We start from the raw sequence: 111,910 nt of genomic DNA, 5'->3' as shown, positions 1-111,910 counted from the left end.
CACCACGTCGACCCCCAGATCCTCGCCGAGGAGCTCGCCGCCTTCGGGCCCGAGGTTCGCGTGCTCGAGCCGGACGACCTGCGCGACCGGGTGACCGAGCGCCTGCGGGCCCTCGTCGCCGACCACGCCGACGCACCGGCACCCGCCGCCGACCAGGACGGGAGCCCCCGTGGCTGAGCAGCAACCACTCCAGGCGCAGGACAAGCTCGCGTTCCTGCTCGCCCTCGTGCCCTACCTGATCGACCGCGAGCGCGTCTCGGTCGCCGAGGCCGCTCGGCACTTCGGCGTCCCCGAGACCCGGATCCGCCGTGCCGTCGAGCTCATCGCGGTGTCCGGCGTCCCCGGTGAGACGATGCAGTACCAGCACGGCGACCTGTTCGACATCGCGTGGGACGACTTCGACCAGAACGACATGATCGTGCTGACGAACCTCGTCGCGATCGACGACTCCCCGCGGCTCTCGGCGCGCGAGGCGTCGGCGCTCATCGCCGGACTGCAGTACCTGTCCGCCCTCCCCGAGGCCGCCGACCGAGACGCGATCCGCGCGCTCATGGCGAAGCTGTCCCGCGGTGCCGGTGGCGCGGCCGCGAACGTCGCCGTCGGGCAGGACCTGCACGACGTCGCCCTCGCGGTCATCCGCAGGGCGATGGCCGACGGTCGCGGGCTTGCGTTCGAGTACGCCGGTCCGCGCACGCAGGGGAGCACCCGCCGCGTCGACGCGCTGCGCGTGGAGTCGATCGACACCGACTGGTACCTGCGGGCCTGGGACCTCGACCGACAGGCCCTCCGGACGTTCCGGCTCGACCGGATGTCCGGCGTACGGGTCGACGACCGCCCGGCGGAGAAGTCGATCGACGACGTGGTGATCCCGGACACGCTGTTCCAGCAGGCAGCCGAGGACGTGATCGTCACCGTCGAGCTCGACTCCTCGTCGCTGCCGCTCGTTGCCGACTTCCTCGCCGACACGGCCGACGCGCCCGACACCGACGGCCGGGTGCGCATCCGTCTGGCGGCGTCGAACGGCTTCGACGGTGTGGTGCGGCTCGTCGCGGGGCTGCCCGGTCGCGCGGTCGTGCTCGACCCGCCGGCCGCACGGGCCGCGGTGCGCGACTTCGCCGCGGCGGCCCGCGCCGCCGACTGAGCCGCGCGCGCCCGCCGCACCGGCGCTGCGTGTCGCGCACGTCGAACCACGAAACCGACGTCGAACCGGCACCGCGACGTGGTTCGACGTCGGTTCCGTGGTTCGAACCGAGCGCCGCCGACTGAGCTGCGCGCGACCGCCGGACCGGACACGCGTCGGCCCCGCCGCCGACGTGCCGACAGAGGGACGGGAGGCGCGGTGCGGGCCCGCCCCGCGCCTCCAGGCCCGTGACCCTCCTGTGCGAACGCACGTCGCGGCCGACTGTCGGTCCCGACCCCGTAGGATCGACCCATGGCTTCGACGACCGCGCGCGGGCGAGCGAGGCGGACCGGGCGTCCGACGAAGGACGCCGAAGGCCGCATGTCGCTCGGGCAGCACCTCATCGAGCTGCGCAACCGCCTGTTCCGCGCAGTGATCGCGATCGTCGTCGCCGCGGTCGGTGGGTGGTTCCTCACCCCGTTCGTGCTCGACGCGCTCCGGTCGCCGGTCTCCCAGCTCGCCAAGGTCGGCGGGCACACGGCCGAACTGAACTTCCCGATGATCACGGGCGCGTTCGACCTGAAGCTGCAGATCGCCATCACGATCGGCATCGTCATCGCGAGCCCGGTGTGGCTCTACCAGATCTGGGCGTTCATCGTCCCGGCGCTGGTGCGGCGTGAGAAGCAGTACGTGTGGGGCTTCCTCGGCACCGCGATCCCGCTGTTCTTCGCCGGCTGCTGGTTCGGGTGGTACATCCTGCCGCACGTGGTCGGCATCCTCGGCAGCTTCGTGTCGAGCCAGGACACCTCGATCGTCGACGCCAAGGCCTACTACGACTTCGTCATCAAGCTCATCGTCGCCGTCGGCATCGCGTTCGTCCTGCCGGTGTTCCTCGTGCTGCTCAACTTCGTCGGCGTGCTGTCCGCGTCCTCGATCATCAAGTCCTGGCGCGTGGCGATCCTCTGCATCCTGGTCTTCTGCGCCATCGTGACGCCCAGCGCCGACGTCATCTCGATGTTCCTGCTCGCCGTGCCGATGATCGTGCTGTACGTCGCCGCGTGCGCGGTGGCCTGGCTCCACGACCGCCGGGTGGCGAAGCGCCAGGCGAAGCTCGACGAAGAGTACGGCCTGTGAGCACGACGGAGCCGAGCGCTGCCGAACGGTTCCGGGCGGCGAAGGTCCGGAACCGGTCCCGCAACCTCGAACTCTTCCGCGCCGACCTGCGGTTCGACCTCGACCCGTTCCAGTTCGCCGCGTGCGACGCGCTCGACCAGGGGCGCAGCGTCCTCGTGGCCGCGCCGACCGGGGCCGGCAAGACCATCGTGGCCGAGTTCGCGATCTGGCTGGCGATGCGGCAGCCGACGGCGAAGGTGTTCTACACGACGCCGATGAAGGCCCTGAGCAACCAGAAGTACGCCGAGCTCGTCGACGTCTACGGCGAGTCCGAGGTCGGGCTGCTGACCGGCGACACGAACGTGAACCCGCGGGCCCGTGTCGTCGTGATGACGACCGAGGTCCTGCGGAACATGATCTACGCGGACTCCGACCTGCTCGACGACCTCGCGTGGGTCGTCCTCGACGAGGTCCACTACCTCGCCGACCGGTTCCGCGGTGCCGTCTGGGAAGAGGTGATCCTGCACCTCCCGACCGAGGTCCGGCTCGTCTCCCTCAGCGCCACGGTCTCCAACGCGGAAGAGTTCGGCGACTGGCTGCAGACCGTCCGCGGCGACACCGACGTCATCGTCTCCGAGGACCGCCCCGTGCCGCTCGAGCAGCACGTGCTCGTCGGCTCGAAGATGGTCGACCTGTTCGACTCCAGCGGTGCCGCGGCGACGAACCGCGTCAACCCGGAGCTCCTCCGGCTCGTCGGCGGTGCCTCGCGCAGCGAACGGCACGGCGGCGGACACCGTGGCGGCCGGGGGCGCGGGGGCTACCACGACCGCCGTGGTCCGCGCACCGAGAAGCTGCACCGCGAGCGCATCGCCCACATGCTCGACGAGCGGATGCTCCTGCCCGCGATCTTCTTCGTGTTCAGCCGGAACGGGTGCGACCAGGGCGTCCGGAACGTCCTCCGTTCAGGACTGTCGCTGACGACGGCGCAGGAGCGCAACGAGATCCGCGAGACGGCGGAGTACCACTGTCGCACCCTCCTCGACGAGGACCTCGCCGTGCTCGGCTACTGGGAGTGGCTCGAGGGCCTCGAACGCGGCGTCGCGGCGCACCACGCCGGGCTCCTGCCGGCCTTCAAGGAGGTGGTGGAGGACCTCTTCCAGCGCAAGCTCCTCAAGGTCGTGTTCGCGACGGAGACCCTGGCGCTCGGCGTGAACATGCCGGCCCGCACGGTCGTCCTCGAGAAGCTCGAGAAGTTCAACGGCGAGGCCCGCGTCCCGATCACGCCGGGGGAGTACACGCAGCTCACCGGTCGCGCCGGGCGTCGTGGCATCGACGTCGAGGGGCACTCGGTCATCCAGTGGTCGGACGGCCTCGATCCCCAGGGTGTCGCGTCGCTCGCGAGCCGCCGCACCTACCCGCTGAACTCGTCGTTCAAGCCGACCTACAACATGGCCGTGAACCTCATCGACCAGTTCGGTCGGCAGCGCACGCGCGAGGTCCTCGAGACGTCGTTCGCGCAGTTCCAGGCCGACCGTTCGGTCGTCGACCTCGCGCGGAAGGTCCGGTCGCAGCAGGAGTCCCTCGACGGCTACCAGCAGGCGATGCAGTGCCACCTCGGCGACTTCACCGAGTACGCGGCCCTGCGCCGTGAACTCTCCGACCTCGAGCGGACGAACGTCCCCGGCGGGCGCGAGGCCTCGCACGGCGCCCGGGCCGAACGGCAGGCCGCCATCACGGACGTCCGACGGCGCATGCAGCGGCACCCCTGCCACGCCTGCCCCGACCGAGAGGCCCATGCGCGCTGGTCCGAGCGCTGGTACAAGCTCAAGCGCGCCAACGACAAGCTCCTGCAGCAGATCCGTTCCCGCACGGGTGCGGTCGCGACCACGTTCGACCGGGTCACGAACGTGCTCCTGCAGCTCGGCTACTTGGTCGACACCGGCAACGGCGAGGCCACGGTCGCCGCCGGCGGGCGTCGGCTGCAGCGGATCTACGGTGAGCGCGACCTGCTCGTCGCCGAGTGTCTCGAGGCGGGCGTCTGGAAGGACCTCACCCCGGCGCAGCTCGCCGCGATGGCCGCCACGATCGTCTACCAGCCCCGCCGAGAAGACGCGCCCGGCACCGAGCACGCCCTGCCCCGCGGGGCGTTCCGTCCGGCACTCGACGAGACCCTGACCATCTGGTCCCGACTCGACGACATCGAGCGCGACGCCCGACTCGCCGGGTCGCAGCCGCCGACCCCGGCCGCCGCGGTCGGCATGTTCCGCTGGGCGTCCGGTTCCGCGCTCGACGACGTGCTGCGCACGCTCGACCTGCCGGCCGGTGACTTCGTGCGCTGGTCGAAGCAGGTCATCGACCTGCTCGACCAGATCCGGAACGCCGGCGACGACGACCTCGCCCAGACCGCACGGCGGGCGACGGACGCGGTGCGCCGCGGCATCGTCGCCTACGCGGCGGTCTGACAGGAGGCACGGTGCCGGTTCCCGAGTCCGACGTGCGCCCGCAGGGCGCCGCCTCCACTGCCTCCGTCGCCTCTGGTCAGGACGCGACCGCTGGGCGTGGGTCCGCGGCGGGCGGTCGCGGTGCTGCCGTGCGCCCGCCGGCGGGCCGCCGGTCCGACTTCGCCGCCCTGCCGCTCGCGCAGGCGTTCCCGCTCGCCGTCATCGGGGGCGTGCTGTTCGCACTCGCCTTCCCGTCGCCGGGCTGGTGGTTCCTCGCCTACCCCGCACTCGCGTGCATGCTGCTCGCCGCGATGGGCCAGCGTGCCCGGCGCGCCGCCTGGCTCGGGTACGTCTCCGGCGCGGCCTTCTGGATCCCCGCGATCTCGTGGGCCGGCCGCTACCTCGGCCCGGTCCCGTGGTTCGCGCTCGCGCTGTTCGAAGCCGCGTTCTTCGCCCTCGGCAGCGTCGCGATCGCCCTCGCGTACCGCTGGGTGGCGCGTGTCGTGCCGTCCACCGCCGGACGTGTGTGGGGCCTCCCGGCCGTCGTCGCCGCGCTCTGGACCGGACGCGAGTGGTTCTCGGGGAGCTGGCCCTACGGCGGCTTCGCGTGGGGGCGGGTCGGTCTCTCGCAGTCGCAAGGCCCGTTCACGCACCTGGCTGCCTACGTGGGTGTGCTCGGGGTGACGTTCGTCGTCGTGTACTGCGTCGCGGTCGTCGTGTCGCTCGCCCTGGTCGTGCCCCGCGGTCCCGGCCGGGTCGTACGGGTGCCCGTCCGCGTCGCGACGGCGGGACTGCTCGTCGCCGCCGTGCTCGCCGTGCCCGCGTGGCCGACCGCCACCGACGGCACGATCCGGATCGAGTCGGTGCAGGGCGACGGCCCCGCCGGGTACTTCGACCGGGCGGCGCCGGGCGCGGTGCTGAGCGCGCAGGTCGCGGCGACCGACGTCGAGGCGGAGGGGGTCGACCTCGTGGTCTGGCCCGAGGGCTCCGCCGAGTTCGATCCGCGCCAGCAGCCGGTGATCGCGTCGGCCCTCGACCAGGTCGTCGACTCCGTCGGGGCGCCGATCGTCGCCGGCGCCATCACGCAGACGTCCTCGGGGGTCCTGCACAACACCTCGTTCGTGTGGACGAAGGACGGCTGGCAGTCGTCCTACGACAAGAAGCGCCCGGTGCCCTTCGGCGAGTACGTCCCGGACCGCTGGTTCTTCTCCAAGCTCGCGCCGTCGCTCATCGGGCTGCTGCAGCGCGACTACACCCCGGGGACGAAGCCGAACGTGCTGTCGGTCGCCGGCGTCCGGGCGGGCATCGCGATCTGCTTCGACATCGTCGACGACGGCCTCGCCACCGACATGGCGCGCGGGGGAGCACAGGTCATCCTGGCGCAGACGAACAACGCGGACTTCGACGGCACCGACGAGAACCTGCAGCAGCTGGAGATCGCTCGGATGCGGGCGATCGAGACCGGTCGGTCGCTCGTGAACATCTCCACCGTCGGGGCGTCGCAGGTCATCGACCCGACCGGACGGACGATCGACCGGGTGCCGGCGTACACCGCGACCTCGATGATCACGGACGTGCCGCTCGGGACCACCACCACCCCGGCGACCCTCGCGTCCGGATCGATCGCGCTCCTGCTCTCGCTCGGCGGGCTCCTCACGCTGCTCGCCTGCGCGCCCTGGGGCCGCCGCGGGACTGCTCGCCGCGCCTGACCGCCCCGGCCGCGGCCCCGCACTGGGAGAGGACTGTGAATGCGCCGGTCCGGGAGTGCAGGCGCGTGGGACAGTGTTGTGGAGGGCAGACGAGCGAGAGGAGCACACACATGGCTGATCGGAGTCTCCGCGGCATGCGGCTCGGGAGTCAGAGTCTCCAGAGCGAAGAGGGCGTCGAGCTCTCGGACCGCAAGCGTGCGGTCTACCAGACGGAATCGGGGGAGACGTTCGACATCGTCTTCTCGGCGGATGCAGACGTCCCCCAGACGTGGTCGGAGCCCCGCTCCGGTCGCGAAGGACGACTCCTCGGTGACGACGGCATCCCAGTCGAGGTCGCTGCAGAGGACGTCAAGGCCCCCAGGACCCACTGGGACATGCTGCTCGAGCGACGCTCGCGTGAAGAGCTCGAGGAGCTCCTGCAGGAGCGACTGCAGTTCCTGCGCGCACGACGCGGCGCCTGACCCGCACACGACGACGACGCCCGCCCCGGTCTCCCGGGGCGGGCGTCGTCGTCGTGGTGGCGGTCAGCGGCGGCCGGAGCCGTCGCTCGTGCGGTGCCCGGAGGCGTCGGGGCCGGCGTCGGTCGCGCTCCCGTGGTGCTCGTCCTTCGCTGCGTCGCGGAGCTCGTCGGCCGCGGCCTCGTCCGACGCCGCGAGGTGCGCGTCGACGCTCTTGTTCGACTCGGCGAGACGCTGGTCGAGCTCGGACTCGGGGACGATGTCCGCAGCCGTGGCGTCCGGGCGGGGGACCGAACCGGCCGCGGCATCGGCGGCCGCGCTGTTCGCCAGGCTCTCGTTCGCGAGTTTGGAGATCCGCGACAGGAAGTCGCCCCCGGCGCCGCCGCCGGCGATCGGTCCGCTGCCGGTGCGCCCGGCGGTGAAGCCCTTCGCGATGCCGGACAGTGCCTCGGTGAACTCGCTCGGGATCATCCAGAGCTTGTTCGCGGTGCCCTCGGCGATCTTCGGCAGGGTCTGCAGGTACTGGTACGACAGGAGCTTGTCGTCCGGGTCGCCGGTGTGGATGGCGTCGAACACCGTGGCGATCGCCTGCGCTTCACCCTCGGCACGGAGGACCTGGGCCTTCGCGTCACCCTCGGCCGCGAGGATGGCGGCCTGCCGCTGCCCCTCGGCCTCGAGGATCTGGGACTGCTTCGTCCCCTCGGCCTGCAGGATGGCGGCACGACGGCTGCGCTCGGCACGCAGCTGCTGCTCCATGGCGTCCTGGATCGACACGGGCGGCTCGATCGCCTTGAGCTCGACGCGGCCGACGCGGATACCCCACTTGCCGGTCGCCTCGTCGAGCACGACGCGGAGCTGGCCGTTGATGTTGTCGCGGCTGGTCAGGGCCTCTTCGAGGTTGAGGCCACCGACGACGTTGCGGAGCGTGGTGGTCGTGAGCTGCTCGACCGCGCCGAGGTAGTTGGCGATCTCGTAGGTGGCGGCGCGGGCGTCGGTGACCTGGAAGTAGACGACCGTGTCGATCGAGACCACCAGATTGTCCTCGGTGATGACGGGCTGCGGCGGGAAGGACACGACCTGCTCGCGCATGTCGAGCAGCGGCCGGAGTCGGTCGATGAACGGCACCAGCAGGTTCAACCCGGGGTTGAGGGTCTTGTGGTACTTCCCGAGGCGTTCGACGATCCCCGCGGTCGCCTGCGGCACGATGCGGATCGCGCGGGACAGGACGACGATCACGAAGATGACGACGACGAGGATGAGGACGAGCAGTGCGATCGTCCCGGCTGAGATGGTCACGAGGTGGCCCTTTCTCCGAGGCGGACGACAGCCGTCGACCCCTCGATGGACTCGACGACCACGGGGGTCCCGAGCGGCGGTGTTCGGTCTGTGGCGTCGGCGGAGATGCGGGCGCTCCAGGTCTCGCCGTTGGCCAGGCGGACCTGGCCGGGGGCGGACGCGGTGAAGGCGACGGCGACCGTGCCCGGCAGCCCGATGAGTCCCTCGACGTTGGTGCGGTGCGGGTCGGCGTTCCGGCCGAGTGCCGTCAGGAGCCGCGGCCGGACGACCGACAGCAACAGCAGGGCGACGCCCGCGGCGATGATGGCCGACAGCCACCACGGTGCGCCGAGCAGTGCGGCGACCAGCCCGCCGGCAGCACCGGCCGCGAGCATGATGAAGATGAAGTCGAGCGTGAATATCTCGACCACGCCCAGCAGGAGCACCAGTCCGATCCAGATGACGGTCTGGATCCAATCGATCCCGTTCACGCGATCTCCCTCCCTCGGTCGCGCGCGGCTGCTCGCTGCGTCGCGACGGCCGGTCCAACTCCGTTCAACATATCAAGTCCGTGCTGTGCCCGCGCGGTGGTTGGTAGGCTCGTCGGCGGCCGACCCGCCGAACCAGACCTGGAGAACACGACTGTGAGCAACCCCCTCGCCCCCGGATCCCTCGCCGACAAGCGCGCCCTCGTCACGGGGTCGTCCCGCGGCATCGGCGCCGACACCGTCGGGTACCTGGCCGAGGCCGGCGCCAAGGTCGTCGTGAACTACCGCAACAAGGCCAAGCGTGCCGAGCAGATCGCCGAGAAGATCGTCGCCGCGGGCGGGTCGGCACTCGCCGTCGGTGCGGACCTGACCGACCACGACTCCGTCCAGGCGATGGTCGACACCGTCGTGCAGGAGTGGGGCGGCATCGACCTGCTCGTGCTCAACGCCTCCGGTGGCATGGAATCCGGCCTGGGCGAGGACTACGCGCTGCGCCTGAACCGCGACGCGCAGGTGGACATGCTGCAGACCGCCGTGCCGCACATGCCCGCCGGATCGCGCGTCGTGTTCGTCACGAGCCACCAGGCCCACTTCGTCGAGACCGCCGAGACGATGGACGAGTACGTGCCGGTCGCCAAGAGCAAGCGGGCCGGCGAGCTCGCCCTCCGCGAACTCGTGCCGCAGCTCGACGCGGCGGGCATCGAGTTCGTGGTCGTCTCCGGCGACATGATCGAGGGCACGATCACCGCCACGCTCCTCAACCGCCTCAACCCGGGCGCGATCGAGGGCCGCCGTGCCGAGGTCGGCAAGCTCTACAGCGTCTCCGAGTTCGCCGCCGAGATCGCCGCGGCCGCGGTCGAGCCGATCCCCGCCGACCACACCAAGCTCGTCGGCGACGTCAGCGGCTTCGTCGGCTAACGTCGGACGGGTGACTGCGAAGCCCGGCCTGCGCCGCACCTCCCGGATCATCCTGCTCGACCCCGACGGTCGGGTGTTCCTGATGGACACCAACTCCCCGTCGTCGGACGGAGCGCACCGCTGGATCACGCCCGGCGGCGGTGTCGACCCCGGCGAGGACCACCGCGACGCCGCGATCCGCGAGCTGCGCGAGGAGACCGGCATCGTCATCGAGGACCCGGGGGAGCCGGTGTGGTCGTGGGACTTCACCGTCGAGTGGGACCTGGCCGACCACGACCGCGGCCACGCGGAGTTCTACGTCGTCCGGACGCCCGGCTTCACGCTGTCGGACGCCGAGTGGACCGACGACGAGCGCGTGGACATCCTGCGGTCCCGCTGGTGGACGGCCGACGAGCTCGACGCCACCGACGAGCCCTTCGAGCCCGCCGAGCTCCCGGGCCTCGTCCGCGCCCACGCGCCGTCCTGACGCGCCGGCTCGTTCCGGTGCGGAACCGTCCTGTGGAACGTCACACGTCACCGCTACCCTGTGGGCATGGAACCGAGTGCCGAGCACGCCGCTGACACCCACGACCGCATCCGGGTGCGTGGTGCACGTGAGAACAACCTGCGCGACGTCGACGTCGAGCTCCCGAAGCGTCGCCTGACCGTCTTCACCGGCGTGTCCGGGTCGGGCAAGAGCTCACTGGTCTTCGCGACCATCGCGGCGGAGTCGCAGCGCATGATCAACGAGACGTACAGCGCGTTCCTGCAGGGCTTCATGCCGTCGCTCGCACGCCCCGACGTCGACGTGCTCGACGGCCTCACCACCGCGATCGTCGTCGACCAGGAACGCATCGGCGCCGATCCCCGCTCGACGGTGGGCACCGTGACGGATGCCAACGCCATGCTCCGCGTGCTGTTCAGCCGCCTCGGGACGCCCCACATCGGTGGCCCGAACGCGTTCTCCTTCAACCTCGCCACGGTCACGGCCGGTGGTGCCATCACCGTGCAGAAGGGCAAGGACGCCAAGGCGGAGAAGGTCTCGTTCTCACGGCTCGGCGGCATGTGCGCCGACTGCGAAGGCCGCGGCACGGTCACCGACATCGACCTCACACAGCTGTTCGACGACACGAAGTCCCTGTCGGACGGGGCGATCACGATCCCCGGGTACGGCACGGACGGCTGGAACGTCCGGATGTTCGCCGAGTCCGGGTACTTCGACAAGGACACGCCGATCCGTGACTTCACGGACGCCGAACGCCAGGACTTCCTGTACCGCGAACCGACGAAGCAGAAGATCGCCGGCATCAACATGACGTACGAGGGGCTCGTCCCGCGCGTGCGGCGCTCGTTCCTGCAGAAGGACCGCGAAGCGATGCAGCCCCACATCCGGGCCTTCGTCGACCGCGCAGTCACCTTCACCACCTGCCCGGCCTGCGGTGGCACCCGGCTGAACGACGTCGCACGGTCGTCGACGATCGCCGGCAAGAGCATCGCGGACGTCTGTGCGATGCAGATCACCGACCTCGCCGCCTGGCTACGGGGGATCGACGAACCGACCGTCGGGCCCTTGCTCGACGGTCTGCGGGACGCGGTCGACTTCTTCGTCGAGATCGGCCTCGGGTACCTCTCGCTCGACCGTCCCACGGGGACCCTGTCCGGGGGAGAGGGGCAGCGCGTCAAGATGGTGAAGCACCTCGGGTCGTCCTTGAGCGACGTCACCTACGTCTTCGACGAACCGAGCACCGGGTTGCACCCCCACGACATCGAGCGGATGAACGGGCTCCTGCTCCGACTTCGCGACAAGGGCAACACGGTGCTCGTCGTCGAGCACAAGCCCGAGGTCATCGCGATCGCGGACCACGTCGTCGACCTCGGGCCGGGTGCGGGGACGAACGGCGGGGCGCTCTGCTACGAGGGGCCGGTCGACGGGCTCCGCACGAGCGACACCGTCACCGGTCGGCACCTCGACGACCGGGTGTCGGTGAAGGACGTCGTGCGCGAACGCACCGGCGTCCTCGAGATCCGGGGCGCCGACGCGCACAACCTGCAGGGTGTGGACGTCGACGTGCCGACCGGGGTGCTCACGGTCGTGACGGGTGTCGCCGGCTCCGGCAAGAGCACGCTCATCCACGGATCGCTGTCACCGCGTGACGGTGTCGTCGCGATCGACCAGGGCGCGATCCGCGGCTCCCGGCGGAGCAACCCGGCGACGTACACGGGGCTGCTCGAGCCGATCCGCAAGGCCTTCGCGAAGGCCAACGGTGTGAAGCCCGCCCTGTTCAGCGCCAACTCCGAGGGTGCGTGCCCGGCCTGCAACGGCGCGGGGGTCATCTACACGGACCTCGGCATGATGGCCGGCATCGCGACCCCGTGCGCCGAGTGCGGCGGGAAGCGATTCGACCAGTCGGTGCTCGAGTACCGGCTCGGGGGGAAGGACATCAGCGAGGTCCTCGCGATGCCCGTGGCCGACGCTGCGGCGTTCTTCGCGACGGGGGAGTCGAGGATCCCCGCGGCGCACGCGATCCTCGCCCGGCTCGTCGACGTCGGACTCGGGTACCTGACGATCGGCCAGCCGCTGACGACGCTGTCCGGCGGCGAGCGGCAGCGCCTCAAGCTCGCGACGCACCTCGGCGACCCCGGCGGGGTGATCGTGCTCGACGAGCCGACGACCGGGCTGCACCTGGCGGACGTCCAACAGCTGCTCGGGCTGCTGGACGGCATGGTCGAGGCCGGGCGGACGGTCGTCGTGATCGAGCACCACCAGGCCGTGATGGCACATGCCGACTGGCTCATCGACCTCGGGCCCGGCGCCGGCCACGACGGCGGCCGCATCGTTTTCGAGGGCACGCCGGCCGAGCTCGTCGCGGCTCGGTCGACGATCACGGGGGAGCACCTGGCGGCATACGTCGGAGCCTGAGGCGGGGGACAGGTCCGGGCGGAGTACCTGAACACCAGCTGGCCGAACGGTCTACCGTCCTGACTGACGCTCATGCTTGGGCCACCCCGCCCGCGGCTACCCGGTCGCATGACGAGCGTCCACGACGAAGGAGACCTCATGGCCGACCAGACCGGTGGACCGAACTACCCCGCAGCGAACACGCCCGGTGCAGCACCGGCCGGCACGGGTGGCGGACTCGCCATCGCGAGCCTCGTCCTCGGCATCATCGGTGTCGTCGGTGGCATCTTCCTCGCGATCATCGGCGTGATCGCCGGCATCATCGGGCTCGTCCTCGGCATCCTGGCTCGCCGACGCGCGTCCGGTCGGGGGATCGTCCTCGGCGGCATCATCCTGTCGGCCATCGCGATCGTCATCGGCATCGTCGGCTACATCCTCACCGCGGTCGTGCTGTCCCAGGCCTGAGTCCACATCGCCGCTGACGTCTGACCGGGGATCACCGCCCCGAGTCGCCGCGCAGCGGTCCGCCAGCGAGGCGGGTCGGCAGCGATGCCGATCCGCCTCGCTGGCGTTCGGCGTCCGCGCGTCGCACCCCTCGTCCCCACGTCGCGACGCCACGGCGGACGGGAGGCGCGGGTCGGGCCCGCACCGTTCCTCCGGGACCACACCACGCGTGTTCCGGACCGCCGGACGCGCGCCCAGGTCGGGCCGCGTAGCTTCCGCCACATGAGCTACAGCCAGCCTGACCCTGCCGAGGAGACCACCCACAGCGAGGAGCCGGAGCAGCCGGACACGGACCAGGAGAACCTCGAGGAGCAGGGCGGCGAACACGCCTCGCTCGAGATCGACGCCGACGACGTCCCGACGAGCGTCGATCCGCAGTCCTGATCGCACGGCGGCGCGGTTCACCGGTCAGGCGGCCCGTTCAGCCGCCCGCAGCAGAGCACGCACGAGCTCGACGTAGTCCACCCCGACCGCCGCGAACATCCGGGGCACCTGCGACTGCTCGGTGAACCCCGGCGCGGTGTTCACCTCGTTCAGCACGACGCCGTCGTCGGTGAGGAAGAAGTCGAACCGCGCGACACCCGCGCACCCGAGCGTGTCGTAGAGGATCCGGGCTGCGTGGTCGATCGCTGCCTCGTCGGAGGCAGTCAGCGCCGCCGGCACCGTGAACCGTGCGGTCCCGTCGTACTTCTCGGTGCGCCCGAACACGTCTCCGTCGGCGACGCCGATCTCCAGCGTCGCGCCGGTGCGGAGCGTCCCGGCGTCGTCGCGGAACACGGCGATGTCGATCTCGCGCCCGGTGACGAACGCCTCGGCGAGCACGTCGGTGCCTGCAGCCCGGGCATCTGCCACGGCAGCCGCGTACGCGTCGGGCGTCCGGACCACCGTCACGCCGTTGCTCGACCCACCGGTCGTCGGCTTCACGACGAAGGGCGGCCGCAGGGGCACCGGGCCGATCTCGTCTCCAGCGCGGATCAGCACACCCGGCGCCGTGCGGACGCCGACGGCTTCGGCCACGGTCTTCGTGACCCACTTGTCCATGCCGAGTGCGCCGGCGCGGACGGGGGAGCCGACCACCGGTACGCCGATCATCGTGAGGAAGCCGGCGACCGCGCCGTCCTCACCGTGGACACCGTGGAGCACCGGGAACGCCGCGCGGCACGACGTCAGCACGGCGACGGCGTCCGCGGGGGACAGCGCGGTACCGTTCGTGTGCCGCCAGCTGCCCGTCCGGTCGACCGTCAGGGGGACCGCGTCGAAGCCGAGGGCCCGGACGGCTCGCGTGACCGCGGCCGCGGATGCGAGCGAGACCTCGTGCTCGTCGTTCGCGCCGCCACCGATGACCGCGATCCGGGTCCGGGCCGCAGGGGTGTGGGAGTCGTGGCGATCAGGCAACGGTGGCCTCCGGGGTGGTGACGGTGCGGTGGACCCGGGCGGCGCGCGTGCCGATCCGGGTGACGATCTCGTGCTCGATGGTGTCCGCCCAGCCTGCCCAGTCGTGGACGGTCGGCTCGCCGTGGAGGCCGCGCCCGAAGAACGTGACGGTCTCGCCGAGCTCCAGCCGGTCGTCGCCGGTGTCCACGACGACCATGTCCATCGAGAACCGGCCGACGAGCGGTCGGCGGCGTCCGCGCACCTGGACCTCGGCCCGCTCGGACGCCGCACGGGGGAGTCCGTCGCCGTAGCCCAGGGGGAGCAGCGCCAGGGTGGTCCGACGGTCGACGACGTGGTCGAGGCCGTAGCCGACGCCGGCTCCGGGGCCGATCACCCGGGAACCGACGACCGGAGCCGTCAGGGAGAGCGTCGGCTGCAGGTCCGTCGAGGTCCGGGAGGGGTCGATCCCGAAGAGCCCCGCGCCGATGCGGTGCAGACCGTGGCGGCCGCCGACCCCGGTGACGGTCGCTGCCGTGGCGGCGAGGTGCGTGACGAAGCCGGACAGTCCGCGACGCCGGGCGGTGCGGACCGCGTTGTCGAACAACAGTCGTTCGCGCGTGTTCTGCGGGTCGTCGGGCTGGTCGGCGCAGGACATGTGGCCCATCACCCCGACGACCCGGACCGTGCCGAGCCGCTCGAGCCCGCGTGCGGCGGTGCACAGCGACGACCACGAGCCGGGATCGGCACCGTCGCGGGCCATCCCGACGTCGACGTGCAGGTGGACCCGGGCACGGCGTCCGGTCCGCACTGCTGCGCGGCTGACGGCACTGAGCAGTTCGGCGCTCGGGACGGCGATGTCGACGTCGGCGAGCAGCGCACCGTCGAAGTCCGCGTCGACCGGATTGAGCCAGCTGAGCACCGGCGCGTCCGTCACGGTTGCCCGGACGGCGATCGCTTCGTCGATGGTGGTCACGCCGATCGACGTCGCCCCGGCGGCGAGGACTGACCGGGCGATCGCCCCGTGGCCGAACCCGTCGGCCTTGAGGACGGCCATGACGCCGCCGTCCGTCCGGTCGGCGAACACGGCGGTGTTCGCGCGGACGGCGTCGTCGTGGACGACGAGCTGTGGGCGCGACGGTGTCATGCCTGCCTCCTGGAGATCGCTACCGAACTGATATGCATGATATCGATGGTCACCGACACCACGGAGGAAGTCATCGGTCGTGGGGATGACGTCGCGCGCCGCGCGACCCAAGCGGTCGATGCCGCGCGGATGACGGCCGTCGCTGCTGCAGGAGAGACGGGAGGTGCGGCTGGCGTGAGCAGACCAGCTGCGGTGATCCGAGCCTCCTGGCCCCACTCGCTGCGCGCCGATAATGCATATTATGTCAACTCAGATCAATCGGGCCGCGCTGCGGCCGCACTCTGGTGGTCGACGCCACTCCCCTCTAGCATCGCCGTCATGAGCACCGAGCGGTGCTCGGAAGCGGCGGTGTCCGGTGCGGAAGCTCGTCCTCAAGATGTCGATGTCCCTCGACGGTTTCGTCGCAGGTGCACGTGCGGAGTCCGACTGGATGTTCCGCGCCGCGAGTCCGGACTCGGCCGCATGGGTGCTCGACACCGTGTCCGGCGCCGGTGTGCACGCGTTCGGTCGTCGGACGTTCGAGTCCATCGCCGGCTTCTGGGCGAACGCGACGACGACCGTCGCCGGAGCGATGAACACCGTCCCGAAGGTCGTCTTCACCCGCCAGCGTGCGTTCGATCCTGCCACGGTCGACACGGGTGGGGCCGACTCCCCCGCGGCGGCGACCTGGACCGGTGCCCGGGTGGCGAACGGCGACCTCGTGGCGGAGGTCGACCGGCTGCGGGCCGAGGACGGCGCCGACGTCCTCGCACAGGGCGGGACGGACTTCTGCCGGAGCCTCGTGGCCGCGGGCCTCGTCGACGAGTACCGCCTGGTGGTCCTGCCGGTGGTCCTCGGGGCGGGCGAGGGGATCTTCTCGGGGCTGCAGGACGAACTCGACCTGACGCTGATCAGTTCGACGGTGTTCGACGGCGGCGCGAAGGCGGACGTGTACCGACCGAAGCGCTGAAGGCAGTCGCCGGCGCTCAGAACACCGCGACCGTCATGCCCGCGGAAGTCGCCGGCCGGTCCATCGCGAGGATCGCCTCGGGAAGCTCGTCGAACCCGATCGTCCGACCGATCGACTCCGACGGGCGGAGGCGTCCGGCGACGACGTCGTCGAGCATCGCCGCGTACTCCCCCACCGAGATCCCGTGACTGCCGAGCAGCTCGAGCTCGTCGCCGATGACGCGGCCCATCGGGATCGCCGGCACGGCCTCGTCGTCGAGCAGCAGCCCGACCTGGACGTGCCGACCCCGAGGCCGGAGTGCGGCGACCGCGGCGACCGACGTGGCGCGGCTGCCGAAGGCGTCCACGGACACGTGGGCTCCGCCGCCCGTGACGGTCCGGACGGCCTCCCCGACCGAGTCGTCCATCGGGACCACGACCGCACCGAGGGCTTCCGCACGCGCGAGCGCGGCGGGCGAGACGTCCACCGCGACGACGTTCGCTCCGGCGGCGACCGCGACGATGACGGTCGACAGTCCGACTCCCCCGCAGCCGAAGACGGCCACCCACTCACCGGCGGCCACCCGTCCCCTGGCGTGGAGTGCGTGGTACGCGGTCCCGAAGCGGCATCCGAGTCCGGCGGCCTCGGCGAACCCGACGGCGTCCGGCAGCGCGACGAGGTTGACGTCCGCGTGCGGGACCACCACGGCCTCGACGTACGAACCGGGCAGTGTGAAGCCGGGCTGCTGCTGCTGCGTGCACACCTGCGTCGCACCGTCCAGGCACTGCTCGCACTCGCCGCACGCGAAGACGAACGGTGCGGTGACCCGGTCCCCCACGGCGAACCCGCGGACGTCGGGGCCGGCGGACGACACCACGCCGGCGAACTCGTGCCCGGGGATGTGCGGCAGGTGCACCGAGTCGTCGTGCCCCTTCCACGCGTGCCAGTCGCTCCGGCAGACCCCGGTCGCGGCGACCCGGACGACCACCCCGTCGATCGGGGCGACCGGGTCCGGGACCTCGACGACCGCGGGGACGGAACCGAACTCGTCGTACTGGACTGCGCGCATCCGGCCATCCTGACAGACGGCGCCCCGCGTGAGCGCCGGCGTTGCGCACCGGATGGCACCGCCGGTTCACTGGCAACATGACTGGACTGCGCTTCTCCGCCGACCCCGCCGACATCGACGTCCCCCGTGTGCACCGCTGGCTGAGCGAGGAGTCCTACTGGGCCCGGGGCCGTGACCGTGCCACGCAGGACGCGATCATCGCCGGCTCCCGGAACTTCGGCGTCTACGACGACACCAGCGGTCAGCAGCTCGGGTACGCCCGTGTGATCACCGACGGCGTGACGTTCGGCTGGCTCGCCGACGTCTTCGTCGACCCGGCGGCGCGAGGCGGCGGTGTCGGCGTCGCGCTCGTGCAGGGAGTCATCGAGGCCATCGAGCCGCTCGGCCTGAAGCGGTTCGCACTCTTCACCGCGGACGCCCACGGGCTGTACGAGCGGTTCGGCTTCCGCCCGCTCCCCGATGCCGCGGGTTGGATGATGCGTCCAGGGCCGGGGTTCGGCGCCGACGTGCACGGCTGAACCGGGCGCGCTGCGACCCGGCCACGGGACCGAGCGAGCTCGCCCGTCGGACGCGAGCCGTGCCTCCAGGCCGTCGCGCCCGCGGTGGCGGACGCACTCGGGGAGCAGAAGGTGTCGGGTCCATCCGGCCGACCCGACATCTTCTGCTCACGAAGCGGCCGCGGGCCGCCCCGCGTGTCCCGCCCCGCGCGCCCAGCCCCGCCGGCCGCCCTCAGTACGCGATGCGCCCGTCGCGGTCGTGGAACTCCCCCGTGGGGCCGTCCGCGCCGATCGTCGCCAGCGCCACCGTGGCGTCCGTCCCCTCGGTCACGGTCTGGTGCCCGCCGAACCCGTTGAACTCCGTCGCCGTGTACCCGGGGTCGCTCGCGTTCACCCGGAACCCGGGCAGGTTCTTCGCGTACTGCACGGTGAGGGCGATGAGTGCCGCCTTCGACGCGGCGTACGGCACCGCGGGCACCGGGTACTCGTCCCGCCCGGGGGTCGTCAGCCACCGCGGGAAGCCCACACCCGAGGCCACGTTCACGATGACCGGGTTCGCCGACTCCCGCAGCAGCGGCAGCGCCGCCTGCGTCACGCGCACGACGCCGGTCACGTTCGTGTCGAGCACGGCTCCGATCGCAGCGGCGTCGAGGTCGTCGACCCCGAACGACGTCCCGAGGATGCCCGCGTTGTTCACGAGCACGTCGAGTCCGGGCAGTCCGGCGACCGCGCGCTCGACCGAGGACTGGTCGGTGACGTCCAGCTGGACGACGTGCGCGCCGAGGGCACGCGCCTCGTCCCCCGTGGCCGGATCGCGCATGCCGGCGTACACGGTGTGCCCGGCCTCGACGAGGCGACGGACGGTCTCGAGCCCGAGACTGCGGTTGGCTCCGGTGATGAGTGTCGTTGTCATGCCCCCAGCCTCCGCCCCCGTGGCCGGGTCCCCCAGGCACCGCTCGACAGTGGGACCACCAGTACCAGGCAGGCCGGGAGGTGCGGGTCGAGGATGGTGGGCATGAGCGAGTTCGCGAGTGTGCTGCGTTCCTGGCGCGACCGGGTCCGTCCCGAAGCGGTCGGCCTGCCTGCCGGGCCCGGTCGACGGACGCCTGGTCTCCGTCGAGAGGAGCTCGCTGCGCTCGCCGGGGTGAGCGTCGACTACGTCGTCCGCCTCGAGCAGGGACGCGCGACGAACCCGTCGCCGCAGTTGCTCGGCGCACTCGCCACCGCGCTCCGTCTCACCGAGGAGGAACGCGACCACCTCTGCCGCGTCGCAGGGTCCGCGCCGCCGTCGCGCCGGGTCGTCCCCCGGCACGTCACCCCGGGCGTGCAGCGCATCGTCGACCGCCTCGGCGACGTCCCCCTCGCCGTGTTCACCGCCGCGCACGACATCGTCCTGTGGAACGACCTCTGGGCAGCGCTCACCGGTGACCCCTCGCGGTACACCGGCATCGACCGGAACCTCGTGTGGCGACACTTCATGCACGGCCACGACGAGGTCGAGTGGGACGACGAGCACCAGGAGGAGTTCTCCAGCGACCTCGCCGCCGACCTCCGCGCCGCCGTCGGACGGTACCCCGCCGACCGGGACCTCGCCGAGCTCGTGGCACGCCTCCGTCGCGAGTCCCCCGAGTTCGAGCGCCGCTGGGACACCGGACGCGTCGCCGAGCACCGGGCGAGCCGCAAGCGCGTGCACTCCCCCGTCGGCCCGATCGAGATCGACTGCGACGTCCTGAGCGTGCCGGGCGGGGACCTCCGCATCGTCGTCTACACGGCGGTCCCCGGCACCGAGGACGCCGCGAAGCTCGACCTCCTGCGCGTCACCGGCCTGCAGCAACTCACCCCGAGCTGATCACCGGCTCGGCGAACGGCCGTCCGCGGTCGCCCACGCATCGCGGAGCGCCGCGACCTGCTCGACCTCGGTCATGTCGGTGACGTCGAGGACGAGGTCCACCGCCTGCGGGACCGCGGTCATCCGGTGGAGCAGTTCGAACTCGTCGTCGGTGATGGACACCGGTCTGGTGGCGGCTCGCGCTCGGGCCTCCTCGAGGCTGATCGCCAAGTGCACGACGAAGCACTCCGGGAGTTCGGCGCGGTACACGGCGAGCGTCTCCGCGGTGAGGACGTCCGACGTGGTGACGGCGAAGCCCGCAGCGAGCAGGTTCCGGGCCAGAGCACTCACGTTGCGGGCGGCGAGTGCGTGCTGGGCACGGCCCTCCGGTCCCGACCAGAGCGTCGCATCCCCGGCGATGACGAGCTGGCGGACGTCGTCACCGTCGATGTACGCGCCGCGCGGTTCCGCGGCAGCGAGGGCACGACCGCAGGTCGTCTTCCCGACCGCCGGGCCACCCGAGAGGATCAGTGGTCGCATCGTGCCGTCCTTCCGTCCCGGTCGACGCTACCCAGGCCCGTGCGGCGCTGCGGCGGGAACGGTGGGTAGCGTGGCCGCCATGGACTGCTTCGCGAGCTGGCGCACCCGCCACTGAAGGAGACGGCCTCGCCGTCACGTACCGCCACACCGAGCACGGTGTGGCGCCTTCAGACTGCTCAGAGAAGAGGCACACCATGCACATCCGCGCCTGCACGCCCGACGATCTGCCCGCGCTCACCGAGCTGACGATCGAGACGTTCCGCCCGCTCCTCGCCGGCGACCTGGTCCGACTGCGCCCGGAGGTCACGGCACACGACCACGCGCACTGGGAGGACGACTACCGGCACGAGGTGCCCGCGCTGCTCGACCCTGCCGAAGACCGGTTCATCACGCTGGCGGAGGACGACGACGGGCCGCTCGGGTACGTCGGGTGGCACGTCACGAACGGCGCGTCCGGCCGGCTGGAGATGGTCGCCGTCCACCCGCGTGCCCGACGACGAGGAGTCGCACGGGCACTGTGCACGACCGTCCTCGGTGAACTCGGTGAACTCGGCGAACGCGGGGTCGAGGTGGTGCACATCGGCACGGGCGGGGACGCCTTCCACGCCCCGGCGCGAGCGCTCTACGAGTCGCTCGGCTTCACGCCGTACCCCACTGTCGACTACGCCCGCGCCCTGCCGTCCGGGCGCCCGGTCACGCCGCGGTGAACACCAGCGACGCGTTCTGCCCACCGAAGCCGAACGAGTTGTTCAGCGCCGTCCGGATCGGCACCTCCCGCGCGGCCCCGGCGACCACGTCCAGCTCGACCGCCGGGTCGAGGCGCTCCAGGTTCAACGTCGCCGGCACGAGCCCGGTCTCGATCGCCCGCACGGCCAGGATCGACTCGACGGCCCCGGCTGCCCCGAACATGTGCCCGATGGCTCCCTTCGGCGCGGTCACCACGGCCCCGGTGCCGACCGCGCGAGCGATCGCAGCGGCCTCGCCGACGTCCCCGACGGGCGTGCTGGTCGCGTGCGCGTTGACGTGGTCGATGTCGTCGCCCGTCAACCCGGCCATCCGGATCGCCGCGGTCATCGCCCGCTCCTGCTCGGACCCGTCCGCCAGGGGTGCGGTGATGTGGAACGCGTCCGAGGTGATGCCCCAGCCGGCGAGGGTGCCGTGCGAGCGCTGGGTGCGGGCAGCGGCGTGGTCGGCCCGCTCGAGCACGACGAACCCGGCACCCTCGCCGAGCACGAACCCGCGGCGGGATGCGTCGAAGGGGCGGGAGAGCGTCGTCGGGTCGTCGTCGCCGGGCTTCGCGAGGGCCTGCGACTGCGCGAAGGACGCCATGGTCACCGGCGTCACGGCGGCTTCGGTCCCACCGGCGATGACGACGTCGGCCTCCCCCGTGACGATCAACCGCGCGGCCGTCGCGATCGCCTCGGCCCCGGAGGCGCAGGCGGACACGGTGGTGTACGCCCCGGCCCGTGCACCGAACGCGATGCTGATCTGCGCCGCGGCGGCGTTCGCCATGAGCATCGGGACGGTGCGGGGCGACACGCGACGGGCGCCAGCGGTGCCGAGCACGTCGTGGGCGTCGAGGAGTGTCTCCACTCCCCCGATCCCGGTGCCGACGACGACGGCGAGCCGGTCCCCCTCGACCGTCGGGGCGCCGGCGTCCGCCCAGGCCTCCTCGGCCGCGACGAGCGCGAGCTGCTGGCTGCGGTCGAGCCGGTTCGCCCGGACCCGCCCGAGTGCTCCGTCCGCGTCGAGTGCGGCGGCGGCGCCGACCCGGATCGGGACCTGGTCCCAGTGCGTGCCGGTCCGGTCGAGGTCGTGCACGCCGGAGCGGCCGGCGACCAGGGCGTCCCAGAGCGTGTCGACGCCGTGGCCGAACGGCGACACCGCTCCGTAGCCGGTGATGGAGATGTGCACGGGAGACTCCTTCTTGTACGTTGAACAAGTTGAGTTGTACCACGTACAATTCCGGCATGGCAACCACGAGCGACGCCCCGGGCACCCCGCGCGGGGCAGCGACCCGGGCGCGGATCCTCGCCGCGACCGCCGGACTGCTGAGCGGCACCGGCGGACCGACCGAGCACCGGACGGTGACCGTGAGCGAGATCGCGCGGGCCGCGGGCGTGTACCCGAACCAGATCACGCACCACTACGGATCGAAGGACCGACTGGTGCTCGACGCCGCGTTCGCGCTGTTCCTGCGCGACACGACCCGGTTGCAGGCAGCCGGGCGTCGCGCCACGAGCGCCGAGGCGTTCCGGCAGGTCCTCGCCCGCACCGCCCTCGCGATGCCGTCGACGCCGCTCGTCGTGCGGGCCCTCGCGAGCGCGGGCGACGACGCCGCGCAACGCGAGCGAGTGCGGCTGCTCCTGCAGGTGCTGTTCCGGCAGTCGGAGCGCTACCTCGAGCGGGTCGTCACCGAACACGGGTGGACGAGCCGGAGCGGCGTCGGACGCGACGCGCGGACGTTCTGGAGCGCGGTGTTCGGCGCCACGCTGCTCGCCGACGCCGGGGTCACCGGCGGACCGTCCGACCTCGACCTCGCCGGCACCGTCTCGATCACCTGACCCGCAGGAGGCGCAGCGCCCTACTCGCCGAAGCCGGACCGCACGAGCGCCACGAGCGCGTCGACCGCGTCCTGCGCGTCGGCTCCGGTCCCCTCGATGGTCACCGTCGCCCCCCTGGGCAGTGCGAGCGCCATGATCGCGAGCAGGCTCTTCGCGTCCACCCCGTTGACTCGGACCTCGGCGTCGAACTTGGCAGCCGTCTTCACGAACTCCGCGGCGGGCCGAGCGTGCAGGCCGCTCTCGTTGACGAGTTCCACCGTCTCGGACGCGGCCACGTCGTCGACGGAGCCGGTCCCGGAGACCGGCGCCGCGCCTCCTGGGCCGTCGCCGGACGGACTGGAGGCGCGACTCGCGTCCGCCTCGGAGCCCGCGGCAGACGCGGCAGCGGCCAGGACCGCGTCGACGTCGCCACCGGTCTGTGCCGCAACTGCGGCGGCGACCGCGCCCTCGACCAGCGGGGCCTGCGAGACGTGCACGCGCGCCCGGACGTCGTCGTCGAGGAAGTCGAGCGCCGTGTCGGTGGTCAGGTAGGCGGAGCCGAGGTCGCACAGGACGACCACCGCCTCGGTGTCGGCGAGTTCCTCGATGCCGGCCGTGATGGCCTCGAACGAGGTGCCGATGCCGCCGTCGTCGGTGCCGCCGGCGGCCACGAGCGGGACGTCCGCCGCCATCTGCCGGGCGAGCTCGACGGTGCCGGTCGCGATCGCCGCACTGTGCGAGACGATCAGGATCCCGACGGTCACGCGGCGTCCACGGCCGCGCGGAGGATGTACACGGTGGACTGCGCGCCCGGGTCGCGGTGCCCGACGGCACGTTCGCCGAGGTAGCTCGCGCGGCCCTTGTGGGCGACCAGCGGGTCGGTCGACTCCGCGCCGGTGACGGCCGCGTCGGCTGCGGCGGCCAGCACCTGCTCCGGGCTGTCCCCGGCGGCGGCCGCGGCATCGGCGGCGTCGACCGCGGGCGACCAGGCGTCGACCATGGTCTTGTCGCCGACGGCCGCCTTGCCCCGGGACACGATGCCGTCACGGGCAGCGGTCAGCACCTGGACGAGCGTGTCGGCGTCGAGCTCCGCGGCGTCCCCGGCGGCCTGTGCGGCCTTGAGGTACGCGGTCCCGAACAGCGGACCCGCGGCACCGCCGACCGTCGAGATGAGCTTCGTCGCGACCACCTTGAGCACGGCTCCGGGGGTGTCGAACGAACCGGCGTCCACGGCCTCGAGCACGGCACGGAAGCCGCGGTCGAGGTTCTCACCGTGGTCGCCGTCGCCGATCTCCCGGTCGAGCGTGACGAGCTCGGCCCGGTGCTCGTCGATCGTCGCGGCGGTGCGTCGGACCCAGTCGATGGCCCATGCGGTGTCGAGCGCCAATTCGTGTTCCTTCCTGCGTCCGGCTCCGTTCACGGGCCGGGTCGTGGTGCGGTGGGTTCAGCGTCCCCAGCGCAGTGCCGGGGTCTCCACCGGTGCGTCCCAGAGGGCGGTGAGTTCGTCGTCGAGCACCGTGACGGTGAGCGAGAACCCCTGCATCTCGAGGGATGTCACGTAGTCGCCGACCAGGCTACGCGTGACGTCGAACCCGCGGTCGGTGAGGACCTCGGCGGCGCGTCGGTAGGCGATGTAGAGCTCGGAGAGGGGCGTGCCGCCCATGCCGTTCACGAGGAGCAGCAGCTTCGACCCGGCGGGAGCGGCGAGGTCGGTGAGGATCGGTTCGAGCACGCGGTCCACGAGCTCGTCGGCCGGGGCCATCGGGATGCGCTCGCGGCCGGGCTCGCCGTGGATGCCGATGCCGAGCTCGACCTCGTCGTCGGCGAGGGTGAACGACGGCTCGCCGGCGTGCGGGACGGTGCCGGAGGCGAGCGCGAGCCCCATCGAGCGCGTGACGTCGTTCACGTGCCGGGCGACCGCGGCGACGGCGTCGAGGTCGTCCCCCCGCTCGGCTGCGGCGCCCGCGCACTTCTCGACGACGACGGTGCCGGCGACGCCGCGTCGGCCGGCCGTGTAGAGCGAGTCCTGCACGGCGACGTCGTCGTCCACCACGACGGACTCGACCCGGACGTCGTCCATGCCGGCGAGCTCGGCGGCGGTCTCGAAGTTGAGGACGTCGCCGGTGTAGTTCTTGACGATGTGGAGCACCCCCGCTCCCCCGTCGACGGCCTTCGTCGCGGCGACGATCGGGTCCGGCGTGGGACTCGTGAAGACCGGCCCCGGCACCGCGGCGTCGAGCATGCCGTAGCCGACGAACCCGGCGTGCAGCGGCTCGTGTCCACTGCCCCCGCCGCTGACGATCCCGACCTTGCCGGACAGCGGGGCGTCCGCGCGGTGGATGTGGATCGGGTCCTCGACCAGCACGACGTGGCCGGCGTGGGCACGGGCGAACCCGCGCACGGTCTCGTCGACCACGGCCTGCGGATCGTTGATGAGCTTCTTCATGCTGACCTCCACGGAGTGCGGGCGATCGCGAGGCAGCACCGCCGTCGTCGACCGGAGTGCCCTCAATCTACATCGCCGGTCCGGGCGAGCGTTCCCCCCGCGTGCACGTTCGTGCACCGACCCGGGGGCGGCCCACCGGCCTCGGATGCGCGGGCGCACACCGCGCATGCACGTTCGTGCACAATGGCGCACTTCCCTCACGAATGCATCGCCATCCGTCGATGCCCGTCAGTATGCTCGGCCCCAATCACTCAACGGGGAGTGCCGGCGCTGTACCACCGGACCCCCACCCTCACGCACTGGAGGTCACCGATGGACGGCATCGGCGTCAATTTCCTCTCCGAGCTCGTCGGTACGGCGATGCTCATCATCCTGGGTGGCGGCGTCGTCGCCGCCGTCTCGCTGACGAAGTCCAAGGGCTTCGGAGCTGGCTTCCTCATGGTGACGATCGGCTGGGGCTTCGCGGTCTTCGCCGGTGTCACCGTGTCGTACAGCTCCGGCGGCCAGCTCAACCCGGCGGTGAGCCTCGCGCTCGCCATCCTCGGCAAGATCACCGTCGGGGAGATGTTCCTCTACTGGCTCGCGCAGATGATCGGCGCGATCATCGGTGCGGTCATCGTCTGGCTGGCCTACAAGCAGCACTTCGACGAGGAGCCCGACGCGGCCGCGAAGCTCGGCGTCTTCTCCACCGGCCCGGCGATCCGCTCGTACGGCTGGAACGTCGTCACCGAGATCATCGGCACGTTCGTGCTCGTCTTCGTCGTCCTCGCCTTCACCAACGGCAAGACCCCGGCCGAGCTCGGCGCCGTCCCCGTCGCCTTCCTCGTGATCGCGATCGGCGTCAGCCTCGGTGGCCCGACCGGCTACGCCATCAACCCGGCACGTGACCTCGGTCCGCGCATCGCGCACGCCTTCCTGCCGATCAAGGGCAAGGGCTCGAGCGACTGGGCCTACGCCTGGGTGCCGGTCGTCGGCCCCCTCGTCGGTGGCGCCCTCGCGGCCGGCCTCTCCACCTTCCTGCTGCCGATCGTTTCCTGATCGTCTGCACCACACCCACCCGAGCACCAGCGTAAGGAGCACCAATGGCCGACTACATCGTCGCCATCGACCAGGGCACGACCTCCACCCGAGCGATCGTCTTCGACCACTCCGGCTCGATCGTGTCCGTCGGACAGAAGGAGCACGAGCAGATCTTCCCGCGTGCCGGGTGGGTCGAGCACGACCCGTCGGAGATCTGGGACAACACCCGTGAGGTCATCGGCCAGGCCCTGTCCCGCGCCGACATCACCCGCCACGACGTCGCGGCGGTCGGCATCACCAACCAGCGCGAGACCGCGGTTGTCTGGGACAAGAACACCGGCAAGCCGGTCTACAACGCGATCGTCTGGCAGGACACCCGCACGCAGTCGATCGTCGACAAGCTCGCCGACGGCGACACCGACCGCTACAAGTCGGTCGTCGGTCTGCCCCTGGCGACGTACTTCGCCGGCACCAAGATCGTCTGGATCCTCGAGAACGTCGAGGGTGCGCGCGAGAAGGCCGAGGCGGGCGACCTGCTCTTCGGCACCACCGACACCTGGGTCCTCTGGAACCTGACCGGCGGCGTCGACGGCGGCGTCCACAAGACCGACGTCACGAACGCCTCCCGCACGCTGTTCATGGACCTCGAGACGCTCGAGTGGCGCGACGACATCCTCGCCGACTTCGGTGTTCCGAAGTCGATGCTCCCCGAGATCGTCAGCTCCTCCGAGGTCTACGGCCACGTCGAGTCCTCGAACCTCCTCCGCGAGGTCCCGATCGCCGGCATCCTGGGCGACCAGCAGGCCGCGACGTTCGGCCAGGCGGCGTTCGACCAGGGCGAGTCGAAGAACACCTACGGCACGGGCAACTTCCTCATCTTCAACACGGGCACGGAGATCGTCCGCTCGGAGAACGGGCTGCTCACGACCGTCGGCTACAAGCTCGGCGACCAGGAGACGCACTACGCGCTCGAGGGGTCGATCGCCGTCACGGGCTCGCTCATCCAGTGGCTCCGCGACAACCTCGGCCTGATCGGCAGCGCCCCGGAGGTCGAGGCCCTCGCCAAGACCGTCGAGGACAACGGCGGCGTGTACTTCGTCCCGGCGTTCTCGGGGCTCTTCGCGCCGTACTGGCGTCCGGATGCCCGCGGTGCGATCGTCGGCCTCACCCGCTACGTCAACAAGGGGCACATCGCCCGCGCCGCCCTCGAGGCGACGGCGCTGCAGACCCGCGAGGTCCTCGACGCCGTCAACGCGGACTCCGGTGTGGACCTCACCGAGCTCAAGGTCGACGGCGGCATGACCGCCAACGACGCGCTCATGCAGTTCCAGGCGGACATCCTGAACGTGCCGGTGGTCCGTCCGGTCGTCGCGGAGACCACGGCGCTCGGCGCGGCCTACGCGGCCGGGCTCGCGGTCGGGTTCTGGGCGAACCTCGACGAGCTCCGTGCCAACTGGCAGGAGGACAAGCGCTGGGAGCCGCAGCTCGACGAAGCCGAGCGCGAGCGCACCCTGCGCCTCTGGAAGAAGGCCGTCACGAAGACGTTCGACTGGGTCGACGAGGACGTCCAGTAGTCCTGTCCTGAGGTGACCGCCTGGAGGCGCGGTGCCGGTCCCACGGACCGGCACCGCGCCTCCGGTGCGTTGCGTCTGCGCTCACGCGACGGGGGTCGCGCCCACCCAGTCGGCCAGCTTGCGCGCGGCGGCGCCCGAGTCGATCGCGTCGGCCGCGACGACCAGCTGCTCGCGGAAGCGCTGCAGGATCGGGCGGTCGACCTCGGCCGGGTCCTCCGCCAGGCGGAAGGACACCAGGCCGGCGGCGGCGTTGAGCAGGACGATGTCGCGCACCGGACCGGTCTCCCCCGCGAGGACACGGTGCACCACGGCGGCGTTGTGCTCCGGGTCGCCGCCGAGCAGGTCCTCGATGCGGGCCCGGGCGATCCCGAGGTCGCGCGGGTCGAGGTCGTGCTCGGTGACGCGGCCGCCGGTGACCTCCCAGATGTGGCTGTGCCCGGTCGTCGTCAGCTCGTCGAGGCCGTCGTCGCCGCGGAACACGAGCGCGGTCGCCCCGCGGGTCTGGAACACGCCCGTGATGATCGGGACGAGCTCGAGCTGCGCCACGCCCACCGCGTTCGCCTCGCACCGTGCGGGGTTGACGAGCGGACCGAGGAAGTTGAACACCGTCGGGACGCCGATCTCGCGGCGGACGGGTCCGGCGTGCGCGAACCCGGGGTGGAAGGCGCTCGCGAACGCGAAGGTCAGCCCGACACGCCGGAAGGTGTCCGCGACACGCGCGGCGTCCATCGTCAGGTCGAGTCCGAGTGCGGCGAGGACGTCGCTCGACCCGGACTTCGAGGAGCTCGCCTTGTTGCCGTGCTTCACGACGGGGACGCCCGCGGCGGCGATCACGATCGCGCTCATCGTCGAGACGTTCACCGTGCCGACGACGTCGCCACCGGTGCCCACGATGTCGAGCGCCATCGGGTCGACGTCGAGCGGGACGGCCGCGTCGAGGATCGCGTCGCGGAAGCCGACGACCTCGTCGACGGTCTCGCCCTTGGCGCGGAGGGCCACGACGAAGGCGGCGATCTGCGCCGGGGTGGCCCGACCTGCCACGATCTCCTGCATTGCCCATGTGGACTGGCTGATCGTCAGGTCTTCGCGCGCCATGAGCGCGCTGATCACGGCAGGCCAGGTGAGAGCGTCGAGCATGGTCTGATCGTAGTGAATTCGAGAGACCCGCCAGTTGGCTGCGAAAACACTGTCCGTGGTTTCGGCCATAATGGAGTCTGTGACTAGCACCCCTCTCTCCAGATCCGCCAGCGGTCCGGTCCTGAACAGGCCGAACGCCGTTGCCGTGGGGACGATCGTGTGGCTGGGCAGCGAGGTCATGTTCTTCGCCGGCCTGTTCGCGATCTACTTCACGTTGCGCAGCACCTCGCCCGAACTCTGGGCGACCGAGACCGCCAAGCTCGAGGTGCCCTTCGCCTCGGTGAACACGATCATCCTGGTGCTGTCCAGCTTCGCCTGCCAGTTCGCGGTCTTCGCGGCCGAGCGCTTCCAGGTGCACCGGACGAGCTGGAACCCCAAGGACTGGGGCATGACGGAGTGGTTCTTCGTCACGTACTGCATGGGCGCGATCTTCGTCTGCGGCCAGATCTTCGAGTACGCGAACCTCTGGCACGAGGGCGTGACGCTCTCCTCCAGCGCCTACGGTTCGGCCTTCTACATGACCACCGGGTTCCACGGTCTGCACGTCACGGGTGGCCTCATCGCCTTCCTGCTGACGCTCGGCCGCGGGTTCGCCGCCAAGAACTTCGGTCACAAGGAAGCGACCACCGCGATCGTCGTGTCGTACTACTGGCACTTCGTCGACGTCGTCTGGATCGGCCTCTTCGCCGTCATCTACCTTCTCAAGTAGGAACTGGATAGCCCCCACCGCATGTTCAACAGAACCAAGTCCAAGAAGGGCCGCCGTTCACCGATGGCGACCGTGTCGCTCATCGTCGTCGGTCTCATGACCACCGGCGGTGCGTACGCGCTGTTCAGCTCCACGGCGAACGCCGACGACAGCACGAGCACCGTGGCGGCCTCGAGCCAGTCGAAGGTGAACGAGGGCCAGAAGCTCTTCGCCTCGAACTGCGCCACCTGCCACGGCCTCTCCGCGCAGGGCACCAGCGAGGGTCCGTCCCTCATCGGTGTCGGTGCCGCGTCCGTCGACTTCCAGGTCGGCACCGGTCGCATGCCGATGGCCGCCCAGGGTCCCCAGGCCGAAGAGAAGCCCGCCCAGTTCACGGACGAGCAGATCGACGCCCTCGCCGAGTACGTCGCCTCGCTCGGCCCCGGCCCGGCGGTCCCCTCCGAGAGCCTGACCAACGGCCAGGACGGCGACGCCGCCGAAGGTGCGGAGCTCTTCCGCATCAACTGCGCGATGTGCCACAACGTGGCCGGTGCCGGTGGTGCCCTGACCGAGGGCAAGTACGCGCCGAACCTGCAGTCGGTGTCCGGCAAGCACATCTACGAGGCCATGGTCACTGGCCCGCAGAACATGCCGGTGTTCAACGACCTGAACCTCACCCCCGAGCAGAAGGCCGACATCATCACGTACCTCAAGTACGTGCAGGACAACAAGTCGCCCGGCGGGTTCGCACTCGGCTCCCTCGGCCCGGTGGCAGAGGGTCTGTTCATCTGGATCTTCGGACTCGGCGCGGTCGTCGCGATGACCGTCTGGCTGACCGCGAAGTCCAACTGATCGTCCGTGTCGAACGACACTGAAGGGAACACCATGGCAGAGCACGACGACGAGGCACTGAACTCGTCCTCGGCTGTCGAGAAGCACGGCACGACCACCACCTCGGCCGGGATCGCGGTCCTGCCGACGGACCCGTTCGAGAACCCGGGCGAGCCGCCGCACCGCGCACGCCGCACCGACGTCGACCCGAAGAAGCAGCGCCTGGCCGAGCGTCAGGTCGCCACGTTCTTCTACCTGTCGATCGTGGGCAGTGTCCTCGCGATCGCGGCCTACGTCGCCTTCCCGATCGACTCCGACGACTTCGGGACCGTCCGGACCGCCAACCTCTGGCTCGGCCTCTCGATCGCCCTCGCCCTGCTCGCGCTGGGCCTCGGCGCCGTGTACTGGTCGAAGTCGCTCGTGGTGGACCGCGAGATCACCGAGCTCCGCCACGGCACCCGCGGCACCGACGCGACCCGCGCCAAGGCGGTCGAGGCGTTCCAGCTCGCCGACAAGGAGTCCGGCTTCAGCCGTCGCAAGCTGATCCGCAACTCGATGATCGGCGCCCTGGCAGCCTTCCCGCTCCCGGGCATCGTCCTCGTGCGCGACCTCGCGCCCGCGGCCGACCCGAACGAACTCCTCCGCCACACCATGTGGGCCAAGGGCACGCGCCTGACGAAGGACCCGACGGGTCTGCCGATCAAGGCGTCCGACGTGACCATCGGTTCGGTGTTCCACGTCATCCCGGACGGCATGCTCGACAAGGAGGACATGCTCGAGGAGAAGGCCAAGGCCTCCGTCCTCCTCATGCGCCTCGACCCCAAGGACCTCAACCCCTCCAAGGGCCACGAGAACTGGGGCTACGACGGCATCGTCGCGTACTCGAAGATCTGCACCCACGTCGGATGCCCGGTCGCCCTGTACGAACAGCAGACGCACCACCTGCTCTGCCCGTGCCACCAGTCGACCTTCGATGTCTCGAACAACTGCGAGGTCATCTTCGGGCCGGCGGCACGCCCCCTCCCCCAACTTCCGATCGCGATCGACGACGACGGCTACCTGGTTGCGCAGAGCGACTTCCACGAGCCCGTCGGCCCGTCCTTCTGGGAGCGTGAACGCTGATGAGCAGCACGACCACCAACGCACCCGCGTCGTCGACCACCAAGCCGGCACCGGAGCGCGGATCCCGCATCATCGGCGGGGTCGCCAACTACATCGACGAGCGCACGAGCATCTCGGGCCTCGTGAAGGAGGTCGGGCGCAAGATCTTCCCCGACCACTGGAGCTTCATGCTCGGCGAGGTGGCGCTGTACAGCTTCGTCGTCGTCCTGCTGTCCGGTACCTTCCTCACGTTCTTCTTCCAGGCGTCCATGGCCGAGGTGGTCTACCACGGCTCGTACGTCCCGCTGAAGGGCATCGAGATGTCGACCGCACTGCAGTCGACGCTCAACATCTCGTTCGACATCCGCGGCGGGCTCTTCGTCCGGCAGATCCACCACTGGGCGGCCCTGCTGTTCGTGGCCTCGATCATGCTGCACATGGCCCGCGTGTTCTTCACCGGTGCCTTCCGCAAGCCGCGTGAGCTCAACTGGGTGTTCGGCTTCATCCTGTGGGTCCTGGCCATGGCCGAGGGCTTCACGGGCTACTCGCTCCCCGACGACCTGCTCTCCGGCAACGGTCTGCGCATCATCGTCGGCATGATCGAGGGTGTGCCGGTCATCGGCGTCTGGATCGCCTACCTGCTCTTCGGTGGCGAGTTCCCGGGCACCGACATCGTCGGCCGGCTCTACACGCTGCACATCCTGCTGCTCCCGGCGATCCTCGTCGCGGTGCTCGGCGTCCACCTCGTGCTGGTCGTCATCAACAAGCACACGCAGTTCGCCGGCCCCGGCAAGACGAACGAGAACGTCGTCGGCGTGCCGATCCTCCCGGCGTTCGCGGCGAAGGCCGGTGGGTTCTTCTTCATCGTCGCGGGCATCCTCGCCCTCATCGCCTCGCTGTTCACGATCAACCCGATCTGGAACTACGGCCCGTACGACCCCTCCCCGGTGTCCGCCGGTACCCAGCCCGACTGGTACATCGGCTTCGCCGACGGTGCGCTCCGTCTGGTGCCGCCGCACTGGGAGGTCGTGTGGTTCGGCTACACGGTGTCGTTCAACATCCTCGTGCCGATCGCGGTGCTGGTGTTCCTCATCCTCGCCATCTTCATCTACCCCTTCATCGAGGGTTGGGTCACCGGCGACAAGCGTGAGCACCACATCCTCGACCGCCCGCGCAACGCCCCGACCCGCACGGCGTTCGGCGCCGCCGGCATCACGCTCTACGCGAGCCTCTGGGCCGCCGCGTCGTCGGACATCATCGCGACCCACTTCTACGTGTCGATCGACCACGTCATCCACGTGATCCAGGCCACGACGGTCCTCGGCCCGTTCGTCGCCTTCTGGATCACGAAGCGCGTGTGCCTCGCCCTGCAGAAGAAGGACCGCGAGATCGTCCTGCACGGGTACGAGTCCGGCCGCATCGTGCGACTCCCCCACGGCGAGTACATCGAGGTGCACGAGCAGCTCGACGAGTACGAGCGTTGGAAGCTCCTGCAGTTCAACGAGTACAAGCCGCTCATGATCCGTCCGAACGCCCGAGGCAAGATCTCGAGCCTGCAGAAGGCCCGCGCCAGCATGTCGCGCTTCTTCTTCGAGGACCGGATCACCCCGGTGTCCAAGGCCGAGCTCGAGGCCGCGCACGCCGCGCACCACGGCCCGGACCTCGAAGCCGGACACGAAGCGCCCGCGGTCGAGTCGAAGCACTAGGCACCCCGCGCACCGGAACCCCCGTCACCTCGGTGGCGGGGGTTTCGTCGTGCGTGCGGGAACACGCCGTGCCGCGTTCACGTTCGATTCACCGACACGTGCTGGACTCGTCCAGGACGGTGTGGCACTGTGTTGCACCACGCACCCGACCAACGGAATGAGACCCCGATGGACAGCCGGACGGCCGAACACCCCAGGCCGAACCACTTCCTGCTCCACCTCAGCGACACCCATCTCGTGGCGGGTGACGGCGACCTCTACGGTGACGTCGACTCAGCTGCGCGGCTCGGCCAGATCATCGCCGACATCGAGTCGTCGGGGACGCGTCCCGAGGCCATCGTCGTCACGGGCGACGTCGCCGACAAGGGCGAACCCGGCGCGTACGCCCGCATCCGCGACATCGTCGAGCCGGTCGCGCGGCGGATCGGCGCACAGGTCATCTGGGCGATGGGCAACCACGACGAACGCGGCGCCTTCCGGCAGGAGCTGTTCGGGCTCCAGCCGACCGATCGTCCGGTCGACTTCGTCTACGACGTCAACGGCCTCCGGGTGATCACCCTCGACACGAGCGTGCCCGGCGCCCACCACGGCGAGGTCTCCCCCGAGCAGCTCGACTGGCTGGCCGAGGTCCTGTCGGAGCAGGCGCCGCACGGCACCATCCTGGCGATGCACCACCCGCCGGTGCCGAGCGTGCAGGACCTCGCCGTCCTCGTCGAGCTCCGCGACCAGGACGCCCTGGCCGAGGTCGTCGAGGGCAGTGACGTCATCGCCATCATCGCCGGCCACCTGCACTACTCGACGAGCGCCGTCTTCGCGGGCATCCCCGTGTCGGTCGCGAGCGCCACGTGCTACACGCAGGACCTCACCGAGTACCAGGGCGGTACCCGAGGACAGGACGGCGCACAGTCGTTCAACCTCGTGCACGTCTACGGCCACAACGTGGTGCACTCGGTCGTGCCGATCGGGCACTACGCCACGGTCGGCGAGCCGGTGTCGTCGGCCCAGACCGAGGCTCGGCTCGCAGCGGCGGGCGTGACGATCCCGGCGGCTGCGGAGCCCGCGCCGGTGACGTCGAGCATCCCGGTGTTCACGCTCGACTCCGTGCCGGTCTCCCCCGTCCACCGCTGAGCCCGAGCGCGCGGCACGCACCGGGTGGGGCCAGGAGGTGCGGGTCGGCTCGGTGGTGCGCCCGCGGCCACCGATGGTTGCGTGTGCATGGTGCGACATCGTGGTCGTCGTTCGACAGCGGTCTTGTCGGTCGTTGCACGCGCATCAGTTGCGTGTGCATGGTGCGACATCGTGGTCGTCGTTCGACAGCCGTCTTGTCGCTACTTGCACACGCACCTGCCCGCGCGCACAAGGAACGACATCGCCGACGTCGTACGACAACGGCCTCGTCGCTCATTGCACGCGCAACAAGCTGCGCAAACGACGAAAAGACCCGCCCGCGCCCGGCCTCAGCCCGCGGGGCGCTCCCACGGCGCCGGGAACGGGAAGTACTTCTCGAGGAAGTCCGTCACCCGCTGCGTCCGCTCCTCGTCGCTGACCTCGGGGAAGCTCCCGTCGTTCAGGCAGAAGAAGTCCGCGTTCCGCTTCTTGAGCAGGTCGCCGAGCGCCCGCAGACCGGACTGCATCGTCGTGTCGATGTACCGCACCTCGGCGTTCTCCTGCACGATCGCCCGGCCGGTGAGCAGCGAGTAGTAGTGGTACAGCGAGTTCGTCACCGAGATGTTCTCGGCAGCACGGAACCGTGAGGCCGCGGTGGCCGCGAACTCGTCGGCGAACTCGTGCTCCATCTCGGTCATGATCGAGGCGCGCAGCGGGGTCGGCGCGTGCTCGAGGTGCCGGGTCGTCACCGCGCCGAACCGCTGCTGCAGGAGTCGGCGGTTGACCCGGGCGGAGTTCTCGAACCCGCTGCGTGCCGGGTTGTTCGACCCGAGGCCGATCCGCGTCGTCGCGAGGATGAACTTCGTCACCGAGCCCGGGCTGAAGAACACCGAGGGGTCGACCAGGCGGCCGAAGAACATGTCGTCGTTCGAGTAGATGAAGTGCTCGCTGATGCCCGGGATGTGGTGCAGCTGCGATTCGACGGCCTGCGAGTTGTGCGTCGGCAGGACGGAGGGGTCGGCGAAGAACTCCTCGGAGCGAACGATGCGCACCTTGGGGTGGTCGGCGAGCCAGGCGGGCGCCGGGGAGTCCGTGGCGATGTAGATCTGCCGGATCCACGGCGCGAACGTGTGCACCGACCGGAGCGCGTACTTCAGCTCGTCGATCTGGCGGAAGCGGGCGGGGGCGTCGTCGCCCTCGCCCAGGACCGCACCGGACTGCGCTGCCTGTCGTGCCCGCTGGTACTCGATGGCGTTGCCGTCGACCCACGAGAACACGATGTCGATCGGGAACCGGATGTCGGACACGTGGTCGTCGAACATGTGCTCGACCGTGCGCCAGGTTCGGCCGTACCGCTCGATGTCGACGAGCACGAACTCGTCGACGGGCAGGCTGCGGCGCATCAGGGCGTTCTCGACCGGCGCGAGGACCTCGGTGTCGGTGACCCGCCAGAACTCGAGCTGCACGCTCGTCTCGGCGCCGTAGCGCAGGCGTCCGAGCGGCTCGAGGCGCGGCCGGAACACGCGCAGGACGGGTTCGTCGACGGAGCCGAGGCCATCGTCGATGACGAGCACCGCGGGCTTCCCCGGGGGCTTCGCGTAGAAGGGCTCGTTCGCGGCGGCAGCCATCACGGCGCTCTCCGCCCGCTGCCGGTCGCGCTCGTCGAGGGCGATCACCGGCCGCTGGTCGTTGCCGCGGATGAGCAGGTGGTCGACGTCACCGGCGGTGAGGGCGTCGTCGAGGAACAGGAGGTCCTCGATCATCGACTGCTGCGGCGTCAGGTGCCCGTTGACGAGCGTCAGTCGTCCCTTCCGTACGACGACGTCGGGACGTTCGAGACCGCCGGAGGACGGTCGAGGGTTCAGCAGAGGACTCTCGGTCACCGGCTCGGTCTCGTTGCTCATCCACACCCTTCGGATCAGTGCGCCGGACCCGTTTGCCCGGCGACTCATCCTACCGTCCGCGCGGACGCTCGGTCCGCTCGTCGGTCGCCCGGGCTAGGGCCTGGAGGCGCGGTTCGCCTCCGCCTCGCGCGGCACCTTCACGACGATGCCGACGACGATGAACAGCGCGGCCGCGACGAGCTGCAGTGCCGCCCACACCTCGCCGGGGATCGGCACGACCGCGAGCGGGTTCCAGCAGACGGCGATCGCGGCCATCAGGAGCGCCGCCCACCACGGCCGCCCCCGCACGGCGAAGACGAGGACGATGAGGCTGAGCACGGTGACACCCCAGCGGGCGAACACGAAGCCGGACGAGTCGACGATCGCGACGCAGGCGAGGAGCACGATCGCCGCGATCAGCGACGGGGCGAGGGCGGGCCGGGTGAACGGCGGCAGCTCCCCTCCTGCTCTCCCGCCGGACGCCGAGCCCGACCGCGTCGGCTCTGCCCCGCCCACCGGCACGCCGTGCAGCGACGATCCCGCCGGTGGTCGGCCCTTCCGTCCTGCCATCAGGCGGTGGCCCCGTCGAGGTCGATCGCCTGGATGGACCGGGACATCGGCGGGAGCTCGCGCACCCGTTCGAGCGCGGGCACGAGCTCGGCGACGTAGGCCCGGTAGCCGTCCTCGGTGAGGTGCAGGCCGTCGTCGGTGAACCGGTCGTCGAGGTGGTCGCCGTCGGCGAGGGCCGGCCACGCGTCGAGGTACTGGGCGTGGCAGGTGGCGACGAACTGGCGGAGGTGCCGGTTCGCCTCCTCGATCTTGGCCGTGTACTCCGCCTGCCGCGGCAGGATGGAGACGAGGAGCAGGCGGACGCCCGGGAGCTCGCGGCGGAGGGTCACGAGCACGGACTCGACCCCGCGGACGACGTGCTCGACGCTCTTGCGGTGGTTGCCGAAGTCGTTCGTGCCGATGAGCAGGACGATGACCTCGGGCTGCTCGGCCACGACGGCGTCCAGTCGTGCGAGGACCCCGTCGGTCGTGTCACCGCCGATGCCCTGGTTGACGGTCCGCTCGTCGGGCAGCCAGGCGTCCCACGACCCCTGCTCGGTGATGCTGTCGCCCAGGAACAGGACGCTCGTGCGTTCCTCGGTCATGCTGCCTCCTCGTGTGCGGGTTCCGGGTTCCCATTCTGCTGGGTCCAGTTCCGCCCCGTCGACTCGGTGTGCTCGGACTCCCGCTCGGCGGCCGCGGTGATGCGCTCGACCATCCCGGGGAAGATCACGCCGTGGAACGGCAGGATCGAGTACCAGTACAGGCGGCCGGCGAGCCCCTGGGGGAAGTAGATCGCCCGCTGCCGGTAGTCGCTGCCGCCGTCGTCCGCGGGGGTCACGGTCATCTCGAGCCAGGCGCGGCCCGGGGACTTGAACTCGGCGCGCAGTCGCAGGTAGCGCCCGCGCTCGAGCCGCTCCACGCGCCACCAGTCGAGGGCGTCACCCTGCTCGAGGCGCTTCTGGTCGCGGCGACCGCGGTTCAGGCCGACTCCCCCGGCGAGCTTGTCCATCCACCCGCGGGCCACCCATGCGAGCGGGAAGGAGTACCAGCCGTTCTCGCCGCCGATCGACTCGACGACCCGCCAGACGTCGTCCGCCGAGGCCGCCGAGTGGCGCTTGCGGTCGTCAACGTAGACGGTGTGGCCGGCCCAGTCCGGGTCGCTCGGCAGCGGGTCCGCGGGGGTGGCCGCGAGCGTCGCGTTCCGCCAGCTGGTCTCGACCTCGCCGGTGCGCATGCGGCTCAGGGCGAGACGGACCGCACGGCGGTACCCGGTCAGCCCGCCCTCCGGCCGCGGCACCACGTCGTCGATGTCGTGCTCGCGCTGGACGCATTCGAACTGGAGCGACTCGATGATCGGCTTGGCGAGCTTCCGCGGGATCGGCGTCACGATGTTGAACCAGTGCGCCGCGAGCCCCGGGGTGAGGACGGGCAGCGGCGAGATCGGGCGCTGCGGGAGCTTCGCCTCCACCGCGTACCCGTTGAGCATCTGCCCGTAGCGGAGGACGTCCGGGCCGCCGATGTCGAACGTGCGGTTCACGTCGGCGGGGATGTCGAGCGCCTTGACGAGGTAGTAGAGGACGTCACGGACGGCGATCGGCTGGATGCGGTTCCGGACCCACCGCGGCGCCGGCATCCACGGCAGGACGTCGGTGACGTGGCGGATCATCTCGAACGAGGTGCTCCCGGACCCGATCACCACGCCGGCCTGGTACGCGATCGTCGGGACGCCGGAGTGGAGCAGGACGTCCCCGACCTCCTTGCGGCTGCGGAGGTGCTTCGAGAGTTCGCCGTCGGGGTGCAGGCCGCCGAGGTACACGAACCGCCGCACGCCGGCGGCCGAGGCCTCGCGCGCCATGGTCTCGGCGGCGTCCCGCTCGGCCCGCTCGAAGTCGCCGTCCGCCCCCATCGCGTGGGCGAGGTAGTAGACGGCCTCGATGTCGGCGACGGCGCGGCGCACGGCGTCGGCGTCCTGCAGGTCGCCGGCGGTGATCTCGACGTCGTCGTGCCAGGGGACGTCCTGCAGCTTCCGGGGCGTGCGGACGAAGACGCGGACGGTGTGACCGGCTTCGAGGAGACGTGGGACGAGACGACCGCCGATGTAGCCGGTGGCCCCGGTGACGAGGACGCGCATGCGGGGCACGGTACGCGGCTCGGCTCCGGGTAGGCTTGCCGGGTGGACAAAGCAGCGTTCTCCGTCACCGCCGATGCCGTCCGTGGTCTCATCGACCACGCGATCCTCAAGCCCGAACTCACGCGTTCGGACGTCGACGCCCAGCTCGACGAGGCCGCCGCGTACCGCGTGTTCAGCGTGTGCGTCCGCCCGAGCGACGTCGCGCACGCCGTCGAGCGCCTGACCGGCACCGGGGTCGGCGTCGGCACGGTCATCGGTTTCCCGCACGGCACCACGTCCACCGCGGCCAAGGTCGCCGAGTCGCTGCAGGCCCTCGCCGACGGTGCGTTCGAGCTCGACATGGTGCAGAACATCGGCGCCGCGAAGTCCGGCGACTGGGAGCGCGTCGAGGCCGACGTCCGCGCCGTGGTCGACGCCGCGGGCACCACCGTCGTCAAGGTCATCCTCGAGACCGCCTTCCTCACCGACGACGAGATCGTCGCCGCGTCGCGTGCCGCGCGGTCCGCCGGTGCCGCCTTCGTCAAGACCTCCACCGGGTTCGCCGGCGGCGGCGCCACCGCGGAGCACATCGCCCTCATGCGCGCCACGGTCGGCCCCGACACCGGCGTGAAGGCCTCCGGCGGCGTCCGCGGGCTCGACACGCTGCTCGAGATGGTCGAGGCCGGTGCGGACCGCATCGGCACGAGCGCCTCGGCACGCATCCTCGACGAGGTCGCGCACCGCGCCGAGACCGGCACCGCGTCGGCCGTCGGCGACGACACCACGTCCTACTGACGGTCCGGGGCGCGAGCCCCCGCGACCTCCAGCACCACCCGACCCACCACCAGGGGCCGGCGCCCACCGGACGCGACGACGCGTGCGGGACCGGCACCGCGCCTCCAGACCGCCGCATCGGAGCGCGCATGTCCACCACCCAGTCCACCCCGCTCGCCCTCGCCGTCGACCTCGGCGGGACGAAGGTCGAGGCGGCCCTCGTCACCGACGCCGGCGTCGTCCTCCCCGCCACGCGGTTCCGCAGCCCGACCGGCCCCGGCCGGACGTCCGACGAGCTGCAGGCCGCGGTCGACGAGGTCGTGACGGCCGCCCTAGACGCGCTGCCGACGGACGCCTCGCTCGTCGGTGTCGGCATCGGCTCGGCCGGTCCGGTCGACGAGGAGCACGGACTCGTCTCCCCGCTCAACATGCCGGTCTGGCGCGGGTACCCGCTCCGGGACCGCGTCGCCGCGCACGTCCCCGCCGGCGTCCCGGTCACGCTCCGCATGGACGGCCTGGCGATCACGCTCGCCGAGCACTGGGTCGGCGCGGCGCAGGGCTCCGACCACGTGATGGGCATGATCGTGTCGACCGGCGTCGGCGGCGGCCTGATCCTGCACGGCCGGACCGTCAGCGGTCCGACGGGCAACGCCGGGCACATCGGCCACGTCGAGTGCGGCGGCTTCGACGACCACTGTGCGTGCGGCGGCACCGGCTGCCTCGAGGCGATCGCCAGCGGCCCGAAGACCGTCGCGTGGGCGCAACGGCAGGGCTTCACGGGCAGCACCGGCGAGGAGCTCTCGGCGGCCTACGCGGCGGGCGACGAGATCGCCGTCGCGGCCGTCAAGCGCAGCGGTCGCGCCCTCGGGCAGGCCATCGCGGCGGCCACGAGCCTCGTCGACCTCGAGGTCGTGGCCATCGGCGGCGGGTTCTCGCACGTCACGCCCGACCTCTTCGAGTACGCGCGCGAGGCAGTGGCGGAGCGCGTCGAGTTCGGCTTCGTGACCAAGGTGCGGATCGTCCCGACGGGGCTGTCGCAGGACGGTCCGCTCATCGGCGCCGCGGCGCTCGTGCACCGGGCCGACGTGCTCCGCTGACGACGTCGGCGCTCGACGGCACGTGCTGACGGACGGGAGGCGCGGTGCGGGGCCGACCCGCGCCTCCCGGACCACAGGTGGTCACGTCGTGGACGCACGTCCGTCGCTCTCCACAGGGCGCGTCGACGCGCCGTGCGCGTCGGGCAGGATGTCCGGGTGTCCCGAACCCGGCTGCTGACGAGTGACGACTGGCCCGAGGCCGAGCTGCGCGCAGCGGTCCTCGCCGGCGAGCTCGTGGCCGTCGGGGCGTGCTGGGCCTCCCCCGCCGAACCGCAGAACCCCGCGCTCCGGGCGGCAGCCGCGGCGTGGGCACTCCGTGACGAGCGCCTCATCGCGAGCACCCGGACGGCCGCGTGGGTCTGGGGTGCCGTCTCGCGTGCACCGTCCCCGCTCGAGGCCTGTGTCCCGCTCCGGGTCCGCGTGCACGTCGACGGCGCGCTGCGCGTCCGCGAGGTCGTGATCACGGACGAGGACGTCGTCGTGCTCGGTGGCCTCCGCGTCACCACACCGCTGCGCACGGTCGTGGACCTGCTGCGCAGCCCCGGGGACCGGCCCGGTGGGTTCGATCCGTCGGATGCCGCGGCGGTGGTCGGGCTCCTTGCGATCGGTGCGGTGTCGGTCGATGCGGTCGGCGGGTCCCTCGCGACCCTCGGGAAGATCCCGATGGCCCGGCAGGCGGAGCGGCGGTTGCGGGCGGTCCTGGAGTCCGGTCAGCCCGCGCTGACGCGGTAGACGTCGTAGACCGCGTCGATCCGTCGCACCGCGTTGAGCACACGGTCGAGGTGGGTCGTGTCGCCCATCTCGAACACGAAGCGGCTCAGCGCGAGCCGGTCGGACGACGTGGAGACCGTCGCGGACAGGATGTTCACGTGGTGGTCCGTCAGCACCCGGGTCACGTCGCTGAGGAGCCCCGACCGATCGAGCGCCTCGATCTGGATCTGCACGAGGAACACCGACTTCGAGGACGGCGCCCACTCGACCTCGATCATCCGGTCGGGCTCGTTCATGAGCGACTTGACGTTCGTGCACGAGGCCTGGTGCACCGAGACGCCCTGGCCACGGGTGATGAACCCGACGATCTGGTCGCCCGGGACCGGCGTGCAGCACTTCGCGAGCTTGACGAGGATGTCCGGCGCGCCACGCACGAGGACGCCGCTGTCGCTGTTGCGCAGCTGCCGGCTCGTGACCTGGCGGGGGAAGCTGAGCTCCGGCTCTTCCGTCTCGGTCTCGGTCTGGACGTTCCCGAGGACCTTCTCGATCACCGACTGCGTGGAGACGTGCCCCTCGCCGACGGCCGCGTACAGCGCCGAGACGTCGTCGTAGCGCATGGACGACGCGACCTCGGAGATCGAGTCCTGGCTCATGATGCGCTGGAGCGGCAGGTTCTGCTTCCGCATCGCCCGCGCGATCGCGTCGCGGCCCTGCTCGATCGCCTCTTCGCGACGTTCCTTGGTGAACCACTGCTTGATCTTGTTCCGGGCGCGGGGGCTCCGGACGAAGGTCAGCCAGTCCTGGCTGGGGCCGGAGTCGGGGTTCTTCGAGGTGAAGATCTCGACGACGTCGCCGCTCGACAGGGCGCTCTCGAGGGGCACGAGACGCCCGTTGACCTTGGCGCCCATCGTGCGGTGGCCGATCTCGGTGTGCACGGCGTACGCGAAGTCGACCGGGGTCGCACCGGACGGCAGCCCGATGACCTTGCCCTGGGGCGTGAAGACGTAGGTCTCCTTCGCACCGATCTCGTACCGGAGCGAGTCGAGGAACTCCCCCGGGTCGCTCGTCTCGGCCTGCCAGTCGGTGATGTGCGCCAGCCACGCCATGTCCTGGTCGGTCGCCGACGAGGTGTCGACGTCACGGCCGGCCGCGCGCTGCTTGTACTTCCAGTGGGCGGCGACACCGAACTCGGCCCGCTGGTGCATCTCGTGCGTGCGGATCTGGATCTCGACCGCGCGGCCCTGCGGCCCCAGGACGGTGGTGTGCAGCGACTGGTACAGGTTGAACTTCGGCGTCGCGATGTAGTCCTTGAACCGACCGGGCAGCGGCGTCCACCGCGCGTGCACGGAACCGAGCATCGCGTAGCAGTCGCGCACGGTCGGGACGAGGACACGGATGCCGACCAGGTCGTAGATCTCGTCGAACTCGCGCCCGCGGACGATCATCTTCTGGTAGATCGAGTAGTACTGCTTCGGGCGGCCCATGACCTCGCCGCGGACCTTGGCGGCCTTGAGGTCCTTCTTGAGCGTGCCGATGACGTTCTGGACGAACTGCTCGCGCTTCGGCTGGCGTTCCTTCACCAGGCTGTCGATCTCGACGTACAGCTTGGGGTGGAGCACCGCGAACGAGAGGTCCTCGAGCTCCAGCTTGATCATCTGGATGCCGAGCCGGTGCGCGAGCGGCGCGTAGATCTCGAGGGTCTCCTTCGCCTTGCGCGTGGCGGAGGTCGACTCGACGAAGCCCCACGTGCGGGCGTTGTGCAGCCGGTCGGCGAGCTTGATGACGAGGACGCGGATGTCCTTCGACATCGCGATGACCATCTTGCGGACGGTCTCGGCCTGGGCGCTGTCGCCGTACTTGACCTTGTCGAGCTTCGTGACGCCGTCCACGAGCATGGCGATCTCGTCGCCGAAGTCCTCGCGCAGCTGGTCGAGCTGGTAGTCGGTGTCCTCGACGGTGTCGTGCAGGAGTGCCGCGGCGATGGTGATCGGCCCGATCCCGAGGTCGGCGAGGATCTGCGCCACCGCGACCGGGTGCGTGATGTACGGCTCGCCCGACTTGCGCTTCTGCCCGTCGTGCGCGCGTTCCGCGACCGAGTAGGCGCGCTCGATGAGCGTCACGTCGGCCTTGGGGTGGTGCGACCGGACGGTGCGGATCAGGGTGTCGACGGCACCGGCGGGCTGGGCGCGCGAGAACAGCCGCGGCAGCAGCGACCGGAGCGAACCGAGGTTGCCGGTCGTGTTCGGCCCGAGCGGACTCGTCGGCCGGGGTGCGGAGCCGGGGCGGCTCGCGGAGCCGGTGTCCTGCCCTGCCCGCGGCGCAGAGGCGTCCTGCGGCGTGGACTCACGCGTGTCCGTCATGCGGCGCCTCCCGGGATGCCCGTCCGAGCTCGATCCGACAAGACTACGCGTGTCCGGTCAGTGCTCGTGACGCGGTTCGCCCTGGGCGTCGCGCACCACGGGGGCGCCCGACTGCTCCCACGCGACCATGCCGCCGACGAGGTTCACCGCGGAGACCCCGGACTGCTCGAGCGCCGCCACGACCCGTGCGGAGCGTCCGCCGGAGTGGCAGACGATGATCGCGGGCTCGTCGCCGCCGTCGATCTCCTTCCAGCGGGCGACCAACTCGGACATCGGCACGAGGGTCGCCTCGGGCGCGTGGACCTCGTCCCACTCCCCCTGCTCGCGCACGTCGAACAGGCGCGCACCGGCGGCGATCCGCCGACGGGCCTCGGCGACGTCGATGTCGACGATCTCCGCCGGCATCAGACGTCCGCCGTCGCGTCGACCTCGCGCTGACGCTTGGCGGCAGCGGCCTGCTTCTTGGCGTCGGCCTGCTTGATCTTCGGCTCGTTCTCACGCAGGTGCGCGTACATCGGCGAGGCGATGAAGATCGTCGAGTAGGTGCCGACGATGATGCCGATGAACAGCGCGAGCGAGATGTCGCGGAGCGTCCCGGCGCCGAGGATGTACGACCCGATGAAGAGGATCGCGCCGACCGGCAGCAGAGCGACGACCGAGGTGTTGATCGACCGCACGAGCGTCTGGTTGACCGCGAGGTTCACCGACTGCACGAAGGTGCGGTGGGACTCCTGGCTCGTGTTCTCGCGGACCTTGTCGAACACCACGACGGTGTCGTACAGCGAGTAGCCGAGGATGGTCAGGAAGCCGATCACCGCCGCGGGCGTGACCTCGAGCCCGACGATGCCGTACACGCCCGCCGTGATGAGGAGGTCGTGGAGGAGCGCCACCATCGCGGACACCGACATCTTCCAGGTGCGGAAGTACAGCGCCATGAACACCGCCGCGAGGGCGAGGAAGATCACGAGGCCGCGGATCGCCTGGTTGAGCACGTCGGCACCCCAGGTCGCACCGATGAAGGTCGCGGCGACCTGGCTGTCCGGGACGTCGTAGGCCTTCGCCAGGGCGTCCTGGACCTCGGAGGTCTCACGGTCGGTGAGCTGGCCGGTCTGCACGCGGATGCCGTGCGTCCCGAGCTGCGAGACACGCGGGACGCCGTCGGGGACGATCGACTCGACGGTCTCGGTGGCGAGGTTCTGGTCGAGCGTCTTCACGTCGGAGAGCGTGAACTCGGACCCGCCGGTGAACTCGATGCCGAGCTGGTACCCGCCACGCAGCCACGGGACCGCGAGCGAGACCACGATCGCGATGATCGCGATGACGTACCAGGTCTTGCGGCGGCCGACGATGTCGTACGAGCGCTTCCCCGTGTAGAGGTCGCTGCCGAACTGGCTGAAGCTGGCCATCAGTCGTCCTTCCCGTCCGGCGTCGTGCCGTTCTCGCCGGAGGCCTGCGCGGCCTTCCGCTCTGCGATCGTCTGTCGACGCTGCGCCTCACCGGCGCTGCGCTGACGCCTGCCGTCGACGACCGGCGCGCGGAACTGCGCGCGACCGCGGTAGACGGCACCGAGGGCCGCGGGATCGAGCCCGCTGAACCGGTGTCCCTCGCCGAAGAAGCGGCTGCGGGCGATGAGCTGCATCATCGGGTGCGTGAACATCACGACCACGACGACGTCGATCAGGGTGGTGAGGAGCAGCGTGAACGCGAAGCCCTTCACGTCGCTCACCGCGAGGATGTAGAGCACCACGGCGGCGAGGAAGTTGATCGAGTCGGATGCCAGGATCGTGCGCAGTGCACGCTTCCAGCCGGCCTCGACGGCACTCTCGAGGCCTCGGCCGTCACGGAGCTCGTCCCTGATGCGCTCGAAGTACACGATGAACGAGTCCGCCGTGATGCCGATCGCGACGATCAGACCCGCCACACCCGCCAACGACAGGCGGTAGTCGACGCGCCAGGACATGATCGCGATCACGAGGTACGTCAGCGCCGCGGCCACACCGAGCGAGAGGACCGTGACGAACGCGAGCGCCCGGTACTGGATGACCGAGTAGATGATGACCAGGATCAGACCGATCAGACCCGCCACGAGGCCACCGACGAGCTGCGCGGTACCGAGGGTCGCGGAGATGTTCTCGTTCGACTGGACCTGGAAGTTGATCGGCAGCGCGCCGTACTTCAACTGGTCGGCGAGGGTCTTCGCGGAGTCGGCCGTGAACGAGCCGGTGATCTGCGCCTTGCCGTTCGTGATGGCCGCGTTCGACGCCGGCGCCGTGATGACGGAGCCGTCGAGGACGATCGCGAACTGGTTCTGCGGCGGCTGCAGCTTCACGAGCCGGCTGGTGACGTCACGGAAGTCGTCCGAGCTCTTGCCCTTGAACGTCAGGTTGACGGCCCACTGGCCGGTCGACGTGCCCTGCGAGTCGGTTGCGAGGCCCGAGGTGGCGTTGCTGATGCCCGAGCCGGACACCTCGACCGGGCCGAGGATGTACTTCGCGGTACCGTCCTGGTCACAGGTGACGAGGGGCTCGTCGTCCGGCGCCGTCGTGACGTCGTCCGGAGCGTTGCAGTTGTAGTTCGTGTACAGGTCCTGCAGCGCCGGCGTGACCTGGGACAGGTCGCTGCCGTTCGTCGGCTTCGTGCTCGGGGTCGCCTGCAGCGAGGCCGGGGGCGTGTACGGCGTCGGCGACGCGGACGAACCGTTGCTGCCGCCCACCGCGGTGTTGGTCGCCGCCTCGGTGTAGAGGACCGGGCGGAACGTGAGCTTCGCGGCCGCCTCGATGCGGTCGATCGTCGCCTTGTCCGGCTTGCCCGGGATGGAGACGACGATGTTGTTCGTCCCCTGGGTGTTGATCTGCGATTCCGAGACACCGGTCGCGTTGATGCGCTGCCGGATGATGTTCACGGCCTGGTTGAGCTGCTGGCTCGTCACCGAGCCGCCCTCGGTGTTCTGCGCCGCGAGCGTCAGCTGCGTGCCGCCCTGGAGGTCGAGGGCGAGTTCCGGGACCCAGCTGGCCCCTTCGAACCACTTGCCGCTGTCGTCCTTGGTGTTCCCGGCGAGGACCGACGCGGCGGTGTTCAACCCCGCGAGGACCGCCATGAGGATCACCAACCAGGTCAGCGAGCGGATCGCCTTCTTGACGGGTGTCGATCGTGCCACCGGTCGTCTCGTCTTTCTGTCAGGACCGACGGCGGTTGACCGGCGGCAGGTGTCGCCGCCGGGTCGGTGGACCCGGCGGCCGAGGAGTCAGTCTTCGGTCTTGCGCTTCGCAGCGTCGGTGTCGGCGTCCGTGGACTCGACACGCTCGCCGTAGATCGGCTCCCCGTTGAGCTCGGCGACGGGCTTCGGCGCTGCCGGCTCGTCCTCGGGCGTGGCCGTGGTGGTGATGTCCGACGCGGTGTCGTCGACGACACGCGACAGGGTCTGGCGGTGGACGGTGACGACCGTTCCGGGTGCGATCTCGACGTCGGCCGTGACCTTCTCGTCGTCGACCGACAGGAGCGTGCCGTACAGACCGAAGGACAGCATGACCTTCGCGCCCGGCACCATCTTGGTGGCGAGCTCGCCCTGCTGCTTCTTGCGCTTCCGGCTGTTGTAGAACATGAAGGCCGCGAACGCCACGACGATGACGATGAGGATGACTTCTTGACCCATGATGCGTTGCCTTCTCTGGTTGCTCGGTTTCGGGCCGTAGCAGTCTAGGGCACACGTCTGTGCGTGGCATGTCACCGAGACCGCGGACGGGGACGTCAGTCGGCGTCGTCGTCGAACAGCCCGGGCTGTGCGAGGCCGGTCTGCCCGGGTGTCATGTCGAAGTGCCGCCAGGCCTGCGGGGTGGCGATCCGCCCGCGGGGGCTGCGGGTGACGAGGCCGACCCGGACGAGGAACGGTTCGACGACCGACTCGATGGTCTCGGACTCTTCCCCGACGGACACCGCGAGGGTGTTCAGGCCGACGGGACCGCCGTCGAAGCGCGTCAGCATCGTCTCGACCACGGCGCGGTCGAGACGGTCGAGTCCGAGTTCGTCGACGTCGTAGAGGTCGAGGGCGCCCTGCACGGCGGCCATGCCGTCGGTGGTGCGGTGCACGAGGGCGTAGTCGCGGACACGTCGGAGCAGGCGGTTCGCGATGCGCGGTGTGCCCCGGGAGCGCCCGGCGATCTCGCGCAGGGCGGACCGGTCGATGTCGAGTTCGAGCAGGTGCGCCGCCCGGATGAGGACCTGCTCGAGCTCGTCCTTCTCGTAGAACTCGAGGTGGGCGGTGAACCCGAAGCGGTCGCGCAGCGGGTTCGGCAGGAGGCCGGCACGCGTGGTGGCGCCGACGAGGGTGAACGGCGCGAGGTCGAGCGGGATGCTCGTGGCGCCGGCCCCCTTGCCGACCATCACGTCGATGCGGAAGTCCTCCATCGCGAGGTAGAGCATCTCCTCTGCCGAGCGGGCCATCCGGTGGATCTCGTCGATGAACAGGACCTCGCCGGGGACGAGGGACGACAGCACCGCGGCGAGGTCACCGGCGTGCTGGATCGCCGGGCCACTCGACATCCGCAGGGGCCGACCGGACTCGTGCGCGACGATCATCGCGAGGGTCGTCTTGCCGAGTCCGGGAGGGCCGGCCATCAGGATGTGGTCGGGCGTCCGGTCCTGCAGTGCCGCCGCCTTGAGGAGCAGGTCGAGCTGCCCCCGGACCTTCCGCTGCCCGACGAACTCGTCGAGGGACTTCGGGCGGAGGGCCCCCTCGAACGCGAGTTCCTCTTGTGACTCGGCGCCCGCGGCGGTGATCCCGCTCACCGGCCGGCACCGGCGGGGCGGAGCGCCCCGAGGGCGGCGCGGAGCAGCGCCTGGGTACCCATCGAGGCGACGCCCGGCTCGGACGCGATGGTCTCGTCGACCGCACGCTGCGCGGCGTCCTCGCGCCAGCCGAGGCCGACGAGGGCGGCGACGACGTCGGTCGCGGCCGGGTGCGCGGTGCCGCCGCGGGCCGCCACGACGGGGGCCTGCTCGAACGCGGCGAGCTTGCCGGAGAGGGCGACGATGATGAGCTTGGCGGTCTTCGGGCCGATGCCGGAGACCTTGCGGAAGGCGCCGTCGTCGTCGTGTGCGACGGCGTTCGCGACCTGGGCCGGGTCCATGTGGGCGAGGACGCCCATCGCCGACTTCGGGCCGACGCCGGACACACTGCGGAGGAGGTCGAACACCTGGAGCGCGTCGGTGGACTCGAAGCCGAACAGGAGGTGCTCGTCCTCGCGCACGATCATCGCGGTCCGGACGAAGACCTCGGACCCGTGGCGCATCGTCAGCGCGTGCGCCGGGGTCACCGCGACCGCGTAGCCCACTCCCCCGACCTCGATCACCACGCCGGAGCCGGCGATGTCGATGCAGGTGCCCCGGAGACTCGCGATCATGCCCCGAGCCTACGGCCGGCCGCCGACGATGCCGACGAGCCACGCTGCGAGCGACCGGCAGCCGCGGCCGCGGCGCGTGCCAGCGGCGAGTCGACCGTGCCGCCCTGTGCGTCCCGCCACGCACGCTGTGCCGGGGTGAGGTTCGTGGCACGCGTGCCGACCGTGTCGGGTGACCCGAGCCTCCAGGCGTGGCACACCGCCAGGGCGAGCGCGTCCGCGGCGTCGGCGGGCTTGGGGGCCTCGTCGAGGCCGAGCACTCGCGCGATCATCGTCTGCACCTGGCGCTTGTCCGCGTTGCCGTACCCGGTCACGGCGGCCTTCACCTCGGACGGGGTGTGCAGCCCGACCGGCAGCCCTCGTGCCGCCGCGGCGTGCAGGGCGAGGCCGGCGGCTTGCGCCGTGCCCATGACCGTCCGGACGTTCGCCTGCGCGAACACCCGCTCGACCGCGACGGCGTCGGGACGGTGCTCGTCGATCTCGGCGGCGATGCCGTCGGCGATGCGGAGCAGCCGCTGCTCGAGTGCCATGTCCGCCGGGGTGCGCACGACCGTCACGTGGACGAGCCGGGCGCGGCGGTTCGATGCGACCTCGACGATGCCGACGCCGCACCGCGTGAGCCCGGGGTCGACCCCGAGCACGCGCAGCATCGGGCTAGTCCTCGTCCTCGTCGAGCTCGGCCTGGACGTCCGCGGGGATGTCGAAGTTCGAGTAGACGTTCTGCACGTCGTCGCTGTCCTCGAGCGCGTCGATCAGACGGAACACCTTGCGCGCCGTGTCGGCGTCGACCGGCACCTTGAGGCCGGGGACGAACTCGGCGTCGGCGGAGTCGTAGTCGATCCCGGCGTCCTGGAGCGCGGTGCGGGCCGCGACGAGGTCGGTCGCCTCGGTGATGACCTCGAAGCCGCCGCCCTGGTCGATGACGTCCTCGACGCCCGCGTCCAGCACCGCCGTCATGACGGTGTCCTCGTCGAGGCCGTCGGTCTTGGTGACGGAGATGACGCCCTTGCGGGAGAAGTTGTAGGCGACGCTGCCCGGGTCGGCCATGGTCCCGCCGTTCCGCGACATCGCGGTGCGGACCTCGGCAGCGGCACGGTTCTTGTTGTCCGTGAGGCACTCGATGAGCATCGCGACGCCGTTCGGGCCGTAGCCCTCGTACATGATCGTCGTGTACTCGATCGTCTCACCGGTCAGGCCGGCACCGCGCTTGATGGCGCGGTCGATGTTGTCGTTGGGGACCGAGGTCTTCTTGGCCTTCTGCACGGCGTCGACGAGGGTCGGGTTGCCGGAGAGGTCGGCGCCGCCCATCTTTGCGGCGACCTCGATGTTCTTGATGAGCTTCGCGAACGACTTGGCACGTCGCTGGTCGATGACGGCCTTCTTGTGCTTGGTCGTTGCCCACTTGGAATGCCCGGACACGGTGCTCCTTGCGTCTTGCGGAAAGTCCCGTCCAGCTTAGCGGCCTGGAGGCACGGTGCGGCCCCGCCTCGCGGGCGGGCCCGTCGACGCACGTACGATGGGAGCAGCACCGGGACGACCAGGGGGAACGCATGACCGATCCGCTGTCCGCACTCGAGGCCGCCGTCCAGGCGCTCCCCGACGACCGGACCCTCCGGGTCCGCTACGCCGAGCTGCTCGCCGACGCCGGCCGGCACGGCGAGGCGATCGAGCAGGCGAGCGTCGTGCTGCGCGAGGCGCCGGAGGACGAGGCGGCGACGGCGGTCGTCCGGCGCGCGGCCCTCGCGGCAGCGGCGCCGCCGGGATCGACGCCAGCCGCGGCTCCGGCAGCGGCGCCGCCGGAGCCGCCGGTCGCGCCGCCGACGCCGGCACCGAGCGACCGGCACGAGGACATCGACTGGTCCGAGCTCGAGGCGTCGATCGCGAACCCGACCGAGCCGCCGTTCGTCGAGCGGGTCGTGGCCGAGCACGACGAGGAGCTCCTGGCCGAGGCTGCCGAGACCGCCGAGGACGCCGATCCGGTGGCGGAGCTGCGCCGCGAGACCGTCCGACTCGCCGACGTCGGCGGGCTCGAGGTCGTGAAGCGGCGGATCGACGAGTCGTTCCTGCAGCCGATGGCGCACCCCGAGATCGCGGCCGCGTTCGGCAAGAAGCTCCGTGGCGGCCTGCTGCTGTACGGTCCGCCCGGCTGCGGCAAGACGTTCCTCGCCCGCGCGATCGCCGGCGAGCTCGGGGCGCACTTCATCTCCGTCACGCTCAGCGACGTGCTCGACCGGTTCATCGGCGAGAGCGAGAAGAACATCCACCGGGTGTTCCGCACGGCCCGCGAGCACGCGCCCGCCGTGCTGTTCTTCGACGAGATGGACGCGATCGGCGCGAAGCGGAGCGGGAACACGTTCTCGTCGTTCCGGAACGTCGTCAACCAGATCCTCGTCGAGATGGACGGGGTCGACTCGCAGAACGACGGCGTCTACGTCCTCGCGGCCACGAACCACCCGTGGGAGGTCGACGCCGCGCTGAAGCGACCGGGACGCTTCGACCGGATGGTCCTCGTCCGTCCGCCGGACGACGATGCCCGCGAGGCGATCCTCCGTGTCCACCTCCGCCGACGGCCGATCGAGGGCATCGACCTCGGCGACCTCGTCCGTCGCACGAAGGGCTTCTCCGGCGCCGACCTGGAGCACCTCGTGACCACCGCGGCGGAGAAGGCGATGACGGAGTCGATCCGGACCGGGTCGGTGCGGCCGATGCGGATGGACGACATGCGCGCCGCCCTCAAGGAGGTCAAGCCGTCGATCGGCCCCTGGGTACAGACCGCCCGCAACGTCGCGGAGTACTCCAACGGCAGCGGCGAGTACGACGACATGGTCGAGTGGCTCCGCGAGGAGAAGCAGCTCTGATGCCCGACGCGGTCGACGTCGTGGTCGAGCGCGCCGACGCGCTCCTGGGCTTCAAGCGCCCGGACGAGGCGCGGGCCGTGCTCACCGCCGCCGTCGCGAGCACACCGGACGACCCCCGGCTGTGGGCGACGCTCGCACGGGCGGAACGTGCACGCCACGACCACGCCGCCAGTCGCACCGCCGCCGAGCGCGCCCTCGCGCTGGACCCCGACAACGCCACCGCCCTGTCCGCCCGGGTGAACGCGATGCTCGACGCGAACGAGCGCCAGGCGGCGAAGGCCGCGGCCGAGGAACTGCGCGAGCGCCGGCCGGACTGGGCGACCGCGCACCTGCTGTGGGCGTTCGCACACACACGCTGGTCGCACGCGAAGCGGTCCGCAGCGGAGGAAGCCGCGTGGCCGACGGCGGACGTCGCCCGGTCCGCGGCAGCCCTCGACCGCGCGCTCGAGCTCGCACCCCACGACGCCCGGCTGTTCGCCGACGCGGCGCAGTGCTACCGCGCCCTCTCGTGGACCGACGGGGCCCTCGCGCCACGGGCTCGCGAGGCCATGGACCGAGCACTCGAGCTCGACCCGAACGACGAGTGGGTGATGCTCGCGGCCGGGTCGGTCCTGCAGCTGTCCGAGCGGGTCGCGCAGTCCGCTCGGGTCCTCGCGCAGCACCCGACGTCGTGGGAGGCCCGCCGGCGTGTGGACGACGGGCTCTGGAGCCTCGTGTCCGTGCCGGTCGGCGTCGTCGCCTGGTCGCTCGTCGTGACGCTTCTCGGCGCCCACATCGCTGCCGGGGGCGGTGCGAACGTCGTCACGAAGACGCTCGGGTGGACCCTGACCGGCATCGCGGCGCTCTGGGTCTGCTTCGTGGAGGTGCACTCCTTCGCGAAGTTCCCGCGCGGACTGCTCCTCCGGACGATGCGGCGGGTCCCGCTCGTGCCGGTCGTGCTCGGCGTCGCGGCACTCACCTGGATCGCCGGCGCCGCCGGAGCGGTGCTCCTGCTCGCCGGCATCGTCCCACCAGCCGGCGACGGGTACACCACCATCGTCACCGTGCTCGCCGTCGCGCTGCTGCTGCAGTCCGCTGCGCAGGACGTCACCACGATCGTGCAACGCCGTCGTCAGGTGCGGTCCGGGCTGTGGGACGGGCTCGTCGCCGACCGCGGACGGCGTCGCAAGGAGGACAACGACCGCGGTGGTGCGTACATCGCCGGCTTCGCCGCGCTCGTGACCTGGGGCATCGTCGCGCTGGCGGCACCGACCACGGGGACGTGGGCCGTGGCCGCCGTCCCGCTGCTGCTCGCCACACGGGTGTTCGTGCTGCAGAGCGCGGCCGAGATCCTGCGTGCGGTGGGCCGGCCGCGGCGCGCTCGGCTCGTCGTGTACGCCGTGATCGCCCTCGGGTTCGCGGCGTTCGCCGTCCGGGCCGTCGTGGTGCAGGTGCTGGTCGCTACCGGCGTGGCCTGACCCCGTCGAGCGACCGGCCGGTCGGCGTCAGGCGGCGCGGACGAGGTCGAGGAAGCGCCGGTGGAAGCGGTCCTCGCCGGCGACCTCGGGGTGGAACGCACTCGCGATGACGGCGCCCTGCTGGACCGCGACGACCTGCCCGTCGGGGAGCGCGCCGAGGACGTCGACCCCGGAGCCGTGCTGCTCCACCACGGGCGCGCGGATGAACACCGCGTGCACCGGGGCCTCGCCGAGGGCCGGCATCGGGATGTCGATCTCGAACGAGTCGTTCTGGCTGCCGAAGGCGTTGCGGCGCACCGTCGTGTCGAGCACGTCGAGCGTCTGCTGCCCGGGGATGCCGGCGGCGATGCGCGAGGAGAGCATGATCATGCCCGCGCAGGTGCCGTACGTCGGCAGCCCGCCGCGGATCGCCTCGGACAGCGGCTCGGCCACGCCGAAGGCACGCGCGAGCTTGTCCATGACGCTCGACTCCCCGCCCGGGATGACGACGCCGTCGAGGGCACCGATCTCCTCCGGGCGACGGAGCGGCACCACGTCGGCACCGAGTTCCGTCAGCGACGCGATGTGCTCACGGAAGTCGCCCTGCAGCGCGAGGACCCCGATGCGGGGCCGGGCGCTCACCAGCCGCGCTCAGCGAGACGGTGCGGTGCGGGGACGTCGGCGACGTTGATGCCGACCATCGCCTCGCCCAGACCACGGGAGACCTCGGCGATGACCTTGGGGTCGTCGTGGAAGGTCGTGGCCTTGACGATCGCGGCGGCACGCTTCGCCGGGTCGCCGGACTTGAAGATGCCGGAGCCGACGAACACACCGTCCGCGCCGAGCTGCATCATCATCGCGGCGTCGGCCGGGGTCGCGACGCCACCGGCGGTGAAGAGCACGACGGGGAGCTTGCCGGTCTGCGCGACCTCCTTCACGATGTCGAACGGGGCCTGCAGGTCCTTCGCGGCGACGTAGAGCTCGTCTTCCTTGAGGTGACGCAGCGCCGCGATCTCCTTGTTGATCGTGCGGATGTGCTTGGTGGCCTCGGACACGTCACCCGTGCCGGCCTCACCCTTGGAGCGGATCATCGCCGCGCCCTCGGTGATGCGACGGAGCGCCTCGCCCAGGTTGGTCGCACCGCAGACGAAGGGGGTGGTGAAGTTCCACTTGTCGATGTGGTTGACGTAGTCGGCCGGCGACAGCACCTCGGACTCGTCGATGTAGTCGACGCCGAGCTCCTGCAGCACCTGCGCCTCGACGAAGTGGCCGATGCGGGCCTTCGCCATGACGGGGATCGACACGCTCGCGATGATCTCCTCGATCATCGACGGGTCGGACATGCGGGCGACGCCACCCTGCGCGCGGATGTCGGCGGGGACGCGCTCGAGGGCCATGACGGCGGTCGCGCCGGCCTCTTCCGCGATGCGGGCCTGCTCGGCGTCGACGACGTCCATGATCACGCCGCCCTTGAGCATCTCGGCGAGGCCGCGCTTGACGCGGTCCGAGCCGGTGATCGAGGTGCCGGGGGTGCTCGTGGTGCTGCTGCTGTCGCTCATGATGCCGACAGTCTAGTGCTCCGACGGCCACCCTTCGGCGACGAGTCGGCGGGTCTCGCCGAGCAGCTGGGACATCGACTTCGTCCGCGCGATGATCGGGAAGAAGTTCGCATCCGACTGCCACCGCGGCACGATGTGCTGGTGCAGGTGATCGGCCACACCGGCGCCGGCGACCTCGCCCTGGTTCATCCCGATGTTGAAGCCGTCGCAGTGCGACACGGCACGCAGGACGCGCATCGCCGTCTGGGTGAGCTCGCCGATCTCGCGGAGTTCGTCCGGCGTCGCCTCGTCGTAGAGCGGCACGTGGCGGTACGGGCAGACGAGCAGGTGCCCGTTGTTGTACGGGAACAGGTTGAGCAGGACGTACGCGTGCTCGCCCCGCGCGACGATGAGGCCGTCCTCATCGGACTTGTGCGGGGCCTCGCAGAACGGGCAGTCGTCGTCGTGGCCGCGGCCCCTGCCCTCGCGCCCGGCGTCGATGTACGCCATCCGGTGCGGGTTCCAGAGGCGCTGGAACGCATCGGGCACCGCGGCGCCGGTTGTGGCGTCGCGGATCACGAGCGGGTCGTCCGCCCCGCCGGAGCCAGCCGCGCCGGACGGACCCGACGGGTCGGGAGCGGGCACGGCGGTGGGACCGGCCGCGTCGTCGACGCGACCGGTCCCACCGACGGGATCCGTGCCTCCTGGAGGGGTCATCAGACCTGCGCGCGCTCGCGGATCGCGGTGAGGATGCGCTCGACCGCCTCGTCCACGGGCACACCGTTGTCCTGTCGACCGTCACGGAAGCGGAACGAGACCGCGCCGGCGTCGCGGTCGTCGCCGCCCGCGATGAGCTGGAACGGCACCTTCTGCTTCGTGTGCGTGCGGATCTTCTTCTGCATGCGGTCGTCCGAGTGGTCGACCTCGGCACGGACGCCGTGCGAGCGCAGCTTCGCGACGACCTCGTCGAGGTAGTCGCCGTACTCCGCCGCGACCGGGATCGCGACGACCTGGACCGGCGAGAGCCAGGCCGGGAACGCGCCGGCGTAGTGCTCGGTGAGGACGCCGAAGAACCGCTCGATCGAACCGAACAGCGCGCGGTGGATCATGACGGGGCGCTGCCGCGTGCCGTCCGCCGCCGCGTACTCGAGGCCGAAGCGCTCGGGCAGGTTGAAGTCGAGCTGGACGGTCGACATCTGCCAGGTGCGGCCGATGGCGTCACGGGCCTGCACGGAGATCTTCGGGCCGTAGAAGGCAGCACCGGCGGGGTCCGGCACGAGTTCGAGTCCGGTCTCCTCCGCCACCTCGCGCAGGGTGTTCGTGGCGACGTCCCACACGTCGTCGTCGCCGACGTACTTCTCGGGGTCCTTCGTGGAGAGCTCGAGGTAGAAGTCGTCGAGGCCGTAGTCGCGGAGCAGCGAGAGCACGAACTGGAGGGTCGTGGTGAGCTCCTCCTTCATCTTCTCCTGCGTGGTGAAGATGTGCGCGTCGTCCTGGGTCAGGCCGCGCACGCGGGTGAGGCCGTGGATGACGCCGGACTTCTCGTTGCGGTAGACCGTGCCGAACTCGAACATCCGCAGGGGCAGGTCGCGGTAGGACCGGGCCTGCGAGCGGTACGCCAGGATGTGCATCGGGCAGTTCATGGGCTTGAGGTAGTAGTCGGCGCCCTGGCGGGTGATGTTGCCGTCCTCGTCGCGTGCCTCGTCCATGTGCATGGCCGGGAACATGCCGTCCTTGTACCAGCCGAGGTGCCCGGAGGTCTCGAACAGGTCGCCCTTGGTGATGTGGGGCGTGTAGACGAACGAGTAGCCCTCCTGCTCGTGCCGACGGCGCGAGTAGTCCTCCATCTCGCGGCGGATGATGCCGCCCTTCGGGTGGAAGATCGCCAGACCGGACCCGATCTCGTCGGGGAAGGAGAACAGGTCGAGCTCGGCGCCGAGCTTGCGGTGGTCGCGCTTCGCAGCCTCTTCCAGCCGGAGCAGGTAGGCCTTGAGCTGGTCCTTGTCGGGCCACGCGGTGCCGTACACGCGCTGGAGCTGCGGGTTCTTCTCCGAGCCGCGCCAGTACGCCGCGGCGACGCGCATGAGCTTCGACGCGTTGCCGATGATGCGGGTGTGCGGCAGGTGCGGGCCGCGGCAGAGGTCCTGCCAGACGACCTCGCCCGTCTTCGGGTCGACGTTCTCGTAGACCGTCAGCTCGCCGGCACCGACCTCGACGCTCTCGCCGGAGTCGCCGGCGTCCGCAGCGCCCTTGAGGCCGATGAGCTCCTGCTTGTACGGCTCCCCCGCCATGCGCTCGCGGGCTTCCTCGTCGGTGACGACGACGCGGCGGAAGCGCTGAGCCTGCCGGATGATCCGGTCCATGCCCTTCTCGATCGCCTTGAGGTCCTCCGGTGTGAAGGGCTCGGCGACGTCGAAGTCGTAGTAGTAGCCGTCGGTGACGGGCGGGCCGATGCCGAGCTTGGCGTCGGGGTTGATCTGCTGCACCGCTTGCGCGAGCACGTGCGCGGCCGAGTGGCGCAGGATGTCGAGGCCGTCCTGCTCGTCGAGGGTCACCGGCTCGACGACGTCACCGGCGTCGACCGAGGCCGCGAGGTCCTTGAGCACACCCGCGACACGGATCGCCACGACGCCGCGGACGCCGTCGAACAGCTCGGTGCCCGTCGTGGTCGTCGTCGCGGTGCGGGGCTCGGGTGCCTGGGGCACGGCTGCGGGCTCGGCGTTGTCCGGCGACGCGCCTTCCGGCGCTGCGGCGACTGACTCGGTCACGATGATGGGACTCCTCGGTTGGATGGTGGATCAAGACTAGTGCGCGGGGCGCCCGCCGAGGCTCACGCGGGGACGGCGCCGAGGGTCTGCACGGGCAGGCGCGGTTCGAGGCGCTCGCGACCCGACAGGCCGTCGAGTTCGAGCAGCGCGGCGAAGCCGATCGCCTCGTAGCCGGCGCGCTCGAGCAGGGTCACGGTCGCGGCAGCGGTGCCCCCGGTCGCGAGGACGTCGTCGACCACGAGCACGCGTGTGCCCGCGGGCAGCTGCCCGGGGCGGAGCTCGAGCTCGGCCTCGCCGTACTCGAGCGCGTACTGCTCGCTGAGGACCTCGCCGGGGAGCTTGCCCGCCTTCCGGACGGTGAGGACGCCGACCTGGTGTTGTGCGGCGATCCCGCCGGCCAGTGCGAAGCCGCGGGCCTCGATGCCGGCGACGGCGGCGAAGCCCTCGCCGATCGCGAAGGGTGCTGCGAGTGCCTCGCACACGCGGCCGAACGCGACGGCGTCGGAGAACACCGGCGTGACGTCGCGGAACAGGATCCCCGGCGACGGGAAGTCCGGGACGATGGCGGTGAGGCGTTCGACGAGTGCAGCTGCGGTTTCGGTCACCCGACAACGGTACGGGAGGCGCGGGGTGCGCCCGACCCGCCCCGCACCGTGCGCGGTCGGTTGCTCGGGAGGCGCGGTGCGCGCCCGCCCCGCCTCGCACCGTGCGCGGTTGATGGCTCGGTGCGGGGCTGCCTCCTTGGTGGCTGGACGCGAGCTCGCACCGTGTTGTCGCCGACGTGCTGGGCGGATTCCGGCGCACGGTGCGGCGCGCGCCGGTCGCGGCGGGCGCGACCACTCGGTGCGGGGCTGGTACCCCGCACCGAGTGGTCCACGACGCACCGGACGGCGCAGAGCGCACCGTGCGGCGGGCAGACAGGCGCGCCGTGCCGCCGCGGAGCGCGCCGCGCCGCGCGGCTCAGCGCCAGCGGTTGAGCATGCCGACCTGCGTGAGCCACGCGGCCTCGCGGGCGGCGCGCTCCTGTTCGAGGCGCCGGCGCGTCTCGAGGTCGACCGACGGACGCACGTGGTGCGTCCGACGACTCCAGATGATCAGGGACATCCCGATGCGGAGTGCGATGCGGTCGGAGAGCGAGACCCGACGGCGCACCGCACGGGTATCGGGGGGACGGTTGACGGTCTTCGTTGACAAGGTGGTGCCTTTCAGGCGTGACGACGACTGCCAGGGCATGGCAGTACTGCCCGGAACGCGGGCAAGGGAGATGAATGCGCGAGAATGCATTCCGCGCCCAGTCGAAGAATGCACGACGGGTGCGGTCAGGAATTGCTGCCAATGGAAGGAGCGTCGCACCGGCCACCGACATTCACGACCGGTGTCGGGCACACGCCGAGTGCGTCACCACGAGGGCGACGGGCGAGTGCGACCGAAGGTCGGAACGGCACCGGACGGCGAGGATGACCTCAGCGCGGACGGGCCGGTCGGAGATGCGACTGGTGTGGGACGCCCCGTGTCAGCGGACCCGGATCGGGGTGCCGCCGGACGTACGGATTCCACGGAACGGAGTCGTTTCGGTGAACATCATGGTCAGGCCCCCTCTCGGTCTCGTGCTGACGCGGTGATTGCTGCTCGTGAACACTATCCACACCGCCATTCCCCGCGCAACCCTTTTCTCGAGATTCGTCCGGAATTGCATTCCTGAACAGTTCGGGGACGCCGCACACACAGAACGCCCCGGTCCCACGAGGGGTACCGGGGCGTTCGATGCGGACGCGGCGCCTAGACCGCGGCGGGGACCGCGACCGTGGCGTCGAGCGCGCCGTCGACCACGTCGACCCGGACGGTGTCGCCCTCGGCCACGGCCTCGTCGACCACGAGGCTCGCGATGCGGTCGTCGACCTCGCGCTGGATCAGCCGACGGAGCGGGCGGGCGCCGTACTCCGGCTCGTAGCCGTGCTCGGCGAGCCACCCGACCGCGGCGTCCGTCACCGTCAGGGTCATCCCCTGGGCGACGAGGCGGAGCGCGGTGTCCTCGAGCAGGAGCGACACGATCGACTCGATCTGCGAGCGGTCCAGCTTGCGGAACAGCACGATCTCGTCGATGCGGTTGATGAACTCCGGCCGCATCGCCTCGCGCAGCTTGCCCATGACCCGGGCGCGCAGGTCGTCCTCGGCGAACCCGTCCCCGGAGCCGACCGGCGCGAAGCCGAGTGCACCGGAGCGCGACGCGAGGAACTCCGAGCCGATGTTCGACGTCATGATCACGACGGTGTTCCGGAAGTCCACCGTGCGGCCCTGGCCGTCCGTCAGCCGTCCGTCGTCGAGCACCTGCAGCAGCAGGTTGAACACGTCCGGGTGCGCCTTCTCGACCTCGTCGAGCAGGACGACCGAGTACGGGTTCCGACGGACACGCTCGGTCAGCTGCCCGGCCTCGTCGTAGCCGACGTACCCGGGAGGGGCGCCGACCAACCGCGACACGGTGTGCCGCTCGCCGAACTCGCTCATGTCGAAGCGCAGCATCGCCGACTCGTCGCCGAACAGCGACCCGGCCAACGCCTTCGCGAGCTCGGTCTTGCCGACACCGGTCGGACCGAGGAACAGGAAGCTGCCCACCGGACGACGGGGGTCGCCCATGCCGGTCCGGCTGCGCCGCACCGCGGTCGCGATCGCCCGTACGGCGTCGTCCTGGCCGACGACGCGCTCGTGGAGTTCGTCCTCGAGCGCGGCGAGCCGGGAGCGGTCGCCCTGCGTCAGGCGGGTCGCCGGGATGCCGGTGGCACGCGACACGACGGCCGCGATGTCCTCCTCCGTGATCGAGGTGCCGACGGATTCCGGACCGGAGGCGCGACCTGCGTCGGCCGATCCGGCGGCGGTGATCCGCGCCTCCAGTCCGTCGATCTCGTCGCGCAGGCGCGACGCTTCCTCGTAGTGCTCCTCGGCGACGGCCGCGTCCTTCGACGCGGTGAGCGTCGCGACCTGTGCGCGGAGCGCCTCGACGTCGATGTCGCCCGAAAGGGCCAGGCGACGACGTGCGCCGGCCTGGTCGATGAGGTCGATGGCCTTGTCCGGCAGGTGCCGGTCGGTGACGTAGCGGTGCGAGAGCTCGACCGAGGCGCGCAGGGCGTCCGGCGTGTAGGTGACGCTGTGGTGCTCCTCGTAGCGCGGGGCGAGTCCGGTCAGGATGGCGACGGCGTCCTCGACGCTCGGCTCCCCCACCGTGACCGGCTGGAAGCGACGCTCGAGTGCGGCGTCCTTCTCGATCCGGCGGTACTCGTTCAGCGTGGTCGCGCCGACCATGTGCAGGTCGCCACGGGCCAGGCGGGGCTTGAGGATGTTGCCGGCGTCCATCGAACCGCCCTCGCCGCCACCGCCGGCGCCGACGACGGTGTGGAGCTCGTCCACGAACACGATGAGCTCGTCGGCGTGCGCTGCGATCTCGTCCATCGCCTTCGTGAGGCGCTCCTCGAAGTCGCCACGGTAGCGCGTGCCGGAGAGCATGCCGGCGAGGTCGAGGGCGACCACGCGCTTGCCCTGCAGCAGCACGGGCACGTCGCCGTCGGCGATGCGCTGGGCGAGTCCCTCGACGATGGCGGTCTTGCCGACGCCGGGCTCGCCGATGAGGACGGGGTTGTTCTTGGTGCGACGGAGCAGGATCTCGACGGTCTGCTCGATCTCGTCGGCGCGGCCGATCACCGGGTCGATGCGGCCGTCGCGGGCCCGCTCGGTGAGGTCGGTGCCGAACTGGTCGAGCGTCGGGGTGGCGCTCTCGGTGTCGGTGGTCTGGTCGGTGCTCGTGGGCATCGTGCGCCCCTCCCTGGCGGCCGCCGCGGCCTGCGCGGCGTAGTCCTGCATGACCTGCGGGGTGACGCCGGCACTGGCGAGCAGCTGCCCGGTGACGGTGTCCTGGTCCATGACGAGCGCGAAGAAGACGTGCTCGGGATCGGTGTAGGTGCTGCCGAACCCGCGGGCGGCCTGGGTGGCCTCCAGCAGGATCCGCTGCGCGGTCCCGGTCAGGGCCGGGCGACCGTCGGGCTGCTGGCGGGGTTCGCGCGCCATCGGCAGGCGCTGCTCGACCTCCTCCGCGAACTGCTCGGGGTCGACCCCGGCGTGCCGGAGGACCGCGGTGAACGGGTCGGTGCGGACGAGCACGTGCAGGACGTGCAGGGCGTCGATCTCGTGCTGCCCCTGCTCGGCCGCGAACTCGGCGGTGCGCTGGAGCAGCTCGTGGGTGCGACGGCTGAGCAGTCGCGTGATGTCGACCGGGCGTCCCAGCGGTACGGATCGCTGGGCGCCGGAGTCCTGTGCCGCGAGCAGGCGGGCGAGGAACTCGTCGAACGAGTCGTTGCCGCCGGTCGGGCCGAACGTTGCTGGCAAAGGGACCTCCTGGGAACTTGAGTGCCTTCGACTCAATGCAACGCAGGAGGGACCGGGTCATTCCCGGTCGTGGAAGAAACTTGCGGCGACCCGGCTCAGGTCCGTGCGATCGGTGCCGCGGTCGCCTCGGTGATGCGCACGAGGTCCGCCGGGGACACCTCGATGTCGAAGCCGCGACGCCCGCCGGACACGAAGATGCTCGCGTAGGACAGCGCCGACTCGTCCACCACGGTCGGCAGCTTCGTCTTCTGCCCGACCGGGCTGATCCCGCCCACCACGTAGCCCGTACGCTTCTCGGCGAGGGCCGGGTCCGCGAGCGTCGCCTTCTTCCCGCCGACGGCAGCCGCGATCGCCTTGAGGTCGAGCCGGTTCGCCACCGGGACGATCGCCACGGCCAGGGCACCGTCGACCGACACCACGAGGGTCTTGAACACCTGCTCCTCGCGGAGCCCGAGGGCGGCCGCGGCCTCCTCGCCGAAGTTCGTGGCGGTCTCGTGGTGCTCGTACACGTGCGGCGTGTACGCGACCCCTGCCCGCTCGAGGGCGGCGGTCGCTGGGGTGCTCGGCGAACCTGCGGTCATGGGCACGATCCTGCCGTGACCAGCCACTTCCCCCACGACGGCGCGCGGGCGTTACCCTGAACGGACCATGACCGTCGTCGAACTCCTGCTGCGCGCCACCGCCGCGCTGGTGCTCGGCGACCCGTCGGCCGGCGCCGTCCCGCTGCTCGCGGTCGCCGCGCTCGGGCTCACGGCCGTGGCGGTCGCGGTGCTGGTCGCCGGCGTCCTCGCGATCGTCCTCGGCCTGGTGCCGGTCCGGTCGCTGTCGTCGCGCGCCCCGGCCGACCTCGTGACGCGGATCGCGTGGAGCCACCCCGACGCCGACGGGCACGCCCGACCCCGGGCACCGGGAGCCGTCGCCTGAGGCCCTGACCACCGACCGGTGGACGGGCCGTACACGCGACCCCTCCCACCGAACCGATCGGAACGTCATGGACCTCACCACCCTGCCCCTCGTCGGGCCGCTGCTGCACGGCGGCGCCGACCTCCTCGCCGCGACCACCGCGGCGCTCTCCCCCGTCGCCGGAGGGCTCGCCGCCGCCGTCGCCGTCGTGCTGCTCACCCTCGTGATCCGGGCCGTGCTCGTCCCGCTCGCCGTGCTGCAGGTCCGCGCGGAACGAGACCGCCGACGCCTCGCCCCGCAGATCGCCGCGCTCCAGAAGCGCCACGCGAAGGACGCCCAACGGCTGCAGCGTGCGATGCAGGAGCTCTACACGAACGAGAAGGTCTCGCCGCTCGCCGGGTGCCTGCCGGTCCTGGCCCAGGCACCGGTGCTGTCGCTCGTGTACACGCTGTTCACGCACGCCTCGATCGACGGCACGGTGAACACCCTGCTGACGGCCACGCTCGCGGGCGTCCCGCTCGGGCACTCGCTCGTGGTCGTCGTGACCTCGCCGCTCTGGTGGCACGCGTGGGTCGTGGTGCTCCTGCTCGCCGTGCTCGCCCTCGTGGTCGAGCTCACCCGCCGCGCGAACCTGCGGTGGAACCCGGCGTCGGTGCCGGACGCCGCGGTGCCGGGAGCGGGTGCGACGGCGGCGATCGGCCGGTGGGCGCCGTTCGTCACGGTGGTGTTCGCCGCCATCGCGCCCCTGGCCGCCGCGCTCTACGTCGTGACGAGTGCGGCGTGGACGCTCGGGGAGCGTGCGGTGCTGCGGCGCGTGCTCGCCTGACGACGTGGTCGGGCGACGGGCGTGTCAGCCGCCCTGGCCCTCCTGCTGCGGGCCCTGGTCGACGGGGTCGTACTCGGCGCCGCGGCCCTGCTCCTCGTCCGGCAGGGGGACGTGCCGCTCGGTGCCCGTCCCGCCCGGGCTCGTCGCGACGTAGTCGGCCTCCCCGGACTGCGTGTCGTGGCTCAGCGGCTCGAGGGTCTCGGGGTCGGGATCGTGCTTGTCGCTCATGACCCCCGTCTACGCCCCGCGAACTGGGTGCGCGCCCGCACGGCGCCGGTGGGACGATGGGCGGACAGTGCGACCGGACCGGGAGTGCGCATGGCCGACGACGACGTGGCAGCAGAACGAGCACGGCTCGAGGCGCTCGCATGGGGTGGTGCCGCTTCCGAGACCGACGCGGCCGCAGCGCGGCTCGCCCTCGAGCGGCTCGGCCGAGGACGGCGCGGTCCAGGAGGCGCGGCTCCCGACTCCCCGCGGGCCCGGTCGACGGGGCGGTCGCGTCCGACCTCCGCGGCGGGCTCCGACCGGGCCGTCACGTCCGGCACGACGAGCCCGTTCGGCACCGGCGGCGCGCGGCCCCTCGCCGGTTCCTCTGGCGCCGTCGCCGACCAGATGGCGACGTCGGCACCGCGTCCGGTCTCGGTGCCGTCGACACCGGGGCCGCGGACACCGGACGTGGGACCGCAGGGCGCTGCCGCCGCCGCGGGTGCTCCGGGCACGGTCGACCGGGCGGCGACCGACGACACGAGCGGGGTCGCCGACGGACCGGACCACGAGACGGAGCCGGGTGACCGTGGCGGAGGCGGGTCGCGCCTCCTGGACCGCATCGGCGCCTGGCGGACGCGAGCCGCACGGGTGCTCTGGACGACCCGGCCACGGGTCTGGATCGGGCTGGGCGTCGCGGCGGCCGTCGGTGTGGCGTTCGCGGCGGGGACGGTGGTCGGGACCTCGAGGCCGGACCCGGCGGCGGCGCCGAGCGTGACGCCGAGTGCCGGGACGATCACGCTCGAGGACCTGCTGGACGCGCCGCAGACCTACGCCGACCAGCTGCCGGGACCGGTCGAGGCGCCGGTCACGCTCCGGACGACGCGACTCATCTTCACGAACCGCGCGCTCGACGGCGGCTCGTTCGAGACGCCCTGGAGCGTGTGGGCCGGCGTCGGGACGGACCGCTCGACGATCTGCCTCGTCGCGACGGCGAACCGGCTGGAGTCGACGTCCGCGTGCTACCCGCGGCAGGACGCGCTGCACGGGTCGGTCTCGCTGTCAGCGCAGTCGATGAGCGGCACGCTGACGCTGAGCCTCCGGGGCGGCGGGGTGCAGGGCACCGTGACGAACGAGAACTGATCGATCGAGCCCGTGCGGACTGCGCCCGCCCGGCCGGTCCTAGGCGGACGGTTCGCCGGATCGACGCGTCCGGATCGCGCCGGTGACCACCCCGACCGATCCGGTGACCGTCTGGATCGCCCGGCTGATCGTCGGGACCGACGTCGTGACGACGGCGAGCGAGGAGGTGATGGCCTCGAGCGACGACGTCGACAGGTGCTCCTGCGCGTGCGTCCGCGCCGGGAAGCCCTTGCGTGCGGCGATCACGACGCCGAGGGACGCGACGAGGACCGCTCCACCGGCGAACGGCATCCACTGGAGGCCGGCGGCGCCGAGGGCCTGGCCGCCGAGGGCCGCGCCGCCGGCGATCCCGATGTTCGAGGCGCCGTTCACGAGCGCACCGGCGATGTCGGGCGACACGCCACCGGTGCGGATCGCAGCGGCCATGAAGAGCGTGCCCGTGGTGCCGTTCGCCGCCATCCAGACGCCGGCGACGGTCATCGTGCCCACGAGCGATTCGTGGACGAAGGGCAGCACGGCGAACGCCGCGGCCATGACCGCGACCGAGACGATCAGGGTCTGCCGCGGAGCGCGGTCGACGAACAGCCCGGCGAGCCAGAGTCCGACGACCCCGGTGGCTCCCAGGACGAGGAGCGCGCCGGAGACCAGGTCGGGCGCGAGTCCGGCCTCGATGGCGTACGGGCCGATGTACGTGTAGACGACGTAGTGGCCCGCGAAGAGGAGCAGGTCGGCGACGACGACCGAGAGCAGGCCGGTCCGGGCCCAGGCGCGCGGCGAACCGATGTGCGGCGAGGAGGCACCGCGCACGGCCGGCAGGAAGGCGAGCGCAACGCCTGCGAGCACCGCCGAGGCGACCGCCACGGAACCCACGGCGGGTCGCCAGCCGATGTGCTGCGCGACCCAGGTCGCGATCGGGACGCCGAGCACGAAGCCGAGCGAGCTGCCCGAGTACACGAATGCGATCGCACGGCCCGCGAGGCGCGGAGGCACGATCCGGGTCGCGTACGCCGAGGCGACGGAGAAGAACAGCGCGTGGGCCACACCGCCGACGATCCGTCCCGCGCACACCACGGCGAAGGACGGCGCGAGCGCCACCATGAGGTTGGAGACGGCGTACCCGACGAGGGTCGCGACGAGGACCGCCTTGCGCGGCAGCCGGGCCGTGAATGACGTCAGGGGCAGCGCGAGCAGGGCCACGGCCGCCGCGTACACGGTGACGACGATGCCCATGGTCGACTCGGAGACCCCGAGGTCGTGGCTCATCGTGCCGAGCAACCCGACCGGCATGAGCTCCGTCGTGATCGCGAAGAACGTGGCGAGCCCGAGCACGGCGATGCCGACGATCGAACCGGTCGTCACGGTGATCGGCCGCGTGTGCGTGGGCACGGCCGAGGTTCGGGTGGTGGTGGTTGACACGGGGCTGACCTCCTCGCTGGGGACGTCCGGGCGCACGGCGACGACGTCGGAGGAGACGAGGAACTGCGCGCTCGAGCTGTGGATGTGGTTGTGGGTACGACTCCACGGCGAGTGCGCTCCTCCAGTCTTGCACGGTGTGGCGAGGGGCGCGAGGGGGTGCCGCTGAGAACTTCCTCGGACCGCTCCAACGGCGCAGGTACGGGAATTGTTCCCGGGACGCAGAACGGGGTGGGGCCGATCGGCCCCACCCCGTTGCGCGACAGGTGTCAGTCCCGCAGGTGCGACGTCCGGCGACGGTTGCGCACCGCGCGGAACGTCAGGAGTCCGCCGCCGAGCAGCACGAGCACGCCCGCGGCGATGAGCCCCGGCGTCAGGTCGGCGCCCGTGTAGGCGAGGGCGCCGTTCGTCGGGCCGGAGCCCGTCGCGGCGACCGGCGCGGTCGTCGGGACGGGGCTCGCCGATGGCGTCGGCGTGGCGGTCGGCGTCGGGCTCGGGGTCGCGGCGGCTGCGACGACGAGGTCGTCGACGGTCACCACGTCGGTGTCGTCGAGACCGGACGTGAACCCGACCGTCGCGTCGCTCCCGGAGACCGACACGGTGTAGTCGGTCGACGGGGCGAGGCCGTCGAGCGTGTACCGGCCGTCGGTGCCGGTGGTGGCCGTCACGGGTCCGCCCGAGTCCGCCTCGTCCGGCGTGGCCGTCACGGTGCGTCCGGCGACCGGCGCGTCGTTCGTGTCCAGGACACGGCCGTTCGCGCTCGTGGTGACCGCCTCGGGCGCTGCCGGGGTCGTGAAGGCGAAGTCGCGGGTCTGGTCCGCGCCGCCGCCGACCAGCGTCACCGCGGTGCTCGTCGCCGTGCCCGTCGCGTCCGGTGTCGGCAGTGCCGAGCGGACCGTGTAGGTGCCGCCCACCGTCGTGAACGAGTACGAGCCGTCAGTGCCGGTGACCGTCGTCCCGACGACCGTGCCGGCCGCGTCGAGCAGCTCCACGGCCACCCCGCCCTGTGGTGTCCCGTCGAGGCGGACGACGCCGCCGACGCTCGCGACGGCGGCGGTCTCGATCGGGTCGGCCCGCGTGGGTGCCGCGGGAGCCGCCTCACCCGTCGTGACCGTGACCGGGTCCGCCCCGTCGACGGCGACGGTGACCGGTGTGTTCGGGGTCAGGCCTGACGCCGTGTAGTAGCCCTCGTCGTTCGTGACCGTCTGGATCGGCGCGGTCGCGTTCGGGTCGGTGATGACCACGGGGACGTCCGCCGCAGGGTTGCCCGCGTCGTCGACGACCTGTCCGATCACCGCGGTGGTCCCCGTGGGCGACGTGAACGTGAAGTCGCGGACCTGGTCCGCACCTCCCGGGACGCCGTTCAACGAGACACCCGTCGCCGTGGCGGCACCCGTCGCCCCGGGCGGAGCGGTGATCGCCACCTCGTAGTCGTTGATGACGGGGAGTTCGGGGAACGCGTACTTCCCCTCGGCGTCCGTCGTCGACGTGTACACGGTCCCGCGCGGCGCCGTCACGGTGACGGTCGCGCCGGGGATCGGCGTGCCGTCGAGCGTGGCCGTGCCGGTGATCGCGGCGGTGCGGTCGGCGAACCACGTCTGGTAGACGGGGAACCCGCTCCGGCGCTCGTACGTGATGGTCAGGCTCGTCAGCGGGGTCGTCGGCGTGAACCAGGCGGTCGCGCCGGCGGTGTCCACCGAGCCCGTGTTGCCCGTGAGCGTCAGCGTGGCGGGGTCCCAGGTCGGGACGTCCCGCCCGGTCGACCCGTCCGGATCCGCCGGGCACGACCAGCCACCCGGCGAGGTCGCCGAGCACGAGTTGTAGACGCTCTGGAACCCGAGGTCGGCGGCGGTCGCGGCGGCGCCCGACTGGGTGACCGCCGAGATCGTCGCACGGTCGGCGTCGACGTCGCCGAGCACGAAGGACCAGCTGCTCGCACCCGGTGTCGGCTCCGCGAACGTGTACGTGGTGACCGACGGCTGGCCGGCCGCATCGGCGAGCGGTCGCTGGTTGAGGTAGGTGTTGCCGCGACTCGACCCGTACGCCGTGCCCGGACCGGTGTTCGGGCCCTGCCAGGTCGAGTTGCCGCTGATCACGGTCGACTGCCGCGAGTTGGACGTGAAGGTGGTCTCCGGGAAACCAGGCATGCTGACGGTGCCGGTGTAGGCCTTGCTCTGGCCGGCGAGGGTGAACGTCCCCCAGTGTCCGACCGGTTCAGCGGAGGCGGACGACGCGCCGACGAGCGCGAGACCCCCTCCGAGTGCGAGGGCGGTCAGTGCCGCCGTGACGGTGCGCAAGCGCCGCATCGTGCTCCCCTGCTCGTGCTGACCTGGTCCCTGAGCCAGACGCCGGATTCTCGACGCTTGCTCAGGCTATCCACGGGGCGCGAAGTCCGTCCAGAACGAGACGCGTTCGTGATGGTCGATCACTCCGCGGTCAGCCGGTCCAGCGCCGCGACCTGTCCCGCGACGACCATCGAGCGCGCCTCGTCGATCGGGACCCACCGCGCGTCGTCGACCTCCGGCACCTCGACGAACCGTCCGGAGCCCCGCGGCAGCTCGATCCGCGCCGTGTTCGACCGCACCCGATCGACCGAGAAGCCCGGGGCGTCGACCGCGAACACCCGCACGCGCTTGCCGGACGCCTGCCGCACCTCGCCGAGGTCGGTCACCGGTCCGTCCGGTGCGGCGACCCCGATCTCCTCGGCGAACTCACGCCGTGCGGTGTCGAGCGGGTCCTCGTCCCCCTCGACGATCCCCTTCGGGATCGACCACGCGCGCGGGCGGTTCCGCCAGAACGGCCCGCCCATGTGCGCGATCCAGACCTGCACGCCGGCGTCGTCGGCCCGGTACAGCAGGAGTCCAGCGCTCAACACCACAGCGCGAGGCTACACAGCGGGCAACGGCGACACAGCGGGCAACGGCGACACAGCGGGCAACGGGAGTAGTTTGCAGCGCAAGGAGCGCCATGGCGACGCCCCCGGAGGACCCCGGACGAGGAGGTCGATCGGGATGGACGAACGGTGGACGACGGTCACACTGGCCGCCGACGCGGCGAAGCCGCACGAGGAAGCCCTGCACTGGGTCACGTCCCGGGTCGGCACGGGCATCGAGCGCATCCGGGTCATCGGCGTGGACCCGGCGATCGAAGGGCGCACCGGACCGGACGGCAAGCGCGTGGCCGACGCCCTGGCGGACGCTGCCCGCAGGGCGATGCCCGACGTCCGGGTCGAGGTGCGTCGGCACGCCGGGCCCTTCGCCGCGGCACTCGTCGAGGAGTCGGACGGTGGCGACCTGCTCGTCGTCGGGACCTTCCGTGGCCGGCGCGGTTCGACGGCTGGTGGGGACCCGGCGCGGGTCGCCGAACGTGCAGCGGTGCCGACGGTCGTCGTGCCGGAGGGGCCGCACCCGATCGACGGCGACGTCGTCCTCGCGGTCGAGGAGCCGATCGACGAACGCGCCCTCGCGATCGCCGTCGACGAGGCGCACCGACTCCACCGTCGCGTGACGCTCCTGCGTGCCTGGGAGATGCCGGTGCTGACCCGCACGGGCCTCACGGACTTCGCCGAGGACCCGTTGCGGTGGCGCACCCGGAACGCCGAGCTGCTGCAGCGGGTCACGACGGCCCTGACCGCTCGGTACCCCGGCGTCCGGTTCCACCCGCTGCTCGTCGAGGGGCACCCGGGCCGTGCGATCGCCGCGCACACCCGCCGTGCCTCACTCGTCGTGCTCGGCCTCGGGCACGTGACGGCGCTCTCGGGGTCGGTGCTGCACGACGTCCTGCGGGAGACGGCATCGCCGGTGTGCGTGGTCCCACGGGCGGCGCACGGCGCACACGACGTCGGCGGCGCGGAGGTCCCCGCCGCGGCCGGTCAGCCGGCGAGGTCGCGCGCAGCGGATGCCACGCGCTTCGTGAGGTAGGCGACGCCTCGCGTGTTCGGGTGCAGGGCGCCCGGCTCGAGGTCGATCCGCCGCAGGTCGCCGGTGCCGTCGAGCGAGACGCCCGACACGTAGGGCTTCTTCGTCGCGCACGCCGAGTGCGCCTGGGTGGACGAGAACACGTCCACGAACCGGACCCCGGCTGCTCGTGCCGCCGACGCCGAGACGTCGTTCAGCGCCTCCTGCACGCCGTGCAGGTACCGCACGTCGGTGTTCGTGAACGGGTAGGAGTTCGTCGGGAAGGACCCCGCGAGCGTCCCGAGGTCGAGGGCGGACCGGAAGCAGCCGCCCTTCGGCGTGTGGTCGGCGTCCGGGAAGATCGCCGGGTACCCGAGGAATACGATCGTCGCGTTCGGCGCGGCCTCCTTGACCGTGGCGAGGGTGTCGGCGATGCCGAGGGCGACGCGGGACTCGATCTTCGTGCCGAGCAGGTCCTCGCCGTCGGTCACGAGCGTGCTCCGGCAGGACGGTGCGTCGCGACCGGAGAACACCGGGCCCTTCGCCGAGAGCGCGAGGCAGGACGCCGCCGTGCCGAAGAGGTCGGCGTCGTTCCCACCGATCGTCAGCGTCACCAGGCGGGTGCGCTCGGACAGCGACCGGATCTGCGGGGGCACACCCTTGAACTGGAAGCCGCTCGTGACGTCGTCGCTCGTGGCGCCACCGCACGTGACGTCGGTGAGGGCGAGCCCGAAGCGCGCGGCGATGCGGTGCGGGTAGTCCTGGGCGGACTGCCCGCACGCACTCGTTGGCAGGTGCGTCGGGTCGGACAGCCCGTACCCGGCGGAGTACGAGTCGCCGAGCGCGACGTACTCGCTGCCCGGCGGGATGTCCGCGAGCGTCTCCGCCGGCACACCGGTCACCGGGTAGGGCTGCGGGACCGGCCACATCGGCGCAGCCGACGCCGCACCACCACCGGAGACCGATCCGGCGAGCACGACGAAGACCGCCACCACGGCGAGCAGCGTCGAGCGGACGGAGCGGAGCAGGTTCGGCCTCCAGGGACGGGTCGGACGGACCAGGCTAACCGGTCGACCCGGCTGCCGCGGTCAGCGACCGACCGGGCGCCGCGGTCAGCGACGGCCCAGGCGCCGCTCTCCCCCGCTGCCGGTGCGGTACTCGAGCCCGTAGTGCTGGTAGACCTCCGGTTCGAGCGACGCGTCGAGCTCGCCGTCGGTCGCGATCGTCGGCGCGGCCTTGATGGTCTTCTTCGGGTACGCGACACGCAGGTGCTTCGGCGCGACGAGGGCTCCGGTCAGGGGCACGAACAGGAGCTTCTGGAAGCCGACCATCCCCGTGGTCACCGCGCCGAAGGCGGGCTCGGACGTCGCGGTGTCGTAGTAGATGCTCTCGAGCGTCCCGACCTTGTCGTCCGCCTCGTCGACGACCGGCAGGCCGATCCAGTCCCGGATGTTCGCGGCTTCGAACACGTGCGCCTCCTCGCGAGCACCCGGCGCGTCCGGGTCGCTCCCCGTCGACGCTACCGGGCCTCGGACGGGTCGGTCACGCCGAGCGAGTCCACCGCGGCGAGCACGTCGTCGGGTCCGATGGCGAGCAGCGCGGGGTCCGGGTCCTCGGCGAAGACGTCGCCGCGCCGCACCGAGGCATCGGTGAGGACGACGTGCGGACCGGAGGCGGGCGGCCCCCACGCCTCCGGCGGCGCCGGACCGAAGACGACCACCGACGGGACGCCGTAGGCGGACGCGAGGTGCGCGGCACCGGTGTCGACCGTCACGACGAGCCGTGCGGCCGCGATCACGCCCGCGAAGTCCTGCAGTGCGAGCACGCCGGCCAGGACCGCCCCCGGCGTCAGCCCGGCCGCCTGCGCGACGGCGGCGGCGCGCTCGACGTCGTCCGCGCCTCCCGTCAGCACCACGTCGAGGCCGCGCTCGCGCAGTCCGCGCACCACGGCGGCGAAGCGGTCCGTCGGCCAGTGCCGCGCACCGTGGAACGCGCCGACGTGCACGACCGCGGCACCCTCGGCGACCGGCGGCGCGTCGGGACGGGCGATCGCGACGTCGTCGGGGTCGGCCTCGATCCCGTGCCACCGGAGCAGGTCGGCCCAGCGGTCGCGCTCGTGCACCGCGTCGGGCCACTCCGGTCCGTCGAAGCCGTTCGTGGGGTCGGCGTGGCCGATCACCCGACGGGCACCGAGCGCGGCGACGAGGTCGGACGACTCCGGCCCGGCGCCGTGCAGGTTCACGGCCACGTCGACCGCGCCCGCGGGTGCGCCGATCGGGTGGTCCAGACCGTGCTGGGCGAGGTGCACGTCGACCTCGGGTACGAGCTCCACGAGGGGCGCCAGCCAGGCCGTCGTCGCGAGCGAGATCCGGTGGTCCGGGAAGGCGCGGCGCAGCGCGTGCAGTGCGGGCACGGCGACGAGCAGGTCGCCGAGCTTGATGGCGCGGAGGACGAGCAGCTCGGGGCGCCCGTCGGACGGGGGCAGGGTGTCGACGGCGGTCACCGCGCCGACGGTAGACGGATGCCGCCGCCCGCCCGTCCGGGAACGCGTTCCGCGGCTGTTCCTGAACACGTCACCGGCCCGCGGTCGGTACGTCAGGAGCATGGCCCTCGCTCCGGACCGCACCCTGCGCGGTCTCCTCTTCGACCGGGACGACACGCTCGTCATCGACGTCCCGTACAACGCCGACCCGCACCGGGTGGTGCCCGTCCCCGGCGCGCGTCGAGCGGTGGCACGTGCCCGTGCCGCCGGGCTGGCGCTCGGGGTCGTCACGAACCAGTCGGTGATCGCGAAGGGGATGGCGACGCGCGAGCAGGTCGACGCCACGAACGCCCGGGTGGACGAACTCGTCGGACCCTTCGACGTGTGGTGCGTCTGCCCGCACGACGCCGACGACGACTGCGCGTGCCGGAAGCCGCGGCCCGGGATGGTCCTCGACGCGGCCGGACGACTCGGCCTCGACCCGTCCGAGCTCGTGGTCGTCGGCGACATCGGCGCGGACGTCGGCGCCGCTCTGGCCGCGGGCGCCCAGGCCGTCCTGGTCCCGACGCCGCGCACCCGGCAGGAGGAGGTCGACGCCGCGCCGACGGTCGCGGCGACGATCGAGGACGCCGTGGCGCTCGTCCTCGACCACGTGCGGGCGGTGCGGTCGTGAGGACCGGACCCCGGGTCCTCGTCGTCCGGCTCGACTCGTTCGGCGACGTCCTCGTCGCCGGGCCCGCCGTCCGGGCCGTGGCCGCCGGCGCGTCCCACGTGACGATGCTGTGCGGGCCGCAGGGTGCGCCCGCCGCGGACCTGCTGCCCGGCGTGGACCGGGTCCGGGTCTGGGCGGCGCCGTGGGTCACCGAGACCGCCCGCCCGATCGACGACGCACTGCTCGCCGACTTCCGCGCCCTGGTCGCCGAAGAGGCGCCGGACGAGGCCGTGGTCCTCACCTCGTTCCACCAGTCGCCGCTGCCGGTCGCGCTGCTGCTCCGCCTCGCGGGCGTCCGTCGTGTCTCCGGCGCGAGCGTCGACCACCCCGGTTCACTGCTCGACGTGCGGCTCCGACCCGGCGAGGACCTCCCCGAGGACGTCCCGGAACCCGAGCGTGCCCTGCGCATCGCCGAGGCCGCCGGGTTCCGACTGCCGTCGGGTGCGTCCAGGAGGCTCGGCGTGCGTCTCGACGTCGCCCCGCCTGCCGAGGTGGCCGGGCTGGACCGGTACGTGGTCGTGCACCCCGGCGCGAGCGTCCCGGCCCGCGCTTGGCCGGAGGACCGTCACCGGGCCCTCGTCGCCGCGTACGCGGCGCAGGGCACCGCCGTCGTCGTCACGGGCTCGCCGGGCGAGCGCGCCCTGACGGCGCGGGTCGCCGGCGACACCGCGATCGACCTCGGCGGACGCACCACGCCGGCCGAGCTCGCGGCGGTCCTGGCCGGTGCCGAGGTCGTCGTCGTGGGCAACACGGGGCCGGCGCACCTCGCCGCAGCGGTGGGCGTGCCGATCGTCAGCCTGTTCTCGCCGGTGGTCCCGGCCGTCAAGTGGGCGCCGGACGCACCGCTCGTCGAACTGCTCGGCGACCAGGGGGCTCCGTGCCGCCTCAGCCGAGCGCGCGAGTGCCCGGTGCCGGGTCACCCGTGCCTGTCCTCCGTGCGCATCGAGGACGTCCTCGAAGCGCATCGGCGGCTGCTCGACCGCGCTTCCCGGATGGTCCGGAGAAGTCTGCGGAGCACGCCAGAAGGAGCTGCGTAGCTTCCGGACTGCTCCTCCTCCTCCTGTTCTTCTCCTCCCGACCGGAAGGCCCTGCATGCGGATCCTCGTGTGGCACGTGCACGGCGGCTGGATGGACGCCTTCGTCCGCGGCCCGCACGAATACCTCATCCCGACGAACGTCGAGCGCGACGCGTGGGGCCTCGGCCGTGGCGGCCGCGACTGGCCCGACTCGGCGATCGAGATCGCCCCGGCAGACGTCGCGGCCGCCGAGGTCGACGTCGTCGTCGTGCAGCGGACCGAGGAACTCGAACACGCACGACGCCTGCTCGGCGGTCGCGAGGTGCCCGTGGTCTTCGTCGAGCACAACACGCCGCGGACCGACGTGCCGAACAGCCTGCACCCGTTCCGGGACCGCGACGACCTCACCATCGCGCACGTCACGCACTGGAATGCGCTCATGTGGGACTGCGGGACGACCCGTACGACCGTCATCGAGCACGGCGTCGTCGACCCCGGACCGCTCTACACCGGTGCGCTCGACCGCTTCGGCGTCGTGATCAACGAGCCCGTCCGACGGAACCGTGTCGTCGGGACGGACCTGCTCCCCCGCTTCGCCTCGGTGGCGCCGGTCGACGTGTGGGGCATCGGCACCGAACGGCTGCCGGAGCTCGGGTTCGGTGACGGTGTGGTCGCGCTCGGCGACGTCCCGTCCGACCCGATGCACGCCGCGCTCGCGGAGCGCCGCGCCTACGTGCACCCCAACCGGTGGACGTCACTCGGCCTGTCGCTCATCGAGGCGATGCACCTGGCGATGCCGGTCCTGGTCCTGGCGACGACGGACGCGGCCCGCACGGTCCCGGCCGAGGCGGGCGCGATCGCGACCGACGTCGAGGAGCTGGTCCGCGCCTCCAGGACCCTGCTCGAGGACCCCGACGAAGCACGTCGCCGCGGGGCCGTGGCACGCGAAGCCGCCCTGGCGCGACACGCGCTCGGACGGTACCTGGCCGACTGGGACGACCTGCTCGACGACGTGGTCACGCGCGGGGGGCGCACGAACCGAGCGGCCCGAGCCGCTCTCGAAGGGAGCCTGCGATGAAGATCGCCATGGTGTCCGAGCACGCGAGTCCGCTCGCGGTCCTCGGCGGGGTCGACGCGGGCGGTCAGAACGTCCACGTCGCGGAACTGTCCGGTGCGCTGGCCGACCGCGGCCACCAGGTCACCGTCTACACCCGGCGCGACGACGCGGGGCGGCCCGTGCGGGTCCCGCTCCGGCCCGGGGTCGAGGTCGTGCACGTCGATGCCGGTCCGGCACGGCACGTCCCCAAGGACGACCTGTTCCCCTACATGAGCACGTTCGCGTCCGTCCTCGCCGCCGAGTGGTTCGTCGACCGGCCGGACGTCGTGCACGGGCACTTCTGGATGTCCGGACACGCCGCGCTCGAGGCCGTCGCCCAGGTGCAGGCCCGCACCGGGGGCATCCGGATCCCCGTCGCGCAGACCTTCCACGCGCTCGGTGTCGTGAAGCGTCGGCACCAGGGTTCGGCGGACACCAGTCCGGCCGAGCGCGAGTGGATCGAACCCGCCGTCGGCCGGAGCGTCGACCAGGTCGTCGCGACCTGCTCCGACGAGGCCTTCGAGCTCAAGACCCTCGGAGTGCCGCTCCAGCGCATCTCGGTCGTCCCGTGCGGCGTCGACACGACGGTGTTCCGAGCGGACGGAGCCGTCGAGGAGCGGCAGCGTCCGTTCCGGGTGCTGTCAGCGTCCCGCCTCGTCCGACGCAAGGGCGTCGGCACGACCATCGCCGCGCTCGCGGAACTCGTGCACGCCGGACGCGACGTCGAACTCGTCGTGGTCGGCGGCGCCGGTGTCGCCGGCGCCGATCTGCCGGACGACCCGGAGTACCAGCGGCTCGACGCGTTGGCGCGGGAGCTCGGCGTCCGGGACCACGTGACGTTCCGGGGCCAGCTCGGCCAGCACGACATGCCCGCCGTCTACCGCAGTGCCGACGTCGTCGTGTGCGCCCCGTGGTATGAGCCGTTCGGCATCGTGCCGCTCGAGGCGATGGCGTGCGGCCGACCCGTCGTGGCCTCGAGCGTCGGCGGACTCATCGACACCGTGGTGGAGGACGCCACGGGGTTGCACGTGCCACCGCGCGACGAGCACGCGGTCGCCCAGGCGGTCGGTGCGCTGCTCGACGATCCGGACCGGCGCGAGGCCTACGGGCGTGCCGGCCGGGAACGCGCAGACGCCCGGTACACGTGGCAGAAGGTCGCCGCGGACAGCGAACGCGTCTACGAGCGACTCCTCGCCGGGACGACCGGCGTCACCGCGGCCACCGCCCCCGCACGCCCCCGCACCACCGCACGCACGCGCAGCACCGACGCCGGCCGGGTCGCCCGCGCCGCGCAGCCGACGGAGAGGACCGCACGATGACCATCGACCAGCAGACCGGGCTCGACGAGCACACCGCGACGGACAGCGCACGGGTGGTCCTCGACCACGTCGCCGCCTCCGTCCCCGTCATCGCGTCGCTCGTCGACCACAAGGACCGCATCGCCGACTGGGCGGACGACATCGCTGCGCGGCTCGTCGCCGGACGACGGCTCCTCGCCGCGGGGAACGGTGGCTCGGCCGCCGAGGCGCAGCACCTGACGTCGGAGCTGACCGGACGGTTCGACGGGGACCGGCCCGCCTACTCCGCGATCTCGCTCCACGCCGAGTCGTCGGCCGTGACGGCCATCGGCAACGACTACGGCTACGACGAGGTGTTCGCCCGGCAGGTGTCGGCGCACGCCCGCGCCGGGGACGTGGTCGTGCTGCTCTCGACCAGCGGGAAGAGCCCGAACCTGCTCCGTGCGGCAGCCGCGGCACGGGCGGTCGGCGCGAAGGCCATCGCGATGACCGGCCCGCGTCCGAACCCCCTCGCCGAGGCGGTCGACGACGCGATCTGCATCGACGGGCCGTCCGCGAACGTGCAGGAGGCACAGCTCGTGCTCGTGCACGCGCTCTGCCGCGCCATGGAGCCCGCCCTCCGCCGGGGCGGACGGCGATGAGCGCGGACGCCCGCCGGCTGCGGGCGGGCACCGGCGCCTCCGAGAGCACCACCCGACTCCGGATCGCCGTGGTCGGGGACACACTGCTCGACGTCGACGTCTCCGGTACCAGCGAGCGCCTCAGCCCGGACGCCCCGGTGCCGGTGGTCGACGTCCGTACCGACGACCGACGAGCCGGGGGTGCCGGCCTCGTCGCGACGATGCTCGCCCGGGACGGACACGACGTCACCCTGGTCACCGTGTTGAGCGACGACGGCCGAGCCGACGAGATCCGGTCCCTGCTGCCCGACGTCACCGTGGTGGCCGGGCCGTCCGGCGCGCCCACCCCGGTGAAGACCCGCGTGCGCGTCGTCGACCACGCCCTCGTCCGCATCGACGAGGGGTGCGCCACCCCACCCGTGCCGGAGGTCACACCGGACATGGTGGCCGCGCTGGAAACCGTCGACGCCGTGGTCGTCGCCGACTACGGCCGCGGTGTCGCCGCCGCGCCGGTCCTGCGCGGCGCGATCGCCCGGACCGCAGACCGCGTCCCCGTGGTGTGGGACCCTCACCCCAAGGGTGCCGAGCCCGTCGCCGGGATCGCGGTGGCGACGCCGAACCAGGCCGAGGCGCGGGGCTTCACCGACATCGGCGGTCACGGCGTGCCCTTCGCGACCGAAGCCGCAGAAGCGTTGGTCACGCGCTGGGGTGTCGACGCCGTGGCGGTGACGCTCGGCGACCGGGGCGCCCTCGTCGCGGACGGTCGTTCCGGCAACCGCTTCGTGCCCGCTCCGTCCGTCACCGCCGGCGACCCCTGCGGTGCCGGAGACCGACTCGCTGCGAGCGTCGCCGTGGCGCTCGCGTCCGGTTCCGACGTCACCGACGCCGTCTCCGCCGGGGTCGCCGCCGCGTCCGAGTACCTCGCTGCCGGAGGAGTGACCGCACTCCTCGCGGACGAGGGCCCCGCACCCGTGCGCGTTCCCGGAGCCGACCGCGACGCGATGCGCGTCGTGCACGACGTCCGGAGTGCCGGGGGGACGGTGGTCGCGACCGGTGGCTGCTTCGACCTGCTGCACGCCGGGCACGCCCGCACCCTCTCCGCCGCCCGCGCCCTCGGCGACTGCCTGGTCGTCTGCTTGAACTCGGACGACTCGGTCCGGGCGCTCAAGGGTCCCGACCGACCGATCATGACCCAGGACGACCGCGTCGAACTCCTGCTCGCGCTGGACTGCGTCGACGCCGTCGTCGTGTTCGACGAGCAGACGCCCGACGAGGCCCTGCGCCGCTTCCGACCCGACGTGTGGGCGAAGGGCGGCGACTACACCGCGAGCGAGTTGCCCGAGACGGCCACCCTCGGCGAGTGGGGCGGCCGCGTCGTCACGGTCCCGTTCCACCCCGGCCGCTCGACGACCCGCCTCGCCGCCGCGCTCGAGCACGTCGGCTGAGCACCCCCAGACCCCCTACGGAAGGAAGTCCATGCCCGTCCCCACCACCCCCATCGGCCGTGTCCTCGTCACCGGCGGCGCCTCCGGACTCGGAGCCGCCGTCGTCCAGGCGGTCGCCGAGGCCGGCGGCACCCCGATCGTCCTCGACCTGCGGGTCGACGCCGTGCCCGAGGGCACCGACGCGGTCGCGGTCGACGTGACGGACACCGAGGCAACGGAGCGCGCCGTCCGCGACGCTGCGGAACGGCACGGCGGTCTCGACGCCGTCGTCACCGCGGCCGGGATCGACAAGCCGGCGCCCATCGGCGGGATCTCCTCCGGGGACTGGGAGCGCATCGTCGCCGTCAACCTGCTCGGGACCGCCGGAGTGGTCCGTGCCGCACTGCCGGCGCTCGAGGCGACGCACGGCCGTGTCGTGACGATCTCGTCCTCGCTCGCCCTCCGCGGCGTGGGCGACGGCACCGCCTACTCGGCGTCGAAGTTCGGCGTCCGCGGGTTCTCGCAGGCGCTCGCCGCCGAGACGGGCAGCAGCGTCGGCGTGACGAACATCATCCCCGCCGGTATGCGCACGAACTTCTTCGCGGATCGCACCGAGCAGTACAAGCCCGGTCCGGACGCGCAGCTCATCGAGCCCGAGTACGTGGCGAACGCGATCCTGTTCGCGCTGTCGCAGCCGGCCGGCTGCGAGATCCGCGAGATGTCGATCATGCCGGCGACGGAGCCGAGCTGGCCGTAGACGGCGCTGTGTGACGGACGGGAGGCGCGGTGCCGGTCGGCACCGTCCCTCCCGTCCCCGCTGTCACCCCGCTGGAGGTCGCATCAGCGACGCGTCGTCGCGAGCAGGTCCGCGACGTCCGCGAGCACCGCTGCCGGCTCCACCTCGTCCACGTACGACGGGTCGTGCTCGCAGCGTTCGGCCGTCCAACCCACCTGCGTCACGTCGATGCCGCAGACCGGACACCGCGTCACGTACGACAGGTGCACGCGGTGCCGTCCACGGTCGACGGGCCCCGCGTTGACGACGTTGCCGAACCAGAACACCCCCACGGTCGGCGTCCCGACCGCCAGGGCGAGGTGCCGCGGACCGGAGTCGTTCCCGACCAGCACGTCCGCGGCCGCGAGCACGGCCGGCAGGTCGCTGAGCGGGAGCTCCCCCGTGCGGTCGTGCAGCCGGTCGGCGAGCTCGTCGGGCAGCGCCGCGCGGATCGCGCCGGCTGCGGGGACGTCCGTCACGTCGCCGACCAGGACGACGTCGTCGCCGGCGCGGAGCCGTGCCAGGGCGACGGCGGCGAAGCGCTCCGGGCTCCATCGTCGGCGCGGGTCGGTGGCGCCCGGGTGGATCGCGACGAGCCGGTCGGTCACCCCGAGTCGCTCGCGCACCGCGAGGCGTTCCTCGTCGCTGACGCGGACCCGTGGGTCGAGCGTGACCGGTGCGGCACCGGCGAGCGAGACGACCTCGAGCCCGCGCAGGACCTCGTGCTGGTAGTAGACGTAGCGGACCCACCGCTCCAGGACCTCGGCGTCCTCGGTGGCGGTCCCGACGGTGTGCCGGGCACCGAGCCGCAGGAGGAACGGGTTCGAGTTCCGGCCGCCGCCGTGCAGTTGGACAGCGAGGTCGAACCGGCCGTGTGTCCTCGCGTCGAAGTCCGCGAGGCTCGGCGCCCCGTCGCCGGACTCCCGCACGCCCGGCACGACGGGGAGTTCCTCGAAGGCGTGCACCGCGTCGGTGCGCCCGTCGAGGACACTGCGGGCGAGTGGTACGCCGAGCAGGGTGACCCGAGCCTCCGGGTACGCCGCGGCGAGGGCCTCGATCGCCGGGACGGCGAACATCAGGTCCCCCAACCCGCCGCCGCGGAGCACCGCGATCTCCCGGACGCCGTCGAACCGTTCTCCACCGTTGCCGATCAGTTGCACCACTCTCGTCTACCGGGCCGACGCCGCGGAGGTGTCCAGCGGCAGACCGGATGGACGAGAAGCGCGATCCCGGGAACGTGTCCAGCCACGGTCGAGCAGCGTTCGACTCCCGCTTCTCTCCCGGAAGGACCCCATGACGCTCGAAGCCCCGCTCACGACGGAGACCGATCGAGACGACGCGCTGGTGGTGACCGACCCGACCGACGGGACGGTCGCGTCCACCGTGGTGCGATCGTCCCCGGACGACGTCCGGAACGCGGTCGCCCGCGCACGCGCCGCTGCCCCGGCATGGGCACGCACCGCGCCGGCCGAGCGCGGTGCGCTGCTGCACGCGGCGGCCGCGCACGTCCGCGCGCACGCCCAGGAGCTGGCTGACCTGAACACCCGGGAGACCGGCAAGGTCCCCGGCGACGCGCTCGGCGGGGTCGAGGCCGGGGTCGGGACGCTCGTGCAGTACGCCGAGCTCGGACCCGTGCACCGCGGCGAGGCCCTGCGCGGCGCGTTCGGCGCTGCCGACTGGTCGGTGCCGCACCCCCGCGGCGTGGTGCTCGCGCTGACCCCGTGGAACGACCCGGTCGCCGTGGCGTGCGGGATCCTCGGCGCCGCGATCGTCACCGGCAACACGGTCGTGCACAAGGGCAGCGAGCGCTCCCCCGCGACGATCGCACGGCTGAACGCCCTGCTCGCCGAGGTCCTGCCGGACGGCGTCCTCGTCGGGGTGGACGGCGACGGCGCGACGGGTGAGCTGCTCCTCGCACAGGACGGCATCGACGTGTACGCGCACGTGGGCTCGACCGCGACCGGTGACCGGCTCTCCGAGGCTGCGGTGCGGACCCGTGCCCACGTCGTCCGCGAGAACGGCGGGAACGACGCGGTCGTCGTGGACGCCGACGTCGACCCGGTGTGGGCCGCGGCCCAGGTCGCCCTCGGCGCCTTCGCGAACACCGGCCAGATCTGCACGAGCGTCGAACGGGTGTACGTGCACCGCGCGATCGCCGAGCCGTTCGTGACCGCACTCGTCGCCGAGGCCGAGCGGCGCACGTCCGCCCCGGCGGCGGAGTACGGGCCGCTCGTCGACGACCGGCTCCGGCGCACCGTGCAGTCGCACGTCGACGACGCGCTGCAGCGTGGGGCGTCGGCGCGCACCGGCGGTGCCACACCGGACGGCCCGGGCGCCTTCTACCCCGCGACTGTGCTCACCGGTGTCACCGACGACATGCTCGTCATGACCGAGGAGACCTTCGGGCCGATCGCCCCCGTGCGCGTCGTCGAGGACTTCGACGAGGGCCTGCGGCTCGCCGCGGCCGACCGCTACGGCCTCGCGGCGACGGTGCTCACGAACGACACCGGACACGCCCTGCGTGCGGCCGCGGAACTCCCCGTCGGCACGGTGAAGGTGAACGCCGTCTTCGGCGGTGCCCCGGGCGGCAGCGCGCAGCCCCGGGGCGCCTCCGGCGCCGGGTTCGGGTACGGCCCGCACCTGCTCGACGAGCTCACCACCACGACGGTCGTGCACCTCGAGGCGGCCCCGCCGGCCGGCGGTGCCCGGTGAGCGTCGACGTCCGGCTCGTCCGGGACCTCGTCGCCACGGTCGACGACCGCGAGCCGCTCGTCGTCGTCATCGGCGACTGCATACTCGACCGCTGGACCGTCGGCGAGGCGGAACGGGTCTCGCGCGAGGCCCCGGCCCCGGTGGTCCGGGTGACGGAGACCGTGGCGGTCCCCGGCGGCGCGGCGAACACCGCGGTGAACGCTCGCGCGCTCGGCGCCCGCGTCCGCATGGTCGGGCTGCTCGGCGACGACGAGGCCGGTGCCGTGCTCCGCGAACGCCTCGACGCCGCCGGGGTGGACACGTCCTGCATGGTCGTCGTCCCCGGCACCCGCACCACGACGAAGTCGCGGGTCGTCGGCGGCGACCGGGTCGTCGTCCGCGTCGACGAGATCGCCGCGGAGCCCACCGCCGAGCACGGCGTCCGGCTGGCCGAGGCCGTCGCCCGCGCGCTGCGGTGCGCCGACGCCGCGGTCGTCTGCGACTACGGCCTCGGGGTGGACCCGGCCGACGTCGTCCCCGTGCTCGACGCCGACCGTCCCACCGCGGTCGTCGTCGACGCGCACGACCTCACCCGCTGGGCGGCGCTCCGGCCCGACCTCGTGACGCCCAACGCCGGCGAGGCGGCCGCCCTGCTCGGGGCGCCGCTCGGGACCGGCCCGGACCGGGCGTCCGCGATCGTCGACGCCCGGCACGAGGTGCTCCGACGGACCGGCGCACGTGCGGCGGTCGTGACGCTGGACCGCGACGGCACGGTCCTGGTCGAGCACGGTCCCGACGGTGGCTTCCGGACGCGGGCGGTCCCCGCGTCGGAGCAGCAGGCCTCCGGCGCCGGCGACACCTTCTGCGCCGCTGCCACGGTGGCGCTCGCCGTGCACGCCCCGCTCCGCGACGCCGTGTCGGTCGCCCAGGCGGCAGCCGACGTGGTCGTCCGCGAGGCCGGCACCTCGGTGTGCTCGGCCGCGGCGCTGCTCGAGTCGGTGACCGCGCCGGCCGCGACCGTCGTCGACCACGACGAGCTCGCCGCCGCGGTGGACGCCGCGCGGGAGGCCGGACGACGGATCGTGTTCACGAACGGCTGCTTCGACGTGGTCCACCGCGGGCACACGACGTACCTCCGGCAGGCCCGGGACCTCGGCGACCTGCTCGTCGTCGCACTGAACGACGACGACTCCGTCCGGCGCCTGAAGGGTCCGGAACGGCCGATCAACCCGGCCGAGGACCGGGCCGGCGTACTCGCCGCCCTCGCGTGCGTCGACCTGGTGACGGTCTTCGCCACCGACACCCCGATCCCGCTCATCGAACGGCTGCACCCCGAGGTCTACGTCAAGGGCGGCGACTACTCCCCCGAGATGCTGCGCGAGACCGCGGTGGTGCAGGGCTACGGCGGCGAGGTCGTCATGGTCGACTACGTGCCCGAGCACTCCACGACCGCCGTCGTCCGACGGATCCGCGAAGCGGCCGCAGCGACCGAGGCCGCGCGGACGGACCCCGAGGCCACACCGTGACCCGTCAGGGGGAAGTCATACCGCGGTAGGGGGTGGTCGAGACCCGCGCGGGATGGCAGCCGGTCGCACGCTCCGTAGCGTCGAACCCGTCGACGAGGTCCGTCGGCGGAGGGAGCCACCGTGTTCGACCAGATCACCCCGCTCGTCGTCGAGCTGGCGGCCAGCCCGCTCGTCTTCGTCGTCCTCTTCGCGCTCTGCCTGGTGGACGGCTTCTTCCCACCCGTGCCGAGCGAGGCCGCCCTCGTCGCGGTCGCCGCCATCGCCGCGACCTCCGGCCAGCCGGTCCTCGCCGGGGTCCTCGCGGCCGCCGCACTCGGCGCGGTCGCCGGGGACTCCGTCGCCTACTGGATCGGCCGTCGGATCGGACTCGGCCGCCTCGCGCGGTCCCGGCGTCCGAGGATCGCCGCGGCGTTCGCGTTCGCCGAGCGCCAGATGCGACGGCGGTCCGCGAGCCTCATCCTCGTCGGTCGGTACATCCCCGTCGGACGCGTCGCGGTGAACATGACCGCCGGTGCGACCCGGCTCCCCTACCGCCGGTTCCTCGCGATCAGCTCGGTCGCGGGGCTGGCGTGGTCGGCCACGTCGATCGGGATCGCCCTCGCGGCGTCGAGCGTGCTGCACGAGCCGCTCGTCGCAGCACTGGTCTCGATGGTGGTCGCCGCCGGACTGGGGATCGCCGTCGACCGGGTCATCGGTAGAGTCACCCGGAAGCGGGAGGCCCGAGCAGCCGCCCGGGCGGACGACCGCGCGGACGCCCGGGCAGCGGTCCTCGACGCCGCCCGCACCGCCCCGCACCTCGCCCACTCCGGAGGGACCGCACGACCGTGATCGCCCACGTCCCACCCGCGACGCCGCGCCGACGCCGGCCGTGGTCGACGCGCCGGGAGTGGGCGACCTGGCCCGTCGTCGCCGCCCGGATCGTGCTCGTCGTCGTCGCCGCGACGCTCTTCGCGGTGGCCGCACCCGTGACGGTCGCCGTGTACGACGTGCCCGTCCCGCTCGCGCTGCTCGTGACCGCGGTGCTCTCCGTCTCGCTCGGGCTCGCTCCGGTGCTGCCGCGGACGTCCTCGGTGGTGCACCTGGCGGGGGTGGCGGCCCTCGGGCTCCTCACCGCCGGGTCGCCGGCCGGTCCGTGGCCGCTCCCGGTCACCGCGATCATCGGCGTCGGCGCGCTCCTCGTCGTGCTCGGCGTCCGGACGGACTGGCGACTCACCGCCGCCGTCTGGACCGCGGCGACGGTGCTCACGCTCGGCCTGGTCGCGGTGGTCCCCGGTCGGTGGGACCCGGCCGACGTCTGGGCCGCGACCTTCGTCGTCTCCGCCGGCAGCGACCTGCTCCTCGCCGGGACGGCCGTGGCGATCGGGCAGCGCCGGGCCGTCCGGGTGGAGCTCGCCGAGGCCCGTCGCGACGCCGAACTCGAGCAGGCCCGCCGCCGGTCGGTCGAGGAACGCTCCCGGATCGCCCGCGAACTCCACGACGTCGTGGCGCACAGCATGTCCGTCGTGCACATGCAGGCCGAGTCGGCGCCGTTCCGCGTGGCCGACCTCCCGCCGGCAGCACGTGCGGAGTTCGCGGCGATCGCCGAGACCTCGCGGACGGCGCTCCGCGAGATGCGGCAGCTGCTCGGCACCCTGCGCGGCGACGGCTCGGCGGAACGGGCGCCGCAGCCCCGGCTCGCCGACCTCCCCGCGCTCGTGCAGGCCACGCGGGCCGCCGGGATCCCGGTCGAGCTCCACCTCGACGACGACGCACCCGACGACGGGGACGACCGGCTGGCACAGCTGAGCGCGTACCGGGTCGTGCAGGAGGCGCTCGGGAACGTCGCGCGGCACGCTCCCGGTGCGGTCACGATCGTGACGGTCGCCCGGCGCGGCGCCCTGCTGGCGGTCGAGGTGACCAACGCCGCGCCACCCGCCGGCACCGTCCCCGCCGCTCCCCCGGACGACGGCGGGTTCGGGCTCGCCGGCATGCGGGAGCGCGTGTCGGCACTCGGCGGGACGATCGAGCACGGGCCGCTCCCGGACGGCGGGTTCCGGGTCGCCGTGACCCTGCCCGCCCACCCGAGCACGGCCCAGTCCGCCCACCCGAGCACCGCCCAGCCGAGCACGGCCCCGCCCGACCGAGGAACCCGATGACGCGCGTGATGGTGGTGGACGACCAGCAGATGTTCCGCATGGGACTGCGGGCGATCCTCCAGGCCCAGGACGACGTCGAGGTCGTGGGCGAGGCGTCGGACGGCGCCGAAGCGGTCGTCGAGGCGCTGCGGCTGCGACCCGACGTCGTGCTCATGGACGTCCGGATGCCCGAGCTCGACGGGATCGAGGCGACCCGACGGATCACGGCCGCCCCGGCCACGCAGCCGGTGCGGGTCGTCATGCTCACGACGTTCGACATCGACGACTACGTGTTCGACGCCCTCCGTGCCGGGGCGAGCGGGTTCCTGCTCAAGGACGCCAGCGCCGACGAGCTCGTGCAGGCGGTCCGGACGGTCGCGGCGGGTGACTCGTTGCTGGCGCCGCGGGTGACCCGGCACCTCGTCGAGGCGTTCGTCGCGGGCCCGCTCCCGGCGGCACCCCGGACCGAGGTGCTCGAGGTGCTGACCGAACGGGAGCGCGACGTGTTCCTGCTGCTGGCACGGGGCCGGTCGAACGGGGAGATCGCGGCGGAGCTCTACATCGCCGAGCAGACCGTGAAGACGCACGTCGGCCGGATCCTGGCGAAGCTGCAGCTGCGGGACCGGGTGCACGCGGTGGTGCTGGCGTACGAGACCGGCCTGGTGACGCCGGCCCCCTGAGGGACCGGTGCCACCAGGCCGTCTCGACCGAGCCGAGGAGGCTAGCGGACCCGGACCTGCTTCGAGGCCTGCTTGCCGGACTGCACGCCGGTGAAGGTGATCGTCGACTTCCCCGACGTCGCCTTCCACGCCACCGTCGCCGTGCCGTCGAGGACGTCCACCGTGCCGAGGTCGGTCGACCCGACCGCGACCCGCACCTGGCGGTCACCGGCGAACCGCGACCCGGTGAGCGTCACGCGCTGGTTCGGACGCGGTGCACCGACGGACAGGTCGATGCGGGCGCCGCGCGACAGTGCCGCGAGGTCGTCGTGCAGCCGGAGCCCGTCGCGGATGGTGAAGAACGTGTCCGTCTGGTCCGACAGCCCGACGACGTTCGCGGCTCCCGGGCCGTACGCCGCGATGCGGACCTGCGTGCCGGTGTGCTGCTGCGAGCTGCCCGCGGCCGAGGTGCCGTACGAGACCTTCATCGTGGTGCCGTCGGCGGTGCGGAGCGCCGTGGAGAGCGAGGTCGGCGGCGTGCTGTCGACGATCTGGCTCGAGTGGGCGTGGTCCGCCGTGGCGATGACGAGCGTGTTGCCGTCCTTCTTGGCGAAGGCGAGCGCGGACTGCACGGCCTCGTCGAAGTCGATCGTCTCGCCGATCTGGCCGCAGGCGTCGGCGGCGTGGTCCTGCTTGTCGATGCTCGCGCCCTCGACCTGCAGGAAGAAGCCCTTGCCGGTCTTCGCACGGTCACGGTTCAGCAGGTCGATCGACTTGTTCGTGAGCGACTGCAGCGACAGCCCGGTCGACAGGCGTGCCGGGTTCGGCGTGCACTGCACCGGTGCCTGGTCCGCCCCGCCGACGGTCGCGGTGGTGGGTGCGTACCGGGTCGGGAAGTTGCCCGGGGTGAAGAGCCCGAGGAGCGGCTTCGACTGGTCCGCACGACGGACGGCGGCGAGGCCGTCGGCGTCGGAGACCACCTGGTAGCCGCGCTGCGCGGCCTGGTCGAAGAGCGTCGAGCCCTGCCACTGGCCGGCCTTCGCGGTCTGCTGGAAGCTCGCCGAACCGCCGCCGAGAGTGAGGTCCGGGCGCGTGTTCAGCAGCTGCTCGCTGATCGACCCGAGCCCGCCGTTCTGCAGCGCGTCCGTGCCGCACGACGCCGTGTCCGGGCCGTAGCAGGAGCGGGCGCCGACGTGGGCGACCTGGACCGCCGGGGTGGCGTCCTGGATCTCGGCGGTGGACACGTCGCCGGTGCGGAGGCCGTTCGCCTTCGCGAGCTCGAGGAGCGTCTGCTGCTGCTTCCCGTCGATGTCGACCGAGATCGCGCCGTCGTACGTCTTCGTCCCCGTCGCCCAGGCGCTGCCGGAGGCCGCCGAGTCGGTGACGTAGTCGGGCTTGCCCTTGTCCGCACCGTCCTTGTAGAGGGAGTACGTCGTGTACGAGCCGGTGAGCGGCAGCGCGTCGAGGCCCGGGAGCCGACCGGCCGCGCCGTACTGGTAGTTCCGCGCGATGGTGATCTCGGAGTCGCCCATCCCGTCGCCGATGAGCAGGATGACGTTCTTCGCGCCGGCCCGCTTGATCTCCTGCTGGATCGAACGGGTCTGGTCGCCCTGGTGGCGCTGTGCGCCGCCGTGCTGGTTCAGCGCGAGCTGCCCGACGGCCTCGGCCGCGCCCGGCAGGGCGACGGCGCCGGCGATGAGCGCGGCGCCGAGTGCGAGCGCCGCGCGGCGGCGGCGCTGCGGAGTGTGCTGCATTGGGTGTTCCCCTCGTCTGTGCCCCGAACGGGTGCCATCCGAGGATGGCTGTGCGTGGGTACAGGCGGGTGAACGGGCCCGGTCTGGTCGATGAACAGACGCGGTGACAGCGAGACGGGAGGCGCGGTGCCAGCTGGCACCGCGCCTCCCGTCGGAAGTCGGTCGCGTCTACGCGGCGAGGTGCGCCTGCAGGAACCAGCGGTCCTTGGTCAGGCCGCGCTCGATCTCGATGACGACGTCCTGGCTGTTGAGGTCGACCTCGTCGAGGCCCTCGACGGCGCGGCGGACCTGCAGCAGCGCGGCGTCGATCTCGGCGATGACCTCGGTGATGGTCACGTCGGAGTTCTGGAAGCCCTCGGACAGCGGCGGGATCGTGGTGTTCGCGGCGACCGTGGCGATGCGGGAGTCGACCGGGAGGCCGAGGGCGACGATGCGCTCCGCGGCGAGGTCGGCCCACTCCTGGGCGTGCTCGACGATGGTGTCGAGGAGCTCGTGGACGCCGACGAAGTTGCGGCCGCGGACGTGCCAGTGCGCCTGCTTGCCGTTGACGACGAGCGCCTCGAGGTCGATCACGACGGGGGCGAGGAACTGCGCCACCCCAGCGGCGAGCTCCGGCGTCGTCGAGAACGGGGACGTGGTGGGCGTGGTGCTGGTGGTGTTGGTCATGTCGTTTCCTCCTGCCTCGTGGTCCCACCCGAGTGGGGTGGATCCGATGGTGACAACAGTGCCCGCTTCTCTTGTATGCCGCAAGGAAGCGAAGGCTGACCTCACCCGGTCAGCCGACGAGTGTGTCGAAGCCGGCGTCGGCCAGTTCGATCTGCACGACGGAGCGGGCGCGCTCGACCCAGGGGCTGTCGGCGCAGCCGATCCAGACGCTCGTGCGCGGTTCGCAGTCGGCGACGCACCACTCGGCCGCCCACCCGGTGACGGCGTGCGCGAGGGCCTCGCCGTGGTCGGCGAAGACGAGGGGTGACACCGCGGACGTCCGGGCGCTCCGGAGCAGCCACGTCACCGTGACGCGCGGGGGCGCCGGGAGCGTGCGGACCTGCTCGGCGAGGGCTGCCTCGACGAAGACCTGGCCGTAGGCGTTCTCGGGCAGGTCCTCGAGCATGCGGGTCATCTCGGGGAGGTCCTCGACGCTGCCGGCGATGAGGATGCGTTCGCTGGGCTGTCGCCGGGTCCGTGCCATGCGACAACGGTAAGGCAAGCCTTACCTCATCACAAGGGCCTCGCGGCGGTTCCCCCGAGACGCGCAGGTGCCACACCGAGTTCGTGGGCGAGGAAGGTCCACATCCAGGACAGGGCGACCGTGTTGGTCAGGTCCGGCACCCCCTGCGCGATCTGCGTCGCCACCCCGTCGCTGTACGCCGCGAGCTTGAGCGCCACGACCTCGGGCGACTCCGCGGGCGTGAACACCCCCGCCTCGACGCCCCGGCGGACGACCCGGACCAGGCAGGCCTCCCACACGCGGATCCGCTCGGCGTACTCCGCCGCGACCTCGGGCCGCCGCACGACCGCCGTCCAGTAGTCCGACCAGATCCGCCAGTGCTGCCGGACCTGCTCGGTGTCCCCGAACAGCGGTTCCACGAGCATGCGGATGCCGACGACGGGGTCCGGCTCCGCGTCGACCGCGGCGACGATCGCCCCGTAGAAGCGTTCCGTCTCGAGCACGACGACCTCGTTGAGGATCTCCGCGACGCTGCCGAAGTGGTACGTGACGGTCCCGACCGAGACGTCCGCCTCGGCGGCGATGTCCCGCAGGCCCGTCGCGCCGACGCCGTTCCGGACGATCACGGCGCGTGCCGCCTCGACGATCATCGCCCGCCGGACCTCGGGACGCTGCCGGACCCGTGTCTGCTCCGGCCCGTTCACGCCGAGGTCCTCGGCACCTCGTCGACGAACGTGTGCTCGGCGACGAGCACCTCGGCGACGTCGGGACCACCGTCCCGGGCCCAGGCCCGCACGGTGTTCCGGACGTGGAAGGCGTCGGCGTCCGCGGTGACCTCGGAGGCGGTCTCGAGCCGTGCGGCCCACTCCGGCTTCGCCAGGCCGATCGACCAGCGGGACGTCGCGCTGGCACTGGTCGGGTCGTCGGACCGGATGCGGTAGGTCTCGCGGGCGTCCTCGTTGAAGACGAGCCCGTCCGGGTACACGCGTCCGCCGCCGTACCCGGGATCGACGTCGAGCGTCCACTCCCCCGACTCGACGTCGTGCGTGACGGTGCGCTGCGGCAGGACTTCGGTCGGCGCGACCCGTTCGATCGCGAGCGGCTCGGAGCGCGCCGGCTGCTCGAACCGCACGCCGTCGTCGGTGGCGCGTGTCCAGACCGGGAGCTCGACGTGCGAGCCGGCGGGGTCGATCGTGACGGTCGGTGCGACGCCGTGCGGCCAGACCCACGGCCAGTACGACGTCGACACGGCGATCCGGAGCCGGTGGCCCGCCGCGAACCGGTGACCGGTCGACACGAGCCGGACCGGCAATGACGCCACGGCGCCGGGCTCGAGCGGGTCGTCCCGGTCCATCCCGCCGCGCTTCGCGGCGTTCAGCACCCCCCGGGTGACGAGGGTCGACGACCCGTCCGGCGCGACGTCGCACAGGCGCACGGTCACGGTGGCCCGGGGCTGGTCGCTCGTCACGGCGAGGTGGACGAGGACGGTGCCGAGCACGTCGACCGGCTCGTCGAGCGGCAGGTCGAAGCAGACCGAGCGGCCGTCCTCGGCGCGCTGGTCCGGCGGCAGGTCGGTGGCGTTGCCGAACGGGAAGAAGCGTCCGGCGTCGGCACCGGTGTGCTGCGGCGAGCGGACGACGACCGCGCCGTCCGCGCCGCCGCGGAACCCGGCGAGGGGAACCGTGCGGGACACGGTGGCGGACGACGGCCAGGCCTCGGCACCGACCCACCGGCCGCGGCGCGACTCGTAGTACGTCGCCGGCGGTTCGCCCTCGTTGATCCAGGCACGGAGCGCGGGCTCCTGCTCGACGCCGGTGTCGATCCCTCGCAGCCAGCGGTCCCACCACCGCAGGGTCTCCTGCAGGAAGCCGATCGACGGCCCGGGTGCGAGCCCCCGGTCGGGGTACTGGTGCGACCACGGTCCGACGATCCCCTTGACCGGGGCGTCCACGTTGGCCACGAGCCGGAGCACGGCGTCGCGGTACGGGTCGGCCCAGCCGCCGACCGCGAGGACCGCGGCGCCGATGTTCCCGTACTCCTCCGCGGCGCTGCCGTGCCGCCAGTAGTCGTCGCGCTCCTGGTGGGACAGCCACACGGGCGTCATCGGGCGGTTCGCATCGAGGCGGTCACGCCACCGGTCGACCCAGCCGGAGCCGACCACCTCGGGCCGCGGCGGCCGCGAGTTGAACGCGAACATCGTCGCACCCCACGCCGCCATGTCGATCCCGAGCACCGCACCGCCGACGTAGTGCACGTCGTTGTCGTACCGGTCGTCGGTCGAGCACACCGTCACGATCGCCTTCAGTGCCTCGGGTGCGCGGGCCGCGAGCTGCAGCGCGTTGAACCCGCCCCACGAGATGCCGAACATCCCGACGGCACCCGTCGACCACTCCTGTGCGGCGAGCCAGGCGATCACGGCCTCGCCGTCGCGGAGTTCCTGCTCGCTGTACTCGTCGTCGAAGAACCCGTCCGACGAGCCGGTCCCGCGGATGTCCACCCGCACCGAGGCGTACCCGTGCTGCGCGTACCAGGGGTGCCGCTCGGAGTCCCGCGGCGCGGTCCAGTCGTCGAGCCGGTAGGGCAGGTACTCGAGCAGCACCGGCACGGGGCCGTCGGGTGCCGCCGGGGACCAGATCCTCGTGTGCAACCGGACGCCGTCGGGCATCGGGATCCACTCGTCGCGGACGGTCACGCCGTCGGGCAGGGCCGGGTCCACCCCGAGTGCGGTGAAGCCGGTCATGCGTCCTCCCAGTTCCGGGTCAGGTGTCCGTCGCCGCGGTCGGTCCACCCCGGAGCCTCGCGCCACCGCGGCACGCCGTCGCCGACGTCGGGCAGCTCGGTGCTGCCGGGTTCGAGCGTCGCCGCGAGGAGCGTCGCCGTGTACGGGTGGTTCGGGCCGCCGAACACGGCCTCGGTCGGGCCGATCTCGACGATGCGCCCGCCGGTCATCACGGCGACGCGATCGGCCACACCCCGTACCACCGCGAGGTCGTGGCTGATGAACAGGCAACTCAGCCCGCGCTCGCGCTGCAGGTCGGCGAGCAGCGCGAGGATCCCCGCCTGCACCTGCACGTCGAGCGCGGTCGTGATCTCGTCGGCGATGACCAGGCGCGGCTCGGCGGCGAGGGCCCGGGCGATCCCGACACGCTGGCGCTGCCCGCCGGAGAGCTGCGCCGGCAGCCGGTCGGCGAACTCCGGCCCGAGGCCGACCTGGGAGAGCAGTTCCCCGACCCGCTCGCGCGACGAGGAACCGGTGAACAGCTGCAGCGGCCGCGCGATGGCTGCCCCGACGGTCCGGCGGGGGTTCAGCGAGGTGTCGGCGTTCTGGAAAACGAGCTGCACCGCACGACGGAGGTCCGGGGACCGTCCGGCGATCGGCTCGCGCAGGTCCCCGCTCACGGTCCCGTCGTCGAACGAGAACGTGCCCGACTCGGCCGGGACCAGGCCGGCCAGGGCCGTCGCGAGCGTCGACTTGCCGCTGCCGGACTCCCCCACGACGGCGAGCGTCTCGCGCGGCGCGATCGTGAACGAGACGCCGTCGACGGCGGCCGGCAGGCCGCGTCCGTAGCGGATCACCAGGTCCTCGGCGGTGACCACGGGACGGACGAGCGGTTCGGAACCCACGGTCCGGCCGGCCCTGGAGGCGACCGCCGACGAGACGGTCGCCGTCTCGGGCACGTGGTCCGTTCCTCCTGGCCGGCGGCCGTCCGGCACCGCGGCCAGCAGGGCGCGCGTGTACTCGTGCTGCGGGGCGGCGAAGAGCGCCGCCGTCTCGGCGTGCTCGACGACCTCGCCGTCGCGCATCACGGCGATCTCGTCGGCCATCGCGGACACGACGCCGAGGTCGTGGCTGACGAGCAGGACGGCCACGCCGAGCTCGCGGCCGAGGTCGGCGACGAGGTCGAGCACGGCGGCCTGCGTGACCACGTCGAGGGCGGTGGTGGGTTCGTCGAGGACGAGCACACGGGGGCGCGCGGCCACGGCCATCGCGATCGCGACGCGCTGCTGCTGCCCGCCGGAGAGCTGGTGCGGGTACCGGAGGACGATCGTCTCCGGCGACGGCAGCCGCACGAGCCGGACGAGCTCGAGCACACGCTCGGGGCCGTCGGGTTCGCCGTGGGCGCGGAGTGCCTCGCGGATCTGCTCGCCGACGCGCATCGACGGCGTGAGTGCCTGCCCGGCGTTCTGCGCGACCACCGATGCGGTGCCCCCACGGAGCGCCCGTCGGCCGGCAGGCGAGAGGGCGAAGACGTCCTCGCCGTCGACGTGCACCGTGCCGTGCTCGATGCGGGAGCCGGTCCGGAGGTGCGCGAGCAGGGTGCGGGCGACGGTGGACTTGCCGCTGCCGGACTCGCCGACGAGCCCGAGGGTCCGGCCCGCCTCGATGGCGAACGAGACACCGCGGACGACCGGCACGGAGCGCTTGCCGGCGGCGTACGAGATCGCGAGGCGGTCGACCTGGACGATGCTCACGCGCTGACTCCCTTCGTCGCGCGGTCGACACCGAGCGACTTGCTCAGCCCGTCGGCCGCGAGGTTGAGGCCGACCACCAGGGTCGCGAGCGCCACGATGGGCGCGAGCGTGCCAAGGGGCACGACCGTGAGGGCGGTCCGGTTCTCCTGGACCATGAGCCCCCAGTCCGGTGTCGGCGGGTTCGCGCCGAAGCCGAGGAACGACAGCGACGCCACGAGCAGCACGATCCAGGAGGCACGCATCGCGTACTCGACGAGGACCACGTCGAGGACGTTCGGCAGGATCTCGCGGAACACGATGGACAGGGAGCGTTCGCCCCGGGCGCGCGCGGCCGTGACGTAGTCCTGCGTGATCACCGTCCGCGCCGCGCCACGCACCACCCGGGTCACGGCGGGCGAGTAGACGATTGTCACGGCGAGGACGATCACCCAGAGCCCGGCGTCGAACACGGTGACGACGACGAGGAGCGCGAGGATCGACGGCACGCTGAGCAGGGCGTCCACGATCCGCATGACGACCTCGTCGAACCAGTTGTCGGCGTACGCGGTGACGCAGCCGAGGACGGTGCCGACCGCCACGGCGATCGTCGTCGCGAGGAAGGTCACGAGCAGGGCGTAGCGGCCGCCGTTGAGCGTCCGGGACAGGATGTCGCGGCCGTACTGGTCGGTGCCGAGCCAGTGCGTCCACGTCGGGCCGGCGAGCACGTCGGCGGAGTTCGTCGCCACCGGGTCGTGGCCGGCGATGACCGGGGCGAGGACGGCGAGCACGAGGTGCAGCGCGATCAGGCCGAGGCCGATGGCCAGCGCGGTGGAGCTGCGCAGGGGGGCGACGGCTGCGCCGATGACGTTCCGGGAACGCGGGGCGATGGCGGTCATGCTGCTGCCTTCCGGGTGGGGCGTGCGCCGGCGCGGCTCCGGGTGCGCGCCCGTCGCTGTCGGGTGCGGAGCTTCGGGTCGAGCACCAGCGCGACGAGGTCGGCCGCGAGGTTGCACACGACGTAGACGAGGGCGCTGAGGAGCGCGATCGCCTCGATCGTCGGCAGGTCGCGGTTGAAGACGGACTCGAGCATGAGCTTGCCCATGCCCGGGTAGTTGAAGACGTTCTCGACGACGACCACGCCGCCGAGCAGCCAGGCCACGTTGAGCGCCACGACGTTGAGCGTCGGCAGGAGCGCGCTCGGGACCGCGTGCTTCCAGACGACCCGGCGCATAGTCAGGCCCTTCAGCTCCGCGGTGGTCACGAACTCGGACGCCATCACGTCGATCGTCGAGGACCGGGCGGTCCGGACGATGTACGCGGCCATCGCCAGGGTCAGCACGATAATCGGCAGCCAGATCGTCGGCAGGAGCTCGCCGACCGTGGCGTCGCTGCCGCGCAGGACGACAGCGGGGAAGAGCGGCAGCCCGATCGCGAAGAGCAGCACGAGCACGGTGGCGACCATGAACTCCGGCACGCTCATCACGACGAGGCTGACGATCGAGATCACCCGGTCGGACGCACGGCCGCGGCGGACCCCGGCGATGACGCCGAGCGCGAGGGACAGTGTGACGCCCACGACCATCGCGGGGACGGCGATGAGCATGCTGTTGCGGAACGCCGTGAACAGCGTCGGGGCGACCGGCTCCCCGCTGACGAGCGAGGTGCCGAAGTCGCCGTGCACCGCTCCGGCGAGCCACTGCAGGTACCGGAGCCAGACGTTCTGGTCGAGGCCGAGCGACTCCCGGAGCTGCTTGACGGCGTCGGGTGTGGCGTTCTGCCCGAGCAGCTGCTGCGCGACGTCGCCGGGCAGCGCCTGCACGGCGAGGAACACGAACAGCGAGGCGAGCACCACCGTGAGCACGGCGATGCCGAGCCGACGGAGGACGGGGACGAGGACGTCCGACGGCTTGTTCGTGGTCGTCGTCATCGTCGCAGTCCGATCCGGAGGTAGTCGAACTCGAAGCCGTACTCCGAGTAGTTGACGACGTCGCGGGACAGCCCGACCAGGCGGTCGCCGAACATCGGGGTCATGTCCGCGCCGTCCTCGACCACGAGCCGCTGGGCGTCCTGGTACAGGGTCAGGCGCTTCGCGTCGTCCATCTCGGCGCGGGCGTCGTCGAGCAGTCCGTCGAACCGCTCGTTCGACCACGCGCTCTCGTTGTACGACGAGCCGGACCGGAAGATCTGGTTGAGCAGCTGGTCGATCGGACGGCCGGTGAACCAGTAGCTCACCATGAGCGGCTTCTGCATCCAGATCTGCGTGTAGTACGAGTCCGAGCTGGCGTTCTTCACCGTCAGGCGGATGCCCGCGTCCGCGACGGCGTCGCGGTAGGCGACGGCCATCGGGGTGAAGACCGACTCGTAGCTCGACGTGTAGATCGACGCCCGGAGATCCGACCGACCGGCGGCCTTGAGCAGCGCCTTCGCCTTGTCGGGGTCGTACTCGCGGTGGTCGTCCACGAAGGCGGCGAGCTGCGGCGGCACGGGGTTGTCCCAGCCCGGCGACCCGGTGCCCTGCAGGGCGGTGTCGACGATCGTGCGCGGGTCGTAGGCGAGCTTCATCGCCTGGCGGACCCGTGGGTCGCGGAACTCCTCGGAGGTGGCGAGCATCGGGATCGTGTACCACTGCGCGTTCTTCGAGCGGGCGATGGTCGCCCGATCGGAGGCGGCGACGACCCGGGCCGTCGCGAAGTCGAGGTTCGTCTGCGAGATGAGGTCGATCTGCCCCGCGAGCAGGGCGTTCACCCGGGCGGTGGTGTCCTGGACCGAGTAGAAGTCGATGCCGTCCAACGCGGGGCGGCCGGCGAAGTGGTCGTCGAACACCTCGACGCTGCCGGCACCTGCCGGAGTGAAGGACGACAGGCGGAACGGTCCGGTGCCGATGCCCGTCCGGCCGATGTCGGCGATCGCCCCGGCCGGCACGATGTAGCACTGGTACGCGGTGAGCAGCGACGGGAACTCCGCGTTCGGCTTCGTGAGGGCGAACCGCAGCGTGTACGGGTCGACGGCCGTCATCGAGCGGGCGTCCATCACCTCGCCGAGCACTCCGGCCTGCGGGCTGCCGGTCTTCTCGTCGAGGATGTGCCGGATGCTCGCGATCGCGTCGTCGGCGGAGAAGCGCGACCCGTCGTGGAAGCGCACGCCCCGGCGGAGGCGGAAGGTCCACTCGGTGCCGTCCTGGTTCGCCGACCACTCCTCGGCGAGGTCGGGCACGGTCCGGCCCTGCTGGTCGAGCTTGACGAGCCGGTTGTAGAGCGCGCCGAGGTACTCGTAGGCGGACAGGGAGCTCGCGGAGTCGAGGGTCTCGGCGGCCGACGCGGCGGGTCGGGCGATCCGGAGTCGACCGCCGCTCCGGGCGGCGCCGGTGGCGGCGGCCTCGGGAAGGTCGGTGGTGCCGGACGAGGCGCCGGAGCTGCACCCGGTGAGCGTCAGCAGGCCGAGGCCGGCGAGTCCGGCGGCGCCGGTGAGGAGCGCACGACGGCTCGGGCCGCGGGCGTTCCGGGGTTCGGGGACGATGGGCTGCATTCGGGGTGACCCCTCCTGGTAATCGTTCCGGTGAACGATAGAGGGCGGATCGTCCCCGGCCAAGCCCGACGCGACGGACGCCGGTCGCTCTCACGGGGCCCCGATCCGCACGGTCACCGCGATCGAGCGGTCTCCCGCAGCCGCACCAGAGGCTCGGGAACGTTTACCAACCCGTTACACGAGCGCCTGTGCGAGGCGGGATGATCGACCAGAGCGGCGCCCGCGTGGTCGCCGGACACGCGACCGAGGAGCACCGATGGCGACGTTCACCCGAGGCTTCGGCGGTCGCCGTGACGACCGCGACGACCCGCGCATCCCACCGGGCCAGACACTCGTCCGCGACTGGCCCGTGCTGTCGGCCGGCGCCACCCCCGAGATCGAACCGTCCGACTGGAGCTTCTCGATCCGCACCGAGTCCGGCCTGCACAGCTGGACCTGGGACGAGGTGCAGGCGCTCGGCGTCGAGGACGTCACCGTCGACATCCACTGCGTGACGCACTGGACGAAGCTCGACATGCCGTGGCGCGGTGTCCCGCTCGACCGGCTGTTCGCCGACGTCGAGACCTCGCTGGACTACTGCATGGTGCACAGCTTCGGCGGGTACACGACGAACGTGCCGCTCGACGAGCTCCTCGACGGGCAGGCGTGGATCGCGTTCGAGGCCGACGGCGAACCGCTCACCCCCGAGCACGGCGGTCCCGCACGCCTGCTGGTCCCCCACCTGTACTTCTGGAAGAGCGCGAAGTGGGTGCGCGGCATCGTCATGCAGTCCGACGACGAACCCGGCTTCTGGGAGAACGCGGGTTACAACCTGCACGGCGACCCGTGGAAGGAAGAGCGGTACTGGTGAGCGCGGTGGAGGGCCTGGAGGAACGGATCACCCCACCGACGTCGGCTGCCCTCCGGCGGCGGCCGGCCTGGCACGCCGCGACGGTCGCCGCCGTCTCCCCCGAGACCCCGAACGCCAGGCGGATCGTCCTGGACGTCCCGACGTGGCCGGGCAACGACCCGGGCCAGCACCTCGACCTGCGCCTCACCGCCGAGGACGGCTACCAGGCGTCACGCTCCTACTCGATCGCCTCGTCCGGCGCGACGACCTCGGTCGTGCTCGCGGTCGACCGGGTCGAGGACGGCGAGGTCTCGCCCTTCCTGGTGGACGCCGTCGAGGTCGGGGACGCACTCGAGGTGCACGGACCGCTCGGCGGGTGGTTCGTCTGGCGCCCGGGCGTGTCGGAGCGGCCCGTGCAGCTCATCGCCGGCGGCTCGGGGATCGTCCCGCTCGCTGCCGTCGCCGGCGCGCACGCCGACGCCGGTGACGCCGCCCCCTTCCGGCTCCTCTACGCCGTGCGCACGCCGGAGGACGTGTTCTTCCGCACCGAGCTCGCCCGTGCCGAGGCCGCCGGGGTCGACACCACCGTCGTGTACAGCCGCCGTGCCCCGGACGGTGCCGCGGTCCCGGCCGGCCGACTCACCCGGGACGCCCTGGCAGCAGCGGTGTTCCCGCCGGACGCCGGCGCCCTCGTGTACGTCTGCGGGTCGACGCCGTTCGTCGAACAGGTGCTGACGTGGCTCGGCGAGCTCGGGCACGACACGACCGACGTCCGCGCCGAGCGGTTCGGAGGCAGCGCATGACCGTGCTCGACGGCAACGCGTTGGCCGGGGTGCTCATCGGGTTCCTCGGCTCGGACCCCACGGTGGCCGCGCTCCGGTGCTCGGGGTGCAGGACGGTCGGGGCGCTCGCGGGCACCCGGGTGCACGCCAGCCCGATGGGCTTCGTCGCGCGGTGCCCGCACTGCGACGACGTACTCGTCACGGTCGTCGACGCTCCGGGCGGACCGTGGGTCGGCATCCCTGGTGCACGGGTCGCGCTCGACGCCGACTGAGGACGCCCATCCGGGCGAAGCATGAGCGACACGCCGAGCACGTGCGAGGTGATGCGGGATCCGTGCGGGAAACCGCACGGTCCGGGATCCGACCCATCCGGACGGGGCGCCGCTCCGGATCACCGGATGGGCGCCGACCGGACCACCCATCCGCCGGCGCTCGAGTGGGCACGGTGGCCCGCGCGTCCGAGGGGCGCGGGCACCCGAAGCCTGCGCCCCACGGACCGGATCGGGCCACCAGCCCGGACGACGAAGGCCCCGGTCGAGTGACCGGGGCCTTCGCAGTTCCGAGCGGATGACGAGATTCGAACTCGCGACCCTCACCTTGGCAAGGTGATGCGCTACCACTGCGCCACATCCGCGTACACGAGAACACTACCAGGCCGAGGGAGTTCGATCACACCATGAGCTACGTGCACGACAACCCCGGCGGTACCGAGGCCCACGGTGTGGACCTCGTCGACGGCGACGAACCAGCGGCGCGGATCCTCGTGCACGGCGACCTGCCGACGACGATCGAGCACGAGGGTCGGACCTGGCTGTCCTCCGGCGAGAGCCACGACGACGGTGACGACCAGGCACCCCCGATCGCGATCTACCGGCCGGTCCAGCAGCCCTGACCCTCCTGGCTGGGAGCCTGCACATCCGGTGGCCCCACACTGACGGCACGGTGTCACCAGGGTGGACAGCGGAACCCCTCGGTCACTGGGGAACCGCCGAGGGAGACCCCATGACGAACCCATCCGAGGCAGCCACGACACCCCTCGCACTCACGAGCGTGGTGGCCTCCGGGCTCCCCAGCGAACTCGGCAGCCCCGCGGCGGCGAAGTACTACGACGTCCCGGCCGTGTTCAACCGTCGACCAGACGCCACCGAGACCACGGCGCTGCGCGGTGCCGACGGACACGCCCGGCTCGCCGCAGCCGGGTACCCCGACGTGACACTCGACGTCCAGGACCGCCGCCTGAGGATCGGGCACACGAACCTCGGTCAGCTCGAACGCAGCCTCGCCACCGCCGTCGCGACGATCGTCGACACCGTCAGTCGCGCCTCGCTGGCCGAGAAGGAGCTCGCGCGGGACGCCGCACGGGCCGACTTCGACGACCGGACGGCCCGGGCGCAGGACGTGACGCGAGCAGCGGAACGCATCCGCTTCGTCCCGGAGGCAGCGCAGGTGCACTAGGGTCTCGGAAAACGGACAATGCATCGACGGCCGGATGGACCGTGCGACGGACCGCACGACGGCGGACGACCGAGAACGGTGTCACAGATGGATCACTTCGCTGCAGCAGCGGCCGCCATGCAGGCCGCGCCGGAGGGCACCGACCTGTGCCCGCCCTTCCTCGCCACCCTCCCGGTGACGAGCGTCGGGATTTCGACGCTCGGCGACCCGTTGGGTTCGGTGACGGTGTGCGCGAGTGACGCGATGGCGGAGCGTGTGGACGAGATCCAACTCGACCTCGGCGAGGGGCCGTGCTGGCAGGCACTCGAGACCCGGCGTCCGGTCCTCGAGGCCGATCTCACCGCCACGACGACCACGAGCTGGCCCGTCGCGCTCGAGGAACTCCTCCGTGCCGGGGTCGGTGCGCTCTTCTCCTTCCCGATGCGCATCGGCACGATCCCCGTCGGCGCCGTCGACCTCACGGTCGGCGAGGAACGGACACTGACCCGCGGGCAGGTCCAGGGGGCGATCGAGCTGAGCACGGTCGCCGCGCGGCGTGTCCTCCGGGACGCCCTGCTCGCCGCTGCCGCCGACGGGCGCGCGGACATGGAACCCGGACGATACTCGAGGCGGGAGGTGCACCAGGCCACCGGCATGGTCGCAGCCCAGCTCGGCGTCAGCGTCCAGGACGCCCTGCTCGTCTTGCAGGCCCACGCGTACGCCACCGAACGCACCGTCCGCGACGTCGCCGCGGACATCATCGAACGCCGACTCGACCTCGCCCGGCCGTACGGTTCCGAGACCTAGGGAGCACGCACCATGGCACCGACCCGCGAGCACCGACTCGTCGACACCTTCGTCGCGCTGACCGACATCCTCGTGGACGACTACGACGTGGTCGAACTCCTGCAGAACCTCGTCGACAGCGTTGTCGACATCTTCGACGCGTCCGCCGCCGGCATCCTGCTCGTCAACCAGTCGCAGGAGCTCGAGGTCCTCGCGTCCACGAGCGACCGGTCGAGCTTCCTCGGACTCCTGCAGCTCGACGCCGGCGAAGGCCCCTGCGTGGAGTGCTTCGCCACCGGGCGCCCGGTGTCGGTACGCGACCACGCCGAGATGGAACGCCGGTGGCCGACGTTCGCCGCGGCCTCGGCCGAGTCCGGCTACGCCTCGGTCCACGCCATCCCGATGCGCCTCCGCGACACCACGCTCGGGTCGCTCAACCTGTTCCGCGAGAGCGAGGGCGCCCTGAACCGCGACGACGCCCTCGCCGCCCAGGCGCTCACGGACGTGGCCACGATCAGCATCCTGCAGCAGCGGTCGCTCGAACACGCCAACTTGGCGCAGCAGCAGCTCCAGCGCGCGCTCGACAGCCGGATCGTCATCGAGCAGGCGAAGGGCTTCCTCGCCCAGACCCACCGGATCGACATTGACCAGGCCTTCGCGAAGCTGCGCACCCACGCGCGGTCCAACCAGGAGCTGCTCGCCGACGTCGCGCGCGCGGTCGTGGAACGGCGACTCGTCATCCCCTGAGCCGCGCAGGTCGCTCCGCGTAGCGTGCAGGGCACCACGTAGCCCCGGTCCCCGGTTACAGCGTCACCGCTGCACCCAGGAGGACACCATGGTCGACGACGAGACCGCACCGGTCGGCTACCGGAAGACCACACCGCGCGACGGCCGGCCCGACACGACGTCGACCTACACCGCGCTGCTCGCCCAGGTCCGCACCGCCGGACTCCTCGGTCGTCGGACCGGCTGGTACTGGGGGCTCGTCGCCGTCCTCACGGCGCTGCTCGTCGCCACGGGCACCGCGTTCGCCGTGCTCGGCGGCTCGTGGTGGCAGCTCGTCGTCGCAGGGGTGCTCGGACTGCTCTTCACCCAGTTCGCGTTCCTCTCGCACGAGGCGGCACACCGGCAGGTCTTCGCCAGTCACGACTGGAACGACCGTGCCGCACGGTACGTCGGCACGTTCCTGACCGGCATCAGCTACGCCTGGTGGATGAACAAGCACACCCGGCACCACGCGAACCCGAACACGGTCGGCAAGGACCCGGACATCTCGTTCGACGCGATCTCGTTCCGGGCGGAGGACGCGCGGAGCCGCACCGGGTTCCTGCACGTCCTGGTCCGGGTGCAGGGGTGGGCGTTCTTCCCGATGCTCCTCGTCGAGGGCGCGAACCTACACTGGCAGTCGATCCGCACCTACACGGGACGCGGCGCCGTCAAGCACCGCTGGGCCGAGGGCTCCGTCTTCGCCGGACGCTTCGTGCTCTACGTCGGCGCGGTCTTCTGGGTCCTGCCGATCGGCATCGCGTTCGCGTTCCTCGGCGTCCAGCTGGCGGTGTTCGGGTTCTGCATGGGGATCGCGTTCGCGCCGAACCACAAGGGCATGCCGATCATCGAGGCCGGACGCCGGGTCGACTTCCTCTCCCGACAGGTCCTGACCTCCCGCGACATCAGCGGCGGGCGGTGGGTCGAGTTCTTCATGGGCGGGTTGAACCACCAGGTCGAACACCACCTCTTCCCGAGCATGGCCCGGCCGAACCTCCGTGCGGCGCGTGACCTCGTGCGCCGGTACTGCGACGAGCAGGGGGTGCCGTACACCGAGACGACCCTCGTGCACTCCTACGTGATCGTCGTCCGGTACCTCAACGAGGTCGGCCTGGCGGCGAGCGATCCGTTCGCCTGCCCGGCGGTCGAGCGCTTCCGGACCCCGTGACCGTCGGCGGTCTCCGCTAGGGTGCGGGCGTGATCACACGCACCACCGGTCAGGGCCGCCCGCTCGTCGCCGTGCACGGCTTCGGCATCGACCACCGCATCCTGCTCCCCCTCGAGCACGCCGTCGCGGACGCGCCGTGGCGGTGGGTCCACCTCGACCTGCCGTGGGTGCGGGAGTCGCCGGGGTACGACCCATCGGCCTCGAGCGCGCAGGACGTCGCCGACGCCGTCCGTGCAGCGGTCCGTGCGCACCTGGGCGACGAGCCGTTCGCGATCGTCGGCAACTCGTTCGGCGGCATGGTCGCGCGCTCCGTCGCGCACGAGCTCCGCGGCCAGGTGCTCGGCCTCGCCACGATCGTCGGCGTCGTCGAACCGGACCACGCACGCCGACGGGTCCCCCCGCGACAGGTCGTCCTCCCCGATCCGGCCGTGGTCGCCGCGGCCGAGCCCGGTGCCGCCCGCGACGACTTCGCCGCCCTCAGCGTCGTCCAGACCACCGTGACGCTCGAGGCGTACGAACGGTCCGTGCTCCCCGGCCTGCGCGCCGCCGACCGGGACGTGGTCGACCGGATCGCGTCCGACTACGCGCTGCGCACCGAACCCGAGGCGCTCCACCCCGGTCCGTTCACGGCGCCGACACTGCACCTCTTCGGCCGTCAGGACGACGTGGTCAGGTACGAGGACGGCTGGGCGCTGCGCGACCACTACCCCCGCGCGACGTACGCCGTGCTCGACGCGGCGGGGCACAACGCCCACCTGGAACGTCCGGCGGTCGCGGCGGCGCTGTTCCGCGACTGGCTCGACCGGATGGCCTGAGCCGGGGCGTCCGTCGCCCAGGCGCCGAGGACTACCGTCGAGCCAGGTGACCCCAGCCCACGGCCGCCGGAACGATCCCATCGTCCAGCGACCGGAAGCACCATGACCTCCCTCTCCAGCACCGAGCACGCCGAGACCGACGACGTCCGCTGGGCGGCGGTCGATCCGCGGACCTGGGAGGCGCGGTGCGGCTCCACCGTGATCGGCACGGTGGTCTTCGGGTCGCGGTACGTCGTGCGGCTGCGGGACGGCGACATGACCGGCTTCCACACCAGTCTCGAGAGCGCGAAGGCGCAGCTCGAGGCGTGGGTCCGCTGGCAGTCGGGGCCTCCCGGCGAGCTCTGAGAGGCTGGGTCGGTGCACATCACACTCGACTCCACGACCGCGACCGACGTCGTCACCGACATCCGGTTCCCCGAGGGCAACCGCTGGCACGACGGCCGGCTCTGGTACTCCGACATGCACACGGGCGAGGTGTTCTCGCTGCGCCCCGGCCCGGCCGCGCAGCCCCGGCTCGAGACCACGGTGGACGGGCAGTCCTCGGGCCTCGGGTGGCTGCCGGACGGCCGGTTGATCGTCAGCGCGATGGAGTCCCGCACGGTGGTAGCCGTGGGCGAGGACGGCGCGGCCGAGGTGTTCGCCGACCTGTCCGGGGTCGAGTCCTCGCTGCTCAACGACCTGGTCGTCGACGACGCCACCGGCCGCACCTACATCGGTGCCTTCGGATACGACCTCTACGGCGGTGAGGAGCTCCGCCCGGGCCCGCTCTGGGTGATCGACACCGACGGGTCGCACCGCCTCGCCGCGGACGGTCTCGTCTTCCCGAACAGTGCGAACGTCCTCCCGGGCACCCGGACGCTCGTGGTCAGCGAGACATGGGGTGGTCGTCTGACGGCGTTCGACATCGAGCCCGACGGTTCCCTGACCGGACGACGCGAGTGGGCGGCGCTCCCCGCCGGCACCACGCCGGACGGCAGCACCGTCGACCGCGACGGCGCGGTCTGGGTCTGCTCCGTCGACACCGGCGAGTTCCTGCGGGTCGTCGAGGGCGGCACGGTGACGGACCGCATCGAGGCCCCGGGTCGGTGTGCGATCGACTGTGCGCTCGGCGGCGAGGACGGGCGCACGCTCTACCTCGCGACCGCCGACAGCTACGACCCCGCCGTGACGGCACGGACCCGGGCCGGTCGGATCAGTTCCGTGCGCGTCGAGGTCCCGGGGTGGTGACGGCGACCGGTCGGTCGTGACGCCGCGCGGAGATCGCTCCGTGCGGCCGCGGGGTCGCGTCGTCGGCGTCCCGGGTGACCGTCTCGACGACGTCGAAGCCCGCTGCGGAGACCGCGGCTTCCAGGCGGTCCACCGACCACCGGTGGGCGGTGGTGACCGCGTGGTCGAACGGCTCCACGTCCGGTCCGGTGGGGAACCCGACGAGCAGCCCGCCGCCGGGGCGGAGGACCCGCGCGAACTCCTCGAGCGGACGTCGCAGGGCAGCCGGGTCGTGGTGGATCAAGGAGTACCAGGCCAGGACGCCTCCGAGGCTCTCCGGCTCGTCGGGGAGCGCGTCGACGTCCGCGACCGCGAACGGGACGCCTGGGTGCGCCTGCCGGGCGTGCGCGACGAACTCCGGGACACGGTCCACACCCCGTGCGTCGTGACCGAGCGAGGCGAGCTGTGCCGTCCAGTGTCCGGGGCCGCACCCGGCGTCGAGCAGGGGTCCGTCGACGGTCGACGCCCACGCCGTCACCAGCGCCGCGTCGGCCGGGTGGACGGAGGTCATCGACCCCAGGTGCTCGATGTACTCGGCGGCGCGACGCGAGTACGCCGACGTGACGGGGTCCGGGTCGCCGGGACGCACCATCACCACGTCGACGTCGTCCTCGTGGTCACGGACGAACCCGTGCCGCTCGTAGAGCCGCCGTGCCGCACTCCCCTGCAGCACGATGAGTCGCGTGGCCCCGGCGTGCGGCTCGGCCAGCACGCTCCGCAGCACCGTCGACCCGATGCCGCGCCCCTGCAGGTGCGGCGCGAGGTAGAGGTGCTCGATCCACCGGTCGCGGCCGTCGACCCGGACCGTGACGGAGCCGACGTCGGCACCGTCGACCACGATGACCCGCGTGCTGTCGGGCAGGAACCCGCGCCGCAGCCGCTCCCGGACGCGCACGTCGTCGTACCGGCCGAGTCGGCGGAGGTCGGCCCGGAGCACCTCGGCCCGGAGCTCCGCGACCCACTCCACGTCGTCGGGGGTACCGGGGCGCAGTGAGATGTCCATCCCCGCCATCGTACGGTCGCCGGGACACGCCGTAGCCTGGCCGCGTGGCACCTTCGCGAGCGGTCGGGTTCGACCTCGACGGGACCCTCTTCGACCACCGGGGCGCCGCCCGCACCGGCGCGGAGCAGTTCCTCACCGGGCTGGGCGTCACCGTCACCCCGTCGGTGCTCGACGCCTGGTCCGCCGCCGAGGACGAGCACTTCGAGCGCTGGCGCTCCGGCGAGATCGGCTTCCAGGAGCAGCGGCGCGAACGGCTCCGGACCGTCCTGCCCCCGCTCGGGATCGTGCTCCCCCGCGACCCCGACGCTCTGGACAGCGTGTTCGAGCGGTACCTCGACGCCTACCGCGCCGCCTGGCGTGCGTTCCCGGACGTTGTGCCGCTGCTCCGCGAGCTCCGGACGCGCGGCTACCGCCTCGGGCTGCTGACGAACGGGTCCGCCGCGCAGCAGTCCGAGAAGCTGGCCGCGACCGGACTCGACACCGCCCTCGACGTGGTGTGCATCTCGGAGCGCATCGGCGTGCAGAAGCCCGACGAAGGAGCCTTCCACGCGCTCGCCGACGCACTGGGGGTGCCCGCGTCGGTGTGCCTCTTCGTCGGCGACGACCCGGTCCGCGACGTCGCCGGGGCCCGGTCCGCGGGGATGCGTACCGTCCTGGTCGACCGGTACGCCGACGGTGCACCCGACGTCCGGCACCAGGTGCTGTCCGCGCTCGGCGAGTCCTGAACGACGCGTCGTCCCGATCGGCTCGTGCCGTGGGGCTCGCGCCGTTCCCTAGGCTGGTGCGATGCGCTCCCTGACCCGGCTCGACGACTGGACGGCAGACGAGGTCGAGGAGGTCTTCGCCCTCGCGGACGCGTACCGCACCGGTCAGGGGCCGACGACCGACGGCTCTGCGGTGATGTTCTTCCCCGCGACCAGCCTGCGCACGCGGGTCACGTTCGAGCGCGGTGCCGCGACGATGGGACTGCAGCCGATCGTGTTCCCGGACACCACGCTCGACAAGCCCGAGGCGCTCTCGGACGTCGCCGGCTACCTGGCCTCGTGGGCGGACGTCCTCGTTGTCCGCCACCACGACCTCACCGTCGTCGAGGGCCTCGCGCGTGCCGGAGCACTCCCCGTCGTGAACGCGATGACCGACGAGAACCACCCGTGCGAGGTGCTGTCCGACCTGTACGCCCTGCGGCGGGCGCAGCGCGACCTCGGCACGCTGCGCTTCCGTTTCGTGGGCGCCGACGGCAACATCGCCCGGGCGTGGCAGGAGGCCGCACGTGTCCTGCAGCTCGACGTGGTGCAGTGCTGCCCCGCCGACCTCGCGACCCCCGGAGCCGCGTGGACGGACGACCTCGCGACCGCGATCCGGACGGCCGACGTCGTCATCACCGACGGGCCCGGTCGGCATGCCGAGGCGCTCGAGCCGTTCCGGGTCACGGCGGACCTGCTCGACACCGCACCGGCCGGCGTCCGTTTCGCCCCGTGTCCGCCGTTCGTGCGCGGGCGGGAGGTCAGCGCGGACGCCGTCGCGCACCCGGCCTTCGTCGGACACGGGTTCAAGGCATCCCTGCTACCGGTGCAGCAGGCCGTGCTCGCGCACTGCATCGGTCTCGCCTGATCCGGCCGACTCCCTACCGCTCGACTCGCCCGGGAGCACGGCCCGACCGACCAGCCCGGAAACATCGCACCCAGAGCGCGATGCCCACTCCGTCGAGCAGGACGAGGAGACCGAGCGCGGCGTGCGCGACCACCCAGAGCGCGGCATCGTGCGGGAGCAACTGCGACGGGTCGAACGCCCCGGTCGACTCCGAACGGTCGACAGCCCAGTCATCAGCCTCCGTGTACAACGTGAAGAAGGCGACGAACGCCGCGTTGAACGCGGCCGCGAGCGCCCAGATCACCGAGACCGTCACCCGGGAGAGCGGCCGGGGCGCACCGACGTCGGACATGGGACAACCGTAGATGGGAGCGACCGGGCGATCGGCAGGGGAACCGCATTCTGGGCGTGAGCGTCCTCGAAGGGACGGAGAGCGAGACCCGACGCCCCGGGGGCTTCCTCGTGGTGCACGGCAGCGTCGGCGTCTGCGGTGTCAACGGAATGGCGCAGACTCTGAGCAAGCGTGACGGCACCCTGACTGTTCGGTCACGAACGGTACGGGAGCAACAGGCCTGCACCGTGATTGCCGCATAGTTGCAGTCATGGGGACATGGACCGCACGTGAGACCTTCGGGCTCGTCGGCAAGAGCTACCTGTGGATGGTCGGTGTCACCACCCCCACCGTGCTGCTGGTCTGCATCCTGGTCAGCCTGTTCTCCGGTGCCGATGGCTCCGCACTGTTCCTCGGCATGACCACGGTGTTCATCGCCGGCATCATCAGCATCGGCGGGGCGGCCGTCGCACTGCCGTTCACCTACGTCACCGGCAGGCTCCTCAACTCCGTCCGGAACACGGCGGTGCACGTCGCTACCCACTCGGTCGTCGCCGGTGCGCTGGCTGCCGGCTGCATGCAGGGAGTGGTCGCGTTCTCCGGCGGCGGCTGGATCTGGCAGTTCCCCTTGCTGGTGTCAGCACCAGCGGGTGCAGCGGCCGCCATCGCCACATGGCGTCACACGCACCCGAAACCGGCCCAGCCTGTCCGCGACGCCGTTGCTCCACCTCATCGAGGTCGACCCGATGAAGCGCCGGCACCGATGTCGGCCGTCGAGCGCGACCGACGCAGATGCTGAACCGGTCGCTGAACACGCCGAGCTCGCACCACGGGCACACGCGGACGCTCGATCGCGCCGAGACCATGCCACGTGCTCTGATCTGCGGTCCGCGTCGTGGCTGATCAAACACCAAAGCCCCCGGTTTCCCGGGGGCTTTCTGCTGTGGTGGGCGATACTGGGATCGAACCAGTGACCTCTTCCGTGTCAGGGAAGCGCGCTACCGCTGCGCCAATCGCCCAGAGGAGTGTGGAACTGGAGGTGGGGACGGGATTCGAACCCGCGTGGACGGCTTTGCAGGCCGCTGCCTAGCCTCTCGGCCACCCCACCATCGAGGTTCACGTCTCCGTGAGTACCCGAACGGTGGGATACCCTCTGGTGAGTCGTGACGTTCCGGAGAACACCACACTCGAGCGGATGACGAGATTCGAACTCGCGACCCTCACCTTGGCAAGGTGATGCGCTACCACTGCGCCACATCCGCACTTGTCTGACCCGCTGTCGCGGCGACGACGTAAACTCTATACGAACCCGGGGGCATCCACCAAAATCCTCCTCGTTCACCGGGCGTGTCCCCCGTGTTCATGCGGATCGGGCGGGTTCCACCACCCGCGCCACACCCGGGACGCGCGCCGTGTTCGGCACCGGCCCCGGCATCCGCTACTATCGACTGGCACGCACAGTGCAGGGGGCGATTGGCGCAGTTGGTAGCGCGCTTCGTTCACACCGAAGAGGTCATCAGTTCGAGTCTGGTATCGCCCACCCACCCGCAAGAGCCCGGCGCAACAGCGTCGGGCTCTTCGCATCTGTTGAGACAGTCACGAGCAAGATCGGACGAAGGGGCGCATGACCGACGTCGACCTCGAGTTCGCCCGGGTCCGGGCAGTCCTCGACCGTCCGACCCTCCGGCTGATGTCCCGGCCGACCAGCGCCGTCGTCCTCGCGGTGTTCCGCACGGTGTTCGACCGCGACGTGCAGTACGTCCCCGCGGATCGGATGCACCTGCAGGTCGAGGAGCACGTCGCACGGCTCCAGGCCGCCGGCGCGCGCACCCCCGCGAGCGAGCAGGCGGAGCAGCCCGAGCAGGACGCCCGACCGAACGGCCGCGCCCTCTGCCGCGAGTGGGTCGCCGCGCAGTGGCTCGTCCGCTCGAACTCCCCCGACGGCGACGAGCAGTACTCCCTGACGAGCCACGCGCTCGAGGCCCTGTCCCTCGTCGACGCCCTGTCGTCCGACCGGGCGCTCATCAGCGAGAGCCGGCTCGCGATGATCGTCGACGCCGTGCACCGCTGGGCCGCCCGCGCCGAGCCCGACCCCGACGTGCAGATCCGCCGCATCGACGCGCAGATCGCCGAGCTCCAGGCCGAGCGGGCGCGACTCGAACACGGTGACGTGGACACCGTGGACGACGCCCGGATGCGGGACGGCTACACGAACATCTCCGACCTGATCCGCCAGCTCCCGAGCGACTTCAAGCGTGTGGAGGAAGCGGTGGCGACGATGCACCGCTCGATCGTCGAGGACTTCCGGCAAGAGGTCCGTCCGATCGGCGAGATCCTCGACGACTACCTCGCCCGCACGGACAACCTCATGCAGGCCACCCCCGAGGGCCGTGCGTTCGAGGGGGCGTTCGAGCTGCTCCGCGACGACGCCCTGCTGCTGCGGCTCCGAGACGACATCGCGACGATCCTGGCCCACCCCTTCGCGGACTCCCTCGGCGCGTCCGAGCGCCGGGCCTTCCGCAACACGGTGGTCATCCTCCGCCAGGGCATCGAGGACGTCCTCGCCCAGCGACGACAGCTCACGGCGACGCTGCGCGACCAGATCGTCGCGCACGACGTCGCCCGCGACCGTGAACTCGACGCCGTCATCCGGTCGATCGAGCGGGGGCTCGCGACCTGGATGGAGCAGGGGTCGGCGCGCGACCGGCTGTCCCTCGGTCTCCTGCCGGCGACGGCCGAGGTCGGCACGCTGCGCGAACGGTTCTACGATCCGGACGCCGAGTCCGTGCCGCCCGCGATCGAGGAGCCGGACGACGACGTCTTCGAGGAACTCGACGTGGAGACGCTCCGGCGACACGGCGGACCGCTCCTCACCGAGCTCCGCGCGGCACTGCGCTGGGCCGAGGCCGACTCCAGCGTCGACGCTTTCCACGGCCTGCCGCCGGAGCAGCGGCGTCCGGTCGAGCTCTTCGGGCTCGCGCACCTCCTCACCGGTCACGAGGACTTCGAGTCCGCCACGCACCTCGCGGAGCACCGGACGGTCCGTCCCGACGGCAGCCCGGTCACCTTCCACATGCCGACCGCGGCGCTCACCGACGAACGCCACGACCGGACGCCAGACACGAACGACGAACACGCACAGGAGGCGCG

Annotated in this window: 111 protein-coding genes and 5 tRNA genes (2 of these 116 only partly in view); 60 read left to right on the top strand and 56 right to left on the bottom strand. The window is 71.9% G+C overall.

The window, feature by feature from the left end; all coding sequences use genetic code 11:
• The 6 genes from ACEN8D_RS03025 to ACEN8D_RS03000 all read left to right on the top strand — a co-directional run.
• Positions 1–177 carry the end of a helix-turn-helix transcriptional regulator gene (locus ACEN8D_RS03025; protein ID WP_413399848.1) on the top strand. Its footprint begins 873 nt before the window's first position, so 177 of the gene's 1,050 nt are visible here — the last part of the coding sequence; its start codon lies beyond the left edge, outside the window; it ends in the stop codon at positions 175–177.
• Positions 170–1,141 (top strand): helix-turn-helix transcriptional regulator, encoded by a 972-nt coding sequence (locus ACEN8D_RS03020; RefSeq protein ID WP_495601146.1) that lies wholly within the window; start codon positions 170–172, stop codon positions 1,139–1,141. Before ACEN8D_RS03025 ends, ACEN8D_RS03020 begins: the two co-directional genes overlap by 8 nt.
• A 360-nt stretch (positions 1,142–1,501) precedes the next feature.
• Positions 1,502–2,254 (top strand): twin-arginine translocase subunit TatC, encoded by a 753-nt coding sequence (tatC, locus tag ACEN8D_RS03015; RefSeq protein WP_070419009.1) that lies wholly within the window; start codon positions 1,502–1,504, stop codon positions 2,252–2,254.
• Positions 2,251–4,695, top strand: a complete 2,445-nt coding sequence (locus tag ACEN8D_RS03010; protein ID WP_071294706.1) for a DEAD/DEAH box helicase — start codon at positions 2,251–2,253, stop codon at positions 4,693–4,695. Before tatC ends, ACEN8D_RS03010 begins: the two co-directional genes overlap by 4 nt.
• 11 nt (positions 4,696–4,706) lie before the next feature.
• Positions 4,707–6,383: an apolipoprotein N-acyltransferase gene (gene lnt, locus ACEN8D_RS03005; RefSeq protein ID WP_495601145.1), complete on the top strand. Its 1,677-nt coding sequence runs from the start codon at positions 4,707–4,709 to the stop codon at positions 6,381–6,383.
• Positions 6,384–6,493: 110 nt separating this feature from the next.
• Positions 6,494–6,844 (top strand): RNA polymerase-binding protein RbpA, encoded by a 351-nt coding sequence (locus tag ACEN8D_RS03000; protein WP_111116451.1) that lies wholly within the window; start codon positions 6,494–6,496, stop codon positions 6,842–6,844.
• Between the two features lie 63 nt (positions 6,845–6,907).
• Here the strand turns inward: ACEN8D_RS03000 and ACEN8D_RS02995 are convergent, their stop codons facing one another.
• On the bottom strand, positions 6,908–8,137 hold the full coding sequence (locus tag ACEN8D_RS02995) for an SPFH domain-containing protein (protein ID WP_070419006.1): 1,230 nt from the start codon (positions 8,135–8,137) through the stop codon (positions 6,908–6,910).
• Positions 8,134–8,607 (bottom strand): NfeD family protein, encoded by a 474-nt coding sequence (locus ACEN8D_RS02990; RefSeq protein WP_254789583.1) that lies wholly within the window; start codon positions 8,605–8,607, stop codon positions 8,134–8,136. The genes ACEN8D_RS02995 and ACEN8D_RS02990 overlap by 4 nt, the downstream gene beginning before the upstream one ends.
• A 153-nt stretch (positions 8,608–8,760) precedes the next feature.
• Here ACEN8D_RS02990 and ACEN8D_RS02985 point away from each other — a divergent pair, with 153 nt between their 5' ends.
• The 5 genes from ACEN8D_RS02985 to ACEN8D_RS02965 all read left to right on the top strand — a co-directional run bounded on the left by ACEN8D_RS02985 (position 8,761) and on the right by ACEN8D_RS02965 (position 13,288).
• On the top strand, positions 8,761–9,522 hold the full coding sequence (locus ACEN8D_RS02985) for an SDR family oxidoreductase (RefSeq protein ID WP_413399368.1): 762 nt from the start codon (positions 8,761–8,763) through the stop codon (positions 9,520–9,522).
• 10 nt (positions 9,523–9,532) lie between these two features.
• Positions 9,533–9,988 (top strand): NUDIX hydrolase, encoded by a 456-nt coding sequence (locus tag ACEN8D_RS02980; RefSeq protein ID WP_413399369.1) that lies wholly within the window; start codon positions 9,533–9,535, stop codon positions 9,986–9,988.
• Between the two features lie 66 nt (positions 9,989–10,054).
• Positions 10,055–12,421: an ATP-binding cassette domain-containing protein gene (locus tag ACEN8D_RS02975; protein ID WP_413399370.1), complete on the top strand. Its 2,367-nt coding sequence runs from the start codon at positions 10,055–10,057 to the stop codon at positions 12,419–12,421.
• Between the two features lie 108 nt (positions 12,422–12,529).
• Complete coding sequence (locus tag ACEN8D_RS02970) at positions 12,530–12,865, top strand: hypothetical protein (RefSeq protein WP_413399371.1); 336 nt, start codon at positions 12,530–12,532, stop codon at positions 12,863–12,865.
• A gap of 261 nt (positions 12,866–13,126) precedes the next feature.
• Positions 13,127–13,288, top strand: coding sequence for a hypothetical protein (locus ACEN8D_RS02965; RefSeq protein ID WP_156794908.1), 162 nt, complete (start codon positions 13,127–13,129; stop codon positions 13,286–13,288).
• A 24-nt stretch (positions 13,289–13,312) separates the two neighbouring features.
• Here ACEN8D_RS02965 and ACEN8D_RS02960 read toward each other — a convergent pair whose 3' ends face one another.
• Both ACEN8D_RS02960 and alr read right to left on the bottom strand, forming a co-directional pair.
• Positions 13,313–14,299, bottom strand: coding sequence for a D-alanine--D-alanine ligase family protein (locus ACEN8D_RS02960; protein WP_413399051.1), 987 nt, complete (start codon positions 14,297–14,299; stop codon positions 13,313–13,315).
• Positions 14,292–15,422: an alanine racemase gene (gene alr / locus ACEN8D_RS02955; RefSeq protein WP_413399052.1), complete on the bottom strand. Its 1,131-nt coding sequence runs from the start codon at positions 15,420–15,422 to the stop codon at positions 14,292–14,294. Before alr ends, ACEN8D_RS02960 begins: the two co-directional genes overlap by 8 nt.
• Before the next feature lie 355 nt (positions 15,423–15,777).
• On the opposite strand from alr, the gene ACEN8D_RS02950 reads away from it, so the two are divergent.
• A complete protein-coding gene (locus ACEN8D_RS02950) occupies positions 15,778–16,371 on the top strand; it encodes a dihydrofolate reductase family protein (protein WP_413399053.1) in 594 nt (197 codons plus the stop codon).
• Between the two features lie 16 nt (positions 16,372–16,387).
• Here the strand turns inward: ACEN8D_RS02950 and ACEN8D_RS02945 are convergent, their stop codons facing one another.
• The gene (locus ACEN8D_RS02945) at positions 16,388–17,419 is read right to left on the bottom strand and encodes an alcohol dehydrogenase catalytic domain-containing protein (RefSeq protein ID WP_413399054.1); all 1,032 of its coding nucleotides are present in this window, start codon (positions 17,417–17,419) and stop codon (positions 16,388–16,390) included.
• Between the two features lie 77 nt (positions 17,420–17,496).
• On the opposite strand from ACEN8D_RS02945, the gene ACEN8D_RS02940 reads away from it, so the two are divergent.
• Positions 17,497–17,937, top strand: a complete 441-nt coding sequence (locus ACEN8D_RS02940) for a GNAT family N-acetyltransferase (protein ID WP_413399055.1) — start codon at positions 17,497–17,499, stop codon at positions 17,935–17,937.
• 211 nt (positions 17,938–18,148) lie between these two features.
• Here ACEN8D_RS02940 and ACEN8D_RS02935 read toward each other — a convergent pair whose 3' ends face one another.
• Positions 18,149–18,829 (bottom strand): SDR family NAD(P)-dependent oxidoreductase, encoded by a 681-nt coding sequence (locus ACEN8D_RS02935; RefSeq protein WP_413461408.1) that lies wholly within the window; start codon positions 18,827–18,829, stop codon positions 18,149–18,151.
• Positions 18,830–18,931: 102 nt separating this feature from the next.
• Between ACEN8D_RS02935 and ACEN8D_RS02930 the strand changes: the two genes are divergently transcribed.
• A complete protein-coding gene (locus ACEN8D_RS02930) occupies positions 18,932–19,765 on the top strand; it encodes a helix-turn-helix transcriptional regulator (protein ID WP_309779589.1) in 834 nt (277 codons plus the stop codon).
• On the opposite strand, the gene ACEN8D_RS02925 is transcribed toward ACEN8D_RS02930, so the two are convergent.
• Positions 19,766–20,284, bottom strand: coding sequence for a P-loop nucleotide/nucleoside kinase family protein (locus tag ACEN8D_RS02925; RefSeq protein WP_413399499.1), 519 nt, complete (start codon positions 20,282–20,284; stop codon positions 19,766–19,768).
• Positions 20,285–20,478: 194 nt separating this feature from the next.
• Between ACEN8D_RS02925 and ACEN8D_RS02920 the strand changes: the two genes are divergently transcribed.
• Positions 20,479–20,991 carry a GNAT family N-acetyltransferase gene (locus ACEN8D_RS02920; protein ID WP_413399500.1) on the top strand — a complete coding sequence of 171 codons (513 nt, stop codon included), beginning with the start codon at positions 20,479–20,481 and terminating at the stop codon, positions 20,989–20,991.
• Here the strand turns inward: ACEN8D_RS02920 and ACEN8D_RS02915 are convergent.
• The gene (locus tag ACEN8D_RS02915; protein WP_309779585.1) at positions 20,978–22,198 is read right to left on the bottom strand and encodes a beta-ketoacyl-[acyl-carrier-protein] synthase family protein; all 1,221 of its coding nucleotides are present in this window, start codon (positions 22,196–22,198) and stop codon (positions 20,978–20,980) included. The two genes, ACEN8D_RS02920 and ACEN8D_RS02915, sit on opposite strands and share 14 nt — an antisense overlap.
• A 56-nt stretch (positions 22,199–22,254) precedes the next feature.
• On the opposite strand from ACEN8D_RS02915, the gene ACEN8D_RS02910 reads away from it, so the two are divergent.
• A complete protein-coding gene (locus tag ACEN8D_RS02910) occupies positions 22,255–22,848 on the top strand; it encodes a TetR/AcrR family transcriptional regulator (protein WP_309886902.1) in 594 nt (197 codons plus the stop codon).
• A gap of 20 nt (positions 22,849–22,868) precedes the next feature.
• Here ACEN8D_RS02910 and dhaM read toward each other — a convergent pair whose 3' ends face one another.
• Genes dhaM through dhaK form a run of 3 tightly spaced genes read right to left on the bottom strand, consistent with a single transcriptional unit; the run spans position 22,869 to position 25,273 of the window.
• The gene (gene dhaM / locus ACEN8D_RS02905) at positions 22,869–23,591 is read right to left on the bottom strand and encodes a dihydroxyacetone kinase phosphoryl donor subunit DhaM (protein ID WP_413461407.1); all 723 of its coding nucleotides are present in this window, start codon (positions 23,589–23,591) and stop codon (positions 22,869–22,871) included.
• A complete protein-coding gene (dhaL, locus tag ACEN8D_RS02900) occupies positions 23,588–24,214 on the bottom strand; it encodes a dihydroxyacetone kinase subunit DhaL (protein WP_309779580.1) in 627 nt (208 codons plus the stop codon). The genes dhaM and dhaL overlap by 4 nt, the downstream gene beginning before the upstream one ends.
• Positions 24,215–24,271: 57 nt before the next feature.
• Positions 24,272–25,273 carry a dihydroxyacetone kinase subunit DhaK gene (gene dhaK / locus ACEN8D_RS02895; RefSeq protein WP_413461406.1) on the bottom strand — a complete coding sequence of 334 codons (1,002 nt, stop codon included), beginning with the start codon at positions 25,271–25,273 and terminating at the stop codon, positions 24,272–24,274.
• A gap of 312 nt (positions 25,274–25,585) precedes the next feature.
• Between dhaK and ACEN8D_RS02890 the strand changes: the two genes are divergently transcribed.
• Both ACEN8D_RS02890 and glpK read left to right on the top strand, forming a co-directional pair.
• Entirely contained in the window at positions 25,586–26,311 is a 726-nt protein-coding gene (locus ACEN8D_RS02890; RefSeq protein ID WP_413399745.1) for an MIP/aquaporin family protein, read from the top strand.
• Positions 26,312–26,355: 44 nt separating this feature from the next.
• Complete coding sequence (gene glpK / locus ACEN8D_RS02885; protein ID WP_070418990.1) at positions 26,356–27,867, top strand: glycerol kinase GlpK; 1,512 nt, start codon at positions 26,356–26,358, stop codon at positions 27,865–27,867.
• 81 nt (positions 27,868–27,948) lie between these two features.
• Here the strand turns inward: glpK and trpD are convergent, their stop codons facing one another.
• Positions 27,949–29,004 (bottom strand): anthranilate phosphoribosyltransferase, encoded by a 1,056-nt coding sequence (gene trpD / locus ACEN8D_RS02880; RefSeq protein ID WP_070418989.1) that lies wholly within the window; start codon positions 29,002–29,004, stop codon positions 27,949–27,951.
• Between the two features lie 70 nt (positions 29,005–29,074).
• On the opposite strand from trpD, the gene ctaE reads away from it, so the two are divergent.
• From ctaE to ACEN8D_RS02855, 5 genes are all read left to right on the top strand, one after another.
• Positions 29,075–29,713 (top strand): aa3-type cytochrome oxidase subunit III, encoded by a 639-nt coding sequence (gene ctaE / locus ACEN8D_RS02875; RefSeq protein ID WP_031260857.1) that lies wholly within the window; start codon positions 29,075–29,077, stop codon positions 29,711–29,713.
• A 21-nt stretch (positions 29,714–29,734) separates the two neighbouring features.
• Complete coding sequence (qcrC, locus tag ACEN8D_RS02870; protein WP_309889134.1) at positions 29,735–30,544, top strand: cytochrome bc1 complex diheme cytochrome c subunit; 810 nt, start codon at positions 29,735–29,737, stop codon at positions 30,542–30,544.
• A 33-nt stretch (positions 30,545–30,577) separates the two neighbouring features.
• A complete protein-coding gene (qcrA, locus tag ACEN8D_RS02865) occupies positions 30,578–31,645 on the top strand; it encodes a cytochrome bc1 complex Rieske iron-sulfur subunit (protein ID WP_070418987.1) in 1,068 nt (355 codons plus the stop codon).
• The gene (gene qcrB / locus ACEN8D_RS02860) at positions 31,645–33,330 is read left to right on the top strand and encodes a cytochrome bc1 complex cytochrome b subunit (protein ID WP_070418986.1); all 1,686 of its coding nucleotides are present in this window, start codon (positions 31,645–31,647) and stop codon (positions 33,328–33,330) included. The genes qcrA and qcrB overlap by 1 nt, the downstream gene beginning before the upstream one ends.
• Before the next feature lie 168 nt (positions 33,331–33,498).
• A complete protein-coding gene (locus ACEN8D_RS02855; RefSeq protein WP_413398656.1) occupies positions 33,499–34,458 on the top strand; it encodes a phosphodiesterase in 960 nt (319 codons plus the stop codon).
• A gap of 329 nt (positions 34,459–34,787) precedes the next feature.
• On the opposite strand, the gene ACEN8D_RS02850 is transcribed toward ACEN8D_RS02855, so the two are convergent.
• The 4 genes from ACEN8D_RS02850 to ACEN8D_RS02835 all read right to left on the bottom strand — a co-directional run bounded on the left by ACEN8D_RS02850 (position 34,788) and on the right by ACEN8D_RS02835 (position 39,003).
• Complete coding sequence (locus ACEN8D_RS02850) at positions 34,788–36,341, bottom strand: stealth conserved region 3 domain-containing protein (RefSeq protein ID WP_071294685.1); 1,554 nt, start codon at positions 36,339–36,341, stop codon at positions 34,788–34,790.
• 93 nt (positions 36,342–36,434) lie between these two features.
• Entirely contained in the window at positions 36,435–36,890 is a 456-nt protein-coding gene (locus tag ACEN8D_RS02845) for a DUF6804 family protein (RefSeq protein ID WP_413398654.1), read from the bottom strand.
• Positions 36,890–37,474, bottom strand: coding sequence for a GDSL-type esterase/lipase family protein (locus ACEN8D_RS02840; protein WP_071294684.1), 585 nt, complete (start codon positions 37,472–37,474; stop codon positions 36,890–36,892). Before ACEN8D_RS02840 ends, ACEN8D_RS02845 begins: the two co-directional genes overlap by 1 nt.
• Positions 37,471–39,003: an SDR family oxidoreductase gene (locus ACEN8D_RS02835; RefSeq protein ID WP_070418981.1), complete on the bottom strand. Its 1,533-nt coding sequence runs from the start codon at positions 39,001–39,003 to the stop codon at positions 37,471–37,473. The genes ACEN8D_RS02840 and ACEN8D_RS02835 overlap by 4 nt, the downstream gene beginning before the upstream one ends.
• A gap of 42 nt (positions 39,004–39,045) precedes the next feature.
• Between ACEN8D_RS02835 and deoC the strand changes: the two genes are divergently transcribed.
• From deoC to ACEN8D_RS02820, 3 genes are all read left to right on the top strand, one after another.
• Entirely contained in the window at positions 39,046–39,777 is a 732-nt protein-coding gene (deoC, locus tag ACEN8D_RS02830) for a deoxyribose-phosphate aldolase (protein WP_402717508.1), read from the top strand.
• A 128-nt stretch (positions 39,778–39,905) separates the two neighbouring features.
• Positions 39,906–40,853, top strand: a complete 948-nt coding sequence (locus tag ACEN8D_RS02825) for an ROK family protein (RefSeq protein WP_413461529.1) — start codon at positions 39,906–39,908, stop codon at positions 40,851–40,853.
• Positions 40,854–41,009: 156 nt separating this feature from the next.
• Entirely contained in the window at positions 41,010–41,585 is a 576-nt protein-coding gene (locus ACEN8D_RS02820) for a type IV toxin-antitoxin system AbiEi family antitoxin (RefSeq protein ID WP_495601144.1), read from the top strand.
• Here the strand turns inward: ACEN8D_RS02820 and ACEN8D_RS02815 are convergent.
• The 9 genes from ACEN8D_RS02815 to ACEN8D_RS02775 all read right to left on the bottom strand — a co-directional run bounded on the left by ACEN8D_RS02815 (position 41,564) and on the right by ACEN8D_RS02775 (position 50,739).
• Positions 41,564–43,924: a RelA/SpoT family protein gene (locus tag ACEN8D_RS02815; RefSeq protein WP_413399105.1), complete on the bottom strand. Its 2,361-nt coding sequence runs from the start codon at positions 43,922–43,924 to the stop codon at positions 41,564–41,566. The two genes, ACEN8D_RS02820 and ACEN8D_RS02815, sit on opposite strands and share 22 nt — an antisense overlap.
• A 57-nt stretch (positions 43,925–43,981) precedes the next feature.
• On the bottom strand, positions 43,982–44,329 hold the full coding sequence (locus tag ACEN8D_RS02810) for a rhodanese-like domain-containing protein (protein WP_413399106.1): 348 nt from the start codon (positions 44,327–44,329) through the stop codon (positions 43,982–43,984).
• Positions 44,329–45,330, bottom strand: a complete 1,002-nt coding sequence (secF, locus tag ACEN8D_RS02805; protein WP_413399107.1) for a protein translocase subunit SecF — start codon at positions 45,328–45,330, stop codon at positions 44,329–44,331. Before secF ends, ACEN8D_RS02810 begins: the two co-directional genes overlap by 1 nt.
• Positions 45,330–47,081, bottom strand: coding sequence for a protein translocase subunit SecD (gene secD / locus ACEN8D_RS02800; protein WP_309779571.1), 1,752 nt, complete (start codon positions 47,079–47,081; stop codon positions 45,330–45,332). Before secD ends, secF begins: the two co-directional genes overlap by 1 nt.
• An 87-nt stretch (positions 47,082–47,168) precedes the next feature.
• On the bottom strand, positions 47,169–47,576 hold the full coding sequence (locus tag ACEN8D_RS02795; protein ID WP_070418975.1) for a preprotein translocase subunit YajC: 408 nt from the start codon (positions 47,574–47,576) through the stop codon (positions 47,169–47,171).
• 95 nt (positions 47,577–47,671) lie between these two features.
• Complete coding sequence (gene ruvB / locus ACEN8D_RS02790; RefSeq protein ID WP_071294678.1) at positions 47,672–48,709, bottom strand: Holliday junction branch migration DNA helicase RuvB; 1,038 nt, start codon at positions 48,707–48,709, stop codon at positions 47,672–47,674.
• A complete protein-coding gene (gene ruvA, locus ACEN8D_RS02785; RefSeq protein ID WP_413461478.1) occupies positions 48,706–49,323 on the bottom strand; it encodes a Holliday junction branch migration protein RuvA in 618 nt (205 codons plus the stop codon). The genes ruvB and ruvA overlap by 4 nt, the downstream gene beginning before the upstream one ends.
• The gene (gene ruvC, locus ACEN8D_RS02780) at positions 49,320–49,967 is read right to left on the bottom strand and encodes a crossover junction endodeoxyribonuclease RuvC (protein WP_402736680.1); all 648 of its coding nucleotides are present in this window, start codon (positions 49,965–49,967) and stop codon (positions 49,320–49,322) included. The genes ruvA and ruvC overlap by 4 nt, the downstream gene beginning before the upstream one ends.
• Positions 49,968–49,974: 7 nt before the next feature.
• A complete protein-coding gene (locus tag ACEN8D_RS02775) occupies positions 49,975–50,739 on the bottom strand; it encodes a YebC/PmpR family DNA-binding transcriptional regulator (protein WP_070418971.1) in 765 nt (254 codons plus the stop codon).
• A gap of 131 nt (positions 50,740–50,870) precedes the next feature.
• On the opposite strand from ACEN8D_RS02775, the gene ACEN8D_RS02770 reads away from it, so the two are divergent.
• Both ACEN8D_RS02770 and ACEN8D_RS02765 read left to right on the top strand, forming a co-directional pair.
• The gene (locus tag ACEN8D_RS02770; RefSeq protein ID WP_495601143.1) at positions 50,871–52,178 is read left to right on the top strand and encodes an AAA family ATPase; all 1,308 of its coding nucleotides are present in this window, start codon (positions 50,871–50,873) and stop codon (positions 52,176–52,178) included.
• Positions 52,178–53,635 carry a tetratricopeptide repeat protein gene (locus tag ACEN8D_RS02765; protein WP_413399583.1) on the top strand — a complete coding sequence of 486 codons (1,458 nt, stop codon included), beginning with the start codon at positions 52,178–52,180 and terminating at the stop codon, positions 53,633–53,635. The genes ACEN8D_RS02770 and ACEN8D_RS02765 overlap by 1 nt, the downstream gene beginning before the upstream one ends.
• Before the next feature lie 27 nt (positions 53,636–53,662).
• Here ACEN8D_RS02765 and pdxT read toward each other — a convergent pair whose 3' ends face one another.
• From pdxT to ybaK, 8 genes are all read right to left on the bottom strand, one after another.
• Positions 53,663–54,259: a pyridoxal 5'-phosphate synthase glutaminase subunit PdxT gene (pdxT, locus tag ACEN8D_RS02760; protein WP_413399584.1), complete on the bottom strand. Its 597-nt coding sequence runs from the start codon at positions 54,257–54,259 to the stop codon at positions 53,663–53,665.
• Positions 54,253–55,173, bottom strand: a complete 921-nt coding sequence (pdxS, locus tag ACEN8D_RS02755; RefSeq protein WP_070418967.1) for a pyridoxal 5'-phosphate synthase lyase subunit PdxS — start codon at positions 55,171–55,173, stop codon at positions 54,253–54,255. Before pdxS ends, pdxT begins: the two co-directional genes overlap by 7 nt.
• A gap of 12 nt (positions 55,174–55,185) precedes the next feature.
• Positions 55,186–55,869 carry an HIT family protein gene (locus tag ACEN8D_RS02750; RefSeq protein WP_495601142.1) on the bottom strand — a complete coding sequence of 228 codons (684 nt, stop codon included), beginning with the start codon at positions 55,867–55,869 and terminating at the stop codon, positions 55,186–55,188.
• Positions 55,869–57,920 (bottom strand): threonine--tRNA ligase, encoded by a 2,052-nt coding sequence (gene thrS / locus ACEN8D_RS02745; RefSeq protein WP_495601141.1) that lies wholly within the window; start codon positions 57,918–57,920, stop codon positions 55,869–55,871. Before thrS ends, ACEN8D_RS02750 begins: the two co-directional genes overlap by 1 nt.
• A 62-nt stretch (positions 57,921–57,982) precedes the next feature.
• The gene (locus ACEN8D_RS02740) at positions 57,983–58,525 is read right to left on the bottom strand and encodes an adenine phosphoribosyltransferase (protein WP_070418966.1); all 543 of its coding nucleotides are present in this window, start codon (positions 58,523–58,525) and stop codon (positions 57,983–57,985) included.
• 355 nt (positions 58,526–58,880) lie between these two features.
• The gene (locus ACEN8D_RS02735; protein ID WP_309889098.1) at positions 58,881–59,114 is read right to left on the bottom strand and encodes a hypothetical protein; all 234 of its coding nucleotides are present in this window, start codon (positions 59,112–59,114) and stop codon (positions 58,881–58,883) included.
• A 585-nt stretch (positions 59,115–59,699) separates the two neighbouring features.
• Positions 59,700–62,294 carry an ATP-dependent Clp protease ATP-binding subunit gene (locus ACEN8D_RS02730; RefSeq protein ID WP_413399430.1) on the bottom strand — a complete coding sequence of 865 codons (2,595 nt, stop codon included), beginning with the start codon at positions 62,292–62,294 and terminating at the stop codon, positions 59,700–59,702.
• Between the two features lie 95 nt (positions 62,295–62,389).
• Positions 62,390–62,875: a Cys-tRNA(Pro) deacylase gene (ybaK, locus tag ACEN8D_RS02725; protein WP_070418963.1), complete on the bottom strand. Its 486-nt coding sequence runs from the start codon at positions 62,873–62,875 to the stop codon at positions 62,390–62,392.
• 67 nt (positions 62,876–62,942) lie between these two features.
• On the opposite strand from ybaK, the gene ACEN8D_RS02720 reads away from it, so the two are divergent.
• A complete protein-coding gene (locus ACEN8D_RS02720; RefSeq protein WP_413399429.1) occupies positions 62,943–63,218 on the top strand; it encodes a hypothetical protein in 276 nt (91 codons plus the stop codon).
• 67 nt (positions 63,219–63,285) lie between these two features.
• Positions 63,286–64,023 (top strand): YidC/Oxa1 family membrane protein insertase, encoded by a 738-nt coding sequence (locus ACEN8D_RS02715; RefSeq protein WP_413399428.1) that lies wholly within the window; start codon positions 63,286–63,288, stop codon positions 64,021–64,023.
• A 24-nt stretch (positions 64,024–64,047) separates the two neighbouring features.
• Here the strand turns inward: ACEN8D_RS02715 and ACEN8D_RS02710 are convergent, their stop codons facing one another.
• Entirely contained in the window at positions 64,048–64,251 is a 204-nt protein-coding gene (locus ACEN8D_RS02710) for a hypothetical protein (protein ID WP_413399427.1), read from the bottom strand.
• Positions 64,252–64,341: 90 nt separating this feature from the next.
• Here ACEN8D_RS02710 and ACEN8D_RS02705 point away from each other — a divergent pair, with 90 nt between their 5' ends.
• A complete protein-coding gene (locus tag ACEN8D_RS02705; RefSeq protein ID WP_495601140.1) occupies positions 64,342–65,370 on the top strand; it encodes a hypothetical protein in 1,029 nt (342 codons plus the stop codon).
• A 39-nt stretch (positions 65,371–65,409) separates the two neighbouring features.
• On the opposite strand, the gene ACEN8D_RS02700 is transcribed toward ACEN8D_RS02705, so the two are convergent.
• The 3 genes from ACEN8D_RS02700 to ACEN8D_RS02690 form a co-directional block, all read right to left on the bottom strand.
• A complete protein-coding gene (locus ACEN8D_RS02700) occupies positions 65,410–66,786 on the bottom strand; it encodes an MFS transporter (protein WP_413400073.1) in 1,377 nt (458 codons plus the stop codon).
• A 266-nt stretch (positions 66,787–67,052) separates the two neighbouring features.
• The gene (locus ACEN8D_RS02695; RefSeq protein WP_413461544.1) at positions 67,053–69,080 is read right to left on the bottom strand and encodes a carboxypeptidase regulatory-like domain-containing protein; all 2,028 of its coding nucleotides are present in this window, start codon (positions 69,078–69,080) and stop codon (positions 67,053–67,055) included.
• A gap of 128 nt (positions 69,081–69,208) precedes the next feature.
• Positions 69,209–69,661 carry an NUDIX hydrolase gene (locus ACEN8D_RS02690; protein ID WP_092387156.1) on the bottom strand — a complete coding sequence of 151 codons (453 nt, stop codon included), beginning with the start codon at positions 69,659–69,661 and terminating at the stop codon, positions 69,209–69,211.
• A gap of 133 nt (positions 69,662–69,794) precedes the next feature.
• Between ACEN8D_RS02690 and ACEN8D_RS02685 the strand changes: the two genes are divergently transcribed.
• Positions 69,795–70,703 carry a universal stress protein gene (locus ACEN8D_RS02685; protein ID WP_413461545.1) on the top strand — a complete coding sequence of 303 codons (909 nt, stop codon included), beginning with the start codon at positions 69,795–69,797 and terminating at the stop codon, positions 70,701–70,703.
• On the opposite strand, the gene ACEN8D_RS02680 is transcribed toward ACEN8D_RS02685, so the two are convergent.
• The 3 genes from ACEN8D_RS02680 to ACEN8D_RS02670 all read right to left on the bottom strand — a co-directional run bounded on the left by ACEN8D_RS02680 (position 70,655) and on the right by ACEN8D_RS02670 (position 73,182).
• A complete protein-coding gene (locus tag ACEN8D_RS02680; protein WP_413400205.1) occupies positions 70,655–71,674 on the bottom strand; it encodes an SGNH/GDSL hydrolase family protein in 1,020 nt (339 codons plus the stop codon). The genes ACEN8D_RS02685 and ACEN8D_RS02680 overlap by 49 nt on opposite strands.
• 117 nt (positions 71,675–71,791) lie before the next feature.
• Positions 71,792–72,148: a PRC-barrel domain-containing protein gene (locus ACEN8D_RS02675; protein ID WP_070418952.1), complete on the bottom strand. Its 357-nt coding sequence runs from the start codon at positions 72,146–72,148 to the stop codon at positions 71,792–71,794.
• Positions 72,149–72,198: 50 nt separating this feature from the next.
• The gene (locus tag ACEN8D_RS02670; RefSeq protein WP_413461546.1) at positions 72,199–73,182 is read right to left on the bottom strand and encodes a glycosyltransferase family 9 protein; all 984 of its coding nucleotides are present in this window, start codon (positions 73,180–73,182) and stop codon (positions 72,199–72,201) included.
• Positions 73,183–73,282: 100 nt separating this feature from the next.
• Here ACEN8D_RS02670 and ACEN8D_RS02665 point away from each other — a divergent pair, with 100 nt between their 5' ends.
• From ACEN8D_RS02665 to ACEN8D_RS02635, 7 genes are read left to right on the top strand one after another with little or no spacing between them, the layout of a single operon-like run.
• Positions 73,283–73,834: an HAD-IIIA family hydrolase gene (locus ACEN8D_RS02665; protein WP_413400167.1), complete on the top strand. Its 552-nt coding sequence runs from the start codon at positions 73,283–73,285 to the stop codon at positions 73,832–73,834.
• Positions 73,831–74,910 (top strand): glycosyltransferase family 9 protein, encoded by a 1,080-nt coding sequence (locus tag ACEN8D_RS02660; RefSeq protein WP_309779552.1) that lies wholly within the window; start codon positions 73,831–73,833, stop codon positions 74,908–74,910. Before ACEN8D_RS02665 ends, ACEN8D_RS02660 begins: the two co-directional genes overlap by 4 nt.
• Before the next feature lie 55 nt (positions 74,911–74,965).
• Entirely contained in the window at positions 74,966–75,967 is a 1,002-nt protein-coding gene (locus tag ACEN8D_RS02655) for a glycosyltransferase (RefSeq protein ID WP_413400087.1), read from the top strand.
• A complete protein-coding gene (locus tag ACEN8D_RS02650; RefSeq protein WP_495601139.1) occupies positions 75,964–77,304 on the top strand; it encodes a glycosyltransferase in 1,341 nt (446 codons plus the stop codon). Before ACEN8D_RS02655 ends, ACEN8D_RS02650 begins: the two co-directional genes overlap by 4 nt.
• Positions 77,301–77,924, top strand: coding sequence for a D-sedoheptulose-7-phosphate isomerase (locus ACEN8D_RS02645; RefSeq protein WP_309779549.1), 624 nt, complete (start codon positions 77,301–77,303; stop codon positions 77,922–77,924). Before ACEN8D_RS02650 ends, ACEN8D_RS02645 begins: the two co-directional genes overlap by 4 nt.
• Positions 77,921–79,348, top strand: a complete 1,428-nt coding sequence (locus ACEN8D_RS02640) for a PfkB family carbohydrate kinase (protein ID WP_413461875.1) — start codon at positions 77,921–77,923, stop codon at positions 79,346–79,348. Before ACEN8D_RS02645 ends, ACEN8D_RS02640 begins: the two co-directional genes overlap by 4 nt.
• A gap of 31 nt (positions 79,349–79,379) precedes the next feature.
• A complete protein-coding gene (locus ACEN8D_RS02635) occupies positions 79,380–80,084 on the top strand; it encodes an SDR family oxidoreductase (RefSeq protein WP_413400112.1) in 705 nt (234 codons plus the stop codon).
• An 83-nt stretch (positions 80,085–80,167) separates the two neighbouring features.
• Here ACEN8D_RS02635 and ACEN8D_RS02630 read toward each other — a convergent pair whose 3' ends face one another.
• Positions 80,168–81,262: a glycosyltransferase family 9 protein gene (locus ACEN8D_RS02630; RefSeq protein WP_413400110.1), complete on the bottom strand. Its 1,095-nt coding sequence runs from the start codon at positions 81,260–81,262 to the stop codon at positions 80,168–80,170.
• 133 nt (positions 81,263–81,395) lie between these two features.
• On the opposite strand from ACEN8D_RS02630, the gene ACEN8D_RS02625 reads away from it, so the two are divergent.
• The 5 genes from ACEN8D_RS02625 to ACEN8D_RS02605 all read left to right on the top strand — a co-directional run bounded on the left by ACEN8D_RS02625 (position 81,396) and on the right by ACEN8D_RS02605 (position 87,113).
• Complete coding sequence (locus ACEN8D_RS02625; RefSeq protein WP_413461749.1) at positions 81,396–82,814, top strand: aldehyde dehydrogenase family protein; 1,419 nt, start codon at positions 81,396–81,398, stop codon at positions 82,812–82,814.
• On the top strand, positions 82,811–84,319 hold the full coding sequence (gene rfaE2, locus ACEN8D_RS02620; protein ID WP_336696436.1) for a D-glycero-beta-D-manno-heptose 1-phosphate adenylyltransferase: 1,509 nt from the start codon (positions 82,811–82,813) through the stop codon (positions 84,317–84,319). The genes ACEN8D_RS02625 and rfaE2 overlap by 4 nt, the downstream gene beginning before the upstream one ends.
• Positions 84,320–84,439: 120 nt before the next feature.
• Positions 84,440–85,147 carry a DedA family protein gene (locus ACEN8D_RS02615; RefSeq protein ID WP_092387179.1) on the top strand — a complete coding sequence of 236 codons (708 nt, stop codon included), beginning with the start codon at positions 84,440–84,442 and terminating at the stop codon, positions 85,145–85,147.
• Positions 85,144–86,454 (top strand): sensor histidine kinase, encoded by a 1,311-nt coding sequence (locus ACEN8D_RS02610; protein WP_495601138.1) that lies wholly within the window; start codon positions 85,144–85,146, stop codon positions 86,452–86,454. Before ACEN8D_RS02615 ends, ACEN8D_RS02610 begins: the two co-directional genes overlap by 4 nt.
• Positions 86,451–87,113, top strand: a complete 663-nt coding sequence (locus ACEN8D_RS02605; protein ID WP_071294651.1) for a response regulator — start codon at positions 86,451–86,453, stop codon at positions 87,111–87,113. Before ACEN8D_RS02610 ends, ACEN8D_RS02605 begins: the two co-directional genes overlap by 4 nt.
• A 41-nt stretch (positions 87,114–87,154) precedes the next feature.
• Here ACEN8D_RS02605 and phoA read toward each other — a convergent pair whose 3' ends face one another.
• The 9 genes from phoA to ACEN8D_RS02560 all read right to left on the bottom strand — a co-directional run bounded on the left by phoA (position 87,155) and on the right by ACEN8D_RS02560 (position 97,991).
• Positions 87,155–88,846 carry an alkaline phosphatase gene (phoA, locus tag ACEN8D_RS02600; protein WP_413461300.1) on the bottom strand — a complete coding sequence of 564 codons (1,692 nt, stop codon included), beginning with the start codon at positions 88,844–88,846 and terminating at the stop codon, positions 87,155–87,157.
• A gap of 168 nt (positions 88,847–89,014) precedes the next feature.
• Entirely contained in the window at positions 89,015–89,512 is a 498-nt protein-coding gene (locus ACEN8D_RS02595; RefSeq protein ID WP_070418937.1) for a Dps family protein, read from the bottom strand.
• 109 nt (positions 89,513–89,621) lie between these two features.
• On the bottom strand, positions 89,622–90,035 hold the full coding sequence (locus ACEN8D_RS02590; protein WP_413399813.1) for an SIP domain-containing protein: 414 nt from the start codon (positions 90,033–90,035) through the stop codon (positions 89,622–89,624).
• Between the two features lie 29 nt (positions 90,036–90,064).
• On the bottom strand, positions 90,065–90,718 hold the full coding sequence (locus ACEN8D_RS02585) for a TetR/AcrR family transcriptional regulator (RefSeq protein ID WP_413399812.1): 654 nt from the start codon (positions 90,716–90,718) through the stop codon (positions 90,065–90,067).
• On the bottom strand, positions 90,715–92,754 hold the full coding sequence (locus tag ACEN8D_RS02580; RefSeq protein WP_413461301.1) for a CocE/NonD family hydrolase: 2,040 nt from the start codon (positions 92,752–92,754) through the stop codon (positions 90,715–90,717). The genes ACEN8D_RS02585 and ACEN8D_RS02580 overlap by 4 nt, the downstream gene beginning before the upstream one ends.
• The gene (locus ACEN8D_RS02575) at positions 92,751–94,487 is read right to left on the bottom strand and encodes a dipeptide ABC transporter ATP-binding protein (RefSeq protein ID WP_413461302.1); all 1,737 of its coding nucleotides are present in this window, start codon (positions 94,485–94,487) and stop codon (positions 92,751–92,753) included. The genes ACEN8D_RS02580 and ACEN8D_RS02575 overlap by 4 nt, the downstream gene beginning before the upstream one ends.
• On the bottom strand, positions 94,484–95,362 hold the full coding sequence (locus tag ACEN8D_RS02570) for an ABC transporter permease (protein ID WP_413398122.1): 879 nt from the start codon (positions 95,360–95,362) through the stop codon (positions 94,484–94,486). Before ACEN8D_RS02570 ends, ACEN8D_RS02575 begins: the two co-directional genes overlap by 4 nt.
• Positions 95,359–96,393 carry an ABC transporter permease gene (locus ACEN8D_RS02565; protein ID WP_413398121.1) on the bottom strand — a complete coding sequence of 345 codons (1,035 nt, stop codon included), beginning with the start codon at positions 96,391–96,393 and terminating at the stop codon, positions 95,359–95,361. The genes ACEN8D_RS02570 and ACEN8D_RS02565 overlap by 4 nt, the downstream gene beginning before the upstream one ends.
• Complete coding sequence (locus ACEN8D_RS02560) at positions 96,390–97,991, bottom strand: ABC transporter substrate-binding protein (RefSeq protein ID WP_413398120.1); 1,602 nt, start codon at positions 97,989–97,991, stop codon at positions 96,390–96,392. The genes ACEN8D_RS02565 and ACEN8D_RS02560 overlap by 4 nt, the downstream gene beginning before the upstream one ends.
• Before the next feature lie 256 nt (positions 97,992–98,247).
• On the opposite strand from ACEN8D_RS02560, the gene ACEN8D_RS02555 reads away from it, so the two are divergent.
• From ACEN8D_RS02555 to ACEN8D_RS02545, 3 genes are read left to right on the top strand one after another with little or no spacing between them, the layout of a single operon-like run.
• Entirely contained in the window at positions 98,248–98,841 is a 594-nt protein-coding gene (locus ACEN8D_RS02555) for a molybdopterin-dependent oxidoreductase (RefSeq protein ID WP_070418930.1), read from the top strand.
• Entirely contained in the window at positions 98,838–99,623 is a 786-nt protein-coding gene (locus tag ACEN8D_RS02550; protein WP_402717625.1) for an FAD-binding oxidoreductase, read from the top strand. Before ACEN8D_RS02555 ends, ACEN8D_RS02550 begins: the two co-directional genes overlap by 4 nt.
• The gene (locus tag ACEN8D_RS02545) at positions 99,620–99,874 is read left to right on the top strand and encodes a DUF6510 family protein (protein WP_071301606.1); all 255 of its coding nucleotides are present in this window, start codon (positions 99,620–99,622) and stop codon (positions 99,872–99,874) included. The genes ACEN8D_RS02550 and ACEN8D_RS02545 overlap by 4 nt, the downstream gene beginning before the upstream one ends.
• A 290-nt stretch (positions 99,875–100,164) precedes the next feature.
• Here ACEN8D_RS02545 and ACEN8D_RS02540 read toward each other — a convergent pair.
• A tRNA-Gly gene (locus tag ACEN8D_RS02540) sits at positions 100,165–100,236 on the bottom strand.
• 42 nt (positions 100,237–100,278) lie between these two features.
• On the opposite strand from ACEN8D_RS02540, the gene ACEN8D_RS02535 reads away from it, so the two are divergent.
• The 8 genes from ACEN8D_RS02535 (at position 100,279) to ACEN8D_RS02500 (ending at position 105,797) form a co-directional block, all read left to right on the top strand.
• Positions 100,279–100,494: a hypothetical protein gene (locus ACEN8D_RS02535; protein ID WP_092387193.1), complete on the top strand. Its 216-nt coding sequence runs from the start codon at positions 100,279–100,281 to the stop codon at positions 100,492–100,494.
• A 110-nt stretch (positions 100,495–100,604) separates the two neighbouring features.
• Complete coding sequence (locus ACEN8D_RS02530) at positions 100,605–101,057, top strand: hypothetical protein (RefSeq protein ID WP_413398119.1); 453 nt, start codon at positions 100,605–100,607, stop codon at positions 101,055–101,057.
• 87 nt (positions 101,058–101,144) lie between these two features.
• Positions 101,145–101,843, top strand: coding sequence for a GAF and ANTAR domain-containing protein (locus tag ACEN8D_RS02525; protein ID WP_309887643.1), 699 nt, complete (start codon positions 101,145–101,147; stop codon positions 101,841–101,843).
• Between the two features lie 12 nt (positions 101,844–101,855).
• Positions 101,856–102,569, top strand: a complete 714-nt coding sequence (locus ACEN8D_RS02520; RefSeq protein WP_413398118.1) for an ANTAR domain-containing protein — start codon at positions 101,856–101,858, stop codon at positions 102,567–102,569.
• Between the two features lie 88 nt (positions 102,570–102,657).
• Entirely contained in the window at positions 102,658–103,755 is a 1,098-nt protein-coding gene (locus ACEN8D_RS02515) for a fatty acid desaturase family protein (RefSeq protein ID WP_413398117.1), read from the top strand.
• A gap of 29 nt (positions 103,756–103,784) precedes the next feature.
• Positions 103,785–104,570, top strand: coding sequence for an alpha/beta fold hydrolase (locus tag ACEN8D_RS02510; RefSeq protein ID WP_413398116.1), 786 nt, complete (start codon positions 103,785–103,787; stop codon positions 104,568–104,570).
• A 102-nt stretch (positions 104,571–104,672) separates the two neighbouring features.
• The gene (locus ACEN8D_RS02505; protein WP_413398115.1) at positions 104,673–104,915 is read left to right on the top strand and encodes a hypothetical protein; all 243 of its coding nucleotides are present in this window, start codon (positions 104,673–104,675) and stop codon (positions 104,913–104,915) included.
• Between the two features lie 12 nt (positions 104,916–104,927).
• Positions 104,928–105,797, top strand: a complete 870-nt coding sequence (locus tag ACEN8D_RS02500; RefSeq protein ID WP_402717617.1) for an SMP-30/gluconolactonase/LRE family protein — start codon at positions 104,928–104,930, stop codon at positions 105,795–105,797.
• Here the strand turns inward: ACEN8D_RS02500 and ACEN8D_RS02495 are convergent.
• Positions 105,763–106,839 (bottom strand): GNAT family N-acetyltransferase, encoded by a 1,077-nt coding sequence (locus ACEN8D_RS02495; protein ID WP_413398114.1) that lies wholly within the window; start codon positions 106,837–106,839, stop codon positions 105,763–105,765. The genes ACEN8D_RS02500 and ACEN8D_RS02495 overlap by 35 nt on opposite strands.
• Positions 106,840–106,883: 44 nt before the next feature.
• Between ACEN8D_RS02495 and ACEN8D_RS02490 the strand changes: the two genes are divergently transcribed.
• Both ACEN8D_RS02490 and ACEN8D_RS02485 read left to right on the top strand, forming a co-directional pair.
• A complete protein-coding gene (locus ACEN8D_RS02490; RefSeq protein ID WP_413398113.1) occupies positions 106,884–107,564 on the top strand; it encodes an HAD family hydrolase in 681 nt (226 codons plus the stop codon).
• Between the two features lie 61 nt (positions 107,565–107,625).
• Positions 107,626–108,450 (top strand): ornithine carbamoyltransferase, encoded by an 825-nt coding sequence (locus ACEN8D_RS02485; protein WP_413398112.1) that lies wholly within the window; start codon positions 107,626–107,628, stop codon positions 108,448–108,450.
• Positions 108,451–108,463: 13 nt separating this feature from the next.
• Here the strand turns inward: ACEN8D_RS02485 and ACEN8D_RS02480 are convergent, their stop codons facing one another.
• Positions 108,464–108,781, bottom strand: coding sequence for a hypothetical protein (locus ACEN8D_RS02480; RefSeq protein ID WP_413398111.1), 318 nt, complete (start codon positions 108,779–108,781; stop codon positions 108,464–108,466).
• A gap of 250 nt (positions 108,782–109,031) precedes the next feature.
• On the opposite strand from ACEN8D_RS02480, the gene ACEN8D_RS02475 reads away from it, so the two are divergent.
• Entirely contained in the window at positions 109,032–109,559 is a 528-nt protein-coding gene (locus tag ACEN8D_RS02475; RefSeq protein ID WP_413398110.1) for a hypothetical protein, read from the top strand.
• A 145-nt stretch (positions 109,560–109,704) separates the two neighbouring features.
• Here the strand turns inward: ACEN8D_RS02475 and ACEN8D_RS02470 are convergent.
• From ACEN8D_RS02470 to ACEN8D_RS02460, 3 genes are all read right to left on the bottom strand, one after another.
• A tRNA-Val gene (locus ACEN8D_RS02470) sits at positions 109,705–109,779 on the bottom strand.
• A gap of 15 nt (positions 109,780–109,794) precedes the next feature.
• Positions 109,795–109,868 (bottom strand) — tRNA-Cys (locus ACEN8D_RS02465).
• 82 nt (positions 109,869–109,950) lie between these two features.
• A tRNA-Gly gene (locus ACEN8D_RS02460) sits at positions 109,951–110,022 on the bottom strand.
• Between the two features lie 205 nt (positions 110,023–110,227).
• Here ACEN8D_RS02460 and ACEN8D_RS02455 point away from each other — a divergent pair.
• Positions 110,228–110,300: transfer RNA gene (locus ACEN8D_RS02455), tRNA-Val, on the top strand.
• An 84-nt stretch (positions 110,301–110,384) separates the two neighbouring features.
• On the top strand, positions 110,385–111,910 hold the 5' portion of the coding sequence (locus ACEN8D_RS02450; RefSeq protein ID WP_413398109.1) for a DUF3375 domain-containing protein. It continues 4 nt past the right edge of the window; only the first 1,526 of its 1,530 coding nucleotides appear in the window; the start codon lies at positions 110,385–110,387; the stop codon falls past the right edge of the window.

The organism is Curtobacterium sp. Curtsp22, assembly GCF_059492135.1.
This window is presented reverse-complemented; position numbering and strand designations above follow the sequence as displayed.

Excerpts from the sequence above, each read along its gene's own strand:
- tatC (WP_070419009.1), top strand. The coding sequence starts at position 1,502 with ATGTCGCTCGGGCAGCACCTCATCGAGCTGCGCAACCGCCTGTTCCGC.
- ACEN8D_RS03000 (WP_111116451.1), top strand. The coding sequence starts at position 6,494 with ATGGCTGATCGGAGTCTCCGCGGCATGCGGCTCGGGAGTCAGAGTCTC.
- ACEN8D_RS02975 (WP_413399370.1), top strand. The coding sequence starts at position 10,055 with ATGGAACCGAGTGCCGAGCACGCCGCTGACACCCACGACCGCATCCGG.
- ACEN8D_RS02970 (WP_413399371.1), top strand. The coding sequence starts at position 12,530 with ATGACGAGCGTCCACGACGAAGGAGACCTCATGGCCGACCAGACCGGT.
- ACEN8D_RS02965 (WP_156794908.1), top strand. The coding sequence starts at position 13,127 with ATGAGCTACAGCCAGCCTGACCCTGCCGAGGAGACCACCCACAGCGAG.
- alr (WP_413399052.1), bottom strand. The coding sequence starts at position 15,422 with ATGACACCGTCGCGCCCACAGCTCGTCGTCCACGACGACGCCGTCCGC.
- ACEN8D_RS02945 (WP_413399054.1), bottom strand. The coding sequence starts at position 17,419 with ATGCGCGCAGTCCAGTACGACGAGTTCGGTTCCGTCCCCGCGGTCGTC.
- ACEN8D_RS02940 (WP_413399055.1), top strand. The coding sequence starts at position 17,497 with ATGACTGGACTGCGCTTCTCCGCCGACCCCGCCGACATCGACGTCCCC.
- ACEN8D_RS02935 (WP_413461408.1), bottom strand. The coding sequence starts at position 18,829 with ATGACAACGACACTCATCACCGGAGCCAACCGCAGTCTCGGGCTCGAG.
- ACEN8D_RS02930 (WP_309779589.1), top strand. The coding sequence starts at position 18,932 with ATGAGCGAGTTCGCGAGTGTGCTGCGTTCCTGGCGCGACCGGGTCCGT.
- ACEN8D_RS02925 (WP_413399499.1), bottom strand. The coding sequence starts at position 20,284 with ATGCGACCACTGATCCTCTCGGGTGGCCCGGCGGTCGGGAAGACGACC.
- ACEN8D_RS02920 (WP_413399500.1), top strand. The coding sequence starts at position 20,479 with ATGCACATCCGCGCCTGCACGCCCGACGATCTGCCCGCGCTCACCGAG.
- ACEN8D_RS02910 (WP_309886902.1), top strand. The coding sequence starts at position 22,255 with ATGGCAACCACGAGCGACGCCCCGGGCACCCCGCGCGGGGCAGCGACC.
- dhaK (WP_413461406.1), bottom strand. The coding sequence starts at position 25,273 with ATGAAGAAGCTCATCAACGATCCGCAGGCCGTGGTCGACGAGACCGTG.
- ACEN8D_RS02890 (WP_413399745.1), top strand. The coding sequence starts at position 25,586 with ATGGACGGCATCGGCGTCAATTTCCTCTCCGAGCTCGTCGGTACGGCG.
- glpK (WP_070418990.1), top strand. The coding sequence starts at position 26,356 with ATGGCCGACTACATCGTCGCCATCGACCAGGGCACGACCTCCACCCGA.
- trpD (WP_070418989.1), bottom strand. The coding sequence starts at position 29,004 with ATGCTCGACGCTCTCACCTGGCCTGCCGTGATCAGCGCGCTCATGGCG.
- ctaE (WP_031260857.1), top strand. The coding sequence starts at position 29,075 with ATGGAGTCTGTGACTAGCACCCCTCTCTCCAGATCCGCCAGCGGTCCG.
- qcrC (WP_309889134.1), top strand. The coding sequence starts at position 29,735 with ATGTTCAACAGAACCAAGTCCAAGAAGGGCCGCCGTTCACCGATGGCG.
- qcrA (WP_070418987.1), top strand. The coding sequence starts at position 30,578 with ATGGCAGAGCACGACGACGAGGCACTGAACTCGTCCTCGGCTGTCGAG.
- qcrB (WP_070418986.1), top strand. The coding sequence starts at position 31,645 with ATGAGCAGCACGACCACCAACGCACCCGCGTCGTCGACCACCAAGCCG.
- ACEN8D_RS02855 (WP_413398656.1), top strand. The coding sequence starts at position 33,499 with ATGGACAGCCGGACGGCCGAACACCCCAGGCCGAACCACTTCCTGCTC.
- ACEN8D_RS02850 (WP_071294685.1), bottom strand. The coding sequence starts at position 36,341 with ATGAGCAACGAGACCGAGCCGGTGACCGAGAGTCCTCTGCTGAACCCT.
- ACEN8D_RS02845 (WP_413398654.1), bottom strand. The coding sequence starts at position 36,890 with ATGGCAGGACGGAAGGGCCGACCACCGGCGGGATCGTCGCTGCACGGC.
- ACEN8D_RS02840 (WP_071294684.1), bottom strand. The coding sequence starts at position 37,474 with ATGACCGAGGAACGCACGAGCGTCCTGTTCCTGGGCGACAGCATCACC.
- ACEN8D_RS02835 (WP_070418981.1), bottom strand. The coding sequence starts at position 39,003 with ATGCGCGTCCTCGTCACCGGGGCCACCGGCTACATCGGCGGTCGTCTC.
- ACEN8D_RS02825 (WP_413461529.1), top strand. The coding sequence starts at position 39,906 with ATGTCCACCACCCAGTCCACCCCGCTCGCCCTCGCCGTCGACCTCGGC.
- ACEN8D_RS02815 (WP_413399105.1), bottom strand. The coding sequence starts at position 43,924 with ATGACGGACACGCGTGAGTCCACGCCGCAGGACGCCTCTGCGCCGCGG.
- ACEN8D_RS02810 (WP_413399106.1), bottom strand. The coding sequence starts at position 44,329 with ATGCCGGCGGAGATCGTCGACATCGACGTCGCCGAGGCCCGTCGGCGG.
- secF (WP_413399107.1), bottom strand. The coding sequence starts at position 45,330 with ATGGCCAGCTTCAGCCAGTTCGGCAGCGACCTCTACACGGGGAAGCGC.
- ACEN8D_RS02795 (WP_070418975.1), bottom strand. The coding sequence starts at position 47,576 with ATGGGTCAAGAAGTCATCCTCATCGTCATCGTCGTGGCGTTCGCGGCC.
- ruvA (WP_413461478.1), bottom strand. The coding sequence starts at position 49,323 with ATGATCGCGAGTCTCCGGGGCACCTGCATCGACATCGCCGGCTCCGGC.
- ACEN8D_RS02770 (WP_495601143.1), top strand. The coding sequence starts at position 50,871 with ATGACCGATCCGCTGTCCGCACTCGAGGCCGCCGTCCAGGCGCTCCCC.
- ACEN8D_RS02765 (WP_413399583.1), top strand. The coding sequence starts at position 52,178 with ATGCCCGACGCGGTCGACGTCGTGGTCGAGCGCGCCGACGCGCTCCTG.
- pdxS (WP_070418967.1), bottom strand. The coding sequence starts at position 55,173 with ATGAGCGACAGCAGCAGCACCACGAGCACCCCCGGCACCTCGATCACC.
- ACEN8D_RS02750 (WP_495601142.1), bottom strand. The coding sequence starts at position 55,869 with ATGACCCCTCCAGGAGGCACGGATCCCGTCGGTGGGACCGGTCGCGTC.
- ybaK (WP_070418963.1), bottom strand. The coding sequence starts at position 62,875 with ATGACCGCAGGTTCGCCGAGCACCCCAGCGACCGCCGCCCTCGAGCGG.
- ACEN8D_RS02720 (WP_413399429.1), top strand. The coding sequence starts at position 62,943 with ATGACCGTCGTCGAACTCCTGCTGCGCGCCACCGCCGCGCTGGTGCTC.
- ACEN8D_RS02715 (WP_413399428.1), top strand. The coding sequence starts at position 63,286 with ATGGACCTCACCACCCTGCCCCTCGTCGGGCCGCTGCTGCACGGCGGC.
- ACEN8D_RS02710 (WP_413399427.1), bottom strand. The coding sequence starts at position 64,251 with ATGAGCGACAAGCACGATCCCGACCCCGAGACCCTCGAGCCGCTGAGC.
- ACEN8D_RS02705 (WP_495601140.1), top strand. The coding sequence starts at position 64,342 with ATGGCCGACGACGACGTGGCAGCAGAACGAGCACGGCTCGAGGCGCTC.
- ACEN8D_RS02685 (WP_413461545.1), top strand. The coding sequence starts at position 69,795 with ATGGACGAACGGTGGACGACGGTCACACTGGCCGCCGACGCGGCGAAG.
- ACEN8D_RS02665 (WP_413400167.1), top strand. The coding sequence starts at position 73,283 with ATGGCCCTCGCTCCGGACCGCACCCTGCGCGGTCTCCTCTTCGACCGG.
- ACEN8D_RS02655 (WP_413400087.1), top strand. The coding sequence starts at position 74,966 with ATGCGGATCCTCGTGTGGCACGTGCACGGCGGCTGGATGGACGCCTTC.
- ACEN8D_RS02650 (WP_495601139.1), top strand. The coding sequence starts at position 75,964 with ATGAAGATCGCCATGGTGTCCGAGCACGCGAGTCCGCTCGCGGTCCTC.
- ACEN8D_RS02645 (WP_309779549.1), top strand. The coding sequence starts at position 77,301 with ATGACCATCGACCAGCAGACCGGGCTCGACGAGCACACCGCGACGGAC.
- ACEN8D_RS02640 (WP_413461875.1), top strand. The coding sequence starts at position 77,921 with ATGAGCGCGGACGCCCGCCGGCTGCGGGCGGGCACCGGCGCCTCCGAG.
- ACEN8D_RS02635 (WP_413400112.1), top strand. The coding sequence starts at position 79,380 with ATGCCCGTCCCCACCACCCCCATCGGCCGTGTCCTCGTCACCGGCGGC.
- ACEN8D_RS02625 (WP_413461749.1), top strand. The coding sequence starts at position 81,396 with ATGACGCTCGAAGCCCCGCTCACGACGGAGACCGATCGAGACGACGCG.
- ACEN8D_RS02605 (WP_071294651.1), top strand. The coding sequence starts at position 86,451 with ATGACGCGCGTGATGGTGGTGGACGACCAGCAGATGTTCCGCATGGGA.
- phoA (WP_413461300.1), bottom strand. The coding sequence starts at position 88,846 with ATGCAGCACACTCCGCAGCGCCGCCGCCGCGCGGCGCTCGCACTCGGC.
- ACEN8D_RS02595 (WP_070418937.1), bottom strand. The coding sequence starts at position 89,512 with ATGACCAACACCACCAGCACCACGCCCACCACGTCCCCGTTCTCGACG.
- ACEN8D_RS02590 (WP_413399813.1), bottom strand. The coding sequence starts at position 90,035 with ATGGCACGGACCCGGCGACAGCCCAGCGAACGCATCCTCATCGCCGGC.
- ACEN8D_RS02580 (WP_413461301.1), bottom strand. The coding sequence starts at position 92,754 with ATGACCGGCTTCACCGCACTCGGGGTGGACCCGGCCCTGCCCGACGGC.
- ACEN8D_RS02570 (WP_413398122.1), bottom strand. The coding sequence starts at position 95,362 with ATGACCGCCATCGCCCCGCGTTCCCGGAACGTCATCGGCGCAGCCGTC.
- ACEN8D_RS02565 (WP_413398121.1), bottom strand. The coding sequence starts at position 96,393 with ATGACGACGACCACGAACAAGCCGTCGGACGTCCTCGTCCCCGTCCTC.
- ACEN8D_RS02560 (WP_413398120.1), bottom strand. The coding sequence starts at position 97,991 with ATGCAGCCCATCGTCCCCGAACCCCGGAACGCCCGCGGCCCGAGCCGT.
- ACEN8D_RS02555 (WP_070418930.1), top strand. The coding sequence starts at position 98,248 with ATGGCGACGTTCACCCGAGGCTTCGGCGGTCGCCGTGACGACCGCGAC.
- ACEN8D_RS02545 (WP_071301606.1), top strand. The coding sequence starts at position 99,620 with ATGACCGTGCTCGACGGCAACGCGTTGGCCGGGGTGCTCATCGGGTTC.
- ACEN8D_RS02535 (WP_092387193.1), top strand. The coding sequence starts at position 100,279 with ATGAGCTACGTGCACGACAACCCCGGCGGTACCGAGGCCCACGGTGTG.
- ACEN8D_RS02530 (WP_413398119.1), top strand. The coding sequence starts at position 100,605 with ATGACGAACCCATCCGAGGCAGCCACGACACCCCTCGCACTCACGAGC.
- ACEN8D_RS02525 (WP_309887643.1), top strand. The coding sequence starts at position 101,145 with ATGGATCACTTCGCTGCAGCAGCGGCCGCCATGCAGGCCGCGCCGGAG.
- ACEN8D_RS02520 (WP_413398118.1), top strand. The coding sequence starts at position 101,856 with ATGGCACCGACCCGCGAGCACCGACTCGTCGACACCTTCGTCGCGCTG.
- ACEN8D_RS02515 (WP_413398117.1), top strand. The coding sequence starts at position 102,658 with ATGGTCGACGACGAGACCGCACCGGTCGGCTACCGGAAGACCACACCG.
- ACEN8D_RS02505 (WP_413398115.1), top strand. The coding sequence starts at position 104,673 with ATGACCTCCCTCTCCAGCACCGAGCACGCCGAGACCGACGACGTCCGC.
- ACEN8D_RS02495 (WP_413398114.1), bottom strand. The coding sequence starts at position 106,839 with ATGGACATCTCACTGCGCCCCGGTACCCCCGACGACGTGGAGTGGGTC.
- ACEN8D_RS02485 (WP_413398112.1), top strand. The coding sequence starts at position 107,626 with ATGCGCTCCCTGACCCGGCTCGACGACTGGACGGCAGACGAGGTCGAG.
- ACEN8D_RS02480 (WP_413398111.1), bottom strand. The coding sequence starts at position 108,781 with ATGTCCGACGTCGGTGCGCCCCGGCCGCTCTCCCGGGTGACGGTCTCG.
- ACEN8D_RS02475 (WP_413398110.1), top strand. The coding sequence starts at position 109,032 with ATGGGGACATGGACCGCACGTGAGACCTTCGGGCTCGTCGGCAAGAGC.